Here is a 99,875-nt window from a genome sequence, read left to right on the forward strand (position 1 = left end):
CGCCGCCCGGGCCGAAGGTCTCGCGATCCTCGACGGCGTCTACAACGACATCGCCGACACCGAGGGCTGCCGCGACGAGTGCCGCCAGGCCCGCGACCTCGGCTTCGACGGCAAGACCCTGATCCACCCGACGCAGCTGGAGCCGGCCAACACGTCCTTCGCGCCCACTGAGGAGGAGGTGCGCCGGGCCAAGCTGGTGATCGAGGCGTTCGAGCGCCCGGAATACGCCAAGCGGGGCGCGATCAAGCTGGAGGGCCGGCTCTACGAGCGGCAGCATCTCGGCGTGAACCGCCGGGCGGTCACCTGGGCCGAGGCCATCAGGGCGAAGGGATTCTGAGCGCGGTTCCGTCCGATGTCGGCGCGTCCGTCCTCGCGTGCGGAGCGAAGCGATCCGGGGCAGCGCCACGCCCAGGTCTGTCGCGCTCCCTGTGCCCTTCGCTACGCGCGCGATGACGGGACAGCAGGTCCCGTATCGGCGGTCGTGTAGCGCGTCCGCTGGGTGCGCCCGTCGCGGGCCGTGACGGCGACGAGGCCCGCCTCATCGAGGCCCGAGAGGGCGCGCAGCACGAGGGCGTGCTCAACCCCGAAGGTGCGGGCGAAGGCGCGGCTGTCGCCCGGCAGGCCGAGATCCAGCGCCGCCAGGAGGCCCGCCGCCAGCGGATCGAGATCGGGCCGGGCCGCCGACACCCGGTCGAGGGCGGCGACGAACGCCGCCTCGTCGGGCTCCGCGCTCACGCGGCCGCGCGCGCCTGCAGGGTGACCAGCACCGACTTGGACGTCGGCGTGTCGCTCTTCTCGCCGTAGGTAGAGAGCGGCACGAGCACGTTCAGCTCCGGATAGTAGCCGGCCAGCGCGCCCCGCGGCATGTCGAAGGGCACGAGGCGGAAATCCTCCGCCCGGCGGGTGATGCCGTCGTCGTGCGTGCCGACGACGTCGACCCGGTCGCCGAGCCGGTCGCGGATCTCCGCGAGATCGTCGGGATGGGCGAAGATCACGCGGCGCTCGCCGTAGACGCCCCGGTAGCGGTCATCCAGGCCGTAGATCGTCGTGTTGTACTGGTCGTGGCTGCGGAAGGTCTGCAGAACGAACGTGTCGCGGGTCTTCCGGGCACCCTGATGCTCGGTCTCGGCCGGCAGAGCGTCGGCCGAGAAGGTGGCCCGGCCGGTGGCCGTCTCGAAAACCCGCTCGGCGGCGAGGTTGCGCAGCATGAAGCCGCGCGGCTTGCGCACCCGGGTGTTGTAGCCGGTGAAGCCCGGGATCGTGGCGGCGATCGCCTCGCGGATCCGGTCGTAATCGGCGGCGAACCCGGCCCAGTCGATGGCGGCGGAGCCGACGGTGGCCTGCGCCATGCCGGCGATGATGGCGATCTCGGAGCGCAGCTCCTTCGAGGCCGGCTTGTTGATGCCGCCCGACCCGTGGACCATGCTCATCGAATCCTCGACGGTCACGATCTGGATCTTGCCCGCGGCGCCCCGGTCGATCTCGGTGCGGCCGAGACAGGGCAGCAGGTAGCCGACCGCGCCGGGCACCAGGTGGGCGTGGTTGAGCTTGGTGGCGATGTGCACGGTGAGCCGGCACGAGGCCAGCGCCTGCGCCACGACCGGCGTGTCGGGCGTCGCCCGCAGGAAATTGCCGCCGAGCCCGATGAAAGCCTTCGCCGTGCCGTCCCGCATGGCGCGGATCGCCGCCAGGACGTTGTGGCCGTGCCGGCGCGGCATGGCGAGGCCGAAATGCTGCTCCAGGGAATCCAGGAAGGCGGCGGACGGGCGCTCGTTGATGCCGACCGTGCGGTCGCCCTGCACGTTCGAGTGCCCGCGCACCGGGCACAGGCCCGCGCCCGGCCGGCCGATATGGCCGCGCAGGAACAGCAGGTTGGCGATCTCCCGGATCGTCGCCACCGAGTGGCGGTGCTGGGTCACGCCCATCGCCCAGGTCGCGATGACCCGCTGGGCGCCGAGGTAGACGTCCGCCATGGCGGCGATCTCGTCCGCGGTCAGGCCCGACTGGTCGAGGATCGCGTCCCAGGACGTCGCCTCGACGGCCGCGCGGTAGGCTTCGAGCCCGGCGGTGTGGTGCTCGAGGAAGGCGCGGTCGAGGAGCGAGGGCCGGCCGGCCGCCAGGGCCTCGGCGTCGCGGGCGAACACGACCTTGGCGATGCCCCGGAAGGCCGCCATGTCGCCGCCCGAGCGCGGCTGCAGGTAGTGGCTGGCGATGGGACGGCTGGCGCCGCGGAGCATCTCGACGGTGTTCTGCGGGTCCGCGAACCGCTCCAGGCCGCGCTCGCGGACCGGGTTCAGCACCACCACCTTGGCGCCGCGCTCGGCGGCCCGGCGCAGGTCGCCGAGCATGCGCGGATGGTTGGTGCCGGGATTCTGGCCGACGCAGAAGATCGCGTCCGCCTTCTCGAAATCCTCCAGCAGGACCGTGCCCTTGCCGATGCCGATCGCGTCGATCAGCGCGACGCCGCTGGCCTCGTGGCACATGTTCGAGCAGTCGGGGAAGTTGTTGGTCCCGTAGGCGCGGGCGAAGAGCTGGTACAGGTACGCCGCCTCGTTGGAGGCGCGGCCCGAGGTGTAGAACTCGGCCTGGTCCGGATGGTCGAGCCCGCGCAGGGTCGCGCCGATCTCCGCGAAGGCCTCGTCCCAGCTCACCGGCAGGTAGCGGTCGCTCGCCGCGTCGTAGCGCATCGGGTGCGTCAGGCGACCCTGGCCCTCCAGGGCGTAGTCGCTCCAAGTGCGCAGCTCGGTCAGGGTGTGCTTGGCGAAGAAGGACGGCTTCGTGCGCTTGTCGGTCGCCTCCCAGGAGACCGCCTTCACGCCGTTCTCGCAGAACTCGAAGGACGAGCCGTGCTCCGGGTCGCCCCAGGCGCAGCCGGGGCAGTCGAAGCCGTCGGGCTGGTTCGCCTTCAGCAGCGCGCGGGCGCCGGTGAGGGGGGCGCGGCTGCCGAGCAGGTGCTTGCCGCAGCTCTTCAGAGCACCCCAGCCGCCGGCGGCGGAGGAGCGCTTGGTGGACCCTTCAGACTGGGCCATGAACCGTCCTGGATTGGCTGACGCGATAGGTCTCGCAACCGCGAGATAAGCGCCTCTCCGGCTCCCTCACAATGGCGTGCCGGCGCAGGCCCCTCATGCGCGGGGCACAGGCTAAGCTCCCGCTGTGCAAAGCCTTTCTAAACTGCGGCCGCAAAAAATTTGTCGTGCGCGGCGCCGCGGCCGGCCCGCCCGCGCGCCGGCTCAGTCCCCGCGGGCGAGAGCGGCGGCGTCGCGCCCGACGATCTGCCGGAGCGAGGCGATGCCGGCGTCGCTCATGCGCCGCAGGAGCCCGTCCTTGATGCGTCCGACGAGACCCGGCCCCTCGTAGACCAGCGCCGAGTAGAGCTGCACGAGGCTCGCCCCGGCCCGGATCTTGGTCCAGGCCGCCTCGGCCGAATCCACGCCACCGACCCCGATGAGCGGCAGCGCGTCCCCGACGCGCAGGTGCGTCTGGGCGAGCATCCGCGTCGCCGGGCCGAAGAGCGGCCGCCCCGAGAGGCCGCCGGTCTCCCGGGCGAGACCCTGCTCGCGCAGGCTCGCCGGGCGGGCCACCGTGGTGTTGGACACGACGAGGGCCTGGACCCCGCGCCGCTGCGCCGTCGCACAGACCGCGTCGAGGGCGTCCAGCGCCATGTCGGGGGCGATCTTGAGGAGGATCGCCGCGCCGGCGCCGGCCGCGTCCCGGGCCTCGATCGTCCGGGCGAGCAGCTCGTCGAGGAAGGCCTCACCCTGGAGGTCGCGCAGGCCCGGCGTATTGGGCGAGGAGACGTTGACCGTGACGAAGTCGACCAGCGGCGCCAGGGCGGCGGTGCAGGCGGCGTAGTCGGCGAGGCGGTCGGCCGATTCCTTGTTCGCGCCGATGTTGACGCCGACGATGCCGGGTCGCCCCCTGCGGGCGCGCAGACGGTCGGCCACCGCCTCGAGCCCCTCGCTGTTGAGACCGAAGCGGTTGATCACGGCGCGGTCGGCGGCGAGGCGGAACACCCGCGGCCGCGGGTTGCCGGGCTGGGGTCGCGGCACGACCCCGCCCACCTCGACGAAACCGAAGCCGAGGCCGAGCAGCGCGTCGGGCACGCGCGCGCCCTTGTCGAAGCCGGCCGCGAGGCCGATCGGGTTCGGGAATCGTCGGCCGAGCAGGTCGACGGCGAGGCGCGGGTCGTCCGCCGCGCGCGGGCCCGCGGGCAGGAGCGCCAGGGCGGCGAGTGTCAGGTCGTGCGCGCGCTCCGCGTCGAGGCGGTGCAGCAGCGGGCGGACGAGGGGGAAGGCGGCCGCGATCATGCCGGCAGGATCCCGGCCGGGACGGCGTGCCGCCCGTCGGCGCCCAGCGGCATTTCGTCCACCGCGATGACGGCCGAGAGCGGCAGCGGGCCGTAGAGGTGCGGGAACAGGTCGCCGCCGCGAGAGGGTTCGTAGCGCAGGCCGTCGCCGAGGGCGTCGGCCTCGACAGCCACGAGGAGCAGGTCGTCCTGCCCGGCGAAGTGCCGGGCCGCCGTCTCGGCGACCTGGGCGGCCGTCGAGAAGTGGATGAAGCCGTCCTGATGATCGATCGGCGCGCCCGTGAACCGTCCCGCGGCCTCGGCCTCGCGCCACAGGGCGCGCGGACAGATCTTGTAGATGAGCGGCATCGAAACTCCCCGGAAACGACGCTGCGATAGAGGCGCCGGGCCGCGGCGGCAACCGCTCCGCGCCCCGCCGGATTCGAGGAGCGATTGCAATCTGCCGCCCGTAGTTCTACTTTCCTACGACTAGGCTGGACGTCACACAGCCGTGTCCGGATCGGCAGAGCGGGTCCGGAAAGTAAATTGTCAAGTATCTCCGCGCGTACCCGGCGGGTGTCGAACGGACCCGGCGGGAGAACCGTCTCCGTGCCTCCGAGGCAGCCGGATCCCGGCTGGTGAGACGGGGGTGCCGGCCCGCTCAGGGTGAGCTTCCGAGCCCGCTATGCTGTCGCACGAGCAGATCTGGAACGCCATCGACCGGCTCGCCGAGCGCCACGGCTACTCGGCCTCGGGCCTCGCCCGCCGCGCCGGCCTCGACGCGACCAGCTTCAACCGGTCGAAGCGCGTCGGCGCCGACGGCCGCAAGCGCTGGCCGTCGACCGAGTCCGTGTCGAAGGTCCTGGCCGCCACCGGGTCGAGCCTCGACGAGTTCCTACGGCTCATCGAGGCCCGCGAGATTCCGGCCCGCACGATGGTCCCGCTGATCGGTCTGACCCAGGCCGGCGCCGGCCGCCTGTTCACCGACGAGGGCATGCCCACCGGCGGCGCCGGCTGGGAGGAGATCGAGTTTCCGGATCTCGGCGAGGAGCGCGCCTTCGCACTGGAGATCCAGGGCGATTCCATGCTGCCGCTGTTCCGGGACGGCGACGTCCTGATCGTGTCGCCCACGGCCAGCGTCCGCAAGGGCGACCGCGTGGTGGTCCGCCTGCACGGTGGCGAGGTTCTGGCCAAGGAGCTGCGGCGGCGCACCGCCCGGACCGTGGAGCTGGCCTCCCTGAACCCCGAGCACGAGGACCGGATCCTCAACCTCGGGGAGGTGGCCTGGATGGCCCGGGTGATGTGGGTGCGCCAGTAGGCGCCGCCCGGGCGAGTCGACACGCGGATCCGCGCTTGGCCGTGAGGCCGTTCATCGCTATCGCTGGCGCGTCGCGGACCTTCCGCATCCGCTGAGCGCGAAAGCAGCATGGCGCAGCCCGGGACGGATCACAGCGCGGCCGCAGACAAGCCGCTCGCGGACGAGGCCCGCTCGCTCCTCGACGCGCTGCCGACGCCCAGCCTCCTGCTCGATCCGCAGGGCCGTGTCCGCCACGCCAATCCCGCCCTCGAACATCTCGCCGGCTACCCGGCGGAGCGGCTCGTCGCGCAGGGACTCGACCTGATCCTGGCCCAGCGCACGGCGCCCCTCGATCCCGCCGGCGGCGAACCTCAGGAGTTCCTGGCCGTCCGCGCGGACGGGACGAGCTTCTGGGCCCACCTGGAGACGGCGTCCCTGCCCGGGACTCCTTTCCGCATCGGCCAGATCCGCGACGAGACCGCCCGGCGCGAGGCCGAGGGCGCGCTCGCGCTCTCCCGCCAGCGCGAGGCCCTGGGGCTCCTGACCAACAGCGTCGCCCACGAGTTCAACAACTTCCTGCAGATCCTGATCGGCTACATCGACGGCCTCAAGCGCCGGCTCGGCGACCGGCAGGAGCCGTTCGTGCAGCGGGCGATCGCCCGCTCGGCCGACGCCACCGAGCGCGCGGCGATCCTGACCCGGCACCTCCTCGCCTACTCGCGCCGCATCGCGCCGGACGTCCGGTCGGTCGACCTCGACGCCATCGTCGCGGATCTGGCCGCGCGCCTCGAACCCGACCTGCCGCCCGGCATCCGCCTCGCCGTGGCGGCGACGCCGGGCCTGCCTCGGGCGATCAGCAATCCGACGCAGATCGAGTTCGCCCTGCGGCATCTCGTCGCCAACGCCTGCGAGGCCATGCCGTCGGGCGGGACCCTGAGCCTCTCGACCTTCCGGGTGGACCCCGGCGACCGCTCCCTGCAGCAGCCGGGTCACGGCAGCGTCGGGATCGCGGTCGGCGATACCGGGCAGGGCATGTCGCCCGAGATGCTCGCCCGGGCGCTGGCGCCGTTCCAGACCAGCCACGAGGCGGGGCGCGGCGCGGGCCTGGCGATCGTCCACGGCCTCATGAAGCGGCAGAACGGGACCATCACCCTCGACAGCCGGAGCGGGGAGGGAACACAGGTCCGCCTGTCCTTCCCGGCCGCACCCGAGCGCACGCTCCACTAGTGCCACGCCGGCCGGAACGGCAGCACTGGCGAGCGGAACCCGACCTGCGGGTTCGGCGTGCTCCCTTGCCGCGCGGCGCGCTGATCCGGTGGAAAACGCGGTCCGGGCGACAGCGATCAGGACTAAAACCGCTGCCCGACCGTTCCCATATCGTCGCTGGCGCTCCGCGCCGTCCGGTTCTCGTCCTCTGAGGCGTGTACATGTTTACTGAGATTTCGCGCCGCCGGCGTGTGGCCGCCCTCCTGGCGCTGGCCGCTGCGCTGACCGTCGCGGCGCCCGTCGCGGAAGCCCGTCCGGGCGGCGGCGGGTCCTTCGGATCCCGCGGTTCGCGCACCTACACGGCGCCCTCCGCCACGCCGACCGCTCCGGGCGGTGGCATGACGATGCAGCGCTCGCAGACCGCGCCGTCTCCCGGCATGGGCAGTCCCGGGATGCAGGCTCCGGCCGCGCCGGGTCGCCGGTTCGGCGGCGGCTTCTTCGCGGGCCTGCTGGGCGCCGGCCTGATCGGCGCGCTGCTCGGCGGCGGCTTCTTCGGCGGCCTCGGCGGTCTCGCGTCGATGATCGGCCTGCTGTTCCAGGTCGGGCTCGTCGTTCTGGTGGTGATGCTGGCCCTGCGCTTCTTCCGCCGCCGGAACGAGCCGGCCGGTGCCGGTGCGCCCTACGCCCGCTCGTCGCTCGACGATCAGCCGGGCGCCCGCGGCCCGATGGGCGGCGTTCCGGGCGGCCCGGCTCCCGGCGGCATGTTCGGTGGTGGGCAGCGCCCGCCGCAGACACGCCCGGTGCAGATCGGCCCGGCCGATTACCAGGCCTTCGAGCGCCTGCTCGGCGACATCCAGGACGCCTACTCGCGCGAGGATCGGGTGACCCTGGGCAACCTGTCGACGCCCGAGATGGTCGGCTACTTCGACGAGGAGCTGCGCGGCAACGCGTCCCGCGGCGTGGTGAACAAGATCTCGGACGTGAAGCTGCTGCAGGGCGACCTCGCGGAGGCCTGGGGCGAGGACCGCACCGACTACGCGACCGTGGCGATGCGCTACGCCCTCAAGGACGTGATGGTCGAGCGGGCAAGTGGCCGCGTCGTCTCCACGGACTCGTCCGAGGCGACGGAGCTCTGGACGTTCCTGCGCCAGCCCGGCCGCGGCTGGGTGCTCTCGGCGATCCAGCAAACCCGCTGATCGCGACGGCGCTCCGGCCTCGAGGGCCGGAGCCGCGACGCTCCCTCAGGCCGGCGTCCCCACCGGGGCGCCGGCCTTTCTGTGCGCGTCCCACCGGTTCGCGAGGTCGACGAACCCGGCCACAGGGATCTCCTCGGCCCGCGCGGTCTCGGACAGGCCGGCGGCGGCCAGCAGGGCGCCGGCCTCGGGCGTCAGCGCCTTGAGGCTCTGGCGCAGCATCTTCCGGCGCTGGCCGAACGCGGCCCGTGTGACCGCCTCCAGCGCGCCGGCGCGGCAGGGCAGGGGCCGGGCGCGCGGAACCAACCGGACCACGCTCGACGTGACCTTCGGCGGCGGCACGAAGGCCGTGGGGCTGACGTCGAACAGGATCTCGGCCTCCGTCCGCCAGCCGCACAGGACCCCGAGCCGGCCGTAATCGGCCCGCTCCTCCGGGCCGGCGACGATCCGCTCGGCGACCTCCCGCTGGAACATCAGCACGGCCTGATCCCACCAGGGCGGCCAAGCCTCGCCGTCCAGCCAGCCGGTGAGCAGGGCGGTGCCGACATTGTAGGGCAGGTTGGCGACGATCCGCGCCGGGGCATCGCCCACCAGCGGCCGCGGGTCGAAGGCGAGGGCGTCGGCGTCGACCACCTCGAGGCGTCCCGGATAGTGGGCGGCGATCTCGGCGAGCGCCGGAAGTGCCCGCGGATCGCGCTCGATCGCCACCACGCGGGCGGCGCCCTCGGCGAGGAGCGCGCGCGTGAGGCCGCCGGGTCCCGGGCCGACCTCCACCACCGTCACCCCCGCGAGGGGACCGGCCGCCCGGGCGATCCGCCCGGTCAGGTTGAGGTCGTAGAGGAAGTTCTGGCCGAGCGCCTTCCTCGGCTCCAGGCCGTGTCGGGCGACGACCTCGCGCAGCGGCGGAAGCCCGTCCCCGGCGCTCATGCTGCCTCCGTCACAGCTCGTCCTCGGGATCGAAATGCCGCGCGCCCGCGGGCCGGGGCCGGCCGGCATAGACGCTGAACGGGATGATCTCGGCACCGCCGGGCGCCTCGCCCTGCGCCGCGTTGGCGGCCAGCCGGTCGGCGAGGCGCAGGGCCGCCACGAGGCTGTCGGGCCGGGCGATGCCCTGGCCGGCGATGTCGAAGGCCGTGCCGTGGTCCGGCGAGGTCCGCACGAAGGGCAGGCCGAGGGTGACGTTCACGCCGTCGTCGAACGCGATCGTCTTGATCGGGATCAGGGCCTGATCGTGCGTCGGCGCGAGGGCGACGTCGTAGGTCTCCCGGGCGCGGGCGTGAAACAGGGTATCGGCGGGGAGCGGCCCGCGGATGTCGATGCCCCGCGCCCGCAGGCGCGCCACCGCGGGGGCGAGGACGTCGCGGTCCTCGTGACCGATGGTCCCGGCCTCGCCCGCGTGCGGGTTGAGGCCGGCGAGGACGAGGCGCGGCTCCGGGAGACCGAACCGCTCCCGCAGGTCCCGGGCGACGATCGCGGCGGTCTCCTCGACGAGCTCCTGGGTGAGCAGGTCCGGCACATCCTTCAGCGGCACGTGGATCGTCACCGGCACCACCGAGAGACCGGCGCTCCAGATCATCATCACCGGCCGGGGCGGCGTCACGCCGGGCGGCACCGCGAGGGCGGCCAGGAACTCGGTGTGCCCGGGATGGGCGAAGCCCGTCCGGGTCAGCACGAACTTGGCGATCGGGTTGGTCACCACCGCGCTCGCGCGCCCGGTCTTCACGAACGCCACCGCCGCGGTGATCGACTCGATGGTCGCGCCGGCATTGACGACATCCGGCACCCCCGGCTCGGCGGCGACGCGGGCGCCGCTCGGCAGGGGCACTACGGGAAGTGCGCGCGGGAACACCTCGGCGGCGGTCTCGGGATCGACCTCCGCCACGGGAACGGGGCGGTCGAGGCGGTGGGCGAGGCGCTCGACGAAGTCGGGATCGGCCACCAGGAAGAACGGCGGCAGCGGCTCCGCGCCGCTCCGCCCGAGCCACGCGCTGAGCGCCAGCTCCGGACCGATGCCGGCGGGGTCTCCGAGGGTGAGGGCGAGGGGCGGCATGGGCGCTCTATAGCGCCCGCGCGGCGCGGGCGCATCCTCGGCAAGTGGGGACGATGGCCGCGGTCGGGTCCGGCGCGGTGCCGGTCCCGGTGCCTCACCGGATCGAGGCGATGCCGTCCGCTGTGGTGGCCGTGCCGACGTTCTGGCGCAGGTCGGCCTCGCCCAGGGTCTTCAGCTCGACCCGCAGCAGCACGGTCTGGTTGCGCTCGCGGACGCCCGTCGCGGTGGCGATCGGCGAGTTGATGTAGTTCAGCGAGACGGTGGTGCACTCGTCCTGATAGCCGCCGCCGAAGCTCGCGCCCGACAGGTAGAAGCGGCCCGGGTTCTGGTAGATCGGCACCGTCCCGATCGGGTTCGCCAGGTAGGAGCTCAGCGCGTCCGTGTAGGTGTTGCGCACGTCGAGATAGTGGGTCAGGTCGACGAGCAGCGAGCCCGACACGAACCAGTTCGGCGTGATGTTGTAGGTCGCGGTGGCGGTGATGCCCTCGCGGTAGTGGCTGTAGCCCAGCAGCGGCTGGGCCTCGTAGTACGAGTAGAAGGCCGAGAGGGTCAGCGGCAGGAACGGCGCGAAACGCGCCGTCGCGCCGGTCTCGAAGCGCGCCACGTGGAAGTCGGACTGGTTGAACCGGGCCCGGCTGATGAACGTGATGTTCTGGTTCGGCGAGACCTGGAAGCGGCCGACGAAGTCCGAGCGCTGCGTCTCGAGCCCGGAATCGAGGCCGGTATTGGCGATGTCGCCGCGGCGGAACGAGTTGACGCCCGCGAGCTGGATGGACTCGCCGAACAGCACGTTCGCGTACCAGCCCGACGGGGTCACGACGGAGTACTGACCGCCGAGATTGGTGCGCACGCCGCCCTCGACCCGGTCGTAGCCCGAGAACTTGTCCCACTCGAACAGCGAGGTGTCGTCGAAGACGAGGCTCTGCGCGTCCTCGTTGGGCAGGCGGCCGATCCGGGTCTCCGACGGGCGCGCGATGATCTGGCCGATCGGCTCCAGGGTGTGGACGCCGAGCGCGCCGAAATTGGCGACGAACGGGTAGCGGTAGTCGAGGCCGATCGCCGGCATGACGCGCCCGGCAAAGCCCTGGTCGACGTGCGCGACCTGCGGGACGAGGTCGTTCTGGTAGCCCGAGAAGCTCGTGCTGTTGAAGAACGCGTCCGTGCGCAGATACGCGAAGGGCGTGAATTTCTGGCCCAGATCGTCGATGAAGCTGCGGCGCCAGGACAGCTCCGCGGAGGCGCGGGTGTTGGTGCCGGCGAGCCCGTCGATGGCGCAGAGGCCGCGCTGGAAGACCGTGCAGGTCTGGTAGAGCGGGAAGCTGACGCCGTTGACGCTCGGCGAGAACAGGTAGCTCGAGGTCCGCGGCAGGCCCTGGTACTGCGTGGTCTCGCGGGTCAGGCTGGTGATGTTCGCCTGGAAGCGCACCTCGCCGCCGATCTCCGATGGGCCGTTGATCCGCTTGTCGTAGTCGATCACCGGCGCGACGATCGGCTGCTGCTTCTGCCAGTCGAAGCTCGACAGGCCCTTGAAGTAGTAGCCCCGCGCCTCGAACCACGAGCGGTCGCCCTGGCCGATCAGGAACGCGGTGGAGGTCGCCTCGCGGAAATAGTCCGTGGTGATGTTCTGGTTGCGGATCCGGTAATTGTCGAGGAACCACTTGTCGGTGACGCCGACGAGGTCCCAGCCCGTGCGCCACCGCGGGTTGATGTAGAACCGGCCCTGCGACTCGACCGAGCCGCGGAAGTCGCGCTCGCCGGCGCCGAGTGGGCTCGGCAGGAAGGCGGAGGGCGTCGTCTGCGAGATGCCCGACAGGCGGATGTTGTAGAAGCCGTTGTCGATCCGCTGGCGGAACTCGCCCTGCGCGAGCAGGCCCTGCCGGCTCAGCAGGGTCGGCGTCAGCGTCAGGTCGTAGTTCGGGGCGAGGTTGATGAAGTACGGGAGCGACACGCCGTTGCCGAGCGCGGTCGTCGTGACGAAGCGCGGCGTCAAGAAGCCGGTCTTGCGCTTCACCGTCGGATCCGGCGCCTCGAAATACGGCAGGTAGGCCACCGGGATGCCGGCGATCTCGAGCGTCGACTCGTCGAAGTAGACCGTGTGGGTCTCGTTGTCGTGGATGATCTTCTTCGCCTTGATCTGCCACAGCGGCGGCGTCTCAGGGTTGTCCTTGCACGGCTCGCAGGCCGTGTAGCTGCCCGACTCGAAGCTGGTCTGCTCGCCGTTCAGGCGCTCGGCCCGCGGCGCGGAGAACCGGGTGCGCACGGTCTCGAACTTGCGCTGCACCGTCTGCTGCCCGCGGAAGGCGTCGACGAAGCCGGTCTTGAAGTCGTCGGTCAGTTCCATGCGCGCGCCGGTCACGACGCCGCCGTCGGCCTCGGTCAGGCGGACGTTGCCCTCGGCGAAGACCCGGCCGGAATTCCGGTCGTAGCGCACGCGGTCGGCCTGGAGGGTCCGCGGGCCGTAATGCAGCTCGGCGTTGCCCCGCGCCGTCACGGTGCCGTTGTCGTTGTCGTAGATCAGCTCGTCGGCCTCGACGAGGAGCTTGTCGCCCGGCTTGCCGGCCGCGACGGCGGGCAGGCCCTGGGCATGGGCGGTCAGGCCACCGGCCAGCGGCGCGGCGAGCGCCAGCGCGACCCGGAAACCAGCCTTCCGCAGGATGTCGGCGACCTTACGCAACGCGCGTCCCAACCCCTGTGACGTCTGCCGCCACCAACCCCAACACCCGTCTCCCGTGCCGCGAAGGATCGCGGAAGTCAGCCGTCTTCCTGGTACAGAAGCGTGAGCGTACCGAGAAGACTGCCTACCACGGCCGGGAACCAGGCCGCCACCGGTGCGGCGACGAGTCCGGATGCTCCGAGCCCCTCCATGACCTGTCGGACCACGTAGAGGGCGAAGCCGGCCGCGACGCCACCGAGGACGAGTTTGCCGACCCCACCAAAGCGGAAGAACCGTAAGGAAACGGTTGCGGCAACGATGACCATGGCGACGAACAGCACCGGCCGCGCCCACAGGACATCGTACTGGAGACGGTAGCGCGTGGCGTCCAAACCGGCCCGCTCGGTCCGCGCGATCGTTGTGGGAAGTTGCCAGAAAGGCACAGATTCCGGGGGGGTGAACCGCTGCCGCACCTGCCCGGGGTCGAGGTTCGAGGCGATCAGGTACGTGTCGAACGACTCAGGCGGCGCGTCCGGTGTGAGAACGCGCACATCGGAGAGCTCCCAGTAACCGTCGTGGAGCGTCGCGCGGGCCGCGACGAGCTGCTCGGCGAACTTGCCGGCGTCGTCGAAGGTGAAGACCGACACCCCCGCCAGGGTGGTCGTGCCCTCGATGGCGGTCTCGGCGCGGAGGATCGCCTCGCCGTCGAGGCCCTTCTGGCGGATCCAGAGGTCCTTGCCCGAACTCGCCTTGGTCGATTTGGCGAAGATCTTCGCCTCGATCTCGGTGGAGCGCTGCTTCAGCATCGCCGAGACCGGGTTGTAGACGCCGACCGCCAGCGCGCCGAGGGCGAGGGCCACGAAGAAGCCGGGCTGCAGGAACTGCCAGGCCGAGATCCCGGCCGCGCGGGCGACCACCAGCTCCAGCTTGCGCGAGAGCTGGAGCAGGGCCGCCATGGAGCCGAACAGGACCGCGAAGGGCAGGACGCCCTCCGCCACCGCGGGGGTGCGGTAGAGCGAGAGCTGCGCCATCAGGCCGGCGGACGCGCCCTGGGCCTCGCCGGCGCGGCGGAGCAGCTCGACGAAGTCCAGGGTGTAGACCAGCGCGAACACGGTGACGAAGACGCCGAGCACCGTGCGGAGGAACCGGGCGGCGAAGTACCGCCCGAGGGTGGGGCCGATCAGCATCATCGGAGTCAGGCCGCCGGCGCGAGGCGCGGCCCGCGGAACCGGCCGCGGACGAATCGGGCCAGGGCGGCGTTGAACGCGCGCACGCGCGAACCGTAGAAGATCAGGAGGCTCGACAGGAGGATCGCGAGCAGCGGCACGCCGTAGACCGCCAGGACCGCCGCGGGGCTGCGCGCGGCGGCGCTGACCGCCGCGAAGCCGCCGATGCGCAGCGCCACGACGGCGACGATCGCGCCCGCGACGGCGACGCCGCGCCCCTGCCGGGTCGTGCGGGGATCGCCCAGAGCCGCGAAGGCGATGAAGACCAGGGCCAGCGGGTAGAGGCAGGCGGACAGCCGGTCGTGCAGCTCGGCCCGGAACCGGCCCTTCTGCAGCTTGTAGTAGCCCTCCGTCGTGTCGGGGAACAGGAGCTGGGCCGTCGAGCGCTCGCGGGGCTTGTAGATCGTGTCGGAATCCGGGGGCGCGAAGGCCGCGAGGTCGATCGTGTAGCGCTCGAAGGTCAGGATCGAGGAATCGCGCGAGTCCTTCTGCTGCTGGTGGACGCTGCCGTTCTCCAGGATCAGGTAGCTCTGGCCGTCCACGTCGACCGCGTTGCCGCGTTCGGCGAGGTAGACCTTGGTCTTCCCGGCCTCGCGCCGGTCCTGGATGAACAGTCCTTTGAGGGTGCCGCCCGCACCGCGCTCGCGGAAGTGGAAGGTGATGCCGTTGTCGAGCTGGGTGAACTGCCCTTCCTTGACGACGTTCGCGATGAAGTCGCCGCGCACCCGAGTGATCACGTCGCGCAGCTCCTGGAAGCTCGCCGGCATCACCACCACGACCAGGAATCCCACCAGGAAGCTGACGAACAGCGCCAGGGTGAGGAAGGGCCGCAGCAGCGAGCGCGGTGGCATCCCCGCCGCCGACATGACGATCAGCTCGGAATCGCCGTTCAATTTGTTGAGCGCGTAGACGGTGCCGATGAACAGCGCGACGGGGGCGATGACCACGACGAGGGTCGGCAGCGACAGGCCGGTCACGAAGAGGAAGACCAGCAGCGTCTGGCCCTTGGCGGTCACGAGGTCGAGCTCGCGCAGGGCCTGCGTCAGCCAGATGGTGCCCGTCAGCCCGATCAGGCAGGCGAGGGTGGCGCCCAGGGCGATCCGAAAGATGTAGCGCTCGATCTGCCTCATAGGCCCGGCAGTCCCGCTCGTCCTCTCGCGCCCTCGGGGCGGCAGGGACCCGATAAAAGGGGCGATTCCAGGGCTGTCACGCCGCGTTGCGTTCTCCGTCTCAGCGGCTACACAGGGCAGATGGCCCGAGCCTCGGCGCGCGGGTGCGTAGTACGGCTCCGGGATAACGGGCAGGGCGACGGGTATGGCGGACGGTATCGAGATCGGTTTCGGTCCCCTGGAGCAGAGCGGCCAGGGGCCCGGCGGATCCGGCGATCTCGTGGTCTTCGTCGGCGACGACCTGTCGCTCGGGTCGACGGCCCGCGAGGCCCTGGGCGCCTCCGGGGCGGATCTCGTGGCCCGCGCCGCGGCCTCCGAGAAGTTCAAGGGCCGCTCGCTCAGCGCGCTGTCCCTGCCGGCTCCGGCGGGCGTCGGCGCCGACCGCCTCGTGGTCGTGGGCCTCGGCTCCGAGAAGGACCGGGCCAAGGCCGACTGGCCGGCGCTCGGCGGCTTCACCGCCAGCAAGGTGGCGGGCCGGACCGCCCGTGTCGTGCTCGACTGGCCGGGCGCGACGGTCACGGCGGCGCAGGCCGGCGAGTTCGCCCTCGGCGCGCGCCTGCGGACCTACGCGTTCGACCGCTACAAGACCAAGAAGAAGCCCGACGCCGACGACAAGTCCGTCACCGCGCTGACCCTGCTGCTCGCCGATCACTCCGCGGCCGCGCGCGAAGGCGCGGCCGCCCGGAGCCTGTCCGACGGGGTGATCCTGGCCCGCGACCTCGTGAACGAGCCGCCGAACGTGCTCTTCCCGGAGGAGTTCGCCCGCCGCGCCTCGGAACTCGCCAAGCTCGGCGTCGAGATCGAGGTGCTGGAGCCGGCCCGGATGCGGGAACTCGGCATGGGCGCGCTGCTCGCGGTGGCGCAGGGCTCGGCCCGCGAGCCGCGGATCGTGATCATGCGCTGGAACGGCGGCCCCGCGGCCGAGGCGCCCGTGGCCCTCATCGGCAAGGGCGTCGTGTTCGATTCCGGCGGCGTCTCGATCAAGCCGGGCGGCGGCATGGAGGACATGAAGGGCGACATGGGCGGCGCCGCCGCGGTGGTCGGCGCGCTCCACGCGCTGGCGGCCCGCAAGGCGCGCTGCAACGTGGTCGGCGCCATCGGCATCGTGGAGAACATGCCGGACGGCGGCTCGTACCGCCCGTCCGACATCCTGACCTCGATGTCCGGCCAGACCATCGAGGTGATCAACACCGACGCCGAGGGCCGGCTGGTGCTGGCCGACGTGATCACCCACGTCATCCGCAGCACCAAGCCCAAGGCGATCGTCGACCTCGCGACGCTGACCGGCGCGATCATCGTGGCCCTGGGCCAGGACATCGCCGGCATGTTCTCGAACGACGACACGCTGGCGGGCAACATCCACGCCGCCGGCGAGGCGACCGGCGAGAAGGTGTGGCGGATGCCGCTGATCCCCGCCTACGACAAGGCCATCGATTCCAAGTTCGCCGACATGAAGAACACCGGCGGCCGGCACGGCGGCGCCGCCACCGCGGCCTCGTTCATCAAGCGCTACGTCGAGGACGTGCCGTGGGCGCATCTCGACATCGCCGGCGTCGCGATGTCGTCGAACGCCAGCGAGATCAACCGCAGCTGGGGCGCGGGCTGGGGCGTGCGCCTCCTCGACCGGCTGATCCGCGACCATTACGAGGCCCGCTGAGACGACCGCGGCGTTCCTGACGCCGCGCGCCTGTCCGGGTGATCCCAGCATGGCCGCACACGCCAACGCCGCGCTCGACCGGGCCGGCCCGGGCGCCGGGACGTCCGGGGGCCGCGCCGGCGGCCCGCTGGCGGCGGCGGGGCCGATCCTCGCCATGCTGGCCGCCCTGGCGCTCGTCGCGGCGACCGGCGTGAGCCAGCGCGGCTCCGTGCCGGAGGCCCTCGAGCCCTACATCTTCGGCTACTTCATCGGCCGCTACCCGCTCTTCGCCTTCGCGCTGGTCTACGGGCTCGGCCATCTCGCGCGGGTGGCGACGGGACCGGGTCCGGCCGCCGCGCCGCGGCGGATCGTGTTCGGGCTGGCGGGCGCGGCCGCGCTCCTCGCCGCCGGGCTCTACCCGACCTTCGGCGGCCTGGTCCTGCGCGGCGCCTTCGCCACCGGCGGCATGGCGTTCCTCACCCACCAGCCCCTGTGGCTGGCCTACGGGCTCGGCGCCGCCGCGGGCGCGCTGGCGTTCGGCAGTGTCCTCGGCCTGTTCGCGGTCGCGGCCAACCGGCCCCTGCGGCCGCGCCTGCGCCGGGTCGGGTACGGGGCGCTCGCCTTCCTGGCCCTGTGGCTCGGCGCGATCCTGATCGGCCTCGGCGGCGACCTGGGCGTCGGCCCCTGGCCCCGGCGGGCGATGCGGCCGGAGGAGGCCGCGCTCGCCGCCGGCCTGCTGATCGCGGCGGCCCTGCCCCACACCGTGCTGGCGACATTGCGCCGGCATCGTCCGGCCGTGTGACCCCCCTGCCTTGCGGGCCGGCCTCCGTTCCCGCAGAGTCGGCGCGACAGGCGTTGCGGGACTCGGCCCCCGAGAGTCGGGCCCGCGGGAGGCATCGCGATGCATGAGGCGAACGTGATGGAGCACGGCGCTCAAGCCGCCACGGCCGGAGCGATGCCGGCCGCGCCGGTCGCCGGGGCATCCGACCGGCCCTGGCTGGCCGCCTACCCGCCCGGCGTCCCGGCGGAGATCGACGTCGCCGGCCTCGGGACCCTGGTCGACCTGTTCGAGACCAGCGTGACCGCGTTCGCGGGCCGGCCGGCGATGCTGTGCTTCGGCTCGACCATGACCTACGCGACCCTCGGCCAGCAGGCGCGCGACCTCGCGGCCTGGCTGCGCGGGCAGGGTCTGGCGAAGGGCGACCGCGTCGCGATCATGCTGCCGAACGTCCCCGCCTACGCGGTGGCGATCTTCGGCGTCCTCCTGGCGGGCGGGACGGTGGTCAACACCAACCCGCTCTACACCCCCCGGGAATGCGCGCAGCAGATCGGTGATTCCGGCGCGCGCATCCTGATCGTCCTGGAGAATTTCGGCGCCACGATCGCGGCGGCGCTGCCCGACGTCGCCCTCGAGCGGGTCGTCCTGGTCGGCCCCGGCGACGGGCTGGGACTCAAGGGGCAGGTGATCAACCTCGCGAGCCGGCACGTCCGGAAGGCGGTGCCGCCGTTCCGCCTGCCGGAGGGCCTCGCGATCCCGTTCTCGACCGTCCTCCGTCAGGGCCGGTCGATGCCGCGCACCTCCGTGACGGTCGACCCGGAGGATCTCGCCTTCCTGCAATATACCGGGGGCACCACGGGCATCGCCAAGGCGGCGATGCTGAGCCACCGCAACATCATGGCGAATGTCGAGCAGTCGCAGCTCTGGTTCAACTCGAAGGATCCGAGCGTCGCGCGCTGCGTGGTCACGGCGCTGCCGCTCTACCACATCTTCGCGCTCACCGCGTGCTTCTTCCAGTTCATGCGCAGCGGCGGCTCCTGCCTGCTGATCCCCAATCCGCGCGACTGCGACGGCATGGTCAAGACCCTGAGCCGCACGCGCTTCACCCACCTGATGGGCGTGAACACCCTGTTCAACGTGCTGATCAACCACCCGAAGATCAACACCGTGGATTTCGCCCACCTCGACTTCGTGGTCGGCGGCGGCACGGCCGTCCAGCGGGCCGTGGCCGAGCGCTGGAAGGCCCTGACCGGCAACACGATCGTCGAGGGCTACGGCCTGTCCGAGACCTCGCCGGTGGTGTGCGTCAACCCGCGGGGCATGCGCGACTTCTCGGGGACGATCGGCTACCCGCTGCCCTCCACGGAGGTCTCGATCCGCGCCGTCTCCGGCGAGCCCCTCCCGGACGGGCAGCCGGGGGAGATCTGCGTGCGCGGGCCCCAGGTGATGCGCGGCTACTGGAACCGGCCGGAGGAGACCGCGCGGGCGATGACCGCGGACGGGTTCTTCCGGACGGGCGACGTCGCGATCCTGCAGGCGGACGGGCAGGTCCGGATCGTCGACCGGATGAAGGACATGATCCTCGTCTCCGGCTTCAACGTCTATCCGAACGAGGTCGAGGACGTGCTGGCGGCCCACCCGGCCGTGCTCGAATGCGCGGTGGTCGGCGCGCCGAGCGAGGAGACCGGCGAGATGGTGGTGGCCCACGTGGTCCTGAAGGACACGTCGGTCTCCACCGATGTCCTGCGGGCCCATGCCCGCACCCAGCTCACCGGCTACAAGGTGCCCCGCCGCGTGGTGCTCCACGAGACCCTGCCGAAGACCAACGTGGGCAAGGTGCTGCGGCGGATGCTGCGCGACGAGTCGCCGCCGGCCTGACCGTCGCCCGCGCGGCGGAGGCCGCCCTGCGTCCCGGTGCCGCTCGCGGGCGGCGTAACCCCTGCGCGCCGCTCGCCGAACGGTGAGGCTGCGGCGCTTGCGCCCCTGTCGGCCGTCGCCGATCTGTGGGTTGTGCAGGCAGGAGATCCGAGGAGACGGCCATGTTGATCAAGCGCGGGCGCGGTTGGGAGATTCCGGAACATCTGGCGACGCCGGAGGCCGTGTTCCTCGATCGGCGGGCCCTGATCGGCGGCGCGGCCGGACTCGCGGCCGGACTCGCGGCCGGATCGCTCCTGGGCGTCCGCGCCGCCCGGGCGGCCGCGGGCGACGCGCCGCTCTACCCGGCGCAGCAGAACCCCGCCTACACCCTCGACCGACCGCTGACGCCGGAGCGCTTCAGCGCCGACTACAACAATTTCTACGAGTTCGGCACGTCGAAGACGGTGCTGCCGGCCGCCAACGCCCTCAAGACGCAGCCCTGGACCCTGAAGATCGACGGCCTCGTGGAGAAGCCCTTCGAGATCGGCGTCGACGACCTGATCCGGAAGGTCGGACTCGAGGAGCGGCTCTACCGTCACCGCTGCGTCGAGGCGTGGTCGATGGCGGTGCCGTGGACCGGCTTCCCGCTGGCGAAGCTCGTGGCGCTCGCCAAGCCCACCTCCGGCGCGAAGTACATCCGCTTCGAGACCTTCATGGACAAGGCGATGGCGCCCGGCCAGCGGGCCTTCTTCTATCCCTGGCCCTACACGGAGGGCCTGACCCTCGCGGAGGCCGGCAACGACCTCGCCTTCATGGTCACGGGGATCTACGGCAAGCCGCTGCCCAACCAGTTCGGCGCGCCGATCCGCGTCGCGGTGCCGTGGAAATACGGGTTCAAGTCGGCCAAGTCGCTGGTGAAGGTCTCGTTCACCGCGGACAGGCCGAAGACCTTCTGGGAAGGTCTGCAGGCCTCGGAGTACGGCTTCTGGGCCAACGTGAACCCGGCCGTGCCGCACCCGCGCTGGAGCCAGGCGACCGAGCGCGTCCTCGGCACCGACCAGCGGGTGCCGACGCTGATCTACAACGGCTACGGCGAGCAGGTCGCGGGTCTCTACAAGGGCCTCGAGGGCGAGCGCCTGTTCGTCTGATCCGGACCCGCCGGAGCCGCGCTGGCGCGGCTCCGGTCCCGACGACACGGCGCCTACGTCACGTCGCCATCCGCGCCGTCGGCCCGCGCCTCAGCGCGGGCAGGCATGGGCCCGCTCGAAGGCCTGCAGATCCGCCACGGTCGCCTGCTCCTGCCGCGAGAGCGGCACGCGATCCATGGCGTCGTACCGGCAATCCGCGTTGCCGAAGGTCCGGATCGCCCGCGGCGTGCTGAAGCAGTACCCGGCCTGCTTGTAGATCAGGTTGCGCTGGTACCAAGCTTCCGCGCAGTCATCCGCCATCGCACCGGTCGATCCCGCGACGAGGATCAGAGCGTAGAGAGCAGCGCGCATCGAATCGTCTCCGTGAGGATCCGGATCCAACCATCGGATGCTCAGTAGGTCCAGCGCTGCGCCTTCGAGACGAGGAAGTCGCGGAACGCCTGTACGCGGGCGACCGAGCGCATCTCCTCGGCGTAGACGAGGTAGCTCTCCAGGCTCGGCATCTCGGTCTCGCGCAGCACCTGCACGAGCTGCTGGCCGCCATCCACCGCGTAGTCGGGCAGGATGCCGATGCCGGCGCCGGCCTCCATGGCGCGCTGCAGCGCGCCGATGTTGTTCACCGTCAGGTGGACCTGGCGCCGCTCGCGGCCCTCGCGGCCCGCATCGGCGAGCCAGTGGGCGGCGAGCAGGTACGAGGGCTCGTTGCCGCCGAAGGAGACGAGGCGGTGATCGTCGAGCTCCTCGATGGTCTTGGGCTCGCCGAAGCGCTTGACGTAATCCGGGCTCGCGAAGGCGTGGTAGTGCACGGTGAACAGCCGCCGCTGGATCAGGTCCGGCTGCGCCGGGCGCCGCATGCGGATCGCCACGTCGGCCTCACGCATGGCGAGATCGAGCTCCTCGTTGGTGAGGATCAGCTCGATGCGCACGTCCGGGTAGAGGTCGAGGAACTCGCCCACCCGCTGAGACAACCAGGACGTGCCGAGGCCCACCGTGGTGGTGACCTTGAGGTCACCGGTCGGCCGCTCGGAGGTCTCGACGAGCCGGGCCCGGGTATTCTCCAGGCGCAGCTTCATGTCGCGCGCGGCGCGGAACAGAAGGTCGCCCTGCTCGGTGAGCAGGAGGCCGCGGGCATGGCGGTGGAAGAGCGGCGCCTTGAGCTCGCGCTCAAGGGCGCTGATCTGGCGGCTCACCGCCGATTGGCTGAGCCCGATATCGTCACCCGCCTTGGTGAAGCTCCCCGCCTCCGCGACGTTGAGGAAGATCCGGATCTTGTCCCAGTCCAAGGCGAGAACCCCTACCAGCGCGCGCCCGCGGGTCGCGCCCGGGGTGGAGGATGGGCGCGAAGCGGCGGGCAGATCACCGGGCGAACTGCGCGGTGCCGCGCGCGGATGGCCGCTCGCCGCACCGCGCGGGCATGCAACCAATGCATCCCGGCGCAGTCAGCACTCCTATGCACACGGTGCATGGTCCTGCGCAAGCACAAGCAGCGCGATCTTGTTGAAATGCCGGCCGCGGCCGGTCCGCGCACGGAGCGCGAGACCGGCGCGGCGGTCACTCCGCCGCCGCGGCCTGGACCGGGCTCTCGCCGATCTCCAGGTTGGCCAGGAACTTCTCCGCCTCCAGCGCCGCCATGCAGCCCATGCCGGCGGCGGTGATCGCCTGACGGTAGACGTCGTCCGTGACGTCGCCGGCGGCGAACACGCCCGGGATCTCGGTCTCGGTGGTACCGGGCTTCACGCTGAGGTAGCCGCCGTGGCGCATGGGCAGCTGCCCCTCGAAGATCGCAGTGGCCGGCTGGTGGCCGATCGCCACGAACACGCCGTCGGCCTTCACCTCGCTGATCTCGCCCGAGCGCGGATCCTTGAGGCGGACGTGGGTCACGCCCGGCGCCGGCTTCTGCACGCCGCAGATCTCGGCGATCTCCCGGTGCCAGAGCACCTCGACGTTCGGGTGCTTGAACAGGCGCTCCTGCAGGATCCGCTCGGCCCGGAAGCTGTCGCGGCGATGGACGACCGTCACCTTGCTGGCGATGTTGGCGAGGTACAGGGCCTCCTCGACCGCCGTGTTGCCGCCGCCCACGACCACGACCTCCTTGCCGCGGAAGAAGAACCCGTCGCAGGTCGCGCAGGCCGATACGCCGCCGCCCTGGAACGCCGCCTCGGAGGGGATTCCGAGCCACTTGGCCTGGGCGCCCGTGGCGATGACCAGGGCGTCGCACGAGTAGGTCTCGCCCGAATCGGCCTCGAGGCGGAACGGCCGCTGCTTGAGATCGACCTTCGTGATGTATTCCGAGACGATCCGGGTGCCGACATGCTCGGCCTGGAGGCGCATCTGCTCCATCAGCCAGGGGCCCTGAATGGCCTCGGCGAAGCCCGGGTAATTCTCGACATCCGTGGTGATCATGAGCTGGCCGCCCGGCTGGAAGCCGGAGATCAGCAGCGGCTCGACCATGGCGCGGGCCGCGTAGATCGCCGCCGTGTAGCCGGCGGGACCCGAGCCGATGATCACGAGCTTGGCGTGCGTGTGGGCCATGTGTCTCGGTCTCCTCAGGCCGGTCCGGCCGCGCGGCGCGCGGCATAGGCGTCGGCGAGCGCCTGGGCGATGACCGGCGTCGCGTCGATCGGCTTGTACGTCAGATCTGCCAACTGACCGGTGAACGGCCGCAGCGCTCCGGCGATCGCCAGCCCGGCGAACATGCGCCGATGCCGGATATAGGTACGCGGCAGATCGAACAGCAGGACCGGTGCGCCGGTCGACACCGCCTCGCTGACCATGTTGGCCGAGTCGGAAGTCACGACGATCGCCTCGGCGAGCGCCAGCATGGCCACGTAGGGGTTGTCGCCGCTCCCGTCCCAGAGGAACCCGCCGGTCTCGGCGGCGAGCGCCTTCACGGCCTCGCGCAGCGGGTTCGGCGTCCGGCGGGAGATCGTCACCATCAGCCGGCAGCCCTGCTCGGCCAGGCCGCGCAGATCCTCCACGAGGCGGATCATGTCGGTCTTGCGATAGCTCAGGTGCCGGCTGTCGCCGCCGACCAGCACCGCCACGCGCGGGCCGTCGAGGCGCGCGAGGCGGGGGTCAGGCCGGGCACGGGCCGCGGCCAGGCGCGCCGCGGTGACGAGGTGCGGCGCCGTCAGCGTCGTGAAGACGTTGGGTCCGCGCAGATCGTCGTAATCCGGCACCCAGATGAAGTCGGCACTGTCCGCGCCGGTCCGCGGATCCTTCAGGAACGCCGTGAACGTCCGGCCGCCGGTCGCGCGCCGCACCGTCCGCAGGTACGGGACCGACCGGCGCCCGGAGGCGATCAGGATGTCGGGGTAAGGGCCCGACAGGGCGCCGGCGCGGCGGCGCGGACCCTCGCGCGGGTCGATCGGTCCCCAGGGCGCCATCCAGCCGAACGGGCCGGAGGCCGGAACCTGCCGGATCTCGAAGCCGAGGCCGAGGGTCTCGGCGATGCCGACGCACTGATTCTCGTCTCCGGCCTTGCCGTCCGTGACGACCCAGGCGCGAGCGCGGGCGAGTTCGGGCAGGGGCTCACGCCGGAGGTCCGGAATGCTGACCGGCGCGGACTGCGCCTCCGACAGGTCGATGCTTGCCATGCTCCTCACCCGGTACGCCCCACACCGCCGGCCCGGGCCGGCGGCCGTCTTCTAGTCCCGCGGCAGGTCGCGGGCGAGCCACTGGGCGTAGATGTCAGCGATGGCGGCGAGCCGGCGCTGCTCGAATCGCGGATCGTACCACGCCCCGCCGTAGCTCGACGGCGTCGCGGTCATCTGCGGGTAGCGCCCGAGCACCTGACCCTTGGGGCCGACGAGCAGAGCCTCGCCCTCCATGTAGTCGGTCTGGAAATTGCCGCCGTAGCCGCGCAGGGCACCGCTGCCGGCATAGGGCCGCAGCGACAGGCTCGTCACCACGACGACGAGGCGCGGCCCGCGGCCGCCGATCCGGCCGGCGAAGTTCTTCCGCAGGGCGTCGGTCAGGTCACCGGCCAGCGCCTCGGCCTGCAGCCCGCCGCCCTTGTCGAGGAGCGGCCGCACGTCGACCCGGACGTCGGAGAAGACCGGGGTCGGCGGGAAATCGCTCGCCGCCGCGGACCCCGCGACGGCACTCAGAAGCAGGCCGGCGAGCCGGCTCCAGGAACGCGGGCGCATCGGGTCAGCCGCCGTACTGGACGGCGACGACCTCGTAGGACTTGCCGCCGCCCGGCGTGGTGACCTCGACCGTGTCGCCGACGCCCTTGCCGATGAGCGCGCGGGCGATCGGCGAGGTGATCGAGACGCGGCCCGAACGCACGTCGGCCTCCGGCTCGCCCACGATCTGGTAGGTCTTCTCCTCCTCCGTGTCCTCGTCGACGAGCTTCACGGTGGCGCCGAACTTGATCCTGTCGCCCGAGAGTTTCGTGACGTCGATCACTTCGGCCCGCGCGATCATGCTCTCGAGCTCGAGGACGCGACCCTCGTTGTGGGACTGCGCCTCCTTGGCCGCGTGGTACTCGGCGTTCTCCGACAGGTCGCCGAGCGCGCGGGCCTCGGCGATCGCCTGGATGATGCGCTGGCGCTCCACCTGCTGGCGGTGCTTCAGCTCCTCTTCGAGGGCTGCCAGCCCGCGCACGGTGATCGGAACCTTGTCTATCGCCATCGTCTCGCGCCACAATGAAGAGGCCCGGCCGAGAGTGAAGCACTCTCCCCGGGCCATGAAATGAAGTCAGCGGAACCCTGAGGTTCAGGCCGCGAAGTATTCCTGCAACGCGCGGACCTTGAGATCGCCCTCTAGATAGGCCTTGATCCCCTCGGCCGCGGCCATCGCGCCGGCTAGAGTGGTGTAATACGGCACCTTATGCAAGAGGGCCGCGCGCCGGAGCGAGCGCGAGTCCGACAGGGCGCCGGCCCCCTCGGTGGTGTTCAGGACGAGGTGGATCCCGCCGTTCTTGATGGCGTCGACCACGTGCGGCCGCCCCTCGAGAACCTTGTTGATCCGCTCGGCCGGGACGCCGTTCTCCACCAGATAGCGCTGCGTGCCGCCGGTCGCCAGGACGGTGAAGCCGAGATCGGACAGGAGCTTCATGGTCGGCAGGATGCGGGCCTTGTCGGCATCCCGCACCGAGACGAACACGGCGCCCGCCTTCGGCACCTGCGTGCCCGAGCCGAGCTGGCTCTTGGCGAAGGCCACGCCGAAGCTCGCGTCGAGCCCGATCACCTCGCCGGTCGAGCGCATCTCCGGGCCGAGCAGCACGTCGACGCCGGGGAAGCGGGCGAAGGGGAAGACCGCCTCCTTGACGGCGATATGGGGCAGGGTCTTCGGTTTCAGGCCGAAGGTCGCGAGCGGCTCGCCCGCCATGATCCGGGCCGCGATCTTGGCGATCGGCTCGCCGATGACCTTGGCGACGAACGGCACCGTGCGCGAGGCGCGGGGGTTCACCTCCAGCACGTAGATCGTGCCGTCCTTGATGGCGTACTGCACGTTCATCAGGCCGACGACGTTGAGCGCCAGCGCCATCGCTTTCGTCTGGCGCTCCAGCTCGTCCATGATCTCGGGCGAGAGCGAGCGCGGCGGCAGCGAGCAGGCCGAATCGCCGGAATGGATGCCGGCCTCCTCGATGTGCTCCATGATGCCGGCGATGAACACGTCCTTGCCGTCGCAGACCGCGTCGACGTCGACCTCGACCGCGTCCGAGAGGTAGCGGTCGAACAGGAGGGGGTTCTTGCCCAGCACCGTGTTGATCTGGCCGGTCTTGTCGTTCGGGTAACGGGCCTTCACCTCGGAGGGGATCAGGCTCGGCAGCGTGTCGAGCAGGTAGTCGGCGAACTGGGTCTCGTCGCGGATGATCGCCATGGCGCGGCCGCCGAGCACGTAGCTCGGGCGCACCACGAAGGGCAGGCCGAGCGTCTCGGCCACCAGCCGGCTCTGCTCCACCGAGTAGGCGATGCCGTTCTTCGGCTGCTTCATCGCGAGCTTGTCGAGGAGCCGCTTGAACTGGTCGCGGTCCTCGGCGAGGTCGATGGCGTCGGGCGAGGTGCCGAGGATCGGCACGCCGGCGGCCTCGAGGGCGCGGGCGAGCTTCAGCGGGGTCTGGCCGCCGAACTGCACGATCACGCCGTGCAGGGTGCCGGCCTGCCGCTCGGTCTCGATGATCTCCAGCACGTCCTCGGCGGTCAGCGGCTCGAAGTAGAGCCGGTCGGAGGTGTCGTAGTCGGTCGAGACCGTCTCCGGGTTGCAGTTGACCATGATGGTCTCGTAGCCCGCGTCCGACAGCGCGAAGCAGGCGTGGCAGCAGCAATAGTCGAACTCGATGCCCTGGCCGATCCGGTTCGGGCCGCCGCCGAGGATCACGACCTTCTTGCGGTCCGAGGGCTGCGCCTCGTCGACCACCGCGCCCGCGAAGGGCGCCACGTAGGTCGAGTACATGTAGGCGGTGGGCGACTTGAACTCCGCCGCGCAGGTGTCGATGCGCTTGTAGACCGGGCGCACCGCCAGGGCGCGACGGGCCGCGCCGACGGCGGCCTCGTCGATCTTGGCCAGAACCGCGAGGCGGGCATCCGAGAAGCCGGCGGCCTTGAGCTGGCGGAAGGCGCCGGCCGTCTTCGGCAGGCCGTGGGCCTTCACGCGGTTCTCCAGATCGATGATCGCCTGGAGTTGCTCCAGGAACCACGGGTCGATCTTGCAGGAGGCGTAGACCTGCTCGTGGCTGACGCCGAGGCGCAGCGCCTGCGCGACCTTCAGGAGCCGGTCCGGGGTCGGGGTGCCGATCGCCGCCTTGATGGCGTTGTGGTCGTCGCCCTTGCCCAGCCCCTCGATCTCGATGTCGTCGAGGCCGGTCAGGCCGGTCTCCAGCGAGCGGAGCGCCTTCTGCAGCGATTCGGCGAAGCAGCGGCCGATCGCCATGGCCTCGCCCACCGACTTCATCGCGGTCGTGAGCGTCGGCTCGGCGCCCGGGAATTTCTCGAACGCGAACCTCGGAATTTTGGTGACGACGTAGTCGATCGTCGGCTCGAACGAGGCCGGGGTCGCGCCGCCGGTGATGTCGTTGGCGATCTCGTCCAGCGTGTAGCCGACCGCGAGCTTGGCCGCGACCTTGGCGATCGGGAAGCCGGTGGCCTTCGAGGCGAGCGCCGAGGAGCGCGAGACGCGCGGGTTCATCTCGATCACGATCATGCGCCCGTTCTCGGGGTTGATCGCGAACTGCACGTTGGAGCCGCCGGTCTCGACGCCGATCTCGCGGAGCACCGCCAGCGATGCGTCGCGCATCACTTGGTATTCCTTGTCGGTGAGCGTCAGCGCCGGGGCGACGGTGATCGAATCGCCCGTGTGCACGCCCATCGGGTCGATGTTCTCGATGGAGCAGACGATGATGCAGTTGTCGTTCCGGTCCCGGACGACCTCCATCTCGTACTCCTTCCAGCCGAGCACGCTCTCCTCGATCAGCACCTCGTTGGTCGGCGACGCGTCGATGCCGCGCTCGACGATGTCGAGGAACTCCTCGCGGTTGTAGGCGATGCCGCCGCCGGTGCCGCCCATGGTGAAGGACGGCCGGATGATCGCCGGCAGGCCGACCTCGGCCAGCGCGATCAGGGCCTGCCCGATGGCGTGCTCGCCGTAGCGCTTGCGCCGCTCGGTCTCGCCCGCGGCCCAGCTCTTCTCGTAGGCCGCCAGGGCCGTCTGGCGCGCCGCCGGATCGGTGTTGGCCGCCTCGATCCTGGCGATCTCGGCCAGGTAGGTTTGACGGTCGGCCTTCTTGGCCGCCGAGGCGTTGGCGAGCGCCGATTTCGGGGTGTCGAGCCCGATCTTGGTCATGGCGTCGCGGAACAGGCTCCGGTCCTCGGCCTTGTCGATGGCCTCGGCGGTGGCGCCGATCATCTGCACGCCGTACTTGGCGAGCACGCCCATCTTCTGCAGCGACAGGGCGCAGTTCAGCGCCGTCTGGCCGCCCATGGTCGGCAGGATCGCGTCGGGGCGCTCCTTCTCGATGATCTTGGCGACGATCTCCGGCGTGATCGGCTCGACGTAGGTCGCGTCCGCCATGTCCGGGTCGGTCATGATGGTCGCGGGGTTCGAGTTCACCAGCACGATGCGGTAGCCCTCCTCGCGGAGGGCCTTGCAGGCCTGGGTGCCGGAATAATCGAACTCGCAGGCCTGTCCGATGATGATCGGACCCGCACCGATGATCAGGATCGAGGAGATGTCGGTGCGTTTGGGCATCGTGGGCCTTCTCAGGCCAAGCGCGCCCGATCGGGCACGGCTCGACTGAGCCCTGCTCCCGGACGCGCGTGGCGGGAATGTCGTTGAGCCCCGCGTTTACACGGGCCACGGGCGCTTTGGAAGGCCGGGACAACCGCGCAATCTGGCCGAGGGGCCGGCGCGCGCGGGCCGCCGGGCTCCGTCGATCTGGAGTATTTAAAAATTCTCGCAAGCATTCATTGAATTCTTGCGGGCGATCGGCGCCTGACCGTAAGGCTCGGTCGATCGCGCGACCCGTCGATCGACATCGTACTTGTTCGAGACTGAAAATGCTCAGGCCAACCCTGCCCGTCGCCGCACTTCTGATCGCCTCGATCGCGGGCGCGAACGCCTCGGAAGTCTCCATCAAGACGTTGAACAGCGGCCCGGGCGGGATGATGGTCTTCGATCCGGCCTTCGTGAAAATTCAGCCCGGCGACACGGTGCGGTTCGTTCCGGCCGACAAGGGTCACACTGCCGAGCTGATCAAGGGCATGGCGCCCGAGGGCGCGGTACCGTTCAAGACGGTGGTCGGCAAGGAGGAGACCGTGACCTTCGACAAGCCCGGTCTCTACGGAATCAAGTGCGCGCCGCACTACATCATGGGGATGGTCGGCCTCGTCCAGGTCGGCGACAAGCCCGACAATCTGGAGGCGGCGAGGGCGGTGCCGCAGAACAAGCTGGCCGCCAAGCGGTTCGAGCCGCTGTTCGAGAAGGTCCGGTAGGCGTCGGGGCGGCGCGCGCCGCCCCGTGCCGCCTCAGAAACCGGCGTGGAGCGCCGCGACCGCGCGGTCGATCGACAGGTAGAACATCCCGAAGGCCACGACGGCGGCGGCCGCGAACTCGACGGCGACGTTCGAGAGCGTCTGCGCGCGGCGCAGGGCCTCGCGGCCGAAATAGACCGAGACCCAGGCGAGGGCGAGGACCGCCGGCATGGCGAACAGGTAGGACACCGTGCTCTCGACGCGGTCGAAGCCGCCGGTCGGGTCGATCAGCGCCCGGATGTTGCGCACCCAGGGAGCGTAGAAGGCGGCGTAGAGGGCGGTCAGCCAGGACAGGCCCACGGCGACGCCCAGGTGGAAGGTGAAGCTGCGATGCAGGCGGGAGAAATCGTCGCGCGCCTCGTCGATGGTCATCCGGCAATCCCCTGAGACGGGCCGCCGTCGCAGGGCGCGGATGCGCCGCCGGTCGCGGGCCGTCATGAGCCCCCTTAAGCCGTCCGATCTGGCGGATTTTATGGCCCCGCCGCGGCCCGATTGGGGTCGGGGCGGCGGCCCGGCCGTGTCCCGCCGTCGCCGCGCGGCGATGCCGGCGGGACGGGGGCCGTACCGGGTCCTCAGGCGCTCTTCGCGGTCTCAGCAGTGCCGGAGCGCATCAGCGTCACGAAGCGCTCGAAGAGGTAGTGGCTGTCGCGCGGGCCGGGGGAGGCCTCCGGGTGGTGCTGCACCGAGAAGGCCGGGCGGTCGGTGAGGGTCAGGCCGCAATTCGAGCCGTCGAACAGCGACACGTGGGTCTCCACGGCCGTCTCCGGCAGGCTGTCCGGGTCCACCGCGAAGCCGTGGTTCATCGACACGATCTCGACCTTGCCGGTGGTCTTGTCCTTCACCGGGTGGTTCGCGCCGTGGTGGCCCTGGCCCATCTTCACGGTCCGGCCGCCGAGGGCGAGACCCATCAGCTGGTGGCCGAGGCAGATGCCGAAGGTCGGCACCTTCTCGTCCAGGAGCCTGCGAATCACCGGGACCGCGTAGGCGCCGGTGGCGGCCGGATCGCCGGGGCCGTTCGACAGGAACACGCCGTCCGGCTTCAGCGCCAGGATCTCCTCGGCCGTCGTGGTGGCCGGCACCACGGTGACGTCGCAGCCGGCCTGGGCGAGGAGGCGCAGGATGTTGCGCTTCACGCCGTAATCGATGGCCACGACCTTGAGGCCCTCGCCGGGTGCGCGCGTGCCGTAGCCGTTGCCGAGCGCCCATACGGTCTCGGACCATTCCGACTTCGCGCGGCTCGTCACCGGCGGAACGAGGTCCAGCCCCTCCATGGGCGCGAGGGCCGCCGCGCGGGCCTTGAGGGCCTCGCGGTCGAAATTCCCCTGGGGATCGTTGGCGATCACGGCGTTGGGCATGCCCTGGTCGCGGATGCGGGCCGTGAGCGCCCGGGTGTCGACGCCGGTGATGCCGACGATGCCGCGCGCCCTGAGCCACCCGTCGAGATGCGACGAGGACCGCCAGTTCGACGGGTTCGTCACCGCCGAGGCGATGACGGTGCCGCGGACGCCCGAGGCCGGCGCCGCCTCCAGGCTCTCCAGATCCTCGTCGTTGGTGCCGACGTTGCCGATATGCGGGAAGGTGAAGGTGACGATCTGGCCGGCATAGGACGGGTCCGTCAGGATCTCCTGGTAGCCGGTCATCGCCGTGTTGAAACAGACCTCACCGTCGGCCACGCCGGCCTGGCCGATGCCGAATCCCTCCAGGACGGTGCCGTCGGCCAGAACGAGCAGCGCCGTCGCGACGGGCTCGGCCCAGGGCTCGGGAGCCTGAGGCTCGGGGGCATGCGCGGCGGCGTCTTGCAGCATGGGCTGAGTCTCGCTTATGTCCGGCCGAAGGCGGGCGCCGGCTCTCGGCGCTCTCGGCTTGCGGCATGATCGTGTGCGGCGCTCTTAGCCAGCGGCCCGCGATGGGGTCAATGTGGCTCCGCCTCCCGCAGGGCTCAACACCCGCAAACCGCAGGCCAGCCCCCCGCTTCGATCGTTGGAAGGTCACCGAGATGCTGCGCGCGCGCTTCACCACCGAGATGAAGGAAGCCATGAAGGCCGGCGACAAGGACAGGCTCGCCACCGTCCGGATGATTCAGGCTGCCCTGAAGGACCGGGACATCGAGGCGCGCGGCAACGGCAAGGAGCCGATCTCCGACGAGGAGATCCTGTCGCTGCTGCAGAAGATGATCAAGCAGCGCACCGAATCGGCCGCCGTCTACGAGCAGGGCGGCCGCCCGGAACTCGCCGCCAACGAGCGCGCCGAGATCGCGATCGTCGAGAGCTTCCTGCCGAAGCAGATGGACGAGACCGAGATGAAGGCCGCGGTCGAGGCAGCGATCCTCGAGACCGGCGCCGCCGGGCCGAAGGACATGGGCAAGGTGATCGGCGCCCTGAAGGGGACTTTCGTGGGCCGGATGGATTTCGGCAAGGCCAGCGGGCTGGTGAAGGCGGCGCTGGCGGCGAAGGGCTGAACCTCTCCCCGCAATCCTCCACCGGATTCCGGGGGCGTGAGGGACTCGGTCAGGCGTCTCGCGCTATAGGAGCAGGTCCACGCAACCGTCCCAGGCCCCGTGCGCTATCCGCCCCACATCCTGGAAGAGATCCGCTCACGGCTGCCGGCCTCGTCGGTGGTCGGCCGCCGCGTGCAGCTGAAGAAGGCCGGCCGCGAATGGCGCGGCCTGTCGCCGTTCAACGCCGAGAAGACGCCGTCCTTCTACGTGAACGACCAGAAGCAGTTCTACCACTGCTTCTCGTCCTCCAAGCACGGCGACATCTTCACCTTCCTCATGGAGACGGAAGGCCTCAGCTTCCCCGAGGCGGTCGAGCGGCTCGCGGGCGAGGCCGGCGTCAGCCTGCCGGCGCCCACCGAGGACAACCGCGCCAGCGAGCAGAAGCGGGCCGGCGCGATCGAGGTCATGGAGATGGCCGCGCGCTGGTTCGAGGAGCGCCTGCGGTCGGGCCAGGGCAGCGAGGCCCGCGCCTATCTCGAGCGGCGCGGATTGCGGGACGAGACGCAGCGCGCCTTCCGCCTCGGCTACGCGCCGGGCGAGCGCTACGCGCTGCGCGACCACCTCGCCGGGCAGGGCGTCGAGAAGGCGCTGATGGTCGAGCTCGGCCTGCTCGCGGCGGGGGAGGGGGTCTCCGTCCCCTACGACTATTTCCGCGACCGGGTCATGTTCCCGATCACCGACGCCCGCGGCCGGGTCGTGGCCTTCGGCGGCCGGGCGCTCGCCAAGGAGGTGCGCGCCAAGTACCTCAACTCGCCGGAGACGCCGCTCTTCCACAAAGGCCGGACGCTCTACAACCTGCACGGTGCCCGCAAGGCCGCCCACGACCGCGGATCGATCATCGCGGTCGAGGGCTACGTCGACGTCATCGCCATGACGCTCGCCGGCCATCCCGAGACCGTGGCCCCCCTGGGCACAGCCCTCACGGAGGACCAGCTCGGCCTGCTCTGGCGCCACGCCGACGAGCCGATCCTCTGCTTCGACGGCGACAAGGCCGGCCAGCGGGCCGCGTTCCGGGCCCTCGACATCGCGCTGCCGCTCCTCGAACCCGGCCGCTCGCTCCGGATCGCGCTGCTTCCGGGCGGCCAGGACCCGGACGACCTGCTGCGGTCGGGCGGCCCGACGGCGATCGACCAAGTCCTGACGGCGGCGCTTCCCCTGTCGGAGCTGCTGTGGCGGCGCGCTCTCGAGGCGGGACCGGTCGACACGCCGGAGCGCCGCGCCGGCCTGACGCAGACTCTGCGTACAACCGTCGCGACGATCCGCGACGAGACCGTGCGGCGCTACTACCGCGACGATATCGAGGAGCGCCTGCGCGGCCTGTCGCCCCGCGGCGGCCGCGCCGCCGGCGGGACCCCGCGCGGTCGCCAGCGCTTCGCCCGCCCCGGCGAGCCCGTCTCGCCGCGCATCACCGGCAGCCCCAGCCCTTCGGTGACGGCCTCGGCGGGCTTCACGGGCGCCGCCCCGGTGCGCGAGGCGGTGATCGTCGGCACCCTGCTGGCCCACCCCGAGATGATGGCGGAGTTCGGCGAGGAGGCGGCCGAGCTCGACTTCGAGGATCCCGACGCCCGTACGCTGCTGTCGGTCCTGCTGGCCTGCGCGGCCGAGGACGAGCACGCGGCGCCCGAGGTGTTGCAGAACCGCATCAACCGCGCCGGACTCACTGGGGCGGCCGACCGAATCCTCGCTCTGGCTCGCTCGCGGGACCGCACGACCCTCGCCCCGCACGCCGATCCTGGCCACCGCGCAGACGCGCTCCGACAGGCGATGATCTTGCACCGGCAGGCAGGAGCGCTACATAGCGAACTTCGCGAAGCACGGCAGGCGTTTGAGGACGATCCGACCGATGCCGGATGGGCATGGCTCTGCGAAGTGAAGGCGAGGCTGGAAACCGTCATCGCCGCCGAGGCGGAGGCCGATGCACCGGTGTCGAGCGACTCGACGGCCGCGTAATGCCTGTGTCATGGCGGTGGCGGGGGGCAGTGTCCCGCCATAGTTAACAATCGGTCAAGCCTCGGGCTTGCATACGGATACCGACGACTCACGGCGATTGGAGCGATCCGGCGCCGATCTCACGGAGCGGCGCCGACGGCGTGGACCGGCCTCATCGGGGCCTCCGCTACGCGCCGCGTGCGAAACAATAGGCTGATCATGGCGACGAAGGCAACGGAACGGGACGAGACGGACGCTGCCCCCGAGCAGCAGACCGACGGGCCGCTCCTCGACCTGACGGATGCTTCGGTCAAGCGGATGGTCAAGCTCGCCAAGAAGCGCGGCTACGTGACCTACGAGGAGGTCAACGAGGTGCTGCCCGAGGGCCAGTCCGATCCGGACCAGCTCGAGGACGTGCTCTCGCAGCTCTCCGAGATGGGCATCAACGTCGTCGAGGCCGAGGAGACCGACGAGGCCGCCGGCGAGAAGGCCGCGGACGGCGAGGAGGAGGAGGCCGAAGGCGGCGAGGTCGCCGAGGTCGCGCCGGCGCGCGCCGTCGCGGTCGCCACCACGACCAAGGAGCCGACCGACCGCACCGACGATCCGGTGCGCATGTACCTGCGCGAGATGGGCTCGGTGGAGCTCCTGTCCCGCGAGGGCGAGATCGCCATCGCCAAGCGCATCGAGGCCGGCCGCGAGGCGATGATCGCGGGCCTCTGCGAGAGCCCGCTGACCTTCCAGGCGATCATCATCTGGCGGGACGAACTCGTGGAGGGCAAGGTCCTCCTGCGCGACATCATCGACCTCGAGGCGACCTACGCGGGCCCGGACGGCAAGAACGGCCCGCAGATCGGCGAGGCCGAGGGCGAGGAGGGGTCGGAGGACGGCGAGCCGGCGACCCCGGAGGGCGGCGACGACGAGGACGATCTCGAGAACAACGTCTCGCTCGCCGCCATGGAGGCGGAGATCAAGCCGCGGGTCCTCGAGACCTTCGACGCGATCGCCGCGAACTACCGCAAGCTGCGCAAGTTCCAGATTGAGGGCACCGAGCGCAAGGCTGCGGGCGAGCAGAACACCCCGGCCCAGAACCAGAAGCAGATCGAGCTGAAGGACATCGTCGTCGCCGACGTGAAGTCCCTCTCGCTCAACAACAACCGCATCGAGGCGCTGGTCGGCCAGCTCTACTCGATCAACAAGCAGCTGATAGGCCACGAGGGCCGGCTGATGCGCTTCGCCGAGAGCCACGGCGTGGCGCGCGACGAGTTCCTGCGCCACTACCAGGGCTACGAGCTCGATCCCAACTGGATGGAGCGCGTCGGGACCCTCGGCGGCAAGGGCTGGAAGAACCTGGTCGAGCGCGGCTCGCGGCAGGTCGCGGAGCTGCGCGCGCAGATCCTCGACCTCGCCTCGGAGACGGGCCTGGAGATCGGCGAGTACCGCCGCATCGTCAACATGGTCCAGAAGGGCGAGCGCGAGGCCCGTCAGGCCAAGAAGGAGATGATCGAGGCGAACCTGCGCCTCGTGATCTCGATCGCCAAGAAGTACACGAACCGCGGCCTGCAGTTCCTGGACCTGATCCAGGAGGGCAACATCGGTCTGATGAAGGCGGTCGACAAGTTCGAGTACCGCCGAGGCTACAAGTTCTCGACCTACGCCACGTGGTGGATCCGGCAGGCGATCACCCGCTCGATCGCCGACCAGGCGCGCACGATCCGCATCCCGGTGCACATGATCGAGACGATCAACAAGATCGTCCGCACGTCGCGCCAGATGCTGCACGAGATCGGCCGCGAGCCGACACCGGAGGAGCTGGCCGAGAAGCTGGCCATGCCGCTGGAGAAGGTCCGCAAGGTCCTGAAGATCGCCAAGGAGCCGATCTCCCTCGAGACGCCCATCGGCGACGAGGAGGACAGCCACCTCGGCGACTTCATCGAGGACAAGAACGTCGTCCTGCCGATCGACGCGGCGATCCAGTCGAACCTGCGCGAGACCACGACGCGCGTGCTCGCCTCGCTCACGCCCCGCGAGGAGCGCGTGCTGCGCATGCGCTTCGGCATCGGCATGAACACCGACCACACCCTCGAGGAGGTCGGCCAGCAGTTCTCGGTGACCCGCGAGCGCATCCGCCAGATCGAGGCGAAGGCGCTGCGGAAGCTGAAGCATCCCTCGCGCAGCCGGAAGCTCAGGAGCTTCCTGGACAACTGAGCCTGCGCCGCGGATCGCGCGGCGCTTCCCCGTCGCCCGCGTTGCCTCGGTGCCGCGCGGCATCCAGTCTGGCGCCATGCTCGAACGCCGCCCGCCAACGCCCGGATCCCCGACGGCCTTCGCGGACGGCTCGGAGGCCGACGACGTGCCCTTCGGCGCGCTCCAGCCCTCCGTGGGCATCCGCGACTGGCTGCTCGGCGAGGGCGCGCGGATGCCCAACGCCGAGGAGATGCTGGCCGGGCTCGCCGAGCGCCTGATCGCGATCGGCGTGCCGGTGGACCGGGCCTCGACGGCCATCGACACCCTGCACTCGGAATATGCCGGGGTCGGCCGCATCTGGACCCGGGACGGCGGCACCACCGTGCGGCTGTTCCCCCACGGGGCCCGCTCGACGGACGCCTACCTCAACAGCCCGTTCCACACGGTCCACGAGACCGGCGAGTGGCTGATCCTCGACCTGTCGAAGACCCCGGACGACGCCTACGCGATCGTCCCGGACCTGAAGGCCGGCGGTTACACCCACTACGTGGTGGCGCCCCTGTTCTTCACGAACGGCACGCAGAACGGCATCACCTTCGCCACGCGGGCCCCCGAGGGGTTCCGGGACGACGACATCGCGATCCTCCGCTTCGTCATGCCGGCGCTGGCGGCGGTGATGGAGATGCGCGTCCTCAACAAGCAGCTCGATCACGTGCTCCGGCTCTACGTCGGCGACGAGCCGCACCGGGCGATCCTGGCCGGGGACATCCGCCGGGGGCAGGTGACGCGGATCCGCTCGGCGATCCTGTTCGCCGACATGCGCGACTACACCCGCACAACCGCCGACATGACGCCCGAGGAGGCGGTCGGCCTGCTCAACGTGTTCTTCGACTGCCTCGTGCCGCCGATCGAGCGGGAGGGCGGCGAGGTCCTGAAGTATCTCGGCGACGGCCTGCTGGCGATCTTCCGGGAGTCCGGCGACGACCTGGGCGGCGCGGCCAAAGGCGCGCTCACGGCGGCCCAGCACGCCCTGGCGGCCCTCGACGAGGCGAACGCCCTGCACCAGTTCCCGGTGCCGGTCGCCGCGGGCATCGCGCTCCACCACGGCGAAGCCGCCTACGGCAATGTCGGGTCCGGCTCCCGCCTCGACTTCACGGTGATCGGCCGCGACGTGAACCTCGCGAGCCGCATCGCGCAGCTGAACCGCGCCCTCGGCGAGCCGCTGCTGATGTCGAAGCCCTTCGTGGACTTCCTCTGGGGCGACCCGATCCCGCTCGGCGAGCACCGTCTCAACGGGTTCGACGAGCCGATGGCGGTGTTCCGGCCGAAATTCCTGCGCCCGCGCAGGTCGAGCTGAGCCGCCTCCCGAGCGCGTGACCGATCGATCCCTGAACGACACCGGGCCGTCCTGCCCGTCCGCCGTCATCCGCCGTTCGCCGCCCGGGCGTGCGCGGTCGATCTCACCACGTCGGCACGAACGGCAGAGCGTAGGGAGTATGACGGCAGCCCCAGACCGGGTCGATCATCTTCGCCAACACGTCCCGGGCCAGGGCGCCGGCGCGTAGGGCGACGTCCCGCGGGACCTGCGTCCGTTCGAGGATCTTCAGGCAGGCGTGACCGCAGGCGCTGTATTGGCCGCTGTGGTACGCGTTGAGGGCGAACTCGTCGAGCAAGCCGTACTCGTAGACCCACGGGTTCAGAGAGATCCCCTCGCTCGGAAGCTCGAGCGCGAGGCCAGCCTCGGCATACCGATAGCCCTCCGCGAACCGCTTTCTCAGCCTGCAGAACCGACTGGCCCCGTGGCGCGCCTCCGCCCGCGCGGGACGGACCGCGGTCGCGCGCTCGTAGAGATCCAGCACCCGGTCCTCCGGCTCGTGGAGGCGCTCCGCGTTCACCGCAGCCATCAGCAGGTTGAAATAGACTTCCTCGTCCCATCCGCCGAGATCGGCCCGCTTCAGAAAGCACGCGAGGGCCTTCCGGTGTTCCCCGGCGGCGTCGTACGTGGTCCCGAGGTACATCGTGTACCGCGCGATCATGAAAGGGTCCGTCTCGACCGCCAGCGCCTTCTCGAGGACGGCGATATCCCGCGCATCCGCAGTCGCGTCGCGGTGGCGGGCGCCGTCGCCGCCGCGGCGCATCGCGAGGGGCAGGATCGGCGTCTCGGTCACGCCGGGGCAGCTGAGAAATTCGTGCAGGACGCCCCGGTAGCGCCAGTTCTCCCGGCTGTTGACCAGCTGGTTGCGCCAGTAGCGCGTGTGTTCGTCGATGATCTCGAAGCGGTAGCCGGGCGCGCGCAGCTTCGGCATCGTGAAGTCCGCCGGGATGATCAGCTCATCGTCGGCGTCGATGATCAGCACGTACTGCGCGTGCCGCCGCGCGAGTTTCAGAGCCTCGTTCCGATTGAAAGCGAAATCGACCCACGGGCGCTCGACCAGGGCTCCCGGTATGTCCGCCAGCGCGGCGCGGACGATATCCTGGGTTCCGTCCGTCGAGCCGGTATCAACGATGATCCAATGATGGATCATCGGACGCACAGAGTCGAGGCAACGCCGGATAACGGGGGCCTCGTCCTTCACGATCATGGACAAACAGATGGTCGACCCGCGATTCGTCATTCTGAAGCCGCTCCACGCCGCGCCCTTATTCAGAACACGCAGTCGTAGACACTCCTAGCACCGCCATCATGCATTGACAAAACAATCGTCCTGACCGGCAAAGCTTACGTTAAAGCGCGTATCTACAGCACGATCGCTCCAACGTACATCAATACTTGAGCACAACAAGGGAGCCTCAACAGGCACGTTGATCCGCGGAGATTGATCGAGCGGCCGCGAGACCATGTCGGGCACGCCGGCCCGGTGTCTGTACACCGGTGGCAGCGGCGCAGCCGGTCCCGCGTGCGCCCCGCGAGAACGCCACGATCACGAAGGTCAGGGCGGAGGATCTCGGCGCTTCAGCCCCTGAGCGTCATCGTGCTGCCGGAGACGCCGAAATCGCGCAGACGCCTGAGGAACGACATGCCGAGAAGGCTGGTGGACAGGAGCCCGCGCGGGATCACCACCGCATCGACGTCCCGCACCGTGATCGATCCGATCTGCACGATGGCGATCCGGATCGGCGCCACGCGGACCGTGCCGTTCGCGGTGTTCCAGACGCGCGTGAAATCGGACGGACCGACCCGGATCCCGATCCGCGCGGCGTCCTCCTCGGAGAACGCGCAGGCACTCGCCCCGGTATCCACCATCATCGGCAACGAGCGGCCGTCCAGCAGCGCGTTGACGAAGAAGTGGCCGTTGCGCCCGGCCTGGAGAGCCACACCGGCGGCATCGACCGCGAGAGCCGGCTCCGGCGGCGGAGTGACGGCGAGGGCCACCGGCGCCGGCCGCATGCCGTCGCGCAGCTTCAGGACGGCCGTGACGCCGAGGAAGCCGAGCAGGCAGATCAATAGGATTGCGCGCACGCGAATTCGCCCGTGACGTGGAGTGCCGGCGACCGGAGACGTTCCGGAATCCCGGCGATGAGATGCCAGACCGGTGAAGGGATGGTGCGCGATCGCGATCGCCGCCGGCGCACGCGTGCCGATTCCGCTGCGATTGGTATCCAGATCATCACCGGGATCCGCGGATTGTCGCTGGAACGACCGGATGGCTGCGGCGCGGGGTTGACCGGCCGCAGCCGGGAAGCCACATCTGCCTCTGTTCCAGGGAGATCCCCGGCAAGGGGCTGAGAAACCGCTGGCACGTCCGTCAGGACCTGCGGCGCGGAAATCCTTCGAACCTGATCCGGCTCATACCGGCGTAGGGATTGGACCGCGGCCGCCCGACAGGCAGGCCACAGCTTCTCACCGAAGCGCACGGCCCGGTCACCGCGACGGCATTCCGCGGAGATGATTGTGCCCCTCGACCGCCCCGCCTCACCGATCGGACGCCGCCGCAAACCGGACGGCAGCGCCGCGCCGGCGTCCCTTCCGGCGCGGACCGACGTGGCCGTCGTCGGCGGCGGGCTGATCGGGCTGTCGATCGCGTGGCGCCTCGCCCGGGCCGGCCGCGCCGTGACGGTGCTGGAGCGGGACACGATCGGCGCGGGCGCGAGCCTCGCGGCCACCGGCATGCTGGCCCCGGCCGCCGAGCACGAGCCCGGGTCCGACCCGCTGCTGCCCCTCGCACTGGATTCGCTGCGGCTCTGGCCCGGGTTCCGCGACGCGCTGGAGGCCGAATCCGGCCGCGCGATCGACTACCGGGCCGACGGCACCCTGGTGCTGGCGGTCGGCCGCGACGAGGTCGAGCGCCTGCGCTTCCGCTACGACCTGCAGCGCCGCTCCGGCCTCGCGGCCACCTGGCTGCCGGGCAGCGAGGTGCGGCGCCTGGAGCCGGGCCTGCGCCCCTCCGTCACCGCCGGGATCCACTGCCCGCTCGACCATCAGGTCGATCCCCGTCTGGTCATGGACGCCCTCACCGAGGCCTGCCGCCGGGCCGGCGTCGTCCTGGTGGAGCGGACGCCCGTCACCGCCCTGGACTGGTCGGGCGGCCGCGTCACCGGGATCCGTGCCGGCGACCGCGTCGTGGCGGCGGAGACCGTCATCCTCGCCTCCGGTGCCTGGAGCGGGGAGGGCGGCCTGCTGCCCGACGCGCTCGCCCTGCCGGTCCGCCCGCTCAAGGGCCAGTCCCTGGCCCTGCGCACCACCCCCCGCACCGGTACCCTGGCGCGGATGGTCTGGACCGAGCAGGTCCACATGGCGCCGAAGAGCGACGGCCAGCTCATCGTCGGCGCGACCGTCGAGGATTGCGGCTTCCGGCCCGGCGTCACCGCCGGCGGGCTCTACGCCCTGCTGGAAGGCGCCCGCCGGGTGCTGCCCGGCATCGAGGAGATGGAGGTGGAGGCGGTGTGGAGCGGCTACCGTCCGACCTCGGACGACGACGCGCCGATCCTCGACGCGATCGCCCCGGGCCTCGTCGCCGCCACCGGGCATCACCGCAACGGCTACCTGCTCGCCCCGGTGACCGCCGACGCGGTCGCCGCGCTGGTGCTGCACGGCGCGCTGCCGGATGTCGCCCGTCCCTTCACCCGCGCGCGCTTCGGGCAGCCGGAAGCGCTGAGGGAATCGGCATGAAACTTCTCGTCAACGGTGAGCCGCGCGACTGCGCGGTCGAGACGGTGGACGCCCTGTTCCGCCTGGAAGCGGAGGAGGGCGGCATCGAGAGTCCGCAGGGCGTCGCCATCGCGCTGAACGGCCGGGTTCTGCGCCGCCGGGACTGGGGCGAGACCCCGGTCGCGGAGGGCGACCGCGTCGAGATCGTCCGCGCCATGCAGGGAGGTTGAGCATGGACCCGAGTCACACGCCGTCCCGCCCCGAGGGCGGGGACGACAGCCTGACCATTGCCGGGGTGACGCTGTCGTCCCGGCTGTTCATCGGCACCGCCGGCTACCCGACACAGGCGATCATGCGCGACGCCGTCGCGGCGAGCGGCGCCGACGTGGTCACCGCCTCGATCCGCCGGGTCTCGCTCCAGGGCCACGGCTCGGACACGGTCAAGATCCTGAAGGGCAAGCGCTTCCTGCCGAACACCGCCGGCTGCGAGACGGCCCGGGACGCGATCATGACCGCCGAGCTCGCCCGGGAGGCGCTCGACACCAACTGGATCAAGGTCGAGGTGATCGGCGACCGGGAGACGCTGTACCCGGACGTGACCGAGCTGATCGAGGCCTGTCGCCATCTCGTGGACGACGGCTTCGTGGTGCTGCCCTACTGCAACGACGACCCGATCGTGTGCCAGCGCCTGGAGGATCTCGGCTGCGCCGCCGTCATGCCCATGGGCTCGCTGATCGGCTCCGGGATGGGCGTCGCCAACCCGGCCAACCTGGAGCTGATCTGCCGCCGGGCGAGGGTGCCGGTGGTGGTCGATGCCGGGATCGGCACCGCCTCGGACGCGGTGATCGCCATGGAACTCGGCGCTTCCGCCTGCCTGATCAACACCGCGATCGCCAAGGCCGACGATCCGGTGCGGATGGCCCGCGCCATGGGCCGGGCCGTGGAGGCCGGGCGCGACGCGCATCTCGCCGGGCGGATCCCTCGCCGCGGCCGGGCCGAGCCGTCGAGCCCGCAGCTCGGCCTCGTCGGCTCGTGAGGGTGCTGCCGTCGCCGCTGCTGGCGGTGACGGACCGGCACGGGCACCCGCGGCCCCTCGCCGAGACCGTCCAGGCGATCCTCGACGGCGGCGGGCGCTGGATCTGGTTCCGCGACAGGGACCTGGATGCGGATGCCCGCCTGCATCTCGGCGCGGGCGTCGCCGCGCGCGTGCGCGCCGCGAACGGTGTCCTGACGGTCGGCGGCGACGTCGCGCTGGCGCGCGCCCTCGAAGCCGACGGCGTGCATCTCGGCGGCGGCTCGGGACCGGAGGCGATCGCGGCGGCGCGGGCCACCCTGGGCGAGGCCGCGCTGATCGGCGTTTCCGCGCACGCGCCGCGTGAGGCCGCGGCCGCCGCGACGGCCGGCGCCGACTACGTGACCCTCAGCCCGATCTACGCGACGGCGAGCAAGCCGGGCTACGGACCGGCTCTCGGACCGGAGGGCCTCGCCGCCGCGCGTGCGGCGGGCCTGCCGATCGTGGCCCTGGGCGGTGTCGGTCCGGCAGTGATCGGGGCCTGTCGCGCGGCGGGGGCGGCGGGCTTCGCCGTCATGGGTGGCCCGATGCGGGCCATGGATCCGGCCGACGCGACGCGGGCGCTCCTGGAGGCCTGGGGTGTAGCGGAGTCCACAGCGGCTCGGACAGCCACGTGGAATGCAGCCCCGTCCTAGGTGCTGGAAGGCCCGTAGGGCGGGCGCGGAATCGCCCGGTGCGCGGCCCGGAGCGCCGCCGACCAGCGCTCGCGCAGGTCGTGGAAGTAGCCCTCGCCGGCCTCGATCCGGTGGTTCACCTCGAGCGTCAGCGCGTTCCGGCGGGCGACCGCGATGTCGATCGGCAGGCCGACGCCCAGATTCGACCGCATGGTCGAATCCATCGAGACCAAGCTCACCTTGAGGGCGTCGTAGAGGTCGGTCGTGTACTTCACCGCCCGGTCGAGGATCGGCTTGCCGTACTTGTGCTCGCCGATCTGGAGGAACGGCGCGTCGGTGCTGCACTCGATGAAGTTGCCGGCGGAGTAGATCAGGTACAGCCGCATCTCGCCGGTGCCGATCTGGCCGCCGAACAGAAGCGAGATCGAGAACCGGATGTTGGCCGCCTCGAACCCGTCCTTCTCGATCGCGCGGACCCGCCGGATGGCCCGGCCGATCAGCTGCGCCGCCTGGAACATGGTCGGCGCCTCGACGAGCTTCTGCGGCGGCTCGCCCTCCTCCTCGCCGGGCACGCCCTCCTGGAGCAGGCTGAGCACCGACTGGGTGATCGAGAGGTTGCCCGCGGAGGCGAGCATCATCACCCGCTCGCCCGGCACGTTGAAATGGTGGAGCTTGCGGTAGGTCGAGATGTCGTCGAGCCCCGCATTGGTGCGGGTATCGGCGACCATGACCAGCCCTTCCTCCACCAGGACACCGACGCAGTAGGTCATCGTCTTCGGGCTCTCGTGCGGTCGGCGGACCGGGGTCGGTACGATCAGGATTGAGCGGCGGCCCTGCCTTGCTCGACCCGGAGCTTCACGTCCAGTGTCTCGGTGCCACCGCCGGTCCGGCTGCCGCGGATCGGCGCCGCGCCGAGATAGTCCAGGCCGGTGGCGACGCGGATGTAATTGTCCGCCGGGCTGACATCGTAGCACGGGTCGAACGCCACCCAGCCGAGATCCGGCACCAGGGCCTCGACCCAGCCGTGGGGCGCCTCGACATCCGCCTGGCCGTCGTCGCGGGCCCGATAGCCGGCGACGTAGCGGGAAGGGATGCCGATGTGGCGGGCGGCGGCGATCAGGACGTGGGCGAGGTCCTGACAGACGCCGCTGCCGGCCGCGAACGCCTTGGCGGCCGGGACCGCGCCGCTCGCGGGACCGGGCTCGTGGGCCACGGCGCCGTGGACGGCGCCCATCAGCCGGTGGAGCCGGGCCAGGACGGCGCCGTCGCCCTCCGCGGCGACGCGCTCCGCGAAGGCGTGCAGCTCAGGGCTCGCGACGCACAGGTCCGTGTCGCGCAGGTAGAATTCGTCCGGCAGGCGCTCCACCGTGCCGCGGACGACGCCGTGGGTGTCGTCGGTGTCGACCTCGCCGGTGACCCGGATGGTCAGGGCGTCGGCCGGCTCGTCCGGGGTGAACCAGTGGACGACGTTGCCGAACCCGTCCTCGCGGGCGGTCAGCCGCCCGTCGACGGTGGTGTCGATCCGCCACCCGCGAACGTACTGCCCGTCATGGTCCCGCGGCGTCAGCCGCAGGACCTGCACGAGCCCGCGGGCCGGCTGCTCGTACGTGTAGATGGTCTCGTGAACCACGCGGATGCGCATGCGCCGTCCTGTCCGTCCCGTTCAGCCGACCAGATACTGCTTGGCGATCGCCTCGCCCACCTTGTTGTTCTCGGCGATGAACGCCTCGACGAACTCGTGCAGCCCGGTGGCGAAGACACGGTCGATATCCTCGCCCTCCAGCTTCGCCAACATGTTTCCCGCGAGACGCTGGCTCGGCCCCCGGCGGCCGTAGGCGTCGGCGATCAGGTCGAGATACTCGACGATGACGCCGTAGCAGTTCGCGAAGGAGCGCGGCATCTGCTTGTTGAGCATCAGGAGGTCCGCCACGAGCAGCGGCTTGATGCTCTCCCGGTAGACCCAGTGGTAGGCGTTGAACGCCGACACTTCGCGCAGGATCGTGGTCCACTGGAAGTAGTCGAGGCTGCCGCCCACCGTCTCGTCGTGCGGCAGCAGGATCTGGTACTTCACGTCGAGGATGCGGGCGGTGTTGTCGGCCCGCTCGATCGCCGTGCCGAGCCGGGTGAACCAGAAGGCGTCGTTGCGCAGCATCGTCCGGAAGGCCGAGCCGTCGAAGGTCAGCGAGACGGTCTTCACCCAGTCGAGGAAGCGGCCGAACTCGTCGCGGTTGAGGTCCTTGCCGGCGTAGTTGCGCAGCTCCAGCCACGCGCCGTTGATCGCGTCCCACATCTCGGTGGTGAGCGCCGTGCGCACCGAGCGGGCATTCTCGCGGGCCGCCTCGATGCAGGAGCGGATCGAGGACGGGTTGTGCGGGCTGAAGGCCAGGAAGTCGCAGACCGTGTCGGCGTTGACCGCGCTGTAATGGGTCTTGAACGCGTCGGGGTCGCCGGCCGAGGCGAGGGCCGAGTCCCACTCGTTGCTCCCGCCGCCGCCGTAGCTCGTCGGAAGCGACGCGAATCGGTGTGCCGCGTCGAGAATGCGGGCGACGAAGTCGGCCCGCTCGACGTAGCGGGAGAGCCAGAAGAGGTTGTCGGCAGTCCTGGAGAGCATCGGTCTTCAGCCAAGTCGTGCGGACCACGATGTCCGCGCCTCGGAACGTCCGGATATCGCGGAGCTCAGGCGTCGAGCACCCAGGTGTCCTTGGTGCCACCGCCCTGGCTGGAATTGACCACCAGGGAGCCTTCCTTCAGCGCCACCCGGGTCAGGCCGCCCGGGACGATGCGGATCTTGTCGGCCCCGCACAGCACGAAGGGCCGCAGGTCGACGTGGCGGGGGGCGACGCCCGAGGCCACGAAGGTCGGGCAGGTGGAGAGCGACAGGGTCGGCTGGGCGATGAACCCGTCCGGGGCGTGCTTGAGCTTCTTGGCGAAATCGTCGAGCTCGCGCTTGCTCGCGTGCGGCCCGACCAGCATCCCGTAGCCGCCCGAGCCGTTGACCTCCTTCACCACCAGCTCGGACAGGTTGTCCATCACGTACGCGAACGCGTCCTTCTCGCGGCACCGATAGGTCGGAACGTTGTGCAGGATCGGCTCCTCGCCGGTGAAGAACTTCACGATCTCCGGCATGTAGCTGTAGACCGCCTTGTCGTCCGAGATGCCGGTCCCGACCGCGTTGGCGAGGGTGACCGAGCCGCGCTCGTAGGCGTTCATCAGGCCGGGCACGCCGAGGACCGAATCCGGGCGGAAGACCAGCGGGTCGAGGAAGTCGTCGTCGAGGCGGCGGTAGATCACGTCGACCTTCCGCGGCCCCTCGGTCGTGCGCATGTAGACGACGTCGTCCTTGGTGAAGAGGTCGGACGCCTCCACCAGCTCGACGCCGAGCTTGTCGGCCAGGAACGAGTGCTCGTAGAACGCGGAGTTGTAGCGCCCCGGGGTCAGCAGAACGACGGTCGGGTCGCGGGTCGCCGAGCCCGGCGCGAGGCTGCGCAGGGTGGCGAGCAGGGCGTCCGGGTAGTTCTCGACCGGCGCGACGCGGTGCTTCGAGAACAGGTCCGGGAACAGGCGCAGCATCACCTCCCGGTTCTCCAGCATGTAGGAGACGCCCGACGGGATGCGGGCGTTGTCCTCCAGCACGAAGAAATCGTTCTCGCCGGTCCGGACGATGTCGATGCCGGCGATGTGGACGTAGAGGTCGTGCGGCACGCGGAAGGACCGCATCTCCATGCGGTAATGGGCGTTGCGGTAGACGAGGTCGGCCGGGATGATGCCGGCCTTGATGCATTCCTGGGCGCCGTAGATGTCCTTCAGGAACAGGTTGATGGCCGTGACCCGCTGCGTCAGGCCGCGCTCCAGGAAGGCCCATTCCGGCTTGGTGATCACCCGGGGGATGATGTCGAACGGGATCAGCCGCTCGGTCGACTCGTTGTCGCCGTAGACCGCGAAGGTGATGCCGATCCGTCGGAACAGCAGCTCGGCCTGGCTGCGGCGGGTGTTGAAATGCTCGGGCGGCGTCGAGTCGAGCCAGGCCTTGAGCTGGCCGTAGGCGTCGCGGACGGCTGCCGGATCGGCCGCGCCGATCCCGTTCATCTCGTCGAAGGCCGTCACCGCCATCTCACTCCTCCCGTACGCTCTCGCTCTTGAGGCAAGAGGCGCGCCACCCGTTCATGGCTATATCCGCGGGCGATAACGCTCAAGGCGGCCGGAGGATCAGATCAGCTTCAGGCCTTTCAGGCTCGCGTGACCGTTTCGGCCGAGGATCACGTGATCGTGGACCACGATCTTGAGCGGCGCCAGGACCGCCACGACCTCGCGGGTCATCGCCACGTCGGCCGCGGAGGGGGCGGGGTCGCCCGACGGGTGGTTGTGGGCCAGGATGATGGCCGTCGCCGAGAGCTCGAGTGCCCGGCGGGCGACCTCGCGCGGGTAGACCGGCGTATGATCGACGGTGCCGCGCCCCTGCACCTCGTCGGCGATGAGGTGGTTGCGCTTGTCGAGGAACAGGACGCGGAACTCCTCCCGCGGGGCGAACGCCATGGTGGTGCGCAGGTACTCGTGCAGCGCGCTCCACGAGCCCAGGAGCGCGCGCTCCCGGATCGCGCCCCGGGCGAGCCGCCGCGCCGCGGCCTCGATCACCTTGAGGTCGGACGCGACAGCGGCGCTCACGCCCTCCACTTCCATGAGCCGCGCCGGCTCGGCGCTGACCACCTCGGCGAAGCTGCCGAACCGGGCGACCAGCGCCTTGGCGAGGGGCTTCACGTCGCGCCGGGGGATCGCCCGGAACAGGACGAGTTCCAGCATCTCGTAATCGGGCAGCGCGTCCGGACCGGCCGCCGAGAACTTCTCCCGCAGGCGGTCGCGATGGCCGTGATAGTGCGGCGTCTCCTTCTCGACCGGAGACGGCGCGGCGCTGTCGGCGAACAGCCCCGCGTCACCGTCGTCCTGCCGCTCGGGCACGGCCGGTCAGGCGGCCGGGTTGACGGGCTGATGCAGCCCCTTCGGCGAGATCGTGAAGATCTCGACGCCGGTTTCGGTGACGCCCACCGTGTGCTCGAACTGGGCGGAGAGCGAGCGGTCGCGGGTCACGGCGGTCCAGCCGTCGCCCAGAACCTTCACGGCCGGCCGGCCGAGATTGATCATCGGCTCGATCGTGAAGAACTGGCCGGGCTTGAACGGCACGTCGTAGCTGGCCTCGACGTAGTGCAGGATCGTGGGCGCGTCGTGATAGGTGCGCCCGAGGCCGTGGCCGCAGAAGTCGCGCACCACCGAGCAGCGCTCGCCTTCCGCGAAGGACTGGATCGCCCGTCCGATATCGTTGGTCGAGCCGCCGGGCTTCACGGCGGCGACGCCGCGCATCAGCGCCTCGTAGGTGATCTCGCACAGGCGCTGGGCCTTGCGCGGCACCCCGCCGACATAGGCCATCCGGCTCGAATCACCGTGCCAGCCGTCGAGGATCAGGCAGATGTCGAGATTGACGATGTCGCCCTCGCGCAGAGGCTTGTCGTTGGGGATGCCGTGGCAGACCACGTGGTTGATCGAGGTGCAGATCGACTTCGGGTAGCCGCGGTAGAGCAGCGACGCCGGATAGGCGCCGTGGTCCATCGCGAAAGTGTAGGCGAGCCTGTCGAGCTCCTCGGTGGTGACGCCCGGCTGCGTCGCCTCCATCAGCAGGTCGAGGGCCTCGGCGGTGAGCCGCCCCGCCCGGCGCATGCCCTCGAAACCCTCGGGACCGTGGATCGGCGGTTCCGGGGCGCGGCGCGCACCCTGCGCACTGGCCTGTTCCTGCTGCATGATCGGGACTTTGTTCGCGGCGGCATCAATCGGGCTTCGCCCTATGTACGGCGCGGGGCCCGGGAGTCCAAGCCGCATCGGTCGCGGGCCGGGCGAGGCTTGCGCCGGTCGCGGGGCTGGCGGCATAAGCGGCCGCGAGACGCCCGGGAGCGCGCAGGCAGATTCGCCGCGCGGTCGGTCGCGGGGCAGACGAGGGCCGGATGGCAGGCAAGGCGGTACCGCACTTCCACAACGAGCCGGGCGTGCCGGTGATCACCGTGGGCGTGAAGGAATTCATGTGCATCGGCGCGCTGCCGCCGTTCGACCACCCGCACGTGTTCCTCGACATGGGCGCCGACAGCGAGATCATCTGCCAATACTGCTCGACGCTCTATCGCTACCGGGCCGGCCTGAAGGCCGACGAGGCGGAGCCGCAGGCCTGCGTGTGGCGGGACGACGCCAAGCTCGCGGCGGAGTAGGCGCCGCCCACCGTGCCCTCTGGCAGTCCATCTCTGCGGATCGGGATCGTCGGGGCCGGGATCGGCGGCCTGACGGCGGCGCTGGCGCTGTCGGATGCCGGCCACGCCGTCACGGTGATCGAGCGCCGGACCGGCTTCAGTGAGGTCGGGGCCGGGATCCAGATCTCGCCCAACGCGAGCCACGTTCTCGCCGGTCTCGGGCTCTCCGCGGCCCTGCGCCGGGCGGCGAGCGAGCCGCCCGGCGTGGAGGTGCGCGCGCTCGACAGCGGCCGCCGCATCGGCGGCGTCGCGCTCGGTGCGCGGGCGCAGAGCCGGTTCGGCGCGCCCTACTACGTCATTCACCGCGCCGACCTGCAGACGCTGCTGCTCGACGCATTCCGGAGCCGCTCGACGATCCGCCTGCTGATGGGCCGCACCGTGACGGCCGTGTCCGAGACGGCGTCGGAAGCCGTCCTCACCGTCGAGGGCGCGAGCGGGGCCCAGCCGGTCGCCTTCGACCTCGCGATCGGCGCGGACGGGCTCCGCTCGCGCCTGCGCGCGCATCTCGACTCGGCGCCGCTCCGGCCGGGTCAGGCCGCGGCGTGGCGGGCGCTCATCCCCATGGAGGCGGTCCCGCAGGACCTGCGCGGCGCCGCCACCGGCCTGTGGCTCGGCCGCGGCCGGCACGTGGTCCATTACCCGGTGCGGGACGGCCAGTTCCTCAACGTGGTGGCAGTCGTGCCCGAGGCGGTGGGCGACGAGGGCTGGGGCCGGCTCGGGGAGCCGGCCGTGCTGCGCGGGCATCTGCGCGGCTGCGCCGCGCCGCTGCGCGATCTCCTGAGCCTGCCGGATTCCTGGCTGGTCTGGTCGCTCGCCGACCGCGCCGTCGCGCGCCCGCTCGCCCGCGACCGGCTCGCGCTGATCGGCGATGCCGGTCACCCGGTGCTGCCCTACCTCGCGCAGGGGGCCGCCCTGGCGATCGAGGACGCCGCGGTCCTGACCCGCGCCCTCGCGGACCACGCCGACGTGCCGGCCGCACTCGCGGCGTTCTCGGGCGCGCGGACCGCCCGGGTGCGCAAGGTCCAGACGGCGGCGCGCAGCAACGGCCGGACCTACCACGCCGGCGGCGTGGTGGCGTTCGTGCGCGACGCCGTGATGTCGCGTCTCGGCCCGGACGGCATGCGGGACCGCTACGCCTGGCTGTACGGGTGGACGCCCCCCGCTTGATCGGACCCGCCGGCCCCGCTACCGAGGGCGGATGCGGACGTGGCGGAACCGGTAGACGCACGAGACTTAAAATCTTGCGGCCGCGAGGCCGTGCGGGTTCGAGTCCCGCCGTCCGCACCAGCACGCAGCGCGACGCCGGACCGGGATGCCGGAGGGAATGGCGTGGTCTACGTGCTCATCATCATGCTGGCCGGCTCGGGCTCGGCGATCGGGTCCGTCGAGTTCAACACCCGGCAGGCCTGCGAGGCCGCCGCGAAGCAGATCGCCGAGGCCGAGCGGCCCTACGGCGGGGCGTCCCCGGTCACCGTGTGCGCGCCGAAGGGGTGAGGGCCCGACAGTCCCGAAGACGGGGGATCCGTCGCATTCGAGCGATCGCCGAAACCGGCCCTTCGCGTCTGCCTGCCAGGGTCCGGACGGGGAGTATCCGGCATGATCGACGCCCTTCAGACCGCCGCCACCGGCATGGCCCGGGCCACCGACCGGCTCGGGAAAGCGGCCGAGACTATCGCGGCGAGCGGCGCGCCCACCGGCGACACGGCCCTGCCGCCGGCCGCGCAGGTGGACCTGTCGGGGGCCGCGCTGGACCTGATCGGGTCGCGATCGGCCTTCGCGCTGAATGCCGCGGTGGCGCGCTCGGCCGACCGCATGATGGGTCAGCTCCTCGACGTCACCGCCTGAGGCCGGGGAGCGCGAGGCCGGCCAGGATCGCGGCCGCCGCGAAGAGCAGGGCCACGCCCACGAGGCGGTAGGCCACGACCCCCACCACCCCGCCCGCCAGGAAGGCGCCGACGGTCGAGAGGTACAGCCGCAGCCGCACGGGATCGTGGGCCCTCAGCGGGTCGGAGCCCGGCGGACCGCGATCGAGCCAGCGCGCGAGCTCGATGCCGATGTCGGTGATCATGCCGGTGACGTGCGTGGTCCGGACCCGCGACTCGGAGATCTTGGTCACGGCCGCGTTCTGGAGGCCCAGGACGAAACTCAGGCCGAGCACCAGGGCGTGGCTCCGCGCCGGCTCGTGGAGCGGCAGCACGAGCAGGCCGACGGCGACGAGGAGGATCGCCTCCGCGCAGACCCCGTAGGCGTAGGCGCCCGGATGGTGACCGCGGCGGCGGCGGCGGATCAGCAGCGTCGCGGTGGCGGCACCGAGCACGAACAGGATGACGAGCAGGCCGGCCTGCGCGGCCAGGAGCAGGTCGCCGGTGCCGGTCCTGTCCGAGATGGCCGAGACGTTCCCGGTCATGTTCGAGGCGTAGAGGCCGACCGCGTAGAAGCCGGCGGTGTTCAGCGCGCCGGCCACCCCCGCGAGGGAGAGGGCGAGCGCCCTGTCGGCCTCCGGGGTGCGCGTCTCGCCTTCGTGGACCAGCATGGACCCGTGTCGATGACCCGTCGGTGGGGTGCCGAGAGCCGGATTCGGCCGGCGCCGCCACCGTCATAAGCCACGCGCCGGGGCGCCGTCACGGCGCCCGGCGCAACTCCCGGCTCACCAGCCGCGATAGCCGTAGCCGCCCTCGTAATCCCCGCCCCAGTGGCGGGCCGGGCCGTAGCCGACCGGGACCCGCTCGTAGGTCACGGTCCGGCGGGTCGCGTAGACCGGCGCGTCCTCCTCGTAGACGCGGTAGGCCGGGGCCGGCCGCACGACCACGGGGGCCGGGGGGTAGCCGTAATCCGCGTAGCCGTAGCCGTAGCCGGGCGCCGCGTGGGCCTGGGTCGCGGCGCCGATCAGGGCGCCGGCCGCGAGGCCGCCGATGATGCCGGCCGCGATGGCGCCGCCGCCGCGGGCCTCGGCGGTCGTGGAGGCCAGGGTGCCCGCGCCGATCAGCGCGGCGGCCGAGAGCAGAGCGATGCGTGTCATGACCTGTCTCCGGAAGAAGCGCGGAGCGCCTGCGGCGCCCCGGATCACACGGGAGACCATGCCGCGCCGCCGCTGCACCGAAGCTGAAGCCGGCCTGCAGCCACGGTTCAGCTTGGCGGCCCGACCTCCGGATCGGGGGCGGTGCGGATGTAGCCGCGGGAGATCAGACGGCTGCGCTCGCGCGTGCGCCGCTCGGCCTCCATCAGGTCGGACAGGGCGTCGGCGATCGCGCAGCGCAGGGCGATCCCGGCGTCGCCGCCGGCGAAGCCGAGATACGCGGAGCTGATCGCCTCGACGGGGCAGGCGTGATCGTCGCGCTGGGCCAGGACCTGGGTCAGCATCGGGTTCTCCTTCGTCGCGTCCGGGAACGAAAAGAGAACAAGCCATAACGGTTAACGTTCCGTCAACGCCCGCCGGGCAGGCCGCCCGGAGGCGGCCGAACCCTGTGGATAACGCCGTTTCAGCAGCCTGGCGGCTGTGGATAAGCCGGCTCACTCCGGCATTCGCGGCAGCGGCTTGCCGTCGGCGGGAATCGGGTAGCGGGCGGCGTTCAACTCCATCGCCAGGAACGTGTAGTAGCCGGAGATCGCGGCCAGATCGACGACGCCCGGCTTGCCGAACCGGGCCTCGGCCCGCGCGAAGGTCGCGTCGGAGACGCGCTTCGTGTCCTGGAGCTCGGCGGTGAACTCGTACACGAGGGTCTCGTCGTCGCTCATCCTGGCCGGCCGGCGGCCGTCGCGGATCGCCGCGATGATGTCGGCGGAGATGCCGGCCTTCTCGGCGATCGGTGCGTGGACGTACCACTCGTAATCCTGAGTCCAGCGGCGGGCGGTCATCAGGATCACCAGCTCCGAGAGCGTCGTGCCGATCTTCGGCTTGAAGCGCAGGTAATCGCCCATCGAGCGGGCGAGCGTCATCACCTCCGGCGAGTACATGAGCGGCTCGAACGGCCCGAAGGGCGGCTTGCCGCGCGCCTGCGCGAAGGCCTCGGCCGCCTGCTTCTGCTCGGGGGTGTAGTCCTGGGGCGGAATGGTCGGCAGCCGGTCCTGCGCGCGCGCCGCAGCGCTCGCCCACGGGGTCGCCAGCGGCAGGGCCACGGAGAGGGCAGCAAGGGTCAGCGCGCGGCGGCGGAGGGTCATCGTTTCGCTCCCGTTGGATCGTCTGTGTCGTGTCGCGCCGCACGATTACGGCGGCGTCGCGCGGCCGCCAGGGCCCGGGCGGGAAAGCCCGTACGAATCCGGCTCGGCGTCAGGAAAAGACCTCCCCCGTCGCGGAGCCGGGTTCGGGCCGGTTGCGCTCGGCGCCGCGCCGCGCCATCAGCGGCCGCGATGGCCGGTCCCGAACCCGCGCTGCCGATCGAGGCGGCGCTCCCCGATCTGCGCCGCGCGCTCGCCGCGCGGAACGCCGCCGTCCTGGTGGCCCCCCCCGGCGCCGGCAAGACGACCCGCGTGCCCCTCGACCTCCTGGAAGCGCCCTGGCTCCACGGGCGCAAGATCGTCCTGCTTGAGCCGCGGCGCCTCGCGGCCCGGGCCGCCGCCGCGCGGATGGCCCAGACGCTGGGCGAGCCGGTCGGCGGGACAGTCGGTCTGCGCGTCCGCCTCGGCTCGAAGATCTCGGGCCGCACGCGGATCGAGGTCGTCACCGAGGGCGTCTTCACCCGGATGATCCTGGACGATCCGGAACTCTCGGGAATCGGCGCCGTCCTGTTCGACGAGTTCCACGAGCGCTCCCTGGACGCCGATCTCGGCCTCGCGCTGGCGCTCGACGCGCAGGGCGGCCTGCGGGAGGACCTGCGGATCCTCGTCATGTCGGCGACCCTGGACGGCGCCCGGGTCGCGCGGCTGATGGGCGACGCCCCGGTCGTGGCCTCCGAGGGCCGCGCCTTCCCGGTTGGGACCCGGTACGTGGAGCGCGATCCGAACCGGCGGGTCGAGGACTCGGTCGCCGAGGTCACGCTGCGCGCCCTCCGGGCGGATCCGGGCTCGATCCTGGTGTTCCTGCCCGGGCAGGCGGAGATCCGCCGGACCGCCGACCTGCTGGCCGAGAAGGTCGGCCCCGACGTTCAGCTCGCGCCCCTCTACGGCGCGCTGACCCCCGCCGAGCAGGACCGTGCCGTCGCGCCGGCCTCCGCCGGCACCCGGAAGGTCGTCCTCGCGACCAGCATCGCCGAGACCTCCCTGACCATCGAGGGCGTCCGGATCGTGGTCGATTCGGGGCTGGCGCGGGTCCCGGTCTACGAGCCGGGCCTCGGTCTGACCCGCCTGGTCACGGCCCGCGCCTCCCGCGCCTCGGTGGACCAGCGCCGGGGCCGCGCCGGCCGCACCGAGCCCGGCCTGTGCTGGCGGCTCTGGTCCGAGGCCGGCACCAACGCCCTGGAGCCGTTCACGCGGCCGGAGATCCTGTCGGCCGACCTCGCCGGGCTGCTCCTCGACTGCGCCGCCTGGGGCGTGACCGACCCGGGCGCGCTCGCCTTCCTCGACCCGCCGCCCGCGGCCGCCCTCACGGAGGCCCGCGCCCTGCTGAGAGAGCTGGGCGCGCTCGATCCCGACGGCCGCCTGACGCCGGTCGGCGCGCGGCTGCGGGCGTTGCCGCTGCCGCCGCGGCTCGCCCGGATGGTGACGGTCGCGGCCGGCACCGGTCAGGCGCGGGCCGCGGCCGACCTCGCCGCCGTGCTGGTGGAGCGCGGCCTCGGGGGCGACGGGGCCGACCTCGACGAGCGGGTCGAGCGCTTCCGCCGCGACCGGGGCGGACGCGCCGCCGACATGCGCCGGCTCGCCGAGGGCTGGTCCCGGATCGCCGGGGCGGGCGGTCCCGCGAGCCCGGATGCCGGCCCCGCCGCCGCCGGGCCGCTCCTGGCGCTCGCCTACCCCGACCGGGTCGCCCGCGCGCGCGGCCGCGAGGGCGAGTTCGTGATGGCGAGCGGCCGGGCCGGGCGCCTCGACCCGGCGAGCCCGCTCGCCCGCGAGACTTATCTGGTCGTCGCCGACCTCGCCGGATCGGCCGGGAACGCCCGGATCCTGGCCGCGGCGGCGATCGGCCCCGAGGCGATCGAGGGCCTGTTCGCTGACCGGATCGAGTCGCGCACCGAGATCGCCTTCGATCCGCAGGCGGCCGCCCTGCGGGCACGGGCGGTCCGACGGCTCGGCGCCGTCAGTCTCGGGTCGCGGCCGCTGCCGGTGCCGCCCGATACGGACAGCGCCGCGATCCTGGCGCGCGGCATCGCCGATCTCGGGATCGACCGCCTGCCGTGGACGCCGGCCCTGGCGCAGTGGCGGGCCCGGGTGACCTTCCTGCACGCCGCCGACGGCGCGGCCTGGCCCGACCTCTCGGACGCCGCGCTGGCCCGCACGGCGGAGACTTGGCTGGCGCCCGCCCTGCTGGGTCGCGCCGCCCTGGCGTCGGTCACGGCGAGCAACCTCGCGGACGCCCTCCAGGCCCTGCTGCCCTGGGACCTGCGCGCCCGGCTCGACGCGGAGGCGCCGACCCATGTCGAGGTGCCGACCGGCTCGCGCGTCCCGGTCGATTACACGGCGGAGGAGCCGGCGCTCGCGGTCCGGGTCCAGGAGCTGTTCGGCCTCGACCGGCATCCCAGGGCCGGGGGCCGGCCGCTTGTCCTGCACCTGCTGTCGCCGGCGCAGCGGCCGATCCAGATCACCCGGGACTTGCCGGGCTTCTGGCGCGGTTCCTGGGCGGCGGTGCGGTCCGAGATGCGCGGGCGCTACCCGCGCCATCCCTGGCCGGAGGACCCGCTCAGCGAGGCTCCCACCCGCCGGGCCAAGCCCCGCGGCACCTGATCACCGCCTGACGAAGCCCCGACGCGAACGGACCCGACGCGATGACCACGGACACCGATGCCCACGACCCCGCCGCCGACGGCTGGACTCTGGTGGAGGACAAGGGCTTCATCGCCCATGTCGGGCCGCTGCACGTCCGCGGCGCGGACGGCGCCTACGCGTTCCGGGCCGACCAGAAGCACGCCAACCTGATCGGCGTGGTCCACGGCGGCATGCTGATGAGCTTCGCCGACCGCGCCCTCGGCGAGACCGCGATGCGCGCCGCCGACGGCGCCAATTGCGTGACCATCCAGCTGGAGATGAAATTCATCGATGTCGGCCGGCTCGGCGACTGGATCGAGATCCGGCCGCAGGTCGTCAAGCGCACGGGCTCCCTCGTGTTCATGCGCGGCGACGTCCGCGACGGCAGCCGTCTGCTCGCCTCGGCTGACGGCGTCTGGAAGATCCTGCGGCGCCGGCCGAGTTGACCGGATCAGGACAGGCGTCCTAGCCTGCCGGCGCGCGTCGCGGCCCGTCGCGGGATGCGCGGGGGAGGATTGCATGCGACCGTCGCAGACCGAGGCATCCGGGATCGCGGCCGAGCGCGGGCGCGTCCCACCGTCCCGACGCACGCTCCTCGCGGCCCTGGGAACACTCGCCGTCACGGCCGCCGACGCGGCGGCGCAGCCCAGCACGGTGACGAGTCCGCCGCGCGACTTCCGGCCGGGCGCCGCCCCGACCACCTACTTCACCGATCCGGACATCGTCACGGTCGACCCGGCCTTCGAGCCCTACATCGTGCCGAACAGCGCCATCCGCCGGCTCTGGACCGGCGCCCTCTGGGCGGAGGGGCCCGCCTGGAATTCGGTCGGCCGCTACCTCGTCTGGAGCGACATCCCGAACAATCGGCAGATGCGCTGGCTGGAGGAGGACGGGCACGTCTCCACCTTCCGGATGCCGAGCAACAATTCGAACGGCAACAGCTTCGACCGCCAGGGGCGGCAGCTCAGCTGCGAGCATGCCACCGGGCGCGTCGTCCGCTACGAGCTCGACGGCTCGGCCACGGTCCTGGCCGATTCGTTCGAGGGCAAGCCGCTCAACTCGCCCAACGACGTCGTTCAGCACCCGGACGGCGCGTACTGGTTCTCCGATCCGCCCTACGGCGCGCTGCTCTACGAGGGCCTGCCCGACGCGGCGGGCGGTCCGAGCAATCCGCAGGGCCATCTCGATCCGCGGCTCGGCCAGCCCGCCGGCACCGTACCGCGGCGCCGCGTGCTGCCGAACGCGGTCTACCGCGTCGACCCGTCCGGCCGGCTCGACCGCGTGCTCACCGACGACGAGGTGCCCGACCCCAACGGCCTCTGCTTCTCGCCCGATCACCGGACGCTCTACGTCTGCTCCACCGGGAAGGGGCCGGGGGATACCGGGCCGGGCGGCAAGGGCGAGATCTACGCCTTCGACGTCGGGACCGGGGCTGCGCTCTCGAACAGGCGGCTCTTCTCGGACTGCGTCGTGGACGGGGTGAAATGCGGGCCCGACGGCCTGCGGGCCGACGTCGACGGCAATCTCTGGGTGTCCAGCAACGCCGGCCGGGCCGTGGGCTACAACGGCGTCACCGTCTGGACACCGCAGGGCAAGCTCATCGGGCGGATCCGCCTGCCGGAAGTGTGCGGGAACCTGACCTTCGGCGGCCCCAAGCGCAACCGCCTGTTCATGGCGGCGAGCCAGTCGCTCTACGCCCTGACGGTGAATACCCAGGGCGCCGGGCCGGCCTAGGATCGCGCCGCTGCAATCCGGGACGGAACCGGCGCCGATCCTCCGGTCGGCCATGGCTGACCGGGCACCGGGACGCTATCTGTCACGGGCATGAGCGAGGATCCCGCCCCCGACCCGACCTTGAGCCGCCTCAGCGCGGCCCTGGGGGATCTGCCGAAGCGCGGGCCGCCGCCGGTGGAGCGGTGGGACCCGCCGTATTGCGGCGCGATCGACATCCGCATCGCCGCGGACGGGACGTGGTTCCACAACGGCTCGCCGATCCGACGGGACAAGCTGGTCAAGCTCTTCGCGACTATCCTGCGGCGCGAGCCGGACGGCCGGACCGTCCTGGTCACGCCGGTGGAGAGCGTCGGTATCACCGTGGACGACGCGGCCTTCGTGGCCGTCGAGATGGCGGTGGACGGGAGCGGGGCGGACCGGCGCGTCTCGTTCCGGACCAACGTCGACGATCTGGTGAGCGTCGATGCCGAGCACGCTCTGCGCTTCGAGGAGGCGCCGGACGGGGCGCTGAAACCCTATCTCCATGTCCGCCGCGGGCTGTGGGCGCTCGTGACCCGGGCACTCACCTACGACCTCGTGGACCTCGCCGAGGAGCGTCTGGTCGACGGAGAGCCCTGGCTCGGCCTGTGGGCCGGCGGCGCCTTCCACACGATCGCGCCGGTCGCCGCCGCGTGAGCGACCCGCTCGCCGACTTCCTCGCCCGCGCCGCCGCCGGCCTGTCGCCGGACCCGCCCGGGCCGGACGATCCGACCTCCAATCCCCGGGGCGATCACAGCCTCGATCCGGACGGAGCGGCCGTGATCCCGCCGCCGCCGCATCGCCGGGCCGCCGTCCTCGTGCCGGTCGTGCCGCGGGCGGACGGTCCGACCCTGATCCTGACGTTGCGGGCGGCCAACCTGCGCGACCATTCCGGGCAGGTGGCGCTGCCGGGCGGCAAGATCGATCCGTCCGATCCCGGCCCGGCGGACGCGGCCCTGCGGGAGGCCTCCGAGGAGATCGGGCTGCCGCCCGATCTCGTGCGGCTGCTCGGCTATCTCGACCCGTACCTCTCGGGCACCGGCTTCCTCGTGACGCCGGTCATCGGCCTGGTCGATCCCGTCGCGGTGCTGACGCCGAACCCGAACGAGGTGGCCGACGTCTTCGAGGTGCCGCTCCCGTTCCTCATGGATCCGGAGCGCTACCGCCTGCGCTCCCGCGCCTGGCAGGGCCGCGAGCGCTGGTTCTACGCCCTGACCTTCGGCGAGCGGCTGATCTGGGGCGTCACCGCCGGGATCCTGAACAATCTGCGGGAACGGCTGTACCCGGAAGCGGCGCAGGGCGACGGCCGCCGTCCCGCGCGTTAGGCTGATTCCATGCTCCGCCGCGTCCTCGAAGAGTTCGGCCTCTTCCTCATCCCCTTCGCGCTGTTCCTGGTCTACCTGCTGCTGTCGGGCCGCAATCCGCTGCGCCGGGTTCACTGGGACGCGCACCTGTTCCGCCTCGTCCTGGCCGGGCTCGCGGTCGTGATCGGCACCCTCGTCTACGAGGGCCTGTTCTCGGAGCGCCGTCCCGGCGGCTACGTGCCGGCCCACATGGAGAACGGTCGCCTCGTGCCCGGCGGCTTCCGGTGAGCCGCGCCCTCGATCCCGCGGGGCTGGCGGCCCTGCTCGAACGCCCGGGCGTCCGCCGCGTCCTCGCGGCCCTGGACGCGCCGGGCGCGGAGACCCGCCTGATCGGCGGCTGCGTCCGCGACGCGCTCCTCGGCGCGCCGACCGCCGACATCGACATGGCGACGACGCACCGGCCCGAGGCAGTGATGCGGGCGGCGCAGCGGGCGCCCGGCCTCAAGGCGGTGCCGACCGGCATCGAGCACGGCACCATCACGCTGGTGACCGAGGACGGGCCGATCGAGGTCACGACCCTGCGCGAGGACGTCGAGACCGACGGGCGGCACGCGGTCGTCCGCTTCGGCAGCGACTTCCGCCGCGACGCCGAGCGCCGCGACTTCACCGTCAACGCGCTCTCCCTCGGCGCCGACGGGAGCCTGCACGACCCGGTGGGCGGCCGGCCCGACCTCGCGGACGGGCGGGTGCGCTTCATCGGCGATCCGGCGACCCGGATCCGCGAGGACGCGCTGCGAATCCTGCGCTTCTTCCGCTTCCATGCCCGATTCGGCGCCGGCCCTCCCGACGCCGCCGCCCTGGCGGCCTGCGTGGCCGCGCGGGACAGCCTGGACCGGCTCTCCCGCGAGCGCGTGCGCGCCGAGTTCCTGAAGCTGCTGGCCGCGCCCGGCGGCCCGGCCCTGATGAGGACGCTGAGCGCGACCGGCCTGCTGCCGCGGATCACCGGCGGCGTCGGGGAACTCGGGCGGCTGGAGCGGGCCGCCGCCGCGGGCCTGTCCCCGGTGGCGCGCCTCGCGGCCGTCGCGGTCGGCGCCCGGCACGACGCCGACCGGCTGCGCGAGCGGCTGCGTCTCTCGAAGAGCGAGCACGCTTACCTGCTCGGCTACGCCGCGGCTCTGGCCGATCTCCACGGACGCGCGGTGCTGGACGCGGACGCGGCGCGGGCCCTGGCGGCGGAGCACGGCCTGTCGTGCCTGGCCGACGCGCTGGCGATCCTGGCCGGGGAGCCGCGGCCCGTCGCGGCGGAGGCGGCGCGGAGCGCCCTGGCCGCCCTCGCGGGGGAGGGGGCGTCGCCGGCTTTTCCCCTGACGGGGGCGGATCTGGTGGCGGCCGGGGTGGCGCCGGGCCCCGCTATAGGACGCGGCCTGGCCGCGGCGCGGAAAGTCTGGCTGGCGCACGGCTGCCCGACCGACGCCGCGGCGCGGGCCGAGCTGATGGCGCGGGCGCTGGAAGGCGCCCGCTGAGCGCGGCTCAGAGCTTCAGGAGCGCCTTGGTCTCCTGGAGCTGGACGATCTGGCCGTTCAGCTCCTCGCGCTTCTGCAGGTCCTCGGTGGCGTCGCGCTGCATCTCGACCGCCTCGATGTCACGGTCGAGGGAGTCGTGGGTCAGCTCCTCGATCGGTGCGGCGCGCTCGGCCAGCACGGTCACGGCCGTCGGGCCAATGTCGGCGAAGCCGCCGCGGACGTAGATCCGCTTGCCGCTGCCCTGGCTCTCGGTGATCACGATGACGCCGACCCGCAGGGACGTCAGCACGGGCGCGTGGCCCGGCATCACGGTCATCTCGCCCTCGGTGCCGGGCAGCTGAACGGCGGTCACCTCGCCGGAATACAGCGTCCGCTCGGGGCCGACGAAATCGAAGTGGAAGGTGGCCATGGCCTGACGTGTTCCCGGATCGGCGGCGCGCTCTCCGCCGCGCGGGCGGAGCGTCTCGAAAAAGGCTGCGCGGACGGCACCGGTCAGGTCGTCCGCGCAGCCTCTGTCCCCTTCCCGCGCGGGGAAGAGGGTGTCGTCTTACGCGGCCTTGAGCTTCTTGGCCTTCTCCTGGGCCTCCTCGATGGTGCCGACCATGTAGAAGGCGGCCTCCGGGAGGTCGTCGTAGTCGCCGTTCACCAGGCCCTTGAAGCCCTTGATGGTGTCCTCGAGGGCGACCTGCTTGCCCGGCGAGCCGGTGAACACCTCGGCCACCGAGAAGGGCTGCGAGAAGAAGCGCTCGATCTTGCGGGCGCGGGCCACGGTCAGCTTGTCCTCCTCGGACAGCTCGTCCATGCCCAGGATCGCGATGATGTCCTGGAGCGCCTTGTAGCGCTGCAGGGTCTGCTGCACGCGGCGGGCGACGTCGTAGTGCTCCTCGCCGAGGATCGCCGGCGACAGCATGCGCGAGGTCGAGTCGAGCGGATCCACCGCCGGGTAGATGCCCTTCTCGGCGATCGAGCGCGACAGCACGGTCGTGGCGTCGAGGTGGGCGAACGAGGCGGCCGGCGCCGGGTCGGTCAGGTCGTCGGCCGGCACGTAGATCGCCTGCACCGAGGTGATCGAGCCCTTGGTCGTGGTGGTGATGCGCTCCTGGAGGGCGCCCATGTCGGTGGCGAGCGTCGGCTGGTAGCCCACCGCCGAGGGGATGCGGCCGAGGAGCGCCGACACCTCGGAGCCCGCCTGCGTGAAGCGGAAGATGTTGTCGACGAAGAACAGCACGTCCTGGCCGTCGTCGCGGAACTGCTCGGCGATGGTGAGGCCGGTCAGGGCGACGCGCGAGCGGGCGCCGGGCGACTCGTTCATCTGGCCGTAGACCAGGGCGCACTTCGAACCCTCGGCGGAGCCGTGCTCCTTCGGGTCGACGTTCACCTTGGACTCGATCATCTCGTGGTAGAGATCGTTGCCCTCGCGGGTGCGCTCACCCACGCCGGCGAACACCGAGTAGCCCGAGTGCACCTTGGCGATGTTGTTGATCAGCTCCATGATCAGCACGGTCTTGCCGACGCCGGCGCCGCCGAACAGGCCGATCTTGCCGCCCTTCGCGTAGGGGGCGAGCAGGTCCACCACCTTGATGCCGGTGACGAGGATCTGCGCCTCGGTCGACTGCTCGGCGTAGGAGGGGGCCGGCTGGTGGATCGCGCGGAAGGTGTCGGCCTGGACCGGGCCGGCCTCGTCGATCGGCTCGCCGATGACGTTCATGATGCGGCCGAGCGTGTTCATGCCGACCGGAACCTTGATCGGCTCGCCGGTGTCGGTGCACTCCTGGCCGCGGGTCAGGCCCTCGGACGTGTCCATGGCGATGCAGCGGACGGTGTTCTCGCCGAGCTGCTGGGCGACCTCGAGGACGAGGCGGGCGCCGTTGTTCTTGGTCTCCAGCGCATTCAGGATCTCGGGCAGGTGGCCCTCGAACTGCACGTCGACCACGGGGCCGATGACCTGGGTGATCTTGCCGACCTTGTTGGAGCCGGTGCCGGGGAGTGCGGTGTTCGCCATCGTTAACCTACCCTTCAAGCTGTGCGGTCGGGTCGCGGTGCCTCAGAGGGCTTCCGCACCCGAGATGATCTCGATGAGTTCCTTGGTGATCATGGCCTGACGCGTCCGGTTGTAGATCAGCGTCTGCTTCTTGATCATCTCGCCCGCGTTGCGGGTCGCCGAGTCCATGGCGCTCATGCGCGCGCCCTGCTCGGAGGCGGCGTTCTCCAGGAGCGCCCGGTAGATCTGCACCGTCAGGTTCTTCGGCAGCAGCGTCTCGAGGATCGCCTCCTCGGACGGCTCGAATTCCAGGGCGGCGTTGCCGGCCGCCGCCTTCGCGGTCGCGTCGGCCGCCGGCAGCTCCGCGGGGATCAGACGCTGCGCGGTCGGGATCTGCGAGATGACCGAGCGGAACTCGGAGTAGAACAGGGTCGCGACGTCGAACTCGCCGTTCTCGAAGCGGGTCAGGATCTTGTCGGCGATCGAGGCGGCGAACTCGTAATCCACCGGTCGGTTGCCGCGGATGTCCATGCTCTCGACGATCTGGTCGCGGTACTGCCGGCGCAGCGCGTCGAGGCCCTTCTTGCCGACCGTCATGATCTTGACGGTCTTGCCCTCGGCGGCGAGCTTCTGGGCGTGCTCGCGCACCGCGAGGCGGACGATCGACGAGTTGAACGCGCCGGCGAGGCCGCGGTCGCCCGTGCACACCACGAGAAGGTGCGTCTGCTCGGAGCCGGTCCCGGACAGGAGCCGGGGGGCTCCGACGCCGCCGACGAGGTTGCCCGCGAGGTTGCCGAGCACCGCCGACATCTTCTCGGCGTAGGGACGGCCCGCCTCAGCGGCCATCTGCGCCCGGCGCAGCTTGGCGGCGGCGACCATCTGCATGGCCTTGGTGATCTTCTGCGTCGCCTTCACCGAGGTGATGCGGTTGCGCAGGTCCTTCAAACTCGCCATCGGGTGAGGTCCAGGTCCGTTCTATGGGCCTCTCCTTCCCTCGGCGGGAAGGAGCCGGAAGTTCGGGCGGTGCGGCGGGGACCGGGATCCCCCCGCGCCACCCAAGATCCCTCCCCGGGGGGAGGGGCCTCACATCAGCCGATCGACTTGGCGACGCTCTCGACGACGCTCTTCAGCTTGCCGGCGTTCTCGTCCGACAGGTCCTTGGAGGCGGCGATCGAGTCGAGCAGATCCTTGTGCTTGGACCGCAGGGTCGAGAGCAGCGCGTCCTCGAACGGGCGGACCTTGCTGACCGGCATCTTGTCCAGGTAGCCGTTCACGCCGGCGTAGATCACCGCGACCTGCTCTTCCATCTTCAGCGGCGAGAACTGCGGCTGCTTCAGGAGCTCGGTGAGCCGCGAGCCGCGATTCAGGAGGGCCTGGGTGGAGGCGTCGAGGTCCGAGCCGAACTGCGCGAAGGCGGCCATCTCGCGGTACTGCGCGAGCTCGCCCTTGATCTTGCCGGCGACCTTCTTCATCGCCTTGGTCTGGGCCGAGGAGCCCACCCGCGACACCGAGAGGCCGACGTTCACCGCCGGGCGGATGCCCTGGTAGAACAGGTCGGTCTCGAGGAAGATCTGGCCGTCGGTGATCGAGATCACGTTGGTCGGGATGTAGGCCGAGACGTCGTTGGCCTGGGTCTCGATGACCGGGAGCGCGGTCAGCGAGCCGTTGCCGGCGGCGTCGCCCATCTTGGCGGCGCGCTCCAGCAGGCGGCTGTGGAGGTAGAACACGTCGCCCGGATACGCCTCGCGGCCCGGCGGGCGGCGCAGCAGCAGCGACATCTGGCGGTAGGCTACGGCCTGCTTGGAGAGATCGTCGTACACGATCACGGCGTGCATGCCGTTGTCGCGGAAGTACTCGCCCATGGCGCAGCCGGCGAACGGCGCGATGAACTGCATCGGGGCCGCGTCGGACGCCGTGGCGGCGATGACGATGGAGTATTCCAGCGCGCCCTGGTCCTCGAGGACCTTCACGAACTGGGCCACCGTCGAGCGCTTCTGGCCGATGGCGACGTAGATGCAGTAGAGCTTGGCCTTCTCGTCACCGCCGGCGGTGTGACCCGGCTTCTGGTTCAGGATCGTGTCGAGGGCGATGGCGGTCTTGCCGGTCTGACGGTCGCCGATGATCAGCTCGCGCTGGCCGCGGCCGACCGGGATCAGGGCGTCGATCGCCTTGAGGCCCGTGGCCATCGGCTCGTGCACCGACTTGCGCGGGATGATGCCCGGCGCCTTGACGTCGACGCGGCGACGCTCGGTCGACTGGATCGGGCCCTTGCCGTCGATCGGGTTGCCGAGGGCGTCGACGACGCGGCCGAGCAGGCCCTTGCCGACCGGCACGTCCACGATGGCGCCGGTCCGCTTGACGGTCTGGCCTTCCTTGATCTCGCGGTCGGAGCCGAAGATCACGATGCCGACGTTGTCCTGCTCGAGGTTCAGGGCCATGCCGCGCACGCCCGACTCGAACTCGACCATCTCGCCGGCCTGGACGTTGTCGAGGCCGTAGGCGCGGGCGATGCCGTCGCCGACGGACAGGACCTGCCCGACCTCGGAGACCTCGGCTTCCTCGCCGAAGTTCTTGATCTGCTCTTTCAGGATCGCGGAGATCTCGGCGGCGCGGATGTCCATACTCGGGCCTCTGTCGCTGATGCGTCTATGCGTGTTCGGGTCGGATGGGGGCGCTTACCGCGCGGCCCGCATCGCGAGGCGGATACCGTTGAGCTTGGTCTTCAGGGAGGCGTCGACCATGCGCGAGCCCATCTTCACGACGAGGCCGCCGATCAGGCTCGGGTCGACCACGAGGTCGACGGCGACGTCGGCCTTGGCGATGTCGCGCAGCGACGCCTTGATCTCCTCGATCACCGCGTCGGAGGGCTTCTCGGCCACCCGCACCTGGGCGCGCACGATGCCCTTCGAGTCCTGGACCAGGGTCCGGAACGCGTCGATCATGTCGGGCAGGGCGAAGAGCCGGCGGTTCGAGGCCGCGAGGCGGATGAAGTTGCCGGCCAGCCCGCCGATGCCCGCCTTGTCGAGCACGGCGCCGATGGCGGCCGCCTGCTCCTCCGCGCTGAAGACCGGACTGCGGACGAGGCGGCGGAGATCCGCGCTCTCCTTCAGCAGCGTGTCGAATTGATCGAGGGATTGGGCGACCGCGTCGACCTGGCGCTCGTCGCGCGCGAGCTCGAACAGGGCGGAAGCGTACCGGCCCGCCACGCCTGCGACCAGGGGACCAGCCTCGGAACCGTTCTGCGCCACCCGTCGCTCTCTTCTCTGGTTGCCCGCCCGCTCCGCGCGCTCCGGCTGGAGCGCGGTGCGAGACCGTTCGGGACGTGGGATCGCGCCGGCAACGGACAGGTCGAGAACTGTCCTCGCGGCGCGGCGACCGCCTAGCATGCCAGCATGGCCGCGCGCAACACGGCAGCCGGGTCCGCTGCGCGTGAGGACGGCAGAAGTGTGACGCGGGCGGAGCCTCAGCAGGCCAGCCGGTCGCAGTGCCGGACGCTCGCGATCATCTTGGCCATGGCGCCGGCGCCCGGATGTCCGAGGATCCCGCTGTTGCCGAGCACGTAGGACGGCGTCGCGTAGAGGCCGAGATCCGCGGCCATCCGCATCTGGCTCTTGAGCGCCGCGCGCACCTCCTCGCTGTCGGCGATCTCCTCCACCTCCGCCTGCGGGATCCCCAGAGCGGCCGCAGCCGTGAGCGCGCCGGGCCCGTCGATGCGGCCGGGCTTGCCGAGCAGCGTCTGATAGAAGCGCCACGCGGCCTGCGAGCCGAGCTTGCGCTGGACGGCCAGCATCACCTTGGCGGCCTGGGCGGATTGCGGCGACAGGATCGGGTTGTGGACAAGCCCGATCCGGAGCTCCGGGTCGCTGTCGTGCAGGGCGACGACGTCGGCGGCCGCCTTCCGGCAGTACGGGCAGTTGAAGTCGAAGAACTCGTAGAGCGTGGTGCCGGCCTCCCGCGGCCCGACATAGGTCACGCCGCGCAGGCCGGGGATCTGCCCGGTGATCTCCCCCGGCAGGATCGAGTTCGCCACCGCGCGCCCGTCGTCGCCCGTCACCGCGACCCGCTGGCCGTAGGATTGCGCGGAGGCGCCGGTCAGGCCGGCCCCGAGAGTGGCGGCCGCGGCGAGGAGGAGGCGTCGCGAGACAGGCTTCGAAACAGGCATGGGACTCGTCCGGGGCATCGCTCGTCCGGCCCGGCCGTGCCGGAGCGGAGCCGGACCAGAACCAGGGGGTCGAGTCGGTTTCATGGCCGTGCGGCCGTGAACGTCGCGCGACCGCGGGGCGGGCGCAGCCTAGCGCAGCCCCTTCGGCCGGTCACCGGTCGCCCAGGCCAGGGCCTGCTCCAGCCGGTCGTTGCCCCAGAACAGCTCGCCGTCGTCGGCCAGGAAGGTCGGCGCCCCGTAGATCCCGCGGGAGCGCGCCTCCTCGACGCTGACCCGCAGCTTCGTCTTGTTGGCCTCGGCGGCGGCGGCCCGCACGGTCTGCGTGCCGTCGAGCCCGAGCGAATCGAGGATCTCCGCCACGGCCGCCGGCTCCGCGATCGAGCGGCCCTCGGCGAAGCTCGCGGTGAAGACCGCCTTCGAGAACGGCACGAGCCACGGCTGATCCTGGCCGAGGATCGCGACCCGGACCGCGCTGAGGCTGTTCTGCGGGAACTGGGCGGGGCGCGTCACCGGCGGCAGGCCGAGGCGGGCGGCCTCGCGCTCGACGTCGCGCCACATGTTCTTGCCCTTGGCCGCGTAGAGATTGAACGGCGAGGTGGTCCAGCCCTGCGCGGCGAAGAGAGGTCCGACCAGGAAGGGGCGCCACCGGATCGCCACGTCCGCCTCGGCGGCGGCGGCCTCGACGCGCATGGCCGCGAGGTAGGAGTAGGTGGAGGCGAATTCGTACCAGAACTCCAGAATTGGCTGGCGCGCCATAGACTTCGCTTCTCCGATGCACTCTCGCGGCGATGACGACCTGCAACGCCCGCGCCGTTTCTGACACAACCGCAAGGCCGCCGTGAGGCGAAACGCGGCCGATCCTCCGGCATCTCGGCTACGCGCGAGACGGCGCGCCGGTTGCAGGCCGGTGACACCCGCGATAAGCCGCAGACGCCGAGCCAGATCCCTCGCCCAGTTCCGGAAGTCCCATGTCCGTCCCCGCGAAGAGCCCTGTGAAGAAGGTCGTGCTGGCCTATTCCGGCGGGCTCGACACATCGATCATCCTGAAGTGGCTGCAGACCACCTACGGCTGCGAGGTCGTGACCTTCACGGCCGATCTCGGCCAGGGGGAGGAGCTGGAGCCGGCCCGCCGCAAGGCGGAGCTGCTCGGCATCAAGCCCGAGAACATCTACATCGAGGACCTGCGCGAGGAGTTCGTCCGCGACTACGTCTTCCCGATGTTCCGGGCCAACGCCGTCTACGAGGGCGTCTACCTGCTCGGCACCTCGATCGCCCGGCCGCTGATCGCCAAGAAGCAGATCGAGATCGCCGAGAAGGTCGGCGCCGACGCGGTCTGCCACGGCGCGACCGGCAAGGGGAACGATCAGGTCCGGTTCGAGCTCGGCTACTACGCGCTCAAGCCCGACGTCACGGTGATTGCGCCCTGGCGCGAGTGGGACCTGCGCTCGCGCGAGCAACTCATCGCCTTCGCCGAGCAGCATCAGATCCCGATCGCCAAGGACAAGCGCGGCGAGAGCCCGTTCTCGGTCGACGCCAACCTCCTGCACGCCTCATCCGAGGGCAAGGTGCTGGAGGATCCGGCCGTCGAGGTGCCGGACTACGTCTACTCGCGCACCCTCTCCCCCGAGGAGGCGCCCGACCAGCCGACGATCATCACGATCGGCTTCGAGCGCGGCGACGCGGTCTCGATCGACGGCGAGGCCCTGTCGCCCGCGAGCCTCCTGGCCAAGCTCAACGAGCTCGGCCGCGCCAACGGCATCGGCCGGCTCGACCTCGTGGAGAACCGCTTCGTCGGCATGAAGAGCCGCGGCATGTACGAGACGCCCGGCGGCACGATCCTGCTGCCGGCGCACCGCGCCATCGAGTCGATCACGCTGGACCGGGGTGCCGCGCACCTGAAGGACCAGCTCATGCCGCAATACGCGGAGCTGATCTACAACGGCTTCTGGTTCTCGCCGGAGCGCGAGATGATCCAGGCCCTGATCGACAGGAGCCAGGAGAAGGTCACCGGAACGGTGCGGCTGAAGCTCTACAAGGGCGGCGTCCACGTCATCGGCCGCGAGAGCCCGCACTCGCTCTACGACCAGGATCTGGTGACCTTCGAGGAGGGCGCCGTCGCCTACGATCACCGCGACGCGGCCGGCTTCATCAAGCTCAACGCCCTGCGGCTGCGCACCCTGGCCCAGCGCAGGAAGCGCGAGGGCTGAGCCCGCTTCCGGTCGCCGGCCGTCAGGCCGGGAGCCAGCGCTCGGCGGCCCGACGGAAGTCGCCGGGGCCGAGATCGGCGTAGCGCAGGAAGATCTGCAGGGCCGGCTGCAATTCGCGATGGAGGCGCACGAGCCGCGTCTCCGCGTCCTCGTCGTCGTTCGCGGCCGCGCCGGGGACGGCGGCGAGATGGCGCTTCATCGCCGCGGTGTAGGCGCCGTCATCGCCGTACGGCGTCTCCGGGTCGACGCGCGGCACCCCCTGCTCCGCATTCCACCCGATCTTCAGTCGCGGGATCAGCGCGAGGTGCTCGGGCGTCACCGCGAAGGTGATGACGTCCGGCGTCTCGCCGGTGGCCGCATCCCGGAAGACGTCGCCGACCGCGCCCGGGTCGAGCTTCGCTAGGCCGTTGTGGTACTGGTACCGGCCCGGCTTCAGCTGCGCGTTCTGGACGAAGACCGCGAGGCCTTCCTCCAGTGCCCGGTGCTCCTCCTCGGCGCCCTCGTCGTCGCCGGTGACGTTGGCGATGTCGCCGTCGCGATCCAGGCTGCCGTAGGGCGCCGCGGGATGGACGGTCGGCGCGCCCGGCGCGGTGCCGCCCCAGGCGACCACCATCCGGCGGATCAGGGCGATGCGCTCCAGGCTCAGGTCGTAAACGGCATCGCTCATCGTGGCTCGGTCCCGGGTCTCACGCTTGGAAGGGCCCGTCTTACAGAGGCGCACCGCCCCCTGCTACCGCCGCAGGCAGCCCGTCAGCCCGTCGATCTGCCCCATCATGGCCTGGATCCGCGCGGCCCGGCGGCGCACCCCGGGCGAGGGCCGGCCGGCGCTCCGGGTGATCGGGTTCGGAAGCACGGCGGCGAGGAGGGCGGCCTCGTTGCGGGTCAGCCGGCTCGCGTCCTTGCCGAACCAGTGCCGGCTCGCGGCCTGCGCCCCGTAGATCCCGTCGCCCCACTCGGCGACGTTGAGGTAGATCTCCATCATCCGGCGCTTGCCCCAGAGCGTGTCGAGCGCCAGCGCCAGCGGGATCTCGACGGCCTTGCGGATGTAGGAGCGGCCGGGCCACAGGAACACGTTCTTGACAGTCTGCATGGCGATCGTGGAGGCGCCGCGGCTCGGGGAATCCTCGTCCTCGACCACGTCGCGGATCGCGCCGAAATCGACCCCGTGATCCAGGCAGAAGCGCTGATCCTCCGAGGCGATCACGGCCTGGGACAGGGCCGGCGCGATGGCGGAGAGCGGGACCGGATCGCGGCTCACCGGCTGAAGCGTCAACCACCGTCCCAGCATCAGGGTCGACGGCGGCATCACCGCGCTATAGACGAGCGCCAGCGTCAGCGCGAGGACGAACCCGGCGGCGGGGAGCAGCAGAAGCGCTCCCACGACCCGGCGGACGCGGCGGGAACGGCGCGGGCGCGCGAGCGGGAGGTCGCGACCTTCCGTCTCCCGCCTGCGTCGAGCCCCGTCCACCGTGAGTCCGTCCCCGCCCAACTGACACCCGATTGGTTTTCGCAAGGCCAGGACCGGACGTAAGCCCGATGACCCCGACCCCCTCAACGCAGGCACCGACCGGTTCGGTCAAGGCAGTCACGCCGGCCGCCGATTTTACCCACAGGTTGACGGAGGTCGCCGGCACGGTCGAGACCTTCCTGGTCGAGCGCCTCGGGCCCGCGGTCGGCGCGGGCGAGATCGCCCGGCCGCCGCGCCTGATGGAAGCCATGCGCCACGCCGTGCTCGGCGGCGGCAAGCGTCTCCGGCCCTTCCTCGCCATCGAGACCGCCCGGATGCTCGGCGGCTCCGAGGCCGCAGCCCTGGCGGCCGGCGCCGGCGTCGAGCTGGTCCACTGCTACAGCCTCGTCCACGACGACCTGCCGGCGATGGACGACGACGACATGCGCCGCGGCAAGCCCACGGTCCACAAGGCCTACGACGAGGCGACCGCCATCCTGGTCGGCGACGCCCTGCAGACGCTGGCCTTCGAGATCGTCGCCGACCCGACCTGGCAGCCGGACGCGCGCATCCGCGCCGATCTCGTGCTCGGCCTCGCCCGCGCCTCGGGCCTCGGCGGCATGGTCGGCGGCCAGCTCCTCGACCTCACCGCCGAGGGCCGGTTCGGCGCGGCCAACATGGACGTGGACGACACCCTGCGGATGCAGGCGATGAAGACCGGCGCGATCCTGGCCTTCTCGGTGGAGGCCGGCGCGATCGTCGGCGGTGCCGACAAGGACCAGCGGGCCGCGCTCCTGCGCTACGGGCTCGCCCTGGGGCAGGCCTTCCAGATCGCCGACGACATCCTCGACCGGGAGGCCTCGCCGGAGGCCATGGGCAAGGCCACCGGCAAGGACAAGGATGCCGGCAAGGCGACGCTCGTCGACCGTCTCGGCATCGACGGCGCCCGCGCCGAGTGCGACCGCCTCGTCGGCGTCTGCGAGGACGCGGTGTCGTCCTGGGGGGAGGGTGCCCGCGTCCTGCGCGACGCCGCCCGCTTCACGGTCGCCCGCAAGACCTGAGCGCGCGGGCCGGGGAAACCCGTTTGACGCCTCGGAGGCCGGGCTAGGCCCGGCGACCCGTCCAGCGCGCGCGGCGCCGCGATCGCGGCCGGCGCGCCACCGGAGCGACGGGCTCCGCGAGGCGGACCCGCGCAGTCCCGACCGGTGCGATCCGAATCGGGTGCGGGGCCGCGAAGCGCGCGACGCCCGTCAGAGCCGGTTGTTCTTGTTGTGGACGTCGAGGCAGACGGCCGCGAGCAGGACCACGCCCTTGATCACCTGCTGCCAGTCGACGCCGATCCCCAGGATCGACATGCCGTTGTTCATGATGCCGATGATGAAGGCGCCGGTCACGACACCCGAGACCTTGCCGATGCCGCCGGCGGCCGAGGCCCCGCCGATGAAGCAGGCGGCGATCACGTCGAGTTCCATCCCGACGCCGGCCTTCGAATTCGCGGTGTTGAGCCGGGCGACGAAGATCATGCCGGCGAGGCCCGCCAGCGCGCCCATGTTGGCGAAGGTCAGGAAGGTCAGCCGCTCGGTCTTGATGCCCGAGAGGCGCGCGGCCTTGATGTTCCCGCCCAGCGCGTAGATCCGGCGCCCGATCGTCGTCCGCGCGGTCACGAAGCCGTACAGCATCACCAGCGCCAGCAGCACGAGAAGCACGTTCGGCAGCCCCCGGTAGGCGCTCATCTGCCACGCGAAGGCCAGGATCAGGATGGCGGTCACGCCGGTGCGACCGACGAACGTCGCCGGGGACTCGACCGGGCTCCCGTTCCGCAGCCGCGACTGCCGCCGTCTCCAGCTCAGCCCGGTCAGGGTCGCGACCAGCGCGAGGGCGATCAGGACGGCGGTCCAGGGTCCGGCAAGGTTGACGAGGAAGCCCTTGGCGAGGAGCTGGAACACTTCCGGGAACGGTCCGATGGAGGTCCCCTGCAGCAGCACCTGCGTCAGGCCGCGGAACACCATCATGCCGGACAGGGTGACGATGAAGCTCGGGATCGCGAGGTAGGCCACGAAGTAGCCCTGCAGGCCGCCGATGACCGCGCCCAACGCGAGGCACAGCAGCGCGGCCGGGAACGGGTCGACGTGGAAGCGGACCATCAGCAGGGCGGCGAGCGCCCCCACGAAGCCGACCACCGAGCCGACCGACAGGTCGATATGCCCGGCCACGATGACCAGCAGCATCCCGAGCGCCATCACGACGACGTAGCTGTTCTGGAGGATCAGGTTGGTGAGGTTCAGCGGCTGGAACAGGACGCCGCCGGTCGCGACCTCGAAGAACAGCGTGATCATCGCCAGCGCGACGACGAGCCCGTAGGCGCGCAGCGGCGCCATCGGCAGCCGGCCGCGCCGGGCCCCGGCCTCGCCCGTGGCGGCGGCCGTCACGATGTCGCTGCCGGGGCTCATGGACTTGCTCACTGTGAGGTCGGTCATCCGTTCAGGCCCCCGGAGCGCACGATCGCGCGCATGATCGCTTCCTGGCTGGCCTCGCCGCGGTCGAAGGCGCCCACGAAGCGCCCCTCGCTCATCACGTAGATGCGGTCGCAGAGGCCGAGCAGTTCCGGCATCTCCGAGGAGATCACCAGGACGCCGCGGCCGGTCTCGGCCAGTTCGTTGATGATGCTGTAGATCTCGTACTTGGCGCCGACATCGATGCCGCGGGTCGGCTCGTCGAGGATCAGCACCTTGGGCTGGGTGAACAGCCACTTGCTCAGCACGACCTTCTGCTGGTTGCCGCCCGACAGGTTCACGGTCGGCTGCGTCACCCCGAAGGAGCGGATGCGCATCTTGGTGCGGTAGCCCGTCGCGACCCGGTGCTCGGCCACCTCGTCGATCACCGCGGCGGTGGAGATGCCCGGCAGGTTCGCCAGGGTCGTGTTCCGGGCGATGTCCTCGCCCAGCACCAGCCCGAGCTGCTTGCGGTCCTCGGTGACGTAGGCGAGGCCGGCCGCGATCGCCCGGTCGATGGTCGAGACGTCGACCGCGGCACCGTCGATCCGGACCGTGCCCCGGATGTCCTGGCCGTAGGACCGGCCGAAGAGGCTCATGGCGAGCTCGGTCCGGCCCGAGCCCATCAGGCCGGCGATCCCGACGATCTCGCCGCTGCGCAGGTTCAGGTTGACGTCGCGCACCACCGCCCGGTCGGCGTGGACCGGGTGGTGGACCGTCCAGTCGCGCACCTCCATCAGCACCGCGCCGATCCGCGGCGTGCGGACCGGGTAGCGGTTCTCCAGCGCGCGGCCGACCATCGCCCGGATGATGCGGTCCTCGTCGATCGGGCCGCCGCGGCAGTCGAGGGTCTCGACGGTGGAGCCGTCGCGCAGGACCGTGATCCGATCGGCCACCTTGGCGATCTCGTTGAGCTTGTGGGAGATCAGGATCGACGCGATGCCCTGCGCCTTGAAGTCCAGCAGGAGCTGCAGCAGGGCCTCGCTGTCCGTCTCGCTCAAAGACGCGGTCGGCTCGTCGAGGATCAGCAGCTTGACCTCCTTGGAGAGCGCCTTGGCGATCTCCACGAGCTGCTGCTTGCCGACGCCGAGATGGGTGACGAGGGTTTCGGGATTCTCGTCGAGCCCCACCATCGCCATCAGCGCGCGGGCGCGGGCTTCGACGCGGTCCCGGTCGATGATCCCGAAACGGGCCGGCTCGTTGCCGAGGAAGATGTTCTCGGCGATCGACAGGTAGGGCACCAGGGCGAGTTCCTGGTGGATGATCACGATGCCGAGGCGCTCGCTGTCCCCGATGCCCCGGAAGCGGGCCGGTCGGCCCTCGTAGGTGATGTCGCCCGCGTAGGACCCGTGGGGATACACGCCGCTCAGCACCTTCATGAGCGTCGACTTCCCGGCCCCGTTCTCGCCGACGAGGGCGAGGATCTCGGCGGGCTGGACGGTGAGATTCACGTCGTCGAGAGCCTTCACCCCGGGGAAGGTCTTGGAGATTCCCCGCATTTCGAGGACGGGCTGCATGCGGCGCCTACCAGCTCGGACTGCACGTTCGGCGCCCGCGCCGGCCATCGCGGCGCGGGACTGATTGCTGGCGGAGCCGCCGGGCTCCGCCGCGGTTTCGGTCACTTGAGCTGGTCGAGCGTGTAGTATCCGGTATCGACCAGGGCCGGCTTCCAGTTGGCCTTGGTGACGATCACCGGCGTGAGCAGGTAGGACGGGACGACCTTCCTGCCGTTGTCGTAGGTCTTCGCGTCGTTGACCTCGGGCTCCCGGCCTGCCTCGATGGCGTCGATCATCGCCACCGTCACCTTGGCCAGGTCCCGGGTGTCCTTGAAGACGGTCGCCGTCTGCTCTCCGGCGATGATCGACTTGACCGATTGCAGCTCGGCATCCTGGCCGCTGACCACCGGCAGCTTCACGCCGCCGGAGCCGTAGCCGACGCTCTTCACCGACGAGAGGATCGCCGTCGAGATCCCATCATAGGGCGAGAGCACGGCGTCGAGATGGGCGTTGCCGTAATAGGCCGAGAGCAGGTTATCCATCCGCGCCTGGGCGGTCGCCGGGTCCCAGCGCAGGGTGGACACCTTGTCCATGCCGAACTGGCCCGAGCGGACCACGAGCTTCTTCGCGTCGATGAACGGCTTCAGCACCGACAGGGCGCCGTCGTAGAAAAAGTATGCGTTATTGTCGTCGGGTGAACCGCCGAACAGCTCGATGTTGAAGGGTCCCTTGCCGTCGCGCAGGCCGAGGGCGTCGACGATGGATGTCGCCTGCTGCACGCCGACCTTATAGTTGTCGAAGGTGGCGTAGTAATCGACGTTCGGCGTGCCTCTGATCAGCCGATCGTAGGCGATCACCCTGACGCCGCGCTCGCGCGCCTTCGACAGCACATCGCTGAGCGTCGTGCCGTCGATGGAGGCGATGACCAGGATCTTCACGCCCGTCGTGAGCATGTTCTCGATCTGGGCGAGCTGCGTCGGGATGTCGTCGTCCGCGTATTGCAGATCCGGCCTGTAGCCCTTGGCCTTCAGAAGCCTGACGATGTTGTTGCCGTCGTCGATCCAGCGCTGCGACGACTTGGTCGGCATGGCGACCCCGATCGGGTCCCCGCTCGCCGCCTGCGCCGACGTGACGGCGGACGCGCCGAAGAGCGACAGGCTCAGGATGTATTTGAGAACCGTATGCCCGGCGATCATAAGCCCCCCTATCGATTCATAGCCACACTTCGACTTGCATCGAAGCGGGTCCATGTTTCTGTTGTTGTTGACTGACTATTTTTAACTTCGAAAATCGTTCCTGACTGACCCGGTTTATACCCGATCTCCATCCACTGCCCACGCGAAGATCCCTGCCGGGGTCGATCCGGCAAGCTTGGCCGAGTCGGCTCGCAGAGGCGCGATTCGGGCGCCGCCGGCAGCCTCTCCGGGGGCCAAGCCCGTACCGTGGGAAGCTCGGGCGTTCGATTTGTATGAGTTATAGAACGGGCCGTCAATCGGCCCGCGCGGCGCGCCGTCGCGAAGCGCGGCCTCAGGTGTGCGTAGGGCGCGCCGCGGGTTCAGGTCCGGGCTCGATCGCCGGTCGGCGCGACGCGGTCGGGGGCGCTGCGGCGCGCAACGGTTCGATCGCACGGCGGCGCCGACCGGGCCGCGCGATCGGATCAGGGCAGGCCGGATCGCGCGTCCGCTCCGCCGGGCCGCGTCGGTGCGGCGTCGCCGCGCGGCCGCGGAAACCGAGGCGGCTCAGCCGCGGCCGACGAACGGCATCTTGGTGGCCATGATGGTCATGAACTGGACGTTGGCCTCCAGCGGCAGGCTCGCCATGGACAGCACGGCCTGGCCGACATGGTCCGGATCCATCACGGCCTCGGCCCGCAGGGAGCCGTCCGCCTGCGGGACGCCGGCCTTCATCTTGCCGCCCATGGGCGTGTCGGCGTTGCCGATATCGATCTGGCCGCAGGCGATGTCGTAGGCCCGCCCGTCGAGGGAGGTCGCCTTGGTCAGCCCGGTCACGGCGTGCTTGGTCGCCGTGTAGGCGATGGAGTTCGGACGGGGCGCGTGGGCCGAGATCGAGCCGTTGTTGATGATCCGGCCGCCGCGGGGGTCCTGGTCGCGCATGATCCGGAACGCGTGCTGCGTGCACAGGAACAGCGCCGTGAGGTTGGTGTCGACCACCTGCCGCCAGGTCTCGAGGGGCAGGTCCTCCAGCGGGACTGCCGGAGCGCCGATCCCGGCATTGTTGAACAGCAGGTCGAGCCGGCCGAACTCCGCCTTGGTGCGCGCGAACAGGGCGGCGATCGAGTCGGGATCGGTCACGTCGGTGGGGACCGCCAGGGCCCCGTGTCCGATCCGCGCGGCGACCTCGTCGAGGGGGGCCTGACGCCGCCCGGAGAGGACAACGCGCCATCCGGCATCCGCGAGCGCGAGGGCGGCGGCCTTGCCGACACCCGTCCCGGCCCCGGTCACGATCGCGATCCGCTCAAGCCCCGACATGCGTTCCTCCCGGTTCCGGTGTTGCCCCGCCTGTAGCGGATGGGCGCCGCCGCGCGAAGGCACCGGCGTTTCAGATGCGGGCCGCGGTCACGGGGCGTGCGGGCGCCCGCCATGCGCTATGGTGGGCTGAAAGACGCGGGGACGGGAACGGGACGATGGGGCAGGGTTCGTCGGCAGGCCTGCGGTGGACGAGCGGCGCGGCGGTCCCGGCGTGAGCGCACCCGAGATCCCGTTCCTCGCCGGGCTCGACGCGCCGGCGGTCGCGGCCGTGCGGGCCCGGATGGTGCCGGTGGCGGTGCCGGGCGGCCGGACCCTGTTCGAGCAGGGCGAGACCGGGGACGCCCTGTACACGCTGGTCTCCGGCGCGGTCGGCGTCTCGGCCCGCGACCATGCCGGGCGGCCGACCCGGATCGCGCGCCTGCGGCCGCCCGAGACCTTCGGCGAGATGGCCCTGCTGTCGGACGCCCCGCGGGCGGCGACCGTGATGGCGCTGCGCGATTCGCATCTCCTGCGGCTCACCCGCGACGCCTTCGAGGCGGTGATCGCCGAGCACCCGCACACGCTCCTCTACTTCGCCCGGATGCTCGCCGACCGCCTGCGGGCGATCTACGACGGCCACTCGGTCCACCACGCGCCGCGGATCTTCACGATCATGGCGGTGACGGAGGGGCCGGATCCGGCGCGGGTGGCGCGGCAGCTCGCCGCCGCCTTCGACGCCCTGCTGCCCGGGGAGACCGGCTGCCTGACCGACTGGCCGGAGGGGGCTGACGAGGCATGGTTCCAGGCCTTCGAGGGCGACCACGCGCGCACGATCTTCGCGGCGCACGACATCGACTGCCCCTGGTGCCGGCAGAGCCAGCGGCGGGGCGACCACGTCCTGCTGCTGGCTGAGCCCGGCGCGCCGCCGCGGCCGGGCGCGGCCGCCTATCTCGACCGGGTGCGCTCCGACTGGATCCGCATGGACCTCGTCGTGCGCCAGGACCCCGCGGCCCGGCGCCCGAGGGCCCTTCACCCGGAGGTCGCCGCGCTGCCGGCGGCGCTGCGCATCCAGGTCCGGGACGGCGACCGGGCCGACCTGCATCGCCTCGCGCGGCTCGCCAGCGGATCGGCGCGCGGCCTCGTCCTCGGCGGCGGCGGGGCGCGGGGCCTCGCCCATCTCGGCGTGCTCAAGGCCCTCGACGAGGCCTCCTGCACGCCGGACTTCGTCGGCGGCACCAGCATGGGCGCGATCATCGCGGCGAGCCTCGCCATGGGCTGGAGCGTCGCGGAGATCCAGGCCCAGATCGAGGCGTTCTTCGCCACCAGCAACCCGATCAACGACTACACGCTGCCGCTGCACGCGCTGACCCGCGGCGCCAAGGTGGATGCCGGCCTCGCGGCGCGCTACGGCGGCGTGCGCATCGAGGACCTCTGGCTGCCGTTCTTCTGCGTCTCGTCGAACCTGACGACCGGCGAGACCATGGTGCACCGCTCGGGCGACCTGCCGAAGGCCCTGCGCGCCAGCATCGCGATCCCGGGCCTCCTGCCGCCCGTGCTGTGCGACGAGGGCGTCCTGGTCGACGGCGGCATGATGAACAACCTCCCGGCCGACGTCGCCGCCGGCCTGGAGCGCGGTCCGGTCCTGGCCGTCGATGTCGGGACGGACCGGGCGTTCCAGGACATGCCGCGGCGCGGCTGGAGCGGCCGGCTCATGCGCAAGCTCATCGGCTCGCCGCTGGCGATGCCGGGACTGGCGCCGCTGCTGCTGCGCGCCGCCACCGTGTCGGGCGACGCGCAGAGCCTGATGGCGGCGGCCCACGCGGCCGCGGTGCTCAAGCCCCAGCTCTCCGGCATCGACCTGCGGGCGTGGTCGCGCTTCCGGGAAGCGGCGGAGCTCGGCTACCGGGAAACCCGTGCGGGCATCGCGACCGGCACCCTCGCGCGCTGGCTCGATCCGGTGCGCTGAGCGGGTGCGCTGCGATGTCCGCGTGCGGCGGCGCACGCGCGGCGCCCGCGGCCCTGTAACCCGGCCCTCACGGCGACGATCTCCGGTGCAACACCTCGTCTGGAGACCGGAGCCATGACCCACCTCGCCACGCCCCCGACCGACACCGTGCGCGCCTCCGCGCAGGATCGGCGCGTCGCGGCCGACCACTCCGCGCCGCACGCCCTCCTGCACGGCGCCGCCTTCGTGCTGCTGTGCCTCTGGACGCGGACAGCACCGGACCGCCTGCGCGATCAGCTCTCTCCGGACGCCGGCGACGGCGCCGCGCTCGGCTTCTGAGCGGATCGGAGCGGCGGACGCGCGCGTTCCCGACCGAGGCTGCAGCCGGGGATGACGGAGCGCGCGCGAGGATGACCGTCCCAGGAGTGAGGTTTCGCCGGATCGCCCTGCCGGAGGTCGGCCTGCACGTGGCCGAGGCGGGCCCCGAGACGGGGCCGCCGACCATCCTGCTGCACGGCTTCCCGGAATCCTGGTACGGCTGGCGCCACCAGATCGGCCCCCTCGCCGAAGAGGGACTGCGGATCATCGCGCCGGATCAGCGCGGCTACGGCCTCAGCGACAAGCCGGCGGGGATCGCCGCTTACCACCTCGACAGGCTGGCCGGCGACGTCCTGGCGCTGGCCGACGCCTACAACGCGCCCACGGTGCGGCTGGTCGGTCACGACTGGGGCGGCCTCGTCGCGTGGTGGGTGGCGAGCCGCCACCCCGAGCGGATCGACCGGCTGGCGATCCTCAACGCGCCGCACCCGGCCGTGGTCGGCGCCTACATGCGGTACCATCCGGGTCAGTGGCTGCGCAGCACCTATGTCGGACTGTTCCAGCTCCCGCGCCTGCCCGAGCGGCTGCTCACGGCGGATCGTTGCCGTGCCCTGCGGCGCGCGCTGACGCGCTCCAGCCGTCCGGGCGCCTTCGCGCAGGCCGATCTCGACCACTACGTCGCGGCGTGGCTCCAACCCGGCGCGATGACCGGCATGCTGAACTGGTACCGGGCCCTGGTGCAGCTGCCCCGGGCGCGGCCGCCGCGGGTGCGCGTGCCGGCACTGATCCTCTGGGGGCGCCGGGACACCGCCCTCCAGCCCGGCCTGGCGGAGGCGAGCCTCGCGTTCTGCGATGCCGGCCGGCTCCACTGGTACGAGCGGGCGAGCCACTGGCTGGCCCACGAGGAACCCGAGGCGGTCAACGCGGAGCTCGGCGCGTTCCTCCGCGAGCCGCCGGGCGGCCGCGGCACGGCGCAGGGACGCGGGCCGGCCCACGCGGGGAAGTTGTAGGCCGATACTCAGTGCACGGACCGATTTGGAAAGTCTCGGCGCCAGCCCGCCCGAACAGGCGCCGGACTCGGCGTCGGCCGAGGCAGATCTCGGAACCCCCGTACTATTTTTCACCGCCGATCCGGAACATGCCGAGCACTTGTCACTTGGTGGTGGCCCATGAGGGCTGATCGGAGCTACTCCACGATGTCTTTCCGTTCTCTCCTGACCGCGGGTGTGGTCTTCGGCGGCCTCCTGGCCGGAACCGTCGCGTCGCAGGCCGCGCCCGCGCTCGCGCAGCCCGGCCTCGCGGGATCCGACATGGTCGAGACCGTGGCGATGCATCGCCACCACCGCATGCATCATCACCGGATGCACCGTCACCACTCGACCCGGCACGAGCGCCGGATGCGGCGCATGAACACCCGGCACCACGGCAACCCCAACGCCCGCAACCCGTCGCGGCCGGGCTACCAGCAGCAGCTCGGCAACACCACGGGCGGCCCGCGCTACTGAGATCCGAACCGCGTCCGGATCCCGCGCAGGCTGTGCCGGATCCGGGCGCCATCCACCGGCGATGCGCCGTCCGGGCGCCTTCTCCCCAGGCGCGTCGGCGCCCGCGGCCTGATTCGCCCGCGGGGCTCTGCTAAGACGCGGCATGGCCCGAACCGCCGCCCGAACCGACACCCGCACCGCCGCCGACACGACGCCCACGCCCGGCCTGGACCCGGCCGGCGCGACGCCGATGATGGCGCAGTACATCGAGATCAAGGCCGCCAATCCGGACTGCCTCCTGTTCTACCGGATGGGCGACTTCTACGAGCTGTTCTTCGAGGACGCGGAGATCGCGTCCCGGGCCCTCGGCATCGTCCTGACGAAGCGCGGCAAGCACGCGGGCAGCGAGATCCCGATGTGCGGCGTGCCAGTCGACCGGTCCGACGACTATCTCAACCGCCTCATCGCCCTCGGCCACCGCGTGGCGGTGTGCGAGCAGACCGAGGATCCGGCCGAGGCCAAGAAGCGCGGGCCGAAATCCGTCGTGCGCCGCGAGGTCGTGCGGCTCGTCACTCCCGGCACGATCACAGAGGACCGGCTCCTCGACCCGGCCCGCGCCAACCTCCTCCTGGCCATCGGCCGCCGGAAGACCGGGGAGGGGGCGGTCGCCTACGGCCTCGCCGCGGTGGACATCTCCACCGGCCGGTTCTCCCTGAGCGAGGTCGCGGGCGGCGACCTGTCCGGCGCCATCGCCCGGCACGACCCGCGGGAGATCGTCCTGTCGGAGGCGATCCACGCCGATCCCGCCCTCGCGCGCCTCTGGCAGGAGTGCCGCGCGGCCGTCGTGCCCCTGGCGCAGGCCGAGCTCGAACCCGCCGCCGCCGAGCGGCGCCTGCGCGAGCAGTACGGTGTCTCGACCCTGGAGGGGTTCGGCCAGTTCACCCGGGCCGAGATCGCGGCGGCCGGGGCGGCGCTGCTCTACATCGCGCGCACGCAGCTCGCGGCCCGCCCGCCGCTGGCGGTCCCGACCCGCGAGGATGGCGGCTCGACCCTGGCGATCGACGCGGCGACGCGGGCCAACCTCGAACTCACCCGCACCCTGTCGGGGGAGCGCGCCGGGAGTCTCCTCGCCACGATCGACCGGACCGTGACGGCGAACGGGGCGCGGCTGCTCGCCGAGCACCTCGCGGGCCCGCTGACCCACCTCGACGCCATCGCCCGACGGCACGCCGCGGTGGCGTACCTGGTGGAGGACGCGCGCCTGCGCGGCTTCCTGCGCGACGCCCTGGCCCGGGCCCCGGACCTCGCCCGGGCGCTCTCGCGGACCGGGCTCGGCCGTGCGGGCCCGCGCGACCTCGCGGCCATCCGCGACGGCCTCGCGGTCGCGGCGGATCTCGGCGCCCGCCTCGCCGCCACGGCCGACCTCCCGGCGGACCTCGCCCGCCTGGCCGAGCATCTGGCCGAGGCCGACCCTGCGCTCATCGCGACGCTGGCGGCGGCGCTCGCCGACGAGTTGCCCCTGAGCCGGCGCGACGGCGGTTTCGTCCGCGCGGGTTACCACCCGGAGATCGACGAGGCCCGGACCCTCGGACAGGATTCCCGCAAGGTGATCGCGGCGCTGCAGGCGCGCTACGCCGAGCAGACAGGCTGCCGGACCCTGCGGATCAAGCACAACAACCTGCTGGGCTACTTCATCGAAGTCCCGCAATCGGTCGGCGAGGCCTGCCTCAAGGGCCTCCAGAGCGAGTTCGTCCATCGCCAGACCATGGTGGACGCGATGCGCTTCACCAGCGTCGAGCTGGGCGAGCTGGAATCGAAGATCTCGGGCGCCTCCGACCGGGCCCTGGCCCTGGAGGCAGCCGTCTTCGACGACCTCGCCGGCCGCGTGCTGGCCCAGGCCGAGCCCGTCGCCGCGGTGGCCGAGGCGCTGGCCGGGCTCGACGTGGCGGCGAGCCACGCGGAACTCGCCGTCGAGCTCGACTGGCGGCGTCCCGTGGTCGACGACTCGCTCGGCTTCGTCGTGGTCGGCGGCCGTCACCCGGTGGTCGAGGCGGCCCTAAGCCGGGCCGGCGAGCCGTTCATCGCCAACGATTGCGACCTGTCCGGCGACACGCGCGGCCGGATCCGCCTGATCACCGGCCCCAACATGGGCGGCAAGTCGACCTTCCTGCGCCAGAACGCGCTGATCGCGGTGCTCGCCCAGATCGGCGCCTTCGTGCCGGCCGCCGAGGCGCGGATCGGCCGGGTCGACCGGCTGTTCTCCCGCGTCGGCGCCGCCGACGACCTCGCCCGGGGGCAGTCGACCTTCATGGTCGAGATGGTCGAGACCGCCGCGATCCTCAACCAGGCGACCCGGCGCTCCCTGGTGATCCTCGACGAGATCGGCCGCGGCACCGCGACCTTCGACGGCCTGTCGATCGCCTGGGCCTGCCTGGAGCACCTCCACGAGGTCAATGCGTGCCGGGCGCTGTTCGCCACGCATTTCCACGAGTTGACGGCATTGGGCGACCGGCTGGCGCGGCTGGAGAACGCCACCCTGAAGGTGGCCGAGCACCGGGACGGCGTCGTGTTCCTGCACGAGGTCGTTCCGGGCGTCGCCGAGCGCAGCTACGGGCTGCAGGTGGCGCGGCTCGCGGGCCTGCCCGCCAGCGTCGTGACCCGCGCCGGAGCGATCCTCAAGAGCCTCGAGAAGGCCGAGCGCGGCCGCCCGGCCCGCGCCCGGATCGACGACCTGCCGCTCTTCGCAGCCCTCGCGCCCCCCCCGCCGCCGGAGCCGCCGCCGGAGGATCCGCTGGGCGCGCTGCTCGACGCCATCGACCCGGACGCGCTGACTCCGCGGGAGGCGCTGGACGCGCTCTACCGGCTGAAGCGCGAGCGGGCGGGGCAGGGGTGAGACCCGCAGGCCGCGCGCCGGGGGCCCGCCCCGAAGAACCTCAGACGGGCGCGGGCGAGAACCCGTCCGGGCAGGCCGGTCCGTCGCGGCCGGCCCGGCGATCGGCCACGTAGTCCAGGGTACTGGCGACGACGCGCTCGGAATAGGGCTTGGCGATCACCCCGATCGCGCCGGCGAAATCGGCCGGGATGCGCTTGGCGTTGGCGGTCATGAACACCACGGTGGTGCGCCGGTCGGCCGACAGCGCCCGGGCGACGTCGATCCCGGTCGGACCGTCGACGAGGTGGATGTCCACGAGGGCGACGTCGGGCGCCGTGGACCGGCCCATCGCGATGGCCTCCGTCGCGTTGCCGGCGACGCCGACCGTGACGTGCCCCAGATCGTCCAGCAGGCATTCCAGCTCGAGGGCGATCAGGGCCTCGTCCTCGACCACGAGGATGCGGAGCGCGGCGTCCGCGGCGGCGTTCCCGGTCCCCATGCGCTCTCCGTTGTCCGGCCCCGCGGCCGACGAGCTTGAAGCCTCCACGGCGATTTCTCAAGCCGGCTGCTGGAGCGGGATGTCGATCTCGACGGTCGTGCCCGGACCGGCCTCCGCCCACGCGATGGTCCCGCGCATCTGCCGGACGACCATCTCGACGAGATTGCGCCCGAACCCCGCCGGGTTCGGTGCCGCCGCGGCCACGCCGACGCCGTCGTCGCGGATCGTCATGTGCATCCCGCCTTCGGTGCGGCGGGCGACGATCGACACGCGGCCCTCCCGCTCGCCCGGGAAGGCGTGGCGCAGGGCGTTGGCCGTCAATTCGTGGATCATCAGCGCGAGGGGGGCCGCCATCGCGGCGGCCACGGCGATCGGCTCGACATCGGCCTCCACCCGGCGCCGCTCAGGGTCCAGGCCGGCATTCATGTCGGCCAGGAACTCGGCCGCGAAGTCGCCGAGGTTGAAATGCGTGCAGTCGCCCTCGGAGTAGAGCATCCGGTGCGCCGTCGACAGCGCGCCGATCCTATCCGCCATGCCCTGGAGCGCGTCCCGCGCGTCGCCCTCGGGCGTGCGCCGGGCCTTCAGGAGCATCAGCGAGGAGATCACCTGGAGATTGTTCTTCACCCGGTGGTCGACCTCGTGCAGCAGGGCGGTCTTCTGCTCCAGCGCCGAAGTCAGGTCCTGGGTCCGCGCCGCGACGAGGCGCTCCAGCTCGTCGTTGGTGCCGCGCATCGACACTTCCATCTGGTGGACATGGGTCATGTCCGCCTGCGCGGCGTAGAAGTAGGCGAGCCCCTCGGCGTCGCGCACTGGGGTGATGGTCATCGCGTTCCAGAAGGACGACCCGTCCTTGCGATAGTTCAGCAGCTCGACCGAGATCGGCTCGGCGGCCTCGACCGCCGAGCGGATCCGCTGCACCGTCGACCGGTCGGTGGCCGGGCCCTGCAGCATCCGGCAGTTGCGCCCGACGATCTCGTCGGCGGCGTAGCCCGTGGCGCTCAGGAACGCGTCGTTGACCCAGGCGATCGGGTTGTCGGGGGCGCGGGCATCGGTGATGACCATCGGCGACGGGCTCGACGCGAACGCGTCGACGAGCGTCGCGAGGGGCGGACCGGTCTCGGATCGGGCACTCAACGCATCATTCCACGGTCAGGCGGTGGCCCCGTTCGTCCGGCGGCGCCACCATCGCGCTCCGACCGCGGGACGTGGACACCGCGTTAAGCAAGCTTCTACCAAGATTGGGGCGCAAGACAGCACGATCCAGCGGAGACAGGTGCGGCGTAAGGCTGCCACGATTTCGCGGGATCAAGGCCACGAAGGCTCAGGAGTTCCATGCCATGGCGAACCAGCCACAGGCGATCCGTCGCTTCCGGCTCCGCGACATCGTCGAGGACCCGCGGATCGTGCTCATGCTGGCGCTCGGATTCTCGTCCGGCCTGCCGCTGCTCCTGGTGCTCGGGACCTTCACGCTCCGCCTCGCCTTCTCGGACATCGACGTGCGGGCGATCGGACTGTTCAGCTACGTGGCGCTGCCCTACTCGCTGAAGTTTCTCTGGGCACCGGCGATCGACCGCCTGAACGTGCCGGTGCTGAGCGCGCGGCTCGGGCGGCGCCGCGCCTGGATGGTGACGACCCAGGCGGCGGTCGCCCTGTGCCTGATCCTCATGGCCTTCTCGGACCCGAAGACGAACCTCGCGCTCCTGGGTCTCGGCGCCTTCCTGGTGGCGTTCTGCGCCGCCAGCCAGGACGTCGTGATCGACGGCTGGCGCATCGACGCCGCCGGCAGCGACTTCCAGGGCATCCTGGCGGCCACGTCCAACCTCGGCTACCGCCTCGGCCTGATCACCGCCGGCGCGGGCGCGCTGTTCATCGCCTCGGCGGGGGGCTGGACGCTGGCCTACCTGATCATGGCCGCGCTCATGCTGGTCGGGATGATCGCCGCCCTGCTGGCCCCGGCCTTCGACGCACCGCGCGCGGCCCGGGACGAGACGCCCGCCCGGTCCCGGTTCTGGTCGATGCGCCGCGCCATCCTGGAGCCGCTCACCGAGCTGCACGGCCGCTTCGGCGGCGCGCTCTGGGGCATCCTCCTGCTCGTCGCCCTGTTCCGGCTGCCCGACTTCCTGTCCGGCGTGATGGCGAGCCCGCTCTACCGGACGCTGGGCTTCGACCTGAAGGAGATCGCCACCGTCACCAAGCTCTACGGCATCTGGGTCGGCATCGCGGGCGGCTTCGCGGGCGGCTGGGCGCTGGCCCGGCTCGGCCTGTTCCCGACGCTGCTGCTCGGCGCCTTCCTGGCGGCATCCTCGCACCTCGCCTTCGCGTGGCTGGCGGCCGGTGCGCCCGAGATCTGGCGCCTGACGGTGGCCATCTCGATCGAGAATTTCTGCGGCTCCTTCGCGGGGATCGTGCTGATCGCCTACATGTCGAGCCTGACCAGCCCGGCCTACGCGGCGACGCAGTACGCGCTGTTCTCCTCGCTCTACGCGCTGCCGGGCAAGCTGATCGCGGGCTCGTCGGGCTTCGTGGTCGCGGCGATCGGCTATCCGGCCTTCTTCGTCATGACCTCCCTCGTGGGAATCCCCGTCCTGGTGCTCTGCCTCGCGGTGGGGCGACGGAGCGGGCAGGCGAGGGCCGCGGCCCCGGCACGGGACGCCCAGGAGCCGGGGAACCGCATCCCGGGGCCCGAGCTTCCTACCACGGCGCGCGCCCCGGGGGCCGCGTGAGCGGGACAGATCCAGGGATCGACGGATGAGCACGAGCGACCTCACCCGCGCCGGCGAGACGCTGCCGGCCGAGACGCCAGAGACGGTGCTGAGCGACGCGGACCTCGCCGCCCTGCGCCGTGCCGTGGAGGTGCTGGAGCGACCGAGCCTCGCGGCGCGGCTCTCCGCGGCGGCCGGCGCGCCCCTCGACATCATCGGCCGGTCGCTGCCGGCCCCGGTCACCGAGGCGGTGAGCCGCAGCACCGAGGTGGCCATGCGCGGGGCGCTGCGGGTCGCCCTGGCGACGCTGCCGCGCAAGGAACTCGTCCCGGCCGAGGGCGAGGGGTTCGGCGGCGTCGCCGCGAAGGCCGAGGGTCGTCTCGCGCGGCTGCTCGGCTCGGGCGACGCCAAGCACAAGGCGATGGCGGCGCTCTCGGGCGCGGTCGGCGGCGCGTTCGGGCTCGCCACGGTGGCGGTCGAACTGCCGGTCTCGACCACGCTGATGCTGCGCTCGATCGCCGAGATCGCCCGGGAGGAGGGGGAGGATCTGGAGACGCCCGAGGGCGCGCTCGCCTGCGTGCAGGTCTTCGCCCTCGGCGGCCGGGCCATGGCGGAGACCGAGGCGGGCTCGGCGCTCACCGAGAGCGGCTACTTCGCGGTCCGCGCCGCCCTGGCCAAGACGCTGTCGGAGGCGGCCCGCTACGCCGGGAGCAAGACGCTCCTCGACCAGTCGGCCCCGGCGCTGATCCGCTTCACCGCCCAGATCGCCGCGCGCTTCGGCCTCGTGGTCTCCCAGAAGGTCGCCGCGCAGGCGGTGCCGATCCTCGGCGCCTTCGGCGGCGCGGCGGTCAACACCGCCTTCATGAACCACTTCCAGTCGACCGCGCGGGCGCATTTCACCGTGCGGCGCCTGGAGCGCGCCTACGGCGCCGCCGCCGTGCGGGCCGCCTACGAGGTCGAGAAGGCGGCCCTCGGGATCGCTTGATCCGCCCGCGGCAAAGCCGCAAGGATCCGGGCCATCCGCACGGGGCGGAGGCACGGAGGCGGCTCTGATCGGCAACGGCGAGATGGTGGCCCGGCTGGCGCTGGCGGGCCTGTTCGGCAGCGTGATCGGCCTGGAGCGCGAGCGGCTGCTCTGGGCGGCCGGCCTGCGGACCCACATGCTGGTCTGCGTCGGCTCCTGCCTCATCATGCTGGTCTCGGCCTTCGGCTTCGCCGACGTGCTGGGCGCCGAGCACGTCGTGCTCGATCCGTCGCGCATCGCCGCGCAGGTGGTCTCCGGCATCGGTTTTCTCGGCGCGGGGACGATCCTGCTGCGCGGCGAGGTGGTGAAGGGCCTGACCACGGCGGCGAGCCTCTGGGGCGTGGCGGCGATCGGGCTGGCGATCGGCAGCGGCCTCTACGTTCCGGCGCTGGCCGCGACCGCGCTCATCGTCGGCATCCTGGCCGGCGTGAAGCCCTTCGAGGAGCGCTGGCGCGACCGGATGCGCGCCCAGACGCTGCGGCTGACTGCCCGACGGGGCACCATGTCGATCGACACCCTCCAGGCGGCGACCGGCGAGCGGGCCTCGCGCGTGCGGACCTTCACGGTCCATCCGGGCCCCGACCCGGACCACGACGAGGTCACCATCACGTTCGTGCGCCTGTCGCGGACGAGCTTCGAGACCATCGCGGCGAAGCTGCGGGCGATGCCGGACGTCACCGCCGTCGACGTGGCGGAGAGCTGACGGCGGGTGAGGCGGGGCGGGCCGCCGCCGGGGCTCAGAGCGCCCCGGCGCCCTCGCCGTCGAGGAACAGGCGGTAGGCCGGGTTCTCGGTCTCGTCGGTGGCCGGGTAGCCGAGCGCCTCGATGACGGCGTCGAAGCGGGCGCGCTCGGCCGGCGGGACCGCGATCCCGGCGAGCACCCGGCCGTAATCGGCGCCGTGGTTGCGGTAGTGGAACAGCGTGATGTCGAAGTCCGGGCCCAGCGCCTCCAGGAACTTCATCAGCGCGCCCGGCCGCTCCGGGAACTGGAAGCGGAACAGCCGCTCGTGCGCGACACCCACGGCCCGCCCGCCGACCATGTAGCGGACGTGGACCTTGGCCATCTCGTTGTCGCTCATGTCGAGGACGCGGTAGCCGGCCTCGCGCAGGGAGCCGATCAGCGCCTGCTTCTCGCGCTTGCCGCCGCCGACGTTGATGCCCACGAAGATCTGAGCCTCGGAGCCCGGCGCGTGGCGGTAGTTGAACTCGGTGACGGCGCGCGGGCCGAGCGCCTGGATGAAGGCCCGGTAGGCGCCGGGACGTTCCGGGATGGTCACGCCGATCAGGACCTCCCGCTGCTCGCCGATCTCGGCGCGCTCGGCGATGTGACGCAGGCGGTCGAAGTTCAGGTTCGCGCCCGACGAGATGGCGATCAGCGTGCCGTCGCCGCCCTCGCGCTCGGCGTAGAGCTTGGCGCCGGCGAGGCTCAGAGCCCCGGACGGCTCGGACACCGCGCGGGTGTCGTCGAAGATGTCCTTGACCGCGGCGCACATGGCGTCGGTGTCCACGGTGATCACCCCGTCGAGGTGCTCGCGGCAGAGCCGGAAGGTCTCCTCGCCGGCCTGCCGCACGGCGACGCCGTCGGCGAACAGGCCGACGGTCGGCAGGCTGACCCGGGTGTCGGCCGCGAGCGCCGCGGCCATGCAGGCCGCGTCCTCGGGCTCGACACCGATGACCTTGGTGCCCGGCCGCAGGTACTTCACGAAGGTGGCGATGCCGGCGGCCAGCCCGCCGCCGCCCACCGGGACGAAGATCGCCTCGATCGGGCCGGTGTGCTGCTCCAGGATCTCCTTGCCGATGGTGCCCTGGCCGGCGATCACGTCCGGATCGTCGAAGGGGTGCAGGAAGGTCAGACCCTCCTCGGCCTCGAGGATCTTGGCCTGCGCCAGCGCCTCGTCGAAGGCGTCGCCGTGGAGCACGACCTCGGCCCCGCGGGCCCGGCAGGCATCGACCTTGATCGAGGGGGTGGTGCGCGGCATCACGATCACGGCCCGCGCGCCGAGCTTGGCGGCGGCGAGCGCGACGCCCTGCGCGTGGTTGCCCGCCGAGGCGCAGACGACGCCGCGGGCGATCTGATCGGGCAGCAGGCCCGACATCTTGTTGTAGGCGCCGCGCAGCTTGAACGAGAAGACCGGCTGGAGATCCTCGCGCTTGAGCAGGACCGGCCGGCCGAGCCGCTGCGTCAGGCGCGGCATCGGATCGAGGGGGCTCTCGATCGCCACGTCGTAGACGCGGGCAGTGAGGATCTTGCGGATGTAGTCCGTCACGGTGTGCAGTCTCGGCCGATGCGCGGGGCAATGCCGGCCAGATAGACCCTCCGGCCCGCGGATGCGAGCGCGCCCCGCGCGCGGCAGGTCAGCCGAGGCGGTCGACCAGCGCCGCCACCCAGACGAGCAGCGCCGCCATCTGCGCCATGAACGTGCCGGCGGAGGCGAGGTCCTTCACGGTCCCGATCATCGGGTGATGACCCGGATGGACGTGGTCGCAGAGCTTCTCGACGGCGGTGTTCAGGAACTCCGCGGCCAGCATGAGCAGGAGGCTGACCATCAGGGCGACGCGCACCCAGAGCGTCGCGCCGAGGAACAGCGCGACCGGGATCCCGAGCGCCAGGAGCACGAGCTCCTGCCGGACGGCCCGCTCGGTGCGGGCGCCGTGACGCAGGCCGCGCCAGGAGTTGAGGAAGGCGAGGACCAGGGCGTTCATCGGATGGCGGCCTCCGGCACCGACCGGCTGATCCACTTGGCGAGGAGCGGGCCGGTCAGCAGCACCACGAACAGGCGCAGAGTCTGGACGGCCAGGACGAACGAGACGTCCGCCTTCGAGCCGACCGCGATGATCGCCACCGAGTCGAGCCCGCCGGGGCTCGTGGCGAGGACCGCGGTGAGCAGGTCGATGGGCAGCAGCAGGGTCAGTCCCCAGCCCCAGGCCGCGCAGAGGGCGATGACCGAGAAGGTCGCCGCCAGGATGCCCGGCAGGGCGGTGAAGGTCAGGCGCAGCGTCTCCCGGGTGAAGCGCAGGCCCACGTAGATGCCGATGCAGGCGTAGGCGAGTTCGAGGAGCGGGACCGGCAGCGCCATGCGCACGAGCCCGGTGGCGTGGAGCAGGCTGCCCAGCACCATCGGCCCGATCTGCGCGCCGGCCGGCACCCGCAGGGCGAGCGCCGCGCCCGCGCCCACGACGGCGACCGCGAGCGTCGCGAGCAGCGAGAGCGGGCCGGTGACCTCGCCGACGCCGGCCGACGCGCCCGGCACCGGCGTCTCCATCAGGAAGCGGGCCGCCAGCGAGGCCGAGAACACCACGGCGGCGACGCGCACGTACTGCATGAAGGCGACGAGGCGCGGATCGGCGCCGAAATCCTCGGCCATCGCCACCATGGCGGAGGCGCCGCCGGGGGACGATCCCCAGGCCGCGGTGGTCCCGGGCAGCACGCGCAGGCGGGTCAGGATCCAGCCGACCAGGCCGCTGACCGCGACGGTGACCAGGACGACGGCGACGATGAGCGGCCCGTCCTCCAGCAGGGTCTGGGCGATCTGCCCGGTGACGGCGTGCGCGACGAGGCAGCCGATCGCCGCCTGCGAGGCCTGGAACGCGGCCCGCGGGACCCGCAGGCGCGAGCCGCCGACGCCGAAGGCGATGGCCGCGATCATCGGCCCGAGCAGCAGGGCGGCCGGGAACTGCGCCTGCATCAGGCCGTACGACACGGCCGCGGACGCGGCGGCGAGGGCGGCCCAGAGGCCGAGGGTGCGGAGAGGGGGCAAGGCGACCGATCGGGAGCGGCCCGCTTCAGCCGGCAGGCGTCAGGCGCGCGCTATACCGCAATATTGGCCCTGTCACGGCAGAGTTTCGGCACGGCCCCCCCGCGCCGAAGTCAGGGCTCGCGCGTCAGGGCCGCGAAGGCGGTGTCGAGGCGCGTCCGGGCGTCGGCCAGGCCCTCGCGGCGGGCGTCGAGCCAGGCGCGGTCGGTCCGCAGCCGGGCCTGCGCGGCGGCCAGCATCCGCCGGACCTCGGCGGGCTGCGGGCCGCCGAGACCCTTCGCGGCGTCGATCATGCCGCGGGCCGACAGCGCCGCCCGGAAGCGGGTCTCGTCGAGGGGCAGATCCGGCTTCAGCCCCGACCCGGCCGCGGCCTCGGCGTAGATGCGCCGCACCTCCGGGAAGGGCAGGTCGGCCGGGCGCAGGTCGTGGCTGCGGCCGTAGCTCACGAGCTCGGACGCGAAGTAGTGGCCGAGCCGGAACGGCACGTCGGCCTCGCGCTGGAGCGTGTCGGCGAGCTCGGTGGTGGTGGAATAGTCCGCCGCGACCTCGTCGGCGGCGCGCGCCCGGTCCACGACCAGCCCGTCGAGGACGCGCGTCCAGCGCCGGCACATCTCGGCGGCCTCGGCCAGGGTCCGCCCCGGCGGCTCGGCCTGGTTGCGCTTGTAGTCCGGCATGCCGGAATCGACGTTGTGCGCCATGATGACGAAGGCCTGGGCGGCCCCCACGACGTCGCTGGCCTTCATGCGCAGGCTGTAGAGCGCGACGGGGTTGCGCTTCTGCGGCATGATGCTGCTCGGCCCGGTCAGCGCGCCCTCCCGCAGCAGGATCCAGGGCCGGGTCTGGTGGTACTGCGCGTAGAGGTCCTGGGCGAAGCTGCCGGCCGTGGTCGCGAGATTGGCCGCGAGCCCGGTCAGCTCGAGCCCCATGTCCATCGGGGCGAGCTGACCGGAATCGTAGCTGTTCTCCACCGGCGCGTCGAAGCCGAGCAGCGCCGCGAGCCGGTTCCGATCCACCGGGAAGCTCGACGTGCCCAGGGCAGCCGCGCCCAGGGGCGACAGGTTCAGCCGCGCCCAGGTCTCACGGAGGCGGTCGGCGTCGCGGGCGAGGGCGGCCGCGTAGCCCAGGTAGACGTGGCCGAGCGTCGTCGGCTGGGCCTGGACCCCGTTGGTGTAGGCCGGGACGATCGTGTCGGCCTCGCGCTCGGCCACCGCCAGCAGCGCCGCCCGGGTCTCGTCGAGCGCCTTGGCGAGGTTCAGGAGGCGATCGCGCTGCTCGAGCTTCAGCACCGTCGGGATGATGTCCTGGCGGCTGCGCCCGGAATGCATCCGGGTGGCGTCGGCCCCCGCGATGGCGGTGATCAGCGGCTCGATCCGCAGGTAGTCGTCCGGCCGCTCGGCACCCGGCTTGGCGGCGTCGGCGGCGACCTGGTCGAGGGCGCGGGCGACGGTCGCGCCCAGCGCCCGCGGCACGATGCCGGTCTCGACCGTCATCACCAGGGAGGCGCGGTTGATCTGGTCGATCCGGGCGAAGCTGTCCTTCGGCTCGGCGCGGGCCCCCGCGGGCACCAGCAGCGCCAGTGCGACCCAGACCATCGTGCGCCGCATCGAGCCGCTCCCTGTCGTCACCGGCCCTCATAGCCCCGTTGCGGCCCGCCTTCCTATTCACGACCGCTCAAGGCGGGCGGCCGCGGCGGCTCAGGCGACGGCCTCACCGTCGCGGCAGGCCGCCGTGCCCGCCGGCGCGTGCGCGCGGAAGAAGGCGGCCAGACTCGCGAGCCCGGCGGACCGGGGGTCGCTCGCCCGCCAGACCAGCGCGATGGTCCGCCCCGGACCGTCGACGTCGAAGGCGCGGGTGACCGTCAGGCCGGTGGGATCGGGGTTCGCCGGCACCGCCAGGGCCGGGAGCAGCGTGTAGCCGGCGCCCGCCGCCACCATGGAGCGGAGCGTCTCCAGGCTGGTGGCGTGGCGGCCGACCGAGGAGCCGGCGCCGCAGGCCGCGATCGTCTGGTCGCGCAGGCAATTCCCCTCGTCGAGCAGCAGCAGGTCCGGCCCCGCGATCTCGTTGGCGGAGAGCGCGCCGCCCCGGGCGAGGGCGTGCTCGACCGGGCAGGCGAGCCAGAACGGCTCGACGAACAGCGGCGAGACCGCGAGCCCCTGCGACGGCAGGGGCAACGAGACCAGGGCCGCGTCGATGCGGCCGTCGCGCAGACCCTCCACGATGTCGGCCGTGCGCGATTCCGACAGCGAGAGCATCAGGAGCGGGTACTGCTCGCGCAGGGGCCGCAGCACCAGCGGGAAGAAGTAGGGACCGAGGGTCTGGATCGCCGCCAGCACGAGGCGCCCGGTGAGCGGTGAGCCGCGGCCCTCGCTGGCCAGCGCCAGGAGCCGCTGCGCCTCCGCAAGGACGACCCGCGCCTGCCGGACGATGGCCTGCCCCGCCTCGGTGAGCAGGATCCGCCGGTTCGACCGCTCGAACAAAGTCAGGCCGAGCGCGGTTTCCAGCTTGCGGACCTGCACGCTCAGCGTCGGCTGGCTGACGTTGCAGCGCTCGGCGGCGCGGCCGAAATGCCCCTCGTCGGCGACGGCGACGACGTACTCGAGATCGCGGAGCGACAGGCCGGCCAAGTTCATAGGCTGCGTCTATCAGAACCTTTGTGACGATGCATTTGCCTCGGGGTCATGCCGCGGTCATAACCCCTCACCAGAACGGTTCCAGGCTGACCTCGCTGTCCACCGAGAGCCTTCGCAGAACGGAGAGACGGTACGCATGAGCGATCAACGCCCGATCCTGACGACCCGCCAGGGCCATCCGGTCCGCGACAATCAGAGCACCCGCACCGTCGGTGAGCGCGGCCCCGCGACGCTCGAGAACTACCAGTTCATCGAGAAGATCACGCATTTCGACCGCGAGCGGATCCCCGAGCGCGTCGTCCACGCCCGCGGCGCCGGCGCCCACGGCTGGTTCGAGGCCTACGGCAAGATCGGCGACGAGCCGGCCTCCAAGTACACCCGCGCCCGCGTGCTGAACGAGACCGGCGTGAAGACGCCAATGTTCGTACGCTTCTCGACGGTCGCCGGCGCCAAGGAGAGCCCGGAGACCGAGCGCGACCCGCGCGGCTTCGCGGTCAAGTTCAAGACCGTCGACGGCAACTGGGACCTCGTGGGCAACAACCTCAAGGTCTTCTTCATCCGCGACGCGATCAAGTTCCCCGACATGATCCACGCGTTCAAGCCGGACCCGGTGACGAACCGCCAGGAGGCGTGGCGCTTCTTCGACTTCGTGGCGCAGCACCCCGAGTCGATCCACATGGTGACGCACCTGAAGTCGCCCTGGGGCATCCCGGCGAATTACCGCGAGATGGAGGGCTCGGGCGTCAACACCTACAAGCTGGTCAACGACCAGGGCGAGGCGGTGCTCTGCAAGTTCCACTGGATCCCCAAGCAGGGCGTCCGGAACCTGACCTCGCAGCAGGCTTCCGAGATCCAGGCCAAGGATGTCGGCCACGCGACCCGCGACCTGTACGACAACATCAAGGCCGGCAATTTCCCCGAGTGGGAGTTCGCCGTGCAGATCATGCCGGACGGCCCGAACGACCACCTGTCGTTCGACCCGCTGGACGACACGAAGCTGTGGCCGGTCGATCAGTTCCCGCTGCTGCCCTGCGGCCGGATGGTGCTCGACCGCGTGCCGGACAACTTCTTCGCCGAGGTCGAGCAGTCGGCCTTCGGCACCGGCGTGCTGGTCGACGGCATCGACTTCTCGGACGACAAGATGCTCCAGGGCCGGACGCTGTCCTACTCGGACACGCAGCGCTACCGCGTCGGCGCCAACTACCTGCAGCTGCCGATCAACGCGCCCCAGCCCGGCGTGAAGGTCTTCTCGAATCAGCGCGACGGCCAGATGGCCTACGCGGTCGACGGCACCGGCCCGAACAAGCACATCAACTACGAACCCTCGACGCTGGCCGAGGGCCTGCAGGAGGCGCCCAAGCCCGCCAAGGACTACCACCAGCCGGTCCAGGGCAATCTCGGCCGCTACCAGACCTCGCGGACCGAGGACGACTACACCCAGGCCGGCGTGCGCTACCGCTCGTTCGCGGACTGGGAGCGCGACGACCTGATCGCCAACCTCGTGGCCGACATGAAGCAGTGCCCCGAGCCGATCCAGCTGCGGATGGTCTGGCACTTCTGGCACGCCGACGCGGATTACGGCCGCCGCGTCGCCGAGGGCGCCGGGATCGACCTGGAGAAGGCCAAGGCCCTGCCGCCGCTGCCGGGCCGCGCCGCGCCGGGCAAGCGCCTACAGTCGGAGACCCTGACCGACGGCTCGCAGGCGCACCGGGTCGCCGCCGAGTAAGCCTCGCGCGCGCTCGACGACACAGCCCCGCGCGGTCACCCGGCCGCGCGGGGTTCTCGTTTACGGAACGGACGGAGGCGGCGATGGCGAGTGTCGTGCACCGCGGGCCCGGCCCGGACGCCGTCATCGGCGGCATGCGGGTCTCCTATCTGGCGCGCAGCGACGAGACCGGCGACGGCCTCGGCATCTACCGGGTCGCGATGGATCCCCGGACGCCGGGCGCGGGACTGCACCGCCACGCCCGGCTGACCGAGACGTTCTCGGTCGAGGCGGGCCGGCTCGCGCTCCACGTCGACGGCGCGGATCACGATCTCGGACCGGGCGACTTCGCGCTGATCCCGCCCGGCGTCGCGCACGCCTTCGCCAACCGCGGCGACCGGCCGGTGCGCGTCACGCTGAGCTTCGCGCCGGCGCTCGGCCGCGAGGGATTCTTCGAGGGTCTGGCCCGGCTCGCCGCGGAGGGCCGGCTCGGCGACGCGGCCGCGATGATCGACCTGATGGCCCGCTACGATCAGGAACCGCTGGCCGGGTTCGCCGGCTGGAGCGCGGTCGGCGGCTGATCGGCCGCGCTGACCTTCAGGTCACGTCCGGCGGCCAGCCCGATCAGGATCGCCGCGACGGTGATGCCGACGAACAGGGCGCCCGGCACGGCCCATCCTCCGGTGGCCTCGTGGGCGAGGCCGAAGACCAGCGGTCCCAGCGCGGCGCAGGTGTAGCCGATGCCCTGCGCCATGGCCGAGAGGCCTGCGGCGCTCGCCGCGTCCGCGGCGCGCAGCACGATCAGCGTCAGGCCCAGCCCGAAGCAGCCGCCGATCCCGAAGCCCAGCGCGCAGGCGGCGGGGATCCGCAGGGACTCCGCCCCGAAGGCGAGGACCACGAAGGCGGCGGCGGTCAGGCCGGGAATCACGACGATCCAGGCGCGCTGGTCGCGGGCGCGGGCCGCCAGCATGGCGACCAGCAGCGCGCCCGGCGCCTGCACCAGCGTCGCCAGCGAGGCGTAGAGCCCGGCATTCAGGGGCGTCAACCCGCGGCCCTGCAACAGGAGCGGCAGCCAGCCGAACAGGATGTAGGCGAGCGAGGATTGCAGACCCATGAAGCCCGTCACCCACCACGCCAGCGGGTTGCGCAGCAGCCGCCCGGCGGAGGGCGCGGCGGTCGAGGCGGCCCGGCGGGCGAACGGGATCCACACGAAGGCCGCCACGAGCGCGGGCAGCGACCAGACCGCGAGGGCGGAGGGCCAGCCGCCGCCGAGGGCGTGCTCCACCGGCACCGACGCCCCGGCGCCCGCGGCCGCGCCGAGGCACAGGGTCATCGTGTAGAGACCGGTCATCAGGCCGCCGTTGCCGGCGAAATCGCGCTTCACCAGCGCCGGAAGCAGGACGTTGTCGAGGCCGATCCCGATGGCCGCCAGCGCCGTCCCGGCGAAGAGCGGCACGAGGCCGCCGAGACCGCGGAGCGTCAGGCCGGCGACGAGGATCGTCGAGCCGGCGAGCACCGCGAGGTCGGGCCCGATCCGGCGGATCAGCGGCGCGGCCAGCGCGCAGGCGATGCCGAGGCACAGGACCGGCAGCGTCGTGAGGATGGCGGCGCCGCCGGCACCGAGACCCGTGCCGTCCCGGATCGTCGCCAGCAGGGGGCCGACCGTGCTGAGCGCCGGGCGCAGGTTGAACGCGACCAGCATCAGCGCGAGGCCGAGCAGGAACCGGTTCGCGGTCGCCCTGTCCGAACTCACGGCCGCCGCGCGATCACGGCCCCGCCGAGGCAGGCCGCCAGCATCAGCGCGAAGGCGGCGTCGCCGAACTGGCCGTAGAGCGTGCCGCCGACGATGCGGGCGGGCAGGTCCGCGTCGAGCCAGGTCTCGGTATCGAGCGCCGTGCGGGCGACGACGCGGCCGTGCGGGTCGATCACCGCGGAGATCCCGGTATTGGCGTCGCGCACGAGCGGCAGCCCCTCCTCGACGGCGCGCAGGCGCGCCTGCGCGAGGTGCTGGCGCGGCCCCGGCGTGTCGCCGAACCACGCGTCGTTGGTCACGTTCAGGATCAGTCCCGGCGGCCGCGGCGCCGGGGCGGCGCGGCCCGCGGGCAGGATCGCGCCGGGGAAGATCGCCTCGTAGCAGATGGTCGCGGCGACCGGCGGCAGGCCCGGCACCGTCAGGACGCGCTGCGCCGCGAGCGTTCCGGCCGAGAATCCGCCGGGGATCGCCACGAACTGGCGCAAGCCCACGGCCCGCAGCGCGGCGTCGAGGGGAGCGGGAAGGTATTCCCCGAACGGGACGAGGTGGACCTTGTCGTAGCTGTCGGAGATCCGGCCGTCCGGGCCGATCACCAGGACGGCGTTGTAGAAGCGCAGGCGCTCGCCCGGCAGCGGCTCCTCGGCCCGGGCCGCCCCGGTGATCAGGTGCTGCCCGGGCTTGAGGCCGGCCGCCACCTTGGCGAGGGCGTCGGGATCGCGCTGGATCAGGAACGGGAAGGCGGATTCCGGCCAGACGATGTGGGTCGGCTCCGGCGCGCCGGCCTCCGTCGGGCGCTGGCTCAGCTCGATGTAGCGGTCGACGATGTCGGCCCGGTTCTCCGGCCTGAACTTGGCGTCCTGCGGCAGGTTGGGCTGGACGAGCCGCAGCCGGACACCGGCCACCACCGGGTCGGGCGGCCCGAGCCGCTCGGCCCCGTACAGCGCCAGGCCGGCGAGCACGATGGCGGCGGCCGCGCTCGGCCCGAACCGGGCGCGCGGGTTCGCGCCCGTGGCGAGCGTCGCGGGCGCCGCGCAGACCAGCACCGCCAGGATGCCCAGGCCGTAGAGCCCGATCACCGCCGCCCACTGCATCAGCCAGAGGTTCTGGGCCAGCGCCATCCCGAGGGTGTTCCAGGGGAAACCCGTGAACAGGTGGCCGCGCAGCCAGTCGGCCGCGCCGAGCCCGAAGGCGAGGGCGGCGACCCGCGCCGCGCCGCGGCTCCAGAGCTGGCCCGCCGCGCCGAAACCGGCGCCGTAGAAGAGTCCGAGGACGAAGGGCAGGCCGATCACGCCGAGCGGCAGGGCCCAGAGGAACTCGTCGGCCTCGACCAGGAAGGCCTGTCCCAGCCACCAGAGGCCGGCCGTGAGGTAGCCGAATCCCCAGGCCCAGCCGATCAGGAAGCAGGGCGCGAAACGCCGGAGGGTCGTCCGGTCGGCCGCGGCCCCGTCCTGCAGCCAGACCGCGACCGTCAGGGAGACCGCGAGGGCCGGCAGGAGTCCGTAGGGCGGCATGGCCAGCGCGCCGAGGGCGCCCGCGAGCCACGCCAGCCCGAGGCGGCGCCACCCGGTCAGGCGCGCGATCGCCAGCACCGCGCCGGGCACGCGCGCCCGCTCCGGATCGGACATAGGGCCCGGGATCGGACCGCGCATCGGCGCGCCGGCCGCCGCGGTCGACCGGGCGAAACCGTCCACCAGGCTCGTCACGCCGCGACCGTCACGGGTGCGGCGTCTCGGCGACCGGAGCGTTCGCGGGCGGGGGCAGGGCGAGGGGCACGACGTTGCCGATGCGCGCCGCGCCCTTGTGGAACCGCAGCCGCTTGAGGCGGCGCGGATCGGCGTCGAGCACCTCGAACTCGAGGTCGCCGGGGCCGGCGATCAGCTCGCCGCGCGACGGCACGCGGCCCGCCAGGGTCACGATCATGCCGCCCAGCGTGTCGATCTCCTCGGCCATCTCGCCGACGGCCGCGACGAGGTCGACGCCCGTCACCTCGGAGACCTCGGCCAGCGGCGTGCGCGCGTCGGCCACGAAGACCTCGCCCTCGCCCTCGACGCGCTGGACATACTTGTCCTCGGCGACGTCGTGCTCGTCCTCGATGTCCCCGACCACGACCTCGATCAGATCCTCGATGGAGATCAGCCCGTCGGTGCCGCCGTACTCGTCGATGACCAGCGCCATGTGGGTGCGGGTGGCCTGCATCCGCACCAGCAGGTCGATCGCCGGCATGGAGGGCGGCACGAACAGGACCGGCCGCTGGATGCGGGCCGCCGCGAGCGTCGTCGTCATCGTCAACTCGACGGTGGGGATGCTGTCCCTGGAGATGGGCTGCCCGACCCACGCGGTCGGCACCGCGATCTACAACATGGCCGGCCTGACCCATCAG

General features: G+C 71.7%; 92 protein-coding genes, 1 tRNA gene, 2 pseudogenes and 1 riboswitch (1 of these 96 running past the window's edge). Of the genes and pseudogenes, 42 read left to right on the top strand and 53 right to left on the bottom strand.

Features of this window, described 5'->3' with window-relative positions:
- Positions 1–337, top strand: partial view of an HpcH/HpaI aldolase/citrate lyase family protein gene (locus ACLBXO_RS13920; protein WP_447685715.1) — the end only. Its footprint begins 557 nt before the window's first position; 337 of the gene's 894 nt are visible here — the last part of the coding sequence; the start codon falls outside the window, past its left edge; the stop codon is at positions 335–337.
- Positions 338–438: 101 nt separating this feature from the next.
- On the opposite strand, the gene ACLBXO_RS13925 is transcribed toward ACLBXO_RS13920, so the two are convergent.
- From ACLBXO_RS13925 to ACLBXO_RS13940, 4 genes are all read right to left on the bottom strand, one after another.
- Positions 439–735 (bottom strand): hypothetical protein, encoded by a 297-nt coding sequence (locus ACLBXO_RS13925; protein ID WP_331316598.1) that lies wholly within the window; start codon positions 733–735, stop codon positions 439–441.
- On the bottom strand, positions 732–3,029 hold the full coding sequence (locus ACLBXO_RS13930) for an FdhF/YdeP family oxidoreductase (protein WP_447685716.1): 2,298 nt from the start codon (positions 3,027–3,029) through the stop codon (positions 732–734). Before ACLBXO_RS13930 ends, ACLBXO_RS13925 begins: the two co-directional genes overlap by 4 nt.
- 201 nt (positions 3,030–3,230) lie before the next feature.
- On the bottom strand, positions 3,231–4,307 hold the full coding sequence (locus tag ACLBXO_RS13935) for a quinone-dependent dihydroorotate dehydrogenase (protein WP_447685717.1): 1,077 nt from the start codon (positions 4,305–4,307) through the stop codon (positions 3,231–3,233).
- On the bottom strand, positions 4,304–4,654 hold the full coding sequence (locus tag ACLBXO_RS13940) for a DUF952 domain-containing protein (RefSeq protein WP_447685718.1): 351 nt from the start codon (positions 4,652–4,654) through the stop codon (positions 4,304–4,306). The genes ACLBXO_RS13935 and ACLBXO_RS13940 overlap by 4 nt, the downstream gene beginning before the upstream one ends.
- A 316-nt stretch (positions 4,655–4,970) precedes the next feature.
- Between ACLBXO_RS13940 and ACLBXO_RS13945 the strand changes: the two genes are divergently transcribed.
- The 3 genes from ACLBXO_RS13945 (at position 4,971) to ACLBXO_RS13955 (ending at position 7,984) form a co-directional block, all read left to right on the top strand.
- Positions 4,971–5,603, top strand: a complete 633-nt coding sequence (locus ACLBXO_RS13945) for a S24 family peptidase (protein WP_091713468.1) — start codon at positions 4,971–4,973, stop codon at positions 5,601–5,603.
- Positions 5,604–5,711: 108 nt separating this feature from the next.
- Positions 5,712–6,809, top strand: coding sequence for a two-component system sensor histidine kinase NtrB (locus ACLBXO_RS13950; RefSeq protein ID WP_331315623.1), 1,098 nt, complete (start codon positions 5,712–5,714; stop codon positions 6,807–6,809).
- Between the two features lie 200 nt (positions 6,810–7,009).
- Positions 7,010–7,984, top strand: a complete 975-nt coding sequence (locus ACLBXO_RS13955) for a TIM44-like domain-containing protein (protein WP_447685719.1) — start codon at positions 7,010–7,012, stop codon at positions 7,982–7,984.
- Between the two features lie 45 nt (positions 7,985–8,029).
- On the opposite strand, the gene rsmA is transcribed toward ACLBXO_RS13955, so the two are convergent.
- The 5 genes from rsmA to lptF all read right to left on the bottom strand — a co-directional run bounded on the left by rsmA (position 8,030) and on the right by lptF (position 15,040).
- Positions 8,030–8,908, bottom strand: coding sequence for a 16S rRNA (adenine(1518)-N(6)/adenine(1519)-N(6))-dimethyltransferase RsmA (rsmA, locus tag ACLBXO_RS13960; protein WP_331315621.1), 879 nt, complete (start codon positions 8,906–8,908; stop codon positions 8,030–8,032).
- 10 nt (positions 8,909–8,918) lie between these two features.
- Positions 8,919–10,031 carry a 4-hydroxythreonine-4-phosphate dehydrogenase PdxA gene (gene pdxA, locus ACLBXO_RS13965; protein WP_447685720.1) on the bottom strand — a complete coding sequence of 371 codons (1,113 nt, stop codon included), beginning with the start codon at positions 10,029–10,031 and terminating at the stop codon, positions 8,919–8,921.
- Between the two features lie 94 nt (positions 10,032–10,125).
- On the bottom strand, positions 10,126–12,705 hold the full coding sequence (locus ACLBXO_RS13970) for an LPS-assembly protein LptD (protein WP_331315619.1): 2,580 nt from the start codon (positions 12,703–12,705) through the stop codon (positions 10,126–10,128).
- A 77-nt stretch (positions 12,706–12,782) separates the two neighbouring features.
- Positions 12,783–13,871 carry an LPS export ABC transporter permease LptG gene (gene lptG, locus ACLBXO_RS13975; RefSeq protein ID WP_331315975.1) on the bottom strand — a complete coding sequence of 363 codons (1,089 nt, stop codon included), beginning with the start codon at positions 13,869–13,871 and terminating at the stop codon, positions 12,783–12,785.
- Between the two features lie 8 nt (positions 13,872–13,879).
- Positions 13,880–15,040, bottom strand: coding sequence for an LPS export ABC transporter permease LptF (lptF, locus tag ACLBXO_RS13980; protein WP_447685721.1), 1,161 nt, complete (start codon positions 15,038–15,040; stop codon positions 13,880–13,882).
- Positions 15,041–15,224: 184 nt separating this feature from the next.
- Here lptF and ACLBXO_RS13985 point away from each other — a divergent pair, with 184 nt between their 5' ends.
- The 4 genes from ACLBXO_RS13985 to msrP all read left to right on the top strand — a co-directional run bounded on the left by ACLBXO_RS13985 (position 15,225) and on the right by msrP (position 20,498).
- Positions 15,225–16,736: a leucyl aminopeptidase gene (locus ACLBXO_RS13985; protein ID WP_447685722.1), complete on the top strand. Its 1,512-nt coding sequence runs from the start codon at positions 15,225–15,227 to the stop codon at positions 16,734–16,736.
- A gap of 49 nt (positions 16,737–16,785) precedes the next feature.
- Complete coding sequence (locus ACLBXO_RS13990) at positions 16,786–17,517, top strand: hypothetical protein (protein ID WP_447685723.1); 732 nt, start codon at positions 16,786–16,788, stop codon at positions 17,515–17,517.
- Between the two features lie 99 nt (positions 17,518–17,616).
- Positions 17,617–19,371 (top strand): AMP-binding protein, encoded by a 1,755-nt coding sequence (locus ACLBXO_RS13995; protein ID WP_447685724.1) that lies wholly within the window; start codon positions 17,617–17,619, stop codon positions 19,369–19,371.
- 161 nt (positions 19,372–19,532) lie between these two features.
- On the top strand, positions 19,533–20,498 hold the full coding sequence (gene msrP, locus ACLBXO_RS14000; protein WP_447685725.1) for a protein-methionine-sulfoxide reductase catalytic subunit MsrP: 966 nt from the start codon (positions 19,533–19,535) through the stop codon (positions 20,496–20,498).
- Positions 20,499–20,588: 90 nt separating this feature from the next.
- Here the strand turns inward: msrP and ACLBXO_RS14005 are convergent, their stop codons facing one another.
- The 7 genes from ACLBXO_RS14005 to carB form a co-directional block, all read right to left on the bottom strand.
- A complete protein-coding gene (locus ACLBXO_RS14005; protein ID WP_056522408.1) occupies positions 20,589–20,849 on the bottom strand; it encodes a YARHG domain-containing protein in 261 nt (86 codons plus the stop codon).
- A 41-nt stretch (positions 20,850–20,890) separates the two neighbouring features.
- Positions 20,891–21,781, bottom strand: a complete 891-nt coding sequence (locus ACLBXO_RS14010; protein WP_012317569.1) for a LysR family transcriptional regulator — start codon at positions 21,779–21,781, stop codon at positions 20,891–20,893.
- Positions 21,782–22,049: 268 nt separating this feature from the next.
- Complete coding sequence (gene trxB / locus ACLBXO_RS14015) at positions 22,050–23,030, bottom strand: thioredoxin-disulfide reductase (protein WP_331315244.1); 981 nt, start codon at positions 23,028–23,030, stop codon at positions 22,050–22,052.
- 14 nt (positions 23,031–23,044) lie between these two features.
- The gene (locus tag ACLBXO_RS14020) at positions 23,045–24,094 is read right to left on the bottom strand and encodes a mitochondrial fission ELM1 family protein (protein WP_447685726.1); all 1,050 of its coding nucleotides are present in this window, start codon (positions 24,092–24,094) and stop codon (positions 23,045–23,047) included.
- 51 nt (positions 24,095–24,145) lie between these two features.
- Positions 24,146–24,646: a hypothetical protein gene (locus tag ACLBXO_RS14025; protein ID WP_447685727.1), complete on the bottom strand. Its 501-nt coding sequence runs from the start codon at positions 24,644–24,646 to the stop codon at positions 24,146–24,148.
- A 4-nt stretch (positions 24,647–24,650) separates the two neighbouring features.
- Positions 24,651–25,127: a transcription elongation factor GreA gene (gene greA, locus ACLBXO_RS14030; protein WP_170855149.1), complete on the bottom strand. Its 477-nt coding sequence runs from the start codon at positions 25,125–25,127 to the stop codon at positions 24,651–24,653.
- Positions 25,128–25,217: 90 nt separating this feature from the next.
- Entirely contained in the window at positions 25,218–28,691 is a 3,474-nt protein-coding gene (gene carB, locus ACLBXO_RS14035) for a carbamoyl-phosphate synthase large subunit (protein ID WP_447685728.1), read from the bottom strand.
- Between the two features lie 308 nt (positions 28,692–28,999).
- Between carB and ACLBXO_RS14040 the strand changes: the two genes are divergently transcribed.
- Positions 29,000–29,434, top strand: a complete 435-nt coding sequence (locus ACLBXO_RS14040; protein ID WP_447685729.1) for a pseudoazurin — start codon at positions 29,000–29,002, stop codon at positions 29,432–29,434.
- A 33-nt stretch (positions 29,435–29,467) separates the two neighbouring features.
- On the opposite strand, the gene ACLBXO_RS14045 is transcribed toward ACLBXO_RS14040, so the two are convergent.
- Positions 29,468–29,845 carry a hypothetical protein gene (locus ACLBXO_RS14045; protein ID WP_331315234.1) on the bottom strand — a complete coding sequence of 126 codons (378 nt, stop codon included), beginning with the start codon at positions 29,843–29,845 and terminating at the stop codon, positions 29,468–29,470.
- 200 nt (positions 29,846–30,045) lie between these two features.
- Positions 30,046–31,278: a glutamine-hydrolyzing carbamoyl-phosphate synthase small subunit gene (carA, locus tag ACLBXO_RS14050; RefSeq protein WP_447685730.1), complete on the bottom strand. Its 1,233-nt coding sequence runs from the start codon at positions 31,276–31,278 to the stop codon at positions 30,046–30,048.
- Between the two features lie 191 nt (positions 31,279–31,469).
- Here carA and ACLBXO_RS14055 point away from each other — a divergent pair, with 191 nt between their 5' ends.
- The 4 genes from ACLBXO_RS14055 (at position 31,470) to ACLBXO_RS14070 (ending at position 37,440) form a co-directional block, all read left to right on the top strand.
- A complete protein-coding gene (locus ACLBXO_RS14055; protein WP_331315231.1) occupies positions 31,470–31,931 on the top strand; it encodes a GatB/YqeY domain-containing protein in 462 nt (153 codons plus the stop codon).
- Between the two features lie 99 nt (positions 31,932–32,030).
- The gene (gene dnaG, locus ACLBXO_RS14060) at positions 32,031–33,920 is read left to right on the top strand and encodes a DNA primase (RefSeq protein ID WP_447685731.1); all 1,890 of its coding nucleotides are present in this window, start codon (positions 32,031–32,033) and stop codon (positions 33,918–33,920) included.
- A 198-nt stretch (positions 33,921–34,118) separates the two neighbouring features.
- The gene (rpoD, locus tag ACLBXO_RS14065) at positions 34,119–36,104 is read left to right on the top strand and encodes an RNA polymerase sigma factor RpoD (protein WP_331315227.1); all 1,986 of its coding nucleotides are present in this window, start codon (positions 34,119–34,121) and stop codon (positions 36,102–36,104) included.
- A gap of 76 nt (positions 36,105–36,180) precedes the next feature.
- Positions 36,181–37,440 (top strand): adenylate/guanylate cyclase domain-containing protein, encoded by a 1,260-nt coding sequence (locus tag ACLBXO_RS14070; RefSeq protein ID WP_024831064.1) that lies wholly within the window; start codon positions 36,181–36,183, stop codon positions 37,438–37,440.
- A gap of 103 nt (positions 37,441–37,543) precedes the next feature.
- Here the strand turns inward: ACLBXO_RS14070 and ACLBXO_RS14075 are convergent, their stop codons facing one another.
- Positions 37,544–38,665, bottom strand: coding sequence for a glycosyltransferase (locus tag ACLBXO_RS14075; RefSeq protein ID WP_447685732.1), 1,122 nt, complete (start codon positions 38,663–38,665; stop codon positions 37,544–37,546).
- A gap of 371 nt (positions 38,666–39,036) precedes the next feature.
- Complete coding sequence (locus ACLBXO_RS14080) at positions 39,037–39,543, bottom strand: TIGR02281 family clan AA aspartic protease (protein ID WP_331315222.1); 507 nt, start codon at positions 39,541–39,543, stop codon at positions 39,037–39,039.
- Between the two features lie 233 nt (positions 39,544–39,776).
- Positions 39,777–39,905, top strand: a riboswitch (TPP riboswitch).
- A gap of 64 nt (positions 39,906–39,969) precedes the next feature.
- Between ACLBXO_RS14080 and thiO the strand changes: the two genes are divergently transcribed.
- The 4 genes from thiO to ACLBXO_RS14100 are packed head-to-tail and all read left to right on the top strand — an operon-like array spanning position 39,970 to position 42,879.
- Complete coding sequence (gene thiO, locus ACLBXO_RS14085) at positions 39,970–41,193, top strand: glycine oxidase ThiO (RefSeq protein ID WP_447685733.1); 1,224 nt, start codon at positions 39,970–39,972, stop codon at positions 41,191–41,193.
- Positions 41,190–41,402: a sulfur carrier protein ThiS gene (gene thiS, locus ACLBXO_RS14090; protein ID WP_331315221.1), complete on the top strand. Its 213-nt coding sequence runs from the start codon at positions 41,190–41,192 to the stop codon at positions 41,400–41,402. Before thiO ends, thiS begins: the two co-directional genes overlap by 4 nt.
- Before the next feature lie 2 nt (positions 41,403–41,404).
- Positions 41,405–42,208 (top strand): thiazole synthase, encoded by an 804-nt coding sequence (gene thiG / locus ACLBXO_RS14095; RefSeq protein WP_331315220.1) that lies wholly within the window; start codon positions 41,405–41,407, stop codon positions 42,206–42,208.
- Entirely contained in the window at positions 42,205–42,879 is a 675-nt protein-coding gene (locus tag ACLBXO_RS14100; RefSeq protein WP_447685734.1) for a thiamine phosphate synthase, read from the top strand. Before thiG ends, ACLBXO_RS14100 begins: the two co-directional genes overlap by 4 nt.
- On the opposite strand, the gene ACLBXO_RS14105 is transcribed toward ACLBXO_RS14100, so the two are convergent.
- From ACLBXO_RS14105 to map, 6 genes are all read right to left on the bottom strand, one after another.
- Positions 42,876–43,628, bottom strand: a complete 753-nt coding sequence (locus ACLBXO_RS14105) for a peptidase (protein ID WP_331315218.1) — start codon at positions 43,626–43,628, stop codon at positions 42,876–42,878. The genes ACLBXO_RS14100 and ACLBXO_RS14105 overlap by 4 nt on opposite strands.
- 44 nt (positions 43,629–43,672) lie before the next feature.
- Entirely contained in the window at positions 43,673–44,500 is an 828-nt protein-coding gene (locus tag ACLBXO_RS14110; RefSeq protein ID WP_331315217.1) for a transglutaminase family protein, read from the bottom strand.
- A gap of 21 nt (positions 44,501–44,521) precedes the next feature.
- On the bottom strand, positions 44,522–45,469 hold the full coding sequence (locus tag ACLBXO_RS14115; protein WP_331315216.1) for an alpha-E domain-containing protein: 948 nt from the start codon (positions 45,467–45,469) through the stop codon (positions 44,522–44,524).
- Between the two features lie 65 nt (positions 45,470–45,534).
- Positions 45,535–46,968 carry a circularly permuted type 2 ATP-grasp protein gene (locus tag ACLBXO_RS14120; protein WP_331315214.1) on the bottom strand — a complete coding sequence of 478 codons (1,434 nt, stop codon included), beginning with the start codon at positions 46,966–46,968 and terminating at the stop codon, positions 45,535–45,537.
- 96 nt (positions 46,969–47,064) lie between these two features.
- On the bottom strand, positions 47,065–47,811 hold the full coding sequence (gene radC, locus ACLBXO_RS14125; protein WP_447685735.1) for a RadC family protein: 747 nt from the start codon (positions 47,809–47,811) through the stop codon (positions 47,065–47,067).
- A 6-nt stretch (positions 47,812–47,817) separates the two neighbouring features.
- Complete coding sequence (gene map / locus ACLBXO_RS14130) at positions 47,818–48,645, bottom strand: type I methionyl aminopeptidase (RefSeq protein ID WP_447685736.1); 828 nt, start codon at positions 48,643–48,645, stop codon at positions 47,818–47,820.
- Between the two features lie 200 nt (positions 48,646–48,845).
- Here map and ACLBXO_RS14135 point away from each other — a divergent pair, with 200 nt between their 5' ends.
- The 5 genes from ACLBXO_RS14135 (at position 48,846) to ACLBXO_RS14155 (ending at position 50,987) form a co-directional block, all read left to right on the top strand.
- Positions 48,846–49,103, top strand: coding sequence for a zinc-finger domain-containing protein (locus ACLBXO_RS14135; protein WP_091779433.1), 258 nt, complete (start codon positions 48,846–48,848; stop codon positions 49,101–49,103).
- Between the two features lie 12 nt (positions 49,104–49,115).
- Complete coding sequence (locus ACLBXO_RS14140) at positions 49,116–50,309, top strand: FAD-dependent monooxygenase (protein WP_447685737.1); 1,194 nt, start codon at positions 49,116–49,118, stop codon at positions 50,307–50,309.
- 33 nt (positions 50,310–50,342) lie between these two features.
- Positions 50,343–50,429 (top strand) — tRNA-Leu (locus ACLBXO_RS14145).
- A 42-nt stretch (positions 50,430–50,471) separates the two neighbouring features.
- The gene (locus ACLBXO_RS14150; RefSeq protein ID WP_331315208.1) at positions 50,472–50,636 is read left to right on the top strand and encodes a hypothetical protein; all 165 of its coding nucleotides are present in this window, start codon (positions 50,472–50,474) and stop codon (positions 50,634–50,636) included.
- A gap of 102 nt (positions 50,637–50,738) precedes the next feature.
- Entirely contained in the window at positions 50,739–50,987 is a 249-nt protein-coding gene (locus ACLBXO_RS14155) for a flagellar protein (RefSeq protein ID WP_331315206.1), read from the top strand.
- On the opposite strand, the gene ACLBXO_RS14160 is transcribed toward ACLBXO_RS14155, so the two are convergent.
- The 4 genes from ACLBXO_RS14160 to ACLBXO_RS14175 form a co-directional block, all read right to left on the bottom strand.
- Positions 50,977–51,675: a YoaK family protein gene (locus ACLBXO_RS14160; RefSeq protein ID WP_447685738.1), complete on the bottom strand. Its 699-nt coding sequence runs from the start codon at positions 51,673–51,675 to the stop codon at positions 50,977–50,979. The genes ACLBXO_RS14155 and ACLBXO_RS14160 overlap by 11 nt on opposite strands.
- Before the next feature lie 114 nt (positions 51,676–51,789).
- A complete protein-coding gene (locus tag ACLBXO_RS14165) occupies positions 51,790–52,161 on the bottom strand; it encodes a hypothetical protein (protein ID WP_447685739.1) in 372 nt (123 codons plus the stop codon).
- Between the two features lie 107 nt (positions 52,162–52,268).
- Positions 52,269–52,502: a hypothetical protein gene (locus tag ACLBXO_RS14170; protein ID WP_331315202.1), complete on the bottom strand. Its 234-nt coding sequence runs from the start codon at positions 52,500–52,502 to the stop codon at positions 52,269–52,271.
- A gap of 150 nt (positions 52,503–52,652) precedes the next feature.
- Entirely contained in the window at positions 52,653–53,300 is a 648-nt protein-coding gene (locus ACLBXO_RS14175; RefSeq protein ID WP_447685740.1) for a carboxymuconolactone decarboxylase family protein, read from the bottom strand.
- 189 nt (positions 53,301–53,489) lie between these two features.
- Here ACLBXO_RS14175 and hrpB point away from each other — a divergent pair, with 189 nt between their 5' ends.
- The 7 genes from hrpB to ACLBXO_RS14210 all read left to right on the top strand — a co-directional run bounded on the left by hrpB (position 53,490) and on the right by ACLBXO_RS14210 (position 60,555).
- Positions 53,490–55,955 carry an ATP-dependent helicase HrpB gene (gene hrpB / locus ACLBXO_RS14180; RefSeq protein WP_447685741.1) on the top strand — a complete coding sequence of 822 codons (2,466 nt, stop codon included), beginning with the start codon at positions 53,490–53,492 and terminating at the stop codon, positions 55,953–55,955.
- Between the two features lie 41 nt (positions 55,956–55,996).
- The gene (locus ACLBXO_RS14185; RefSeq protein ID WP_331315199.1) at positions 55,997–56,422 is read left to right on the top strand and encodes a PaaI family thioesterase; all 426 of its coding nucleotides are present in this window, start codon (positions 55,997–55,999) and stop codon (positions 56,420–56,422) included.
- Positions 56,423–56,495: 73 nt separating this feature from the next.
- A complete protein-coding gene (locus tag ACLBXO_RS14190) occupies positions 56,496–57,710 on the top strand; it encodes an SMP-30/gluconolactonase/LRE family protein (RefSeq protein WP_447685742.1) in 1,215 nt (404 codons plus the stop codon).
- Positions 57,711–57,800: 90 nt separating this feature from the next.
- Positions 57,801–58,385, top strand: a complete 585-nt coding sequence (locus ACLBXO_RS14195) for a DUF1285 domain-containing protein (protein WP_331315196.1) — start codon at positions 57,801–57,803, stop codon at positions 58,383–58,385.
- Positions 58,382–59,053 (top strand): CoA pyrophosphatase, encoded by a 672-nt coding sequence (locus ACLBXO_RS14200; protein WP_447685743.1) that lies wholly within the window; start codon positions 58,382–58,384, stop codon positions 59,051–59,053. Before ACLBXO_RS14195 ends, ACLBXO_RS14200 begins: the two co-directional genes overlap by 4 nt.
- Before the next feature lie 9 nt (positions 59,054–59,062).
- Complete coding sequence (locus tag ACLBXO_RS14205) at positions 59,063–59,320, top strand: DUF6111 family protein (RefSeq protein WP_331315192.1); 258 nt, start codon at positions 59,063–59,065, stop codon at positions 59,318–59,320.
- A complete protein-coding gene (locus ACLBXO_RS14210) occupies positions 59,317–60,555 on the top strand; it encodes a CCA tRNA nucleotidyltransferase (RefSeq protein WP_447685744.1) in 1,239 nt (412 codons plus the stop codon). The genes ACLBXO_RS14205 and ACLBXO_RS14210 overlap by 4 nt, the downstream gene beginning before the upstream one ends.
- A gap of 7 nt (positions 60,556–60,562) precedes the next feature.
- Here the strand turns inward: ACLBXO_RS14210 and ACLBXO_RS14215 are convergent, their stop codons facing one another.
- The 7 genes from ACLBXO_RS14215 to ACLBXO_RS14245 all read right to left on the bottom strand — a co-directional run bounded on the left by ACLBXO_RS14215 (position 60,563) and on the right by ACLBXO_RS14245 (position 67,454).
- On the bottom strand, positions 60,563–60,964 hold the full coding sequence (locus ACLBXO_RS14215; protein WP_331315190.1) for a F0F1 ATP synthase subunit epsilon: 402 nt from the start codon (positions 60,962–60,964) through the stop codon (positions 60,563–60,565).
- A gap of 138 nt (positions 60,965–61,102) precedes the next feature.
- The gene (gene atpD, locus ACLBXO_RS14220; RefSeq protein WP_020093502.1) at positions 61,103–62,557 is read right to left on the bottom strand and encodes a F0F1 ATP synthase subunit beta; all 1,455 of its coding nucleotides are present in this window, start codon (positions 62,555–62,557) and stop codon (positions 61,103–61,105) included.
- Between the two features lie 42 nt (positions 62,558–62,599).
- Positions 62,600–63,490, bottom strand: coding sequence for a F0F1 ATP synthase subunit gamma (locus ACLBXO_RS14225; protein ID WP_331315189.1), 891 nt, complete (start codon positions 63,488–63,490; stop codon positions 62,600–62,602).
- 134 nt (positions 63,491–63,624) lie between these two features.
- A complete protein-coding gene (atpA, locus tag ACLBXO_RS14230; RefSeq protein WP_091977076.1) occupies positions 63,625–65,157 on the bottom strand; it encodes a F0F1 ATP synthase subunit alpha in 1,533 nt (510 codons plus the stop codon).
- A gap of 54 nt (positions 65,158–65,211) precedes the next feature.
- Entirely contained in the window at positions 65,212–65,784 is a 573-nt protein-coding gene (locus tag ACLBXO_RS14235) for a F0F1 ATP synthase subunit delta (RefSeq protein ID WP_331315185.1), read from the bottom strand.
- A 215-nt stretch (positions 65,785–65,999) separates the two neighbouring features.
- On the bottom strand, positions 66,000–66,698 hold the full coding sequence (locus tag ACLBXO_RS14240; RefSeq protein WP_447685745.1) for a DsbA family protein: 699 nt from the start codon (positions 66,696–66,698) through the stop codon (positions 66,000–66,002).
- 129 nt (positions 66,699–66,827) lie between these two features.
- Entirely contained in the window at positions 66,828–67,454 is a 627-nt protein-coding gene (locus ACLBXO_RS14245; RefSeq protein WP_020093497.1) for a 2-hydroxychromene-2-carboxylate isomerase, read from the bottom strand.
- Positions 67,455–67,666: 212 nt separating this feature from the next.
- On the opposite strand from ACLBXO_RS14245, the gene ACLBXO_RS14250 reads away from it, so the two are divergent.
- Positions 67,667–68,905, top strand: coding sequence for an argininosuccinate synthase (locus ACLBXO_RS14250; RefSeq protein ID WP_331315182.1), 1,239 nt, complete (start codon positions 67,667–67,669; stop codon positions 68,903–68,905).
- 22 nt (positions 68,906–68,927) lie between these two features.
- Here ACLBXO_RS14250 and ACLBXO_RS14255 read toward each other — a convergent pair whose 3' ends face one another.
- Together ACLBXO_RS14255 and mtgA are read right to left on the bottom strand one after the other, a co-directional pair.
- Complete coding sequence (locus tag ACLBXO_RS14255) at positions 68,928–69,572, bottom strand: hypothetical protein (protein ID WP_447685746.1); 645 nt, start codon at positions 69,570–69,572, stop codon at positions 68,928–68,930.
- Positions 69,573–69,635: 63 nt separating this feature from the next.
- Entirely contained in the window at positions 69,636–70,406 is a 771-nt protein-coding gene (gene mtgA / locus ACLBXO_RS14260; protein WP_419539345.1) for a monofunctional biosynthetic peptidoglycan transglycosylase, read from the bottom strand.
- Between the two features lie 35 nt (positions 70,407–70,441).
- Between mtgA and ACLBXO_RS14265 the strand changes: the two genes are divergently transcribed.
- A complete protein-coding gene (locus tag ACLBXO_RS14265) occupies positions 70,442–71,413 on the top strand; it encodes a polyprenyl synthetase family protein (protein ID WP_331315177.1) in 972 nt (323 codons plus the stop codon).
- 189 nt (positions 71,414–71,602) lie between these two features.
- Here the strand turns inward: ACLBXO_RS14265 and mmsB are convergent, their stop codons facing one another.
- The 4 genes from mmsB to ACLBXO_RS14285 form a co-directional block, all read right to left on the bottom strand.
- Positions 71,603–72,730, bottom strand: coding sequence for a multiple monosaccharide ABC transporter permease (mmsB, locus tag ACLBXO_RS14270; RefSeq protein ID WP_447685760.1), 1,128 nt, complete (start codon positions 72,728–72,730; stop codon positions 71,603–71,605).
- A 95-nt stretch (positions 72,731–72,825) separates the two neighbouring features.
- Positions 72,826–74,361, bottom strand: a complete 1,536-nt coding sequence (mmsA, locus tag ACLBXO_RS14275; protein WP_331315176.1) for a multiple monosaccharide ABC transporter ATP-binding protein — start codon at positions 74,359–74,361, stop codon at positions 72,826–72,828.
- A gap of 101 nt (positions 74,362–74,462) precedes the next feature.
- Positions 74,463–75,536, bottom strand: coding sequence for a multiple monosaccharide ABC transporter substrate-binding protein (chvE, locus tag ACLBXO_RS14280; protein WP_331315174.1), 1,074 nt, complete (start codon positions 75,534–75,536; stop codon positions 74,463–74,465).
- Between the two features lie 543 nt (positions 75,537–76,079).
- Positions 76,080–76,829 carry an SDR family oxidoreductase gene (locus ACLBXO_RS14285; RefSeq protein WP_331290114.1) on the bottom strand — a complete coding sequence of 250 codons (750 nt, stop codon included), beginning with the start codon at positions 76,827–76,829 and terminating at the stop codon, positions 76,080–76,082.
- Between the two features lie 211 nt (positions 76,830–77,040).
- Here ACLBXO_RS14285 and ACLBXO_RS14290 point away from each other — a divergent pair, with 211 nt between their 5' ends.
- The 5 genes from ACLBXO_RS14290 to mutS all read left to right on the top strand — a co-directional run bounded on the left by ACLBXO_RS14290 (position 77,041) and on the right by mutS (position 83,448).
- Complete coding sequence (locus tag ACLBXO_RS14290; RefSeq protein WP_447685747.1) at positions 77,041–78,774, top strand: patatin-like phospholipase family protein; 1,734 nt, start codon at positions 77,041–77,043, stop codon at positions 78,772–78,774.
- Positions 78,775–78,888: 114 nt separating this feature from the next.
- Positions 78,889–79,092, top strand: coding sequence for a hypothetical protein (locus ACLBXO_RS14295; protein WP_447685748.1), 204 nt, complete (start codon positions 78,889–78,891; stop codon positions 79,090–79,092).
- Between the two features lie 71 nt (positions 79,093–79,163).
- Positions 79,164–80,081 carry an alpha/beta fold hydrolase gene (locus tag ACLBXO_RS14300; RefSeq protein ID WP_447685749.1) on the top strand — a complete coding sequence of 306 codons (918 nt, stop codon included), beginning with the start codon at positions 79,164–79,166 and terminating at the stop codon, positions 80,079–80,081.
- A 186-nt stretch (positions 80,082–80,267) separates the two neighbouring features.
- Positions 80,268–80,576, top strand: a complete 309-nt coding sequence (locus tag ACLBXO_RS14305; protein WP_331315169.1) for a hypothetical protein — start codon at positions 80,268–80,270, stop codon at positions 80,574–80,576.
- Positions 80,577–80,718: 142 nt separating this feature from the next.
- A complete protein-coding gene (mutS, locus tag ACLBXO_RS14310) occupies positions 80,719–83,448 on the top strand; it encodes a DNA mismatch repair protein MutS (RefSeq protein WP_447685750.1) in 2,730 nt (909 codons plus the stop codon).
- Positions 83,449–83,488: 40 nt separating this feature from the next.
- Here the strand turns inward: mutS and ACLBXO_RS14315 are convergent, their stop codons facing one another.
- Together ACLBXO_RS14315 and ACLBXO_RS14320 are read right to left on the bottom strand one after the other, a co-directional pair.
- Positions 83,489–83,926: a response regulator gene (locus ACLBXO_RS14315; RefSeq protein ID WP_020093483.1), complete on the bottom strand. Its 438-nt coding sequence runs from the start codon at positions 83,924–83,926 to the stop codon at positions 83,489–83,491.
- 57 nt (positions 83,927–83,983) lie between these two features.
- A complete protein-coding gene (locus ACLBXO_RS14320) occupies positions 83,984–85,060 on the bottom strand; it encodes a histidine kinase dimerization/phosphoacceptor domain -containing protein (RefSeq protein WP_331315168.1) in 1,077 nt (358 codons plus the stop codon).
- A 203-nt stretch (positions 85,061–85,263) separates the two neighbouring features.
- Between ACLBXO_RS14320 and ACLBXO_RS14325 the strand changes: the two genes are divergently transcribed.
- The 3 genes from ACLBXO_RS14325 (at position 85,264) to ACLBXO_RS14335 (ending at position 88,355) form a co-directional block, all read left to right on the top strand.
- The gene (locus tag ACLBXO_RS14325; protein WP_447685751.1) at positions 85,264–86,649 is read left to right on the top strand and encodes an AmpG family muropeptide MFS transporter; all 1,386 of its coding nucleotides are present in this window, start codon (positions 85,264–85,266) and stop codon (positions 86,647–86,649) included.
- Between the two features lie 25 nt (positions 86,650–86,674).
- Positions 86,675–87,613 (top strand): EcsC family protein, encoded by a 939-nt coding sequence (locus tag ACLBXO_RS14330; protein WP_447685752.1) that lies wholly within the window; start codon positions 86,675–86,677, stop codon positions 87,611–87,613.
- A gap of 82 nt (positions 87,614–87,695) precedes the next feature.
- Positions 87,696–88,355 (top strand): MgtC/SapB family protein, encoded by a 660-nt coding sequence (locus tag ACLBXO_RS14335; RefSeq protein WP_331315163.1) that lies wholly within the window; start codon positions 87,696–87,698, stop codon positions 88,353–88,355.
- 34 nt (positions 88,356–88,389) lie between these two features.
- Here ACLBXO_RS14335 and ilvA read toward each other — a convergent pair whose 3' ends face one another.
- The 5 genes from ilvA to ACLBXO_RS14360 all read right to left on the bottom strand — a co-directional run bounded on the left by ilvA (position 88,390) and on the right by ACLBXO_RS14360 (position 94,037).
- Positions 88,390–90,006, bottom strand: a complete 1,617-nt coding sequence (gene ilvA, locus ACLBXO_RS14340) for a threonine ammonia-lyase, biosynthetic (RefSeq protein WP_419539344.1) — start codon at positions 90,004–90,006, stop codon at positions 88,390–88,392.
- 1 nt (position 90,007) lies between these two features.
- Positions 90,008–90,355 (bottom strand): diacylglycerol kinase, encoded by a 348-nt coding sequence (locus ACLBXO_RS14345; RefSeq protein WP_020093477.1) that lies wholly within the window; start codon positions 90,353–90,355, stop codon positions 90,008–90,010.
- Positions 90,352–91,410 (bottom strand): AbrB family transcriptional regulator, encoded by a 1,059-nt coding sequence (locus ACLBXO_RS14350; protein WP_273562481.1) that lies wholly within the window; start codon positions 91,408–91,410, stop codon positions 90,352–90,354. The genes ACLBXO_RS14345 and ACLBXO_RS14350 overlap by 4 nt, the downstream gene beginning before the upstream one ends.
- Positions 91,411–91,520: 110 nt before the next feature.
- Positions 91,521–93,011 carry a lyase family protein gene (locus ACLBXO_RS14355; RefSeq protein ID WP_447685753.1) on the bottom strand — a complete coding sequence of 497 codons (1,491 nt, stop codon included), beginning with the start codon at positions 93,009–93,011 and terminating at the stop codon, positions 91,521–91,523.
- Between the two features lie 90 nt (positions 93,012–93,101).
- On the bottom strand, positions 93,102–94,037 hold the full coding sequence (locus tag ACLBXO_RS14360; RefSeq protein WP_447685754.1) for a LysR substrate-binding domain-containing protein: 936 nt from the start codon (positions 94,035–94,037) through the stop codon (positions 93,102–93,104).
- 136 nt (positions 94,038–94,173) lie between these two features.
- Between ACLBXO_RS14360 and ACLBXO_RS14365 the strand changes: the two genes are divergently transcribed.
- Both ACLBXO_RS14365 and ACLBXO_RS14370 read left to right on the top strand, forming a co-directional pair.
- The gene (locus ACLBXO_RS14365) at positions 94,174–95,763 is read left to right on the top strand and encodes a catalase (protein ID WP_447685755.1); all 1,590 of its coding nucleotides are present in this window, start codon (positions 94,174–94,176) and stop codon (positions 95,761–95,763) included.
- Positions 95,764–95,846: 83 nt separating this feature from the next.
- Positions 95,847–96,323 (top strand): cupin domain-containing protein, encoded by a 477-nt coding sequence (locus ACLBXO_RS14370; protein WP_447685756.1) that lies wholly within the window; start codon positions 95,847–95,849, stop codon positions 96,321–96,323.
- Here ACLBXO_RS14370 and ACLBXO_RS14375 read toward each other — a convergent pair.
- The 3 genes and pseudogenes from ACLBXO_RS14375 to ACLBXO_RS14385 all read right to left on the bottom strand — a co-directional run.
- Complete coding sequence (locus tag ACLBXO_RS14375; protein ID WP_447685757.1) at positions 96,275–97,495, bottom strand: MFS transporter; 1,221 nt, start codon at positions 97,493–97,495, stop codon at positions 96,275–96,277. The genes ACLBXO_RS14370 and ACLBXO_RS14375 overlap by 49 nt on opposite strands.
- Positions 97,492–99,120 carry an apolipoprotein N-acyltransferase gene (gene lnt / locus ACLBXO_RS14380; protein WP_447685758.1) on the bottom strand — a complete coding sequence of 543 codons (1,629 nt, stop codon included), beginning with the start codon at positions 99,118–99,120 and terminating at the stop codon, positions 97,492–97,494. The genes ACLBXO_RS14375 and lnt overlap by 4 nt, the downstream gene beginning before the upstream one ends.
- 88 nt (positions 99,121–99,208) lie before the next feature.
- Positions 99,209–99,778 (bottom strand): annotated as a pseudogene (locus tag ACLBXO_RS14385) (transporter associated domain-containing protein); the annotation flags it as partial.
- Between ACLBXO_RS14385 and ACLBXO_RS14390 the strand changes: the two are divergent.
- A pseudogene (locus ACLBXO_RS14390) lies at positions 99,771–99,875 on the top strand (capsular polysaccharide export protein, LipB/KpsS family); the annotation flags it as partial. The pseudogenes ACLBXO_RS14385 and ACLBXO_RS14390 sit on opposite strands and share 8 nt — an antisense overlap.

The sequence above is a fragment of the Methylobacterium sp. C33D genome (assembly GCF_053345825.1).

What these genes read in the sequence shown, in the direction of transcription:
- ACLBXO_RS13930 (WP_447685716.1), bottom strand. Translation starts at nt 3,029, where the DNA reads ATGGCCCAGTCTGAAGGGTCCACCAAGCGCTCCTCCGCCGCCGGCGGC.
- ACLBXO_RS13935 (WP_447685717.1), bottom strand. Translation starts at nt 4,307, where the DNA reads ATGATCGCGGCCGCCTTCCCCCTCGTCCGCCCGCTGCTGCACCGCCTC.
- ACLBXO_RS13940 (WP_447685718.1), bottom strand. Translation starts at nt 4,654, where the DNA reads ATGCCGCTCATCTACAAGATCTGTCCGCGCGCCCTGTGGCGCGAGGCC.
- ACLBXO_RS13945 (WP_091713468.1), top strand. Translation starts at nt 4,971, where the DNA reads ATGCTGTCGCACGAGCAGATCTGGAACGCCATCGACCGGCTCGCCGAG.
- ACLBXO_RS13950 (WP_331315623.1), top strand. Translation starts at nt 5,712, where the DNA reads ATGGCGCAGCCCGGGACGGATCACAGCGCGGCCGCAGACAAGCCGCTC.
- ACLBXO_RS13955 (WP_447685719.1), top strand. Translation starts at nt 7,010, where the DNA reads ATGTTTACTGAGATTTCGCGCCGCCGGCGTGTGGCCGCCCTCCTGGCG.
- rsmA (WP_331315621.1), bottom strand. Translation starts at nt 8,908, where the DNA reads ATGAGCGCCGGGGACGGGCTTCCGCCGCTGCGCGAGGTCGTCGCCCGA.
- pdxA (WP_447685720.1), bottom strand. Translation starts at nt 10,031, where the DNA reads ATGCCGCCCCTCGCCCTCACCCTCGGAGACCCCGCCGGCATCGGTCCG.
- lptG (WP_331315975.1), bottom strand. Translation starts at nt 13,871, where the DNA reads ATGCTGATCGGCCCCACCCTCGGGCGGTACTTCGCCGCCCGGTTCCTC.
- lptF (WP_447685721.1), bottom strand. Translation starts at nt 15,040, where the DNA reads ATGAGGCAGATCGAGCGCTACATCTTTCGGATCGCCCTGGGCGCCACC.
- ACLBXO_RS13985 (WP_447685722.1), top strand. Translation starts at nt 15,225, where the DNA reads ATGGCGGACGGTATCGAGATCGGTTTCGGTCCCCTGGAGCAGAGCGGC.
- ACLBXO_RS13990 (WP_447685723.1), top strand. Translation starts at nt 16,786, where the DNA reads ATGGCCGCACACGCCAACGCCGCGCTCGACCGGGCCGGCCCGGGCGCC.
- ACLBXO_RS13995 (WP_447685724.1), top strand. Translation starts at nt 17,617, where the DNA reads ATGCATGAGGCGAACGTGATGGAGCACGGCGCTCAAGCCGCCACGGCC.
- msrP (WP_447685725.1), top strand. Translation starts at nt 19,533, where the DNA reads ATGTTGATCAAGCGCGGGCGCGGTTGGGAGATTCCGGAACATCTGGCG.
- ACLBXO_RS14005 (WP_056522408.1), bottom strand. Translation starts at nt 20,849, where the DNA reads ATGCGCGCTGCTCTCTACGCTCTGATCCTCGTCGCGGGATCGACCGGT.
- trxB (WP_331315244.1), bottom strand. Translation starts at nt 23,030, where the DNA reads ATGGCCCACACGCACGCCAAGCTCGTGATCATCGGCTCGGGTCCCGCC.
- ACLBXO_RS14020 (WP_447685726.1), bottom strand. Translation starts at nt 24,094, where the DNA reads ATGGCAAGCATCGACCTGTCGGAGGCGCAGTCCGCGCCGGTCAGCATT.
- ACLBXO_RS14025 (WP_447685727.1), bottom strand. Translation starts at nt 24,646, where the DNA reads ATGCGCCCGCGTTCCTGGAGCCGGCTCGCCGGCCTGCTTCTGAGTGCC.
- carB (WP_447685728.1), bottom strand. Translation starts at nt 28,691, where the DNA reads ATGCCCAAACGCACCGACATCTCCTCGATCCTGATCATCGGTGCGGGT.
- ACLBXO_RS14040 (WP_447685729.1), top strand. Translation starts at nt 29,000, where the DNA reads ATGCTCAGGCCAACCCTGCCCGTCGCCGCACTTCTGATCGCCTCGATC.
- ACLBXO_RS14045 (WP_331315234.1), bottom strand. Translation starts at nt 29,845, where the DNA reads ATGACCATCGACGAGGCGCGCGACGATTTCTCCCGCCTGCATCGCAGC.
- carA (WP_447685730.1), bottom strand. Translation starts at nt 31,278, where the DNA reads ATGCTGCAAGACGCCGCCGCGCATGCCCCCGAGCCTCAGGCTCCCGAG.
- ACLBXO_RS14055 (WP_331315231.1), top strand. Translation starts at nt 31,470, where the DNA reads ATGCTGCGCGCGCGCTTCACCACCGAGATGAAGGAAGCCATGAAGGCC.
- rpoD (WP_331315227.1), top strand. Translation starts at nt 34,119, where the DNA reads ATGGCGACGAAGGCAACGGAACGGGACGAGACGGACGCTGCCCCCGAG.
- ACLBXO_RS14070 (WP_024831064.1), top strand. Translation starts at nt 36,181, where the DNA reads ATGCTCGAACGCCGCCCGCCAACGCCCGGATCCCCGACGGCCTTCGCG.
- ACLBXO_RS14075 (WP_447685732.1), bottom strand. Translation starts at nt 38,665, where the DNA reads ATGATCGTGAAGGACGAGGCCCCCGTTATCCGGCGTTGCCTCGACTCT.
- thiO (WP_447685733.1), top strand. Translation starts at nt 39,970, where the DNA reads ATGATTGTGCCCCTCGACCGCCCCGCCTCACCGATCGGACGCCGCCGC.
- thiS (WP_331315221.1), top strand. Translation starts at nt 41,190, where the DNA reads ATGAAACTTCTCGTCAACGGTGAGCCGCGCGACTGCGCGGTCGAGACG.
- thiG (WP_331315220.1), top strand. Translation starts at nt 41,405, where the DNA reads ATGGACCCGAGTCACACGCCGTCCCGCCCCGAGGGCGGGGACGACAGC.
- ACLBXO_RS14105 (WP_331315218.1), bottom strand. Translation starts at nt 43,628, where the DNA reads ATGACCTACTGCGTCGGTGTCCTGGTGGAGGAAGGGCTGGTCATGGTC.
- ACLBXO_RS14110 (WP_331315217.1), bottom strand. Translation starts at nt 44,500, where the DNA reads ATGCGCATCCGCGTGGTTCACGAGACCATCTACACGTACGAGCAGCCG.
- ACLBXO_RS14115 (WP_331315216.1), bottom strand. Translation starts at nt 45,469, where the DNA reads ATGCTCTCCAGGACTGCCGACAACCTCTTCTGGCTCTCCCGCTACGTC.
- ACLBXO_RS14120 (WP_331315214.1), bottom strand. Translation starts at nt 46,968, where the DNA reads ATGGCGGTGACGGCCTTCGACGAGATGAACGGGATCGGCGCGGCCGAT.
- map (WP_447685736.1), bottom strand. Translation starts at nt 48,645, where the DNA reads ATGCAGCAGGAACAGGCCAGTGCGCAGGGTGCGCGCCGCGCCCCGGAA.
- ACLBXO_RS14135 (WP_091779433.1), top strand. Translation starts at nt 48,846, where the DNA reads ATGGCAGGCAAGGCGGTACCGCACTTCCACAACGAGCCGGGCGTGCCG.
- ACLBXO_RS14155 (WP_331315206.1), top strand. Translation starts at nt 50,739, where the DNA reads ATGATCGACGCCCTTCAGACCGCCGCCACCGGCATGGCCCGGGCCACC.
- ACLBXO_RS14160 (WP_447685738.1), bottom strand. Translation starts at nt 51,675, where the DNA reads ATGCTGGTCCACGAAGGCGAGACGCGCACCCCGGAGGCCGACAGGGCG.
- ACLBXO_RS14165 (WP_447685739.1), bottom strand. Translation starts at nt 52,161, where the DNA reads ATGACACGCATCGCTCTGCTCTCGGCCGCCGCGCTGATCGGCGCGGGC.
- ACLBXO_RS14170 (WP_331315202.1), bottom strand. Translation starts at nt 52,502, where the DNA reads ATGCTGACCCAGGTCCTGGCCCAGCGCGACGATCACGCCTGCCCCGTC.
- ACLBXO_RS14175 (WP_447685740.1), bottom strand. Translation starts at nt 53,300, where the DNA reads ATGACCCTCCGCCGCCGCGCGCTGACCCTTGCTGCCCTCTCCGTGGCC.
- hrpB (WP_447685741.1), top strand. Translation starts at nt 53,490, where the DNA reads ATGGCCGGTCCCGAACCCGCGCTGCCGATCGAGGCGGCGCTCCCCGAT.
- ACLBXO_RS14185 (WP_331315199.1), top strand. Translation starts at nt 55,997, where the DNA reads ATGACCACGGACACCGATGCCCACGACCCCGCCGCCGACGGCTGGACT.
- ACLBXO_RS14190 (WP_447685742.1), top strand. Translation starts at nt 56,496, where the DNA reads ATGCGACCGTCGCAGACCGAGGCATCCGGGATCGCGGCCGAGCGCGGG.
- ACLBXO_RS14195 (WP_331315196.1), top strand. Translation starts at nt 57,801, where the DNA reads ATGAGCGAGGATCCCGCCCCCGACCCGACCTTGAGCCGCCTCAGCGCG.
- ACLBXO_RS14205 (WP_331315192.1), top strand. Translation starts at nt 59,063, where the DNA reads ATGCTCCGCCGCGTCCTCGAAGAGTTCGGCCTCTTCCTCATCCCCTTC.
- ACLBXO_RS14215 (WP_331315190.1), bottom strand. Translation starts at nt 60,964, where the DNA reads ATGGCCACCTTCCACTTCGATTTCGTCGGCCCCGAGCGGACGCTGTAT.
- atpD (WP_020093502.1), bottom strand. Translation starts at nt 62,557, where the DNA reads ATGGCGAACACCGCACTCCCCGGCACCGGCTCCAACAAGGTCGGCAAG.
- ACLBXO_RS14225 (WP_331315189.1), bottom strand. Translation starts at nt 63,490, where the DNA reads ATGGCGAGTTTGAAGGACCTGCGCAACCGCATCACCTCGGTGAAGGCG.
- atpA (WP_091977076.1), bottom strand. Translation starts at nt 65,157, where the DNA reads ATGGACATCCGCGCCGCCGAGATCTCCGCGATCCTGAAAGAGCAGATC.
- ACLBXO_RS14240 (WP_447685745.1), bottom strand. Translation starts at nt 66,698, where the DNA reads ATGCCTGTTTCGAAGCCTGTCTCGCGACGCCTCCTCCTCGCCGCGGCC.
- ACLBXO_RS14245 (WP_020093497.1), bottom strand. Translation starts at nt 67,454, where the DNA reads ATGGCGCGCCAGCCAATTCTGGAGTTCTGGTACGAATTCGCCTCCACC.
- ACLBXO_RS14250 (WP_331315182.1), top strand. Translation starts at nt 67,667, where the DNA reads ATGTCCGTCCCCGCGAAGAGCCCTGTGAAGAAGGTCGTGCTGGCCTAT.
- ACLBXO_RS14255 (WP_447685746.1), bottom strand. Translation starts at nt 69,572, where the DNA reads ATGAGCGATGCCGTTTACGACCTGAGCCTGGAGCGCATCGCCCTGATC.
- ACLBXO_RS14265 (WP_331315177.1), top strand. Translation starts at nt 70,442, where the DNA reads ATGACCCCGACCCCCTCAACGCAGGCACCGACCGGTTCGGTCAAGGCA.
- mmsB (WP_447685760.1), bottom strand. Translation starts at nt 72,730, where the DNA reads ATGGCGCCGCTGCGCGCCTACGGGCTCGTCGTCGCGCTGGCGATGATC.
- mmsA (WP_331315176.1), bottom strand. Translation starts at nt 74,361, where the DNA reads ATGCAGCCCGTCCTCGAAATGCGGGGAATCTCCAAGACCTTCCCCGGG.
- chvE (WP_331315174.1), bottom strand. Translation starts at nt 75,536, where the DNA reads ATGATCGCCGGGCATACGGTTCTCAAATACATCCTGAGCCTGTCGCTC.
- ACLBXO_RS14285 (WP_331290114.1), bottom strand. Translation starts at nt 76,829, where the DNA reads ATGTCGGGGCTTGAGCGGATCGCGATCGTGACCGGGGCCGGGACGGGT.
- ACLBXO_RS14295 (WP_447685748.1), top strand. Translation starts at nt 78,889, where the DNA reads ATGACCCACCTCGCCACGCCCCCGACCGACACCGTGCGCGCCTCCGCG.
- ACLBXO_RS14300 (WP_447685749.1), top strand. Translation starts at nt 79,164, where the DNA reads ATGACCGTCCCAGGAGTGAGGTTTCGCCGGATCGCCCTGCCGGAGGTC.
- ACLBXO_RS14305 (WP_331315169.1), top strand. Translation starts at nt 80,268, where the DNA reads ATGTCTTTCCGTTCTCTCCTGACCGCGGGTGTGGTCTTCGGCGGCCTC.
- mutS (WP_447685750.1), top strand. Translation starts at nt 80,719, where the DNA reads ATGGCCCGAACCGCCGCCCGAACCGACACCCGCACCGCCGCCGACACG.
- ACLBXO_RS14315 (WP_020093483.1), bottom strand. Translation starts at nt 83,926, where the DNA reads ATGGGGACCGGGAACGCCGCCGCGGACGCCGCGCTCCGCATCCTCGTG.
- ACLBXO_RS14325 (WP_447685751.1), top strand. Translation starts at nt 85,264, where the DNA reads ATGGCGAACCAGCCACAGGCGATCCGTCGCTTCCGGCTCCGCGACATC.
- ACLBXO_RS14330 (WP_447685752.1), top strand. Translation starts at nt 86,675, where the DNA reads ATGAGCACGAGCGACCTCACCCGCGCCGGCGAGACGCTGCCGGCCGAG.
- ACLBXO_RS14335 (WP_331315163.1), top strand. Translation starts at nt 87,696, where the DNA reads ATGGTGGCCCGGCTGGCGCTGGCGGGCCTGTTCGGCAGCGTGATCGGC.
- ACLBXO_RS14345 (WP_020093477.1), bottom strand. Translation starts at nt 90,355, where the DNA reads ATGAACGCCCTGGTCCTCGCCTTCCTCAACTCCTGGCGCGGCCTGCGT.
- ACLBXO_RS14355 (WP_447685753.1), bottom strand. Translation starts at nt 93,011, where the DNA reads ATGCGGCGCACGATGGTCTGGGTCGCACTGGCGCTGCTGGTGCCCGCG.
- ACLBXO_RS14360 (WP_447685754.1), bottom strand. Translation starts at nt 94,037, where the DNA reads ATGAACTTGGCCGGCCTGTCGCTCCGCGATCTCGAGTACGTCGTCGCC.
- ACLBXO_RS14365 (WP_447685755.1), top strand. Translation starts at nt 94,174, where the DNA reads ATGAGCGATCAACGCCCGATCCTGACGACCCGCCAGGGCCATCCGGTC.
- ACLBXO_RS14370 (WP_447685756.1), top strand. Translation starts at nt 95,847, where the DNA reads ATGGCGAGTGTCGTGCACCGCGGGCCCGGCCCGGACGCCGTCATCGGC.
- lnt (WP_447685758.1), bottom strand. Translation starts at nt 99,120, where the DNA reads ATGTCCGATCCGGAGCGGGCGCGCGTGCCCGGCGCGGTGCTGGCGATC.